Source organism: Pseudomonas izuensis, assembly GCF_002356535.2.
Lineage (GTDB): Bacteria > Pseudomonadota > Gammaproteobacteria > Pseudomonadales > Pseudomonadaceae > Aquipseudomonas > Aquipseudomonas izuensis.
On the sequence record NZ_AP017423.2, the window covers coordinates 5,121,403 to 5,234,761 of the forward strand.

The 113,359-nt window shown below is 60.6% G+C and carries 113 protein-coding genes (2 of these 113 running past the window's edge); 16 read left to right on the top strand and 97 right to left on the bottom strand.

Annotated elements, in window-relative coordinates:
* The 4 genes from pyk to LAB08_RS22690 all read left to right on the top strand — a co-directional run.
* On the top strand, positions 1-1,374 hold the 3' portion of the coding sequence (gene pyk / locus LAB08_RS22675) for a pyruvate kinase (RefSeq protein WP_096509617.1). Its footprint begins 42 nt before the window's first position; only the last 1,374 of its 1,416 coding nucleotides appear in the window; the start codon falls outside the window, past its left edge; it ends in the stop codon at positions 1,372-1,374.
* A gap of 149 nt (positions 1,375-1,523) precedes the next feature.
* Positions 1,524-2,438, top strand: coding sequence for an urea transporter (locus LAB08_RS22680; protein WP_096509616.1), 915 nt, complete (start codon positions 1,524-1,526; stop codon positions 2,436-2,438).
* Positions 2,439-2,459: 21 nt separating this feature from the next.
* A complete protein-coding gene (locus LAB08_RS22685; protein ID WP_096509615.1) occupies positions 2,460-3,284 on the top strand; it encodes an ion transporter in 825 nt (274 codons plus the stop codon).
* A gap of 227 nt (positions 3,285-3,511) precedes the next feature.
* Entirely contained in the window at positions 3,512-4,507 is a 996-nt protein-coding gene (locus LAB08_RS22690; protein ID WP_096509614.1) for a sulfate ABC transporter substrate-binding protein, read from the top strand.
* A 167-nt stretch (positions 4,508-4,674) separates the two neighbouring features.
* On the opposite strand, the gene LAB08_RS22695 is transcribed toward LAB08_RS22690, so the two are convergent.
* Together LAB08_RS22695 and LAB08_RS22700 are read right to left on the bottom strand one after the other, a co-directional pair.
* Positions 4,675-5,118 (bottom strand): hypothetical protein, encoded by a 444-nt coding sequence (locus LAB08_RS22695; protein ID WP_096509613.1) that lies wholly within the window; start codon positions 5,116-5,118, stop codon positions 4,675-4,677.
* Between the two features lie 106 nt (positions 5,119-5,224).
* Positions 5,225-5,854: a hypothetical protein gene (locus tag LAB08_RS22700; RefSeq protein WP_096509612.1), complete on the bottom strand. Its 630-nt coding sequence runs from the start codon at positions 5,852-5,854 to the stop codon at positions 5,225-5,227.
* 235 nt (positions 5,855-6,089) lie between these two features.
* Here LAB08_RS22700 and LAB08_RS22705 point away from each other — a divergent pair, with 235 nt between their 5' ends.
* Positions 6,090-7,295 carry an MFS transporter gene (locus tag LAB08_RS22705; protein ID WP_096509611.1) on the top strand — a complete coding sequence of 402 codons (1,206 nt, stop codon included), beginning with the start codon at positions 6,090-6,092 and terminating at the stop codon, positions 7,293-7,295.
* 98 nt (positions 7,296-7,393) lie between these two features.
* Here the strand turns inward: LAB08_RS22705 and LAB08_RS22710 are convergent, their stop codons facing one another.
* The 16 genes from LAB08_RS22710 to LAB08_RS22785 form a co-directional block, all read right to left on the bottom strand.
* The gene (locus LAB08_RS22710; protein WP_096509610.1) at positions 7,394-7,798 is read right to left on the bottom strand and encodes a type II toxin-antitoxin system HicB family antitoxin; all 405 of its coding nucleotides are present in this window, start codon (positions 7,796-7,798) and stop codon (positions 7,394-7,396) included.
* Complete coding sequence (locus LAB08_RS22715) at positions 7,798-8,010, bottom strand: type II toxin-antitoxin system HicA family toxin (protein WP_096515234.1); 213 nt, start codon at positions 8,008-8,010, stop codon at positions 7,798-7,800. The genes LAB08_RS22710 and LAB08_RS22715 overlap by 1 nt, the downstream gene beginning before the upstream one ends.
* A gap of 236 nt (positions 8,011-8,246) precedes the next feature.
* Entirely contained in the window at positions 8,247-8,996 is a 750-nt protein-coding gene (gene phnP, locus LAB08_RS22720; RefSeq protein ID WP_096509609.1) for a phosphonate metabolism protein PhnP, read from the bottom strand.
* Positions 8,987-9,553, bottom strand: a complete 567-nt coding sequence (gene phnN, locus LAB08_RS22725) for a phosphonate metabolism protein/1,5-bisphosphokinase (PRPP-forming) PhnN (protein ID WP_096509608.1) — start codon at positions 9,551-9,553, stop codon at positions 8,987-8,989. Before phnN ends, phnP begins: the two co-directional genes overlap by 10 nt.
* Positions 9,553-10,698 carry an alpha-D-ribose 1-methylphosphonate 5-triphosphate diphosphatase gene (locus LAB08_RS22730; protein WP_096509607.1) on the bottom strand — a complete coding sequence of 382 codons (1,146 nt, stop codon included), beginning with the start codon at positions 10,696-10,698 and terminating at the stop codon, positions 9,553-9,555. Before LAB08_RS22730 ends, phnN begins: the two co-directional genes overlap by 1 nt.
* On the bottom strand, positions 10,688-11,407 hold the full coding sequence (gene phnL / locus LAB08_RS22735) for a phosphonate C-P lyase system protein PhnL (protein WP_096509606.1): 720 nt from the start codon (positions 11,405-11,407) through the stop codon (positions 10,688-10,690). Before phnL ends, LAB08_RS22730 begins: the two co-directional genes overlap by 11 nt.
* The gene (gene phnK, locus LAB08_RS22740; RefSeq protein ID WP_096509605.1) at positions 11,407-12,213 is read right to left on the bottom strand and encodes a phosphonate C-P lyase system protein PhnK; all 807 of its coding nucleotides are present in this window, start codon (positions 12,211-12,213) and stop codon (positions 11,407-11,409) included. The genes phnL and phnK overlap by 1 nt, the downstream gene beginning before the upstream one ends.
* Complete coding sequence (locus tag LAB08_RS22745; RefSeq protein WP_096509604.1) at positions 12,210-13,082, bottom strand: alpha-D-ribose 1-methylphosphonate 5-phosphate C-P-lyase PhnJ; 873 nt, start codon at positions 13,080-13,082, stop codon at positions 12,210-12,212. The genes phnK and LAB08_RS22745 overlap by 4 nt, the downstream gene beginning before the upstream one ends.
* Positions 13,075-14,151 carry a carbon-phosphorus lyase complex subunit gene (locus LAB08_RS22750; protein ID WP_096509603.1) on the bottom strand — a complete coding sequence of 359 codons (1,077 nt, stop codon included), beginning with the start codon at positions 14,149-14,151 and terminating at the stop codon, positions 13,075-13,077. The genes LAB08_RS22745 and LAB08_RS22750 overlap by 8 nt, the downstream gene beginning before the upstream one ends.
* Positions 14,151-14,741 carry a phosphonate C-P lyase system protein PhnH gene (gene phnH, locus LAB08_RS22755; RefSeq protein WP_096509602.1) on the bottom strand — a complete coding sequence of 197 codons (591 nt, stop codon included), beginning with the start codon at positions 14,739-14,741 and terminating at the stop codon, positions 14,151-14,153. Before phnH ends, LAB08_RS22750 begins: the two co-directional genes overlap by 1 nt.
* Positions 14,741-15,187, bottom strand: coding sequence for a phosphonate C-P lyase system protein PhnG (gene phnG, locus LAB08_RS22760; RefSeq protein WP_096509601.1), 447 nt, complete (start codon positions 15,185-15,187; stop codon positions 14,741-14,743). The genes phnH and phnG overlap by 1 nt, the downstream gene beginning before the upstream one ends.
* A gap of 14 nt (positions 15,188-15,201) precedes the next feature.
* Positions 15,202-15,906, bottom strand: coding sequence for a phosphonate metabolism transcriptional regulator PhnF (phnF, locus tag LAB08_RS22765; RefSeq protein ID WP_096509600.1), 705 nt, complete (start codon positions 15,904-15,906; stop codon positions 15,202-15,204).
* A gap of 37 nt (positions 15,907-15,943) precedes the next feature.
* A complete protein-coding gene (gene phnE / locus LAB08_RS22770) occupies positions 15,944-16,726 on the bottom strand; it encodes a phosphonate ABC transporter, permease protein PhnE (RefSeq protein WP_034146313.1) in 783 nt (260 codons plus the stop codon).
* A gap of 163 nt (positions 16,727-16,889) precedes the next feature.
* Positions 16,890-17,903: a phosphonate ABC transporter substrate-binding protein gene (phnD, locus tag LAB08_RS22775; protein WP_096509599.1), complete on the bottom strand. Its 1,014-nt coding sequence runs from the start codon at positions 17,901-17,903 to the stop codon at positions 16,890-16,892.
* 43 nt (positions 17,904-17,946) lie between these two features.
* Positions 17,947-18,780, bottom strand: a complete 834-nt coding sequence (gene phnC / locus LAB08_RS22780; RefSeq protein ID WP_096509598.1) for a phosphonate ABC transporter ATP-binding protein — start codon at positions 18,778-18,780, stop codon at positions 17,947-17,949.
* A gap of 234 nt (positions 18,781-19,014) precedes the next feature.
* Positions 19,015-19,911: a LysR family transcriptional regulator gene (locus LAB08_RS22785; RefSeq protein ID WP_096509597.1), complete on the bottom strand. Its 897-nt coding sequence runs from the start codon at positions 19,909-19,911 to the stop codon at positions 19,015-19,017.
* Between the two features lie 142 nt (positions 19,912-20,053).
* Here LAB08_RS22785 and LAB08_RS22790 point away from each other — a divergent pair, with 142 nt between their 5' ends.
* Entirely contained in the window at positions 20,054-21,271 is a 1,218-nt protein-coding gene (locus LAB08_RS22790) for an MFS transporter (protein ID WP_254007488.1), read from the top strand.
* Between the two features lie 268 nt (positions 21,272-21,539).
* On the opposite strand, the gene LAB08_RS22795 is transcribed toward LAB08_RS22790, so the two are convergent.
* The 10 genes from LAB08_RS22795 to ccmA all read right to left on the bottom strand — a co-directional run bounded on the left by LAB08_RS22795 (position 21,540) and on the right by ccmA (position 28,912).
* Entirely contained in the window at positions 21,540-21,944 is a 405-nt protein-coding gene (locus LAB08_RS22795) for a hypothetical protein (RefSeq protein WP_096509596.1), read from the bottom strand.
* Between the two features lie 14 nt (positions 21,945-21,958).
* Positions 21,959-23,161 (bottom strand): c-type cytochrome biogenesis protein CcmI, encoded by a 1,203-nt coding sequence (gene ccmI / locus LAB08_RS22800; protein ID WP_096509595.1) that lies wholly within the window; start codon positions 23,159-23,161, stop codon positions 21,959-21,961.
* The gene (locus tag LAB08_RS22805; RefSeq protein ID WP_096509594.1) at positions 23,158-23,628 is read right to left on the bottom strand and encodes a cytochrome c-type biogenesis protein; all 471 of its coding nucleotides are present in this window, start codon (positions 23,626-23,628) and stop codon (positions 23,158-23,160) included. Before LAB08_RS22805 ends, ccmI begins: the two co-directional genes overlap by 4 nt.
* Complete coding sequence (locus tag LAB08_RS22810) at positions 23,625-24,161, bottom strand: DsbE family thiol:disulfide interchange protein (protein ID WP_096509593.1); 537 nt, start codon at positions 24,159-24,161, stop codon at positions 23,625-23,627. Before LAB08_RS22810 ends, LAB08_RS22805 begins: the two co-directional genes overlap by 4 nt.
* Complete coding sequence (locus tag LAB08_RS22815) at positions 24,158-26,146, bottom strand: heme lyase CcmF/NrfE family subunit (protein ID WP_096509592.1); 1,989 nt, start codon at positions 26,144-26,146, stop codon at positions 24,158-24,160. Before LAB08_RS22815 ends, LAB08_RS22810 begins: the two co-directional genes overlap by 4 nt.
* A 3-nt stretch (positions 26,147-26,149) precedes the next feature.
* Positions 26,150-26,605 (bottom strand): cytochrome c maturation protein CcmE, encoded by a 456-nt coding sequence (gene ccmE / locus LAB08_RS22820; protein WP_096509591.1) that lies wholly within the window; start codon positions 26,603-26,605, stop codon positions 26,150-26,152.
* Positions 26,602-26,778 (bottom strand): heme exporter protein CcmD, encoded by a 177-nt coding sequence (ccmD, locus tag LAB08_RS22825; RefSeq protein WP_057398391.1) that lies wholly within the window; start codon positions 26,776-26,778, stop codon positions 26,602-26,604. The genes ccmE and ccmD overlap by 4 nt, the downstream gene beginning before the upstream one ends.
* Complete coding sequence (locus LAB08_RS22830) at positions 26,775-27,530, bottom strand: heme ABC transporter permease (RefSeq protein ID WP_096509590.1); 756 nt, start codon at positions 27,528-27,530, stop codon at positions 26,775-26,777. Before LAB08_RS22830 ends, ccmD begins: the two co-directional genes overlap by 4 nt.
* 81 nt (positions 27,531-27,611) lie before the next feature.
* Positions 27,612-28,280, bottom strand: a complete 669-nt coding sequence (ccmB, locus tag LAB08_RS22835; RefSeq protein ID WP_096515229.1) for a heme exporter protein CcmB — start codon at positions 28,278-28,280, stop codon at positions 27,612-27,614.
* Complete coding sequence (gene ccmA, locus LAB08_RS22840; protein WP_096509589.1) at positions 28,277-28,912, bottom strand: cytochrome c biogenesis heme-transporting ATPase CcmA; 636 nt, start codon at positions 28,910-28,912, stop codon at positions 28,277-28,279. The genes ccmB and ccmA overlap by 4 nt, the downstream gene beginning before the upstream one ends.
* 197 nt (positions 28,913-29,109) lie before the next feature.
* Here ccmA and fliK point away from each other — a divergent pair, with 197 nt between their 5' ends.
* The 3 genes from fliK to LAB08_RS22855 all read left to right on the top strand — a co-directional run bounded on the left by fliK (position 29,110) and on the right by LAB08_RS22855 (position 32,512).
* Positions 29,110-30,684 carry a flagellar hook-length control protein FliK gene (gene fliK / locus LAB08_RS22845; RefSeq protein ID WP_096509588.1) on the top strand — a complete coding sequence of 525 codons (1,575 nt, stop codon included), beginning with the start codon at positions 29,110-29,112 and terminating at the stop codon, positions 30,682-30,684.
* The gene (locus LAB08_RS22850) at positions 30,681-31,010 is read left to right on the top strand and encodes an EscU/YscU/HrcU family type III secretion system export apparatus switch protein (protein WP_096509587.1); all 330 of its coding nucleotides are present in this window, start codon (positions 30,681-30,683) and stop codon (positions 31,008-31,010) included. Before fliK ends, LAB08_RS22850 begins: the two co-directional genes overlap by 4 nt.
* Before the next feature lie 191 nt (positions 31,011-31,201).
* Positions 31,202-32,512 (top strand): NHL repeat-containing protein, encoded by a 1,311-nt coding sequence (locus LAB08_RS22855; RefSeq protein WP_172901567.1) that lies wholly within the window; start codon positions 31,202-31,204, stop codon positions 32,510-32,512.
* A 78-nt stretch (positions 32,513-32,590) separates the two neighbouring features.
* On the opposite strand, the gene LAB08_RS22860 is transcribed toward LAB08_RS22855, so the two are convergent.
* The 65 genes from LAB08_RS22860 to LAB08_RS23180 form a co-directional block, all read right to left on the bottom strand.
* Positions 32,591-32,983, bottom strand: coding sequence for a DUF2802 domain-containing protein (locus tag LAB08_RS22860; protein WP_096509585.1), 393 nt, complete (start codon positions 32,981-32,983; stop codon positions 32,591-32,593).
* On the bottom strand, positions 32,984-33,469 hold the full coding sequence (locus LAB08_RS22865) for a chemotaxis protein CheW (RefSeq protein WP_007980742.1): 486 nt from the start codon (positions 33,467-33,469) through the stop codon (positions 32,984-32,986).
* Positions 33,470-33,554: 85 nt separating this feature from the next.
* Complete coding sequence (locus LAB08_RS22870; protein WP_096509584.1) at positions 33,555-34,487, bottom strand: CheW domain-containing protein; 933 nt, start codon at positions 34,485-34,487, stop codon at positions 33,555-33,557.
* A gap of 27 nt (positions 34,488-34,514) precedes the next feature.
* Positions 34,515-35,303 carry a ParA family protein gene (locus LAB08_RS22875; RefSeq protein ID WP_096509583.1) on the bottom strand — a complete coding sequence of 263 codons (789 nt, stop codon included), beginning with the start codon at positions 35,301-35,303 and terminating at the stop codon, positions 34,515-34,517.
* Between the two features lie 48 nt (positions 35,304-35,351).
* Positions 35,352-36,242 (bottom strand): flagellar motor protein MotD, encoded by an 891-nt coding sequence (gene motD / locus LAB08_RS22880; protein WP_096509582.1) that lies wholly within the window; start codon positions 36,240-36,242, stop codon positions 35,352-35,354.
* Between the two features lie 15 nt (positions 36,243-36,257).
* Positions 36,258-36,998, bottom strand: coding sequence for a flagellar motor protein (locus LAB08_RS22885; protein ID WP_096509581.1), 741 nt, complete (start codon positions 36,996-36,998; stop codon positions 36,258-36,260).
* Positions 36,998-38,122, bottom strand: coding sequence for a protein-glutamate methylesterase/protein-glutamine glutaminase (locus LAB08_RS22890; protein WP_096509580.1), 1,125 nt, complete (start codon positions 38,120-38,122; stop codon positions 36,998-37,000). Before LAB08_RS22890 ends, LAB08_RS22885 begins: the two co-directional genes overlap by 1 nt.
* A gap of 50 nt (positions 38,123-38,172) precedes the next feature.
* On the bottom strand, positions 38,173-40,443 hold the full coding sequence (locus LAB08_RS22895) for a chemotaxis protein CheA (protein ID WP_096509579.1): 2,271 nt from the start codon (positions 40,441-40,443) through the stop codon (positions 38,173-38,175).
* Between the two features lie 54 nt (positions 40,444-40,497).
* A complete protein-coding gene (locus LAB08_RS22900; RefSeq protein ID WP_096509578.1) occupies positions 40,498-41,286 on the bottom strand; it encodes a protein phosphatase CheZ in 789 nt (262 codons plus the stop codon).
* Positions 41,287-41,305: 19 nt separating this feature from the next.
* Positions 41,306-41,677 carry a chemotaxis response regulator CheY gene (locus LAB08_RS22905; RefSeq protein WP_003183998.1) on the bottom strand — a complete coding sequence of 124 codons (372 nt, stop codon included), beginning with the start codon at positions 41,675-41,677 and terminating at the stop codon, positions 41,306-41,308.
* Between the two features lie 166 nt (positions 41,678-41,843).
* Complete coding sequence (gene fliA / locus LAB08_RS22910; RefSeq protein ID WP_007894214.1) at positions 41,844-42,584, bottom strand: RNA polymerase sigma factor FliA; 741 nt, start codon at positions 42,582-42,584, stop codon at positions 41,844-41,846.
* The gene (gene fleN, locus LAB08_RS22915; RefSeq protein ID WP_008001746.1) at positions 42,581-43,411 is read right to left on the bottom strand and encodes a flagellar synthesis regulator FleN; all 831 of its coding nucleotides are present in this window, start codon (positions 43,409-43,411) and stop codon (positions 42,581-42,583) included. The genes fliA and fleN overlap by 4 nt, the downstream gene beginning before the upstream one ends.
* A 116-nt stretch (positions 43,412-43,527) precedes the next feature.
* Positions 43,528-44,853 (bottom strand): flagellar biosynthesis GTPase FlhF, encoded by a 1,326-nt coding sequence (flhF, locus tag LAB08_RS22920; RefSeq protein ID WP_096509577.1) that lies wholly within the window; start codon positions 44,851-44,853, stop codon positions 43,528-43,530.
* Positions 44,854-44,864: 11 nt separating this feature from the next.
* Positions 44,865-46,955 (bottom strand): flagellar biosynthesis protein FlhA, encoded by a 2,091-nt coding sequence (gene flhA, locus LAB08_RS22925; protein WP_436799337.1) that lies wholly within the window; start codon positions 46,953-46,955, stop codon positions 44,865-44,867.
* A gap of 276 nt (positions 46,956-47,231) precedes the next feature.
* A complete protein-coding gene (flhB, locus tag LAB08_RS22930) occupies positions 47,232-48,371 on the bottom strand; it encodes a flagellar biosynthesis protein FlhB (RefSeq protein ID WP_096509575.1) in 1,140 nt (379 codons plus the stop codon).
* A gap of 3 nt (positions 48,372-48,374) precedes the next feature.
* The gene (gene fliR / locus LAB08_RS22935; protein ID WP_096509574.1) at positions 48,375-49,160 is read right to left on the bottom strand and encodes a flagellar biosynthetic protein FliR; all 786 of its coding nucleotides are present in this window, start codon (positions 49,158-49,160) and stop codon (positions 48,375-48,377) included.
* A 3-nt stretch (positions 49,161-49,163) separates the two neighbouring features.
* Complete coding sequence (gene fliQ, locus LAB08_RS22940; protein ID WP_096509573.1) at positions 49,164-49,433, bottom strand: flagellar biosynthesis protein FliQ; 270 nt, start codon at positions 49,431-49,433, stop codon at positions 49,164-49,166.
* Positions 49,430-50,188, bottom strand: coding sequence for a flagellar type III secretion system pore protein FliP (gene fliP / locus LAB08_RS22945; protein WP_096509572.1), 759 nt, complete (start codon positions 50,186-50,188; stop codon positions 49,430-49,432). The genes fliQ and fliP overlap by 4 nt, the downstream gene beginning before the upstream one ends.
* Entirely contained in the window at positions 50,188-50,634 is a 447-nt protein-coding gene (fliO, locus tag LAB08_RS22950) for a flagellar biosynthetic protein FliO (protein WP_096509571.1), read from the bottom strand. Before fliO ends, fliP begins: the two co-directional genes overlap by 1 nt.
* A complete protein-coding gene (gene fliN, locus LAB08_RS22955) occupies positions 50,635-51,093 on the bottom strand; it encodes a flagellar motor switch protein FliN (protein WP_096515226.1) in 459 nt (152 codons plus the stop codon).
* A gap of 66 nt (positions 51,094-51,159) precedes the next feature.
* A complete protein-coding gene (fliM, locus tag LAB08_RS22960; protein WP_096509570.1) occupies positions 51,160-52,128 on the bottom strand; it encodes a flagellar motor switch protein FliM in 969 nt (322 codons plus the stop codon).
* Positions 52,129-52,137: 9 nt separating this feature from the next.
* The gene (gene fliL, locus LAB08_RS22965; protein ID WP_096509569.1) at positions 52,138-52,638 is read right to left on the bottom strand and encodes a flagellar basal body-associated protein FliL; all 501 of its coding nucleotides are present in this window, start codon (positions 52,636-52,638) and stop codon (positions 52,138-52,140) included.
* Positions 52,639-52,871: 233 nt separating this feature from the next.
* Positions 52,872-54,233: a flagellar hook-length control protein FliK gene (locus tag LAB08_RS22970; protein WP_096509568.1), complete on the bottom strand. Its 1,362-nt coding sequence runs from the start codon at positions 54,231-54,233 to the stop codon at positions 52,872-52,874.
* Between the two features lie 83 nt (positions 54,234-54,316).
* Positions 54,317-54,685 carry an Hpt domain-containing protein gene (locus LAB08_RS22975; RefSeq protein WP_096509567.1) on the bottom strand — a complete coding sequence of 123 codons (369 nt, stop codon included), beginning with the start codon at positions 54,683-54,685 and terminating at the stop codon, positions 54,317-54,319.
* Positions 54,686-54,715: 30 nt separating this feature from the next.
* Positions 54,716-56,422, bottom strand: a complete 1,707-nt coding sequence (locus LAB08_RS22980; RefSeq protein WP_096515224.1) for an ATP-binding SpoIIE family protein phosphatase — start codon at positions 56,420-56,422, stop codon at positions 54,716-54,718.
* Between the two features lie 5 nt (positions 56,423-56,427).
* Entirely contained in the window at positions 56,428-56,727 is a 300-nt protein-coding gene (locus tag LAB08_RS22985; protein WP_096509566.1) for an STAS domain-containing protein, read from the bottom strand.
* A 182-nt stretch (positions 56,728-56,909) separates the two neighbouring features.
* Positions 56,910-57,359: a flagellar export protein FliJ gene (gene fliJ, locus LAB08_RS22990; protein WP_096509565.1), complete on the bottom strand. Its 450-nt coding sequence runs from the start codon at positions 57,357-57,359 to the stop codon at positions 56,910-56,912.
* Between the two features lie 6 nt (positions 57,360-57,365).
* On the bottom strand, positions 57,366-58,724 hold the full coding sequence (gene fliI / locus LAB08_RS22995) for a flagellar protein export ATPase FliI (protein WP_096509564.1): 1,359 nt from the start codon (positions 58,722-58,724) through the stop codon (positions 57,366-57,368).
* Positions 58,714-59,499 carry a flagellar assembly protein FliH gene (gene fliH, locus LAB08_RS23000; protein WP_096509563.1) on the bottom strand — a complete coding sequence of 262 codons (786 nt, stop codon included), beginning with the start codon at positions 59,497-59,499 and terminating at the stop codon, positions 58,714-58,716. Before fliH ends, fliI begins: the two co-directional genes overlap by 11 nt.
* Before the next feature lie 4 nt (positions 59,500-59,503).
* Entirely contained in the window at positions 59,504-60,523 is a 1,020-nt protein-coding gene (gene fliG, locus LAB08_RS23005; RefSeq protein WP_096509562.1) for a flagellar motor switch protein FliG, read from the bottom strand.
* Positions 60,516-62,303: a flagellar basal-body MS-ring/collar protein FliF gene (gene fliF / locus LAB08_RS23010; protein WP_096509561.1), complete on the bottom strand. Its 1,788-nt coding sequence runs from the start codon at positions 62,301-62,303 to the stop codon at positions 60,516-60,518. Before fliF ends, fliG begins: the two co-directional genes overlap by 8 nt.
* Positions 62,304-62,318: 15 nt before the next feature.
* Complete coding sequence (gene fliE, locus LAB08_RS23015) at positions 62,319-62,648, bottom strand: flagellar hook-basal body complex protein FliE (protein WP_084320560.1); 330 nt, start codon at positions 62,646-62,648, stop codon at positions 62,319-62,321.
* 273 nt (positions 62,649-62,921) lie between these two features.
* The gene (locus LAB08_RS23020) at positions 62,922-64,301 is read right to left on the bottom strand and encodes a sigma-54-dependent transcriptional regulator (RefSeq protein WP_096509560.1); all 1,380 of its coding nucleotides are present in this window, start codon (positions 64,299-64,301) and stop codon (positions 62,922-62,924) included.
* Positions 64,302-64,306: 5 nt separating this feature from the next.
* Positions 64,307-65,500: a sensor histidine kinase gene (locus LAB08_RS23025; protein ID WP_172901660.1), complete on the bottom strand. Its 1,194-nt coding sequence runs from the start codon at positions 65,498-65,500 to the stop codon at positions 64,307-64,309.
* Between the two features lie 128 nt (positions 65,501-65,628).
* Complete coding sequence (locus LAB08_RS23030) at positions 65,629-67,104, bottom strand: sigma-54 dependent transcriptional regulator (RefSeq protein ID WP_077045767.1); 1,476 nt, start codon at positions 67,102-67,104, stop codon at positions 65,629-65,631.
* A 174-nt stretch (positions 67,105-67,278) separates the two neighbouring features.
* Positions 67,279-67,575, bottom strand: a complete 297-nt coding sequence (fliT, locus tag LAB08_RS23035) for a flagellar protein FliT (protein WP_096509558.1) — start codon at positions 67,573-67,575, stop codon at positions 67,279-67,281.
* Positions 67,576-67,585: 10 nt separating this feature from the next.
* Positions 67,586-67,981, bottom strand: a complete 396-nt coding sequence (gene fliS / locus LAB08_RS23040) for a flagellar export chaperone FliS (protein ID WP_096509557.1) — start codon at positions 67,979-67,981, stop codon at positions 67,586-67,588.
* 129 nt (positions 67,982-68,110) lie between these two features.
* On the bottom strand, positions 68,111-69,529 hold the full coding sequence (fliD, locus tag LAB08_RS23045; protein ID WP_096509556.1) for a flagellar filament capping protein FliD: 1,419 nt from the start codon (positions 69,527-69,529) through the stop codon (positions 68,111-68,113).
* Between the two features lie 82 nt (positions 69,530-69,611).
* Positions 69,612-69,980, bottom strand: a complete 369-nt coding sequence (locus LAB08_RS23050) for a flagellar protein FlaG (RefSeq protein WP_096509555.1) — start codon at positions 69,978-69,980, stop codon at positions 69,612-69,614.
* A gap of 73 nt (positions 69,981-70,053) precedes the next feature.
* On the bottom strand, positions 70,054-70,905 hold the full coding sequence (locus LAB08_RS23055; protein WP_096509554.1) for a flagellin domain-containing protein: 852 nt from the start codon (positions 70,903-70,905) through the stop codon (positions 70,054-70,056).
* A gap of 253 nt (positions 70,906-71,158) precedes the next feature.
* Positions 71,159-71,428: a hypothetical protein gene (locus tag LAB08_RS23060; RefSeq protein WP_096509553.1), complete on the bottom strand. Its 270-nt coding sequence runs from the start codon at positions 71,426-71,428 to the stop codon at positions 71,159-71,161.
* The gene (locus tag LAB08_RS23065; protein WP_096509552.1) at positions 71,425-72,717 is read right to left on the bottom strand and encodes a motility associated factor glycosyltransferase family protein; all 1,293 of its coding nucleotides are present in this window, start codon (positions 72,715-72,717) and stop codon (positions 71,425-71,427) included. The genes LAB08_RS23060 and LAB08_RS23065 overlap by 4 nt, the downstream gene beginning before the upstream one ends.
* Positions 72,718-72,814: 97 nt before the next feature.
* Positions 72,815-73,741 (bottom strand): ketoacyl-ACP synthase III, encoded by a 927-nt coding sequence (locus tag LAB08_RS23070; RefSeq protein WP_096509551.1) that lies wholly within the window; start codon positions 73,739-73,741, stop codon positions 72,815-72,817.
* Between the two features lie 229 nt (positions 73,742-73,970).
* Positions 73,971-75,023, bottom strand: coding sequence for a pseudaminic acid synthase (gene pseI / locus LAB08_RS23075; protein ID WP_096509550.1), 1,053 nt, complete (start codon positions 75,021-75,023; stop codon positions 73,971-73,973).
* Positions 75,020-76,522 carry a UDP-2,4-diacetamido-2,4,6-trideoxy-beta-L-altropyranose hydrolase gene (gene pseG / locus LAB08_RS23080; protein WP_096509549.1) on the bottom strand — a complete coding sequence of 501 codons (1,503 nt, stop codon included), beginning with the start codon at positions 76,520-76,522 and terminating at the stop codon, positions 75,020-75,022. The genes pseI and pseG overlap by 4 nt, the downstream gene beginning before the upstream one ends.
* Positions 76,519-77,214, bottom strand: a complete 696-nt coding sequence (gene pseF, locus LAB08_RS23085; RefSeq protein ID WP_096509548.1) for a pseudaminic acid cytidylyltransferase — start codon at positions 77,212-77,214, stop codon at positions 76,519-76,521. The genes pseG and pseF overlap by 4 nt, the downstream gene beginning before the upstream one ends.
* A 6-nt stretch (positions 77,215-77,220) precedes the next feature.
* Positions 77,221-78,384 carry a UDP-4-amino-4,6-dideoxy-N-acetyl-beta-L-altrosamine transaminase gene (gene pseC, locus LAB08_RS23090; protein WP_096509547.1) on the bottom strand — a complete coding sequence of 388 codons (1,164 nt, stop codon included), beginning with the start codon at positions 78,382-78,384 and terminating at the stop codon, positions 77,221-77,223.
* Positions 78,381-79,382, bottom strand: coding sequence for a UDP-N-acetylglucosamine 4,6-dehydratase (inverting) (gene pseB / locus LAB08_RS23095; protein ID WP_096509546.1), 1,002 nt, complete (start codon positions 79,380-79,382; stop codon positions 78,381-78,383). Before pseB ends, pseC begins: the two co-directional genes overlap by 4 nt.
* Positions 79,383-79,412: 30 nt before the next feature.
* Positions 79,413-82,346: a TIGR00180 family glycosyltransferase gene (locus LAB08_RS23100; protein ID WP_096509545.1), complete on the bottom strand. Its 2,934-nt coding sequence runs from the start codon at positions 82,344-82,346 to the stop codon at positions 79,413-79,415.
* Between the two features lie 50 nt (positions 82,347-82,396).
* Complete coding sequence (locus LAB08_RS23105; RefSeq protein WP_096509544.1) at positions 82,397-83,134, bottom strand: cephalosporin hydroxylase family protein; 738 nt, start codon at positions 83,132-83,134, stop codon at positions 82,397-82,399.
* 16 nt (positions 83,135-83,150) lie between these two features.
* Positions 83,151-84,221 carry a class I SAM-dependent methyltransferase gene (locus LAB08_RS23110; protein WP_096509543.1) on the bottom strand — a complete coding sequence of 357 codons (1,071 nt, stop codon included), beginning with the start codon at positions 84,219-84,221 and terminating at the stop codon, positions 83,151-83,153.
* On the bottom strand, positions 84,218-85,069 hold the full coding sequence (locus LAB08_RS23115) for an NAD-dependent epimerase/dehydratase family protein (protein WP_096509542.1): 852 nt from the start codon (positions 85,067-85,069) through the stop codon (positions 84,218-84,220). The genes LAB08_RS23110 and LAB08_RS23115 overlap by 4 nt, the downstream gene beginning before the upstream one ends.
* The gene (locus tag LAB08_RS23120) at positions 85,066-86,292 is read right to left on the bottom strand and encodes a class I SAM-dependent methyltransferase (protein WP_096509541.1); all 1,227 of its coding nucleotides are present in this window, start codon (positions 86,290-86,292) and stop codon (positions 85,066-85,068) included. Before LAB08_RS23120 ends, LAB08_RS23115 begins: the two co-directional genes overlap by 4 nt.
* Positions 86,289-86,849, bottom strand: a complete 561-nt coding sequence (locus LAB08_RS23125) for a dTDP-4-dehydrorhamnose 3,5-epimerase family protein (protein ID WP_096509540.1) — start codon at positions 86,847-86,849, stop codon at positions 86,289-86,291. Before LAB08_RS23125 ends, LAB08_RS23120 begins: the two co-directional genes overlap by 4 nt.
* A complete protein-coding gene (gene rfbG, locus LAB08_RS23130) occupies positions 86,846-87,928 on the bottom strand; it encodes a CDP-glucose 4,6-dehydratase (protein WP_096509539.1) in 1,083 nt (360 codons plus the stop codon). Before rfbG ends, LAB08_RS23125 begins: the two co-directional genes overlap by 4 nt.
* Positions 87,910-88,683 carry a glucose-1-phosphate cytidylyltransferase gene (gene rfbF / locus LAB08_RS23135; RefSeq protein ID WP_096509538.1) on the bottom strand — a complete coding sequence of 258 codons (774 nt, stop codon included), beginning with the start codon at positions 88,681-88,683 and terminating at the stop codon, positions 87,910-87,912. The genes rfbG and rfbF overlap by 19 nt, the downstream gene beginning before the upstream one ends.
* A gap of 257 nt (positions 88,684-88,940) precedes the next feature.
* Complete coding sequence (locus LAB08_RS23140; RefSeq protein WP_096509537.1) at positions 88,941-92,525, bottom strand: glycosyltransferase; 3,585 nt, start codon at positions 92,523-92,525, stop codon at positions 88,941-88,943.
* 95 nt (positions 92,526-92,620) lie between these two features.
* Entirely contained in the window at positions 92,621-94,192 is a 1,572-nt protein-coding gene (locus LAB08_RS23145; protein ID WP_096509536.1) for a flagellar hook-associated protein 3, read from the bottom strand.
* Positions 94,193-94,205: 13 nt separating this feature from the next.
* Positions 94,206-96,284 carry a flagellar hook-associated protein FlgK gene (gene flgK / locus LAB08_RS23150; protein WP_096509535.1) on the bottom strand — a complete coding sequence of 693 codons (2,079 nt, stop codon included), beginning with the start codon at positions 96,282-96,284 and terminating at the stop codon, positions 94,206-94,208.
* Positions 96,285-96,307: 23 nt separating this feature from the next.
* Complete coding sequence (flgJ, locus tag LAB08_RS23155; RefSeq protein WP_096509534.1) at positions 96,308-97,600, bottom strand: flagellar assembly peptidoglycan hydrolase FlgJ; 1,293 nt, start codon at positions 97,598-97,600, stop codon at positions 96,308-96,310.
* Between the two features lie 11 nt (positions 97,601-97,611).
* Positions 97,612-98,685 carry a flagellar basal body P-ring protein FlgI gene (locus LAB08_RS23160; protein WP_172901659.1) on the bottom strand — a complete coding sequence of 358 codons (1,074 nt, stop codon included), beginning with the start codon at positions 98,683-98,685 and terminating at the stop codon, positions 97,612-97,614.
* A 42-nt stretch (positions 98,686-98,727) separates the two neighbouring features.
* Complete coding sequence (gene flgH / locus LAB08_RS23165; protein ID WP_096509532.1) at positions 98,728-99,423, bottom strand: flagellar basal body L-ring protein FlgH; 696 nt, start codon at positions 99,421-99,423, stop codon at positions 98,728-98,730.
* A 52-nt stretch (positions 99,424-99,475) separates the two neighbouring features.
* Complete coding sequence (gene flgG / locus LAB08_RS23170; RefSeq protein ID WP_096509531.1) at positions 99,476-100,261, bottom strand: flagellar basal-body rod protein FlgG; 786 nt, start codon at positions 100,259-100,261, stop codon at positions 99,476-99,478.
* A gap of 45 nt (positions 100,262-100,306) precedes the next feature.
* On the bottom strand, positions 100,307-101,047 hold the full coding sequence (locus LAB08_RS23175; RefSeq protein ID WP_096509530.1) for a flagellar basal body rod protein FlgF: 741 nt from the start codon (positions 101,045-101,047) through the stop codon (positions 100,307-100,309).
* 312 nt (positions 101,048-101,359) lie between these two features.
* The gene (locus LAB08_RS23180) at positions 101,360-102,919 is read right to left on the bottom strand and encodes a sigma-54-dependent transcriptional regulator (protein WP_096509529.1); all 1,560 of its coding nucleotides are present in this window, start codon (positions 102,917-102,919) and stop codon (positions 101,360-101,362) included.
* Between the two features lie 383 nt (positions 102,920-103,302).
* On the opposite strand from LAB08_RS23180, the gene phhA reads away from it, so the two are divergent.
* The 6 genes from phhA to LAB08_RS23205 all read left to right on the top strand — a co-directional run bounded on the left by phhA (position 103,303) and on the right by LAB08_RS23205 (position 107,684).
* On the top strand, positions 103,303-104,094 hold the full coding sequence (phhA, locus tag LAB08_RS23185) for a phenylalanine 4-monooxygenase (protein WP_046816881.1): 792 nt from the start codon (positions 103,303-103,305) through the stop codon (positions 104,092-104,094).
* A gap of 104 nt (positions 104,095-104,198) precedes the next feature.
* Positions 104,199-104,555 (top strand): 4a-hydroxytetrahydrobiopterin dehydratase, encoded by a 357-nt coding sequence (locus LAB08_RS23190; RefSeq protein ID WP_003222798.1) that lies wholly within the window; start codon positions 104,199-104,201, stop codon positions 104,553-104,555.
* The gene (locus tag LAB08_RS23195; RefSeq protein WP_096509528.1) at positions 104,555-105,748 is read left to right on the top strand and encodes an amino acid aminotransferase; all 1,194 of its coding nucleotides are present in this window, start codon (positions 104,555-104,557) and stop codon (positions 105,746-105,748) included. Before LAB08_RS23190 ends, LAB08_RS23195 begins: the two co-directional genes overlap by 1 nt.
* Before the next feature lie 250 nt (positions 105,749-105,998).
* Positions 105,999-106,130: a hypothetical protein gene (locus LAB08_RS30560; RefSeq protein ID WP_256658579.1), complete on the top strand. Its 132-nt coding sequence runs from the start codon at positions 105,999-106,001 to the stop codon at positions 106,128-106,130.
* Positions 106,131-106,205: 75 nt separating this feature from the next.
* Positions 106,206-106,388, top strand: a complete 183-nt coding sequence (locus LAB08_RS23200; RefSeq protein ID WP_096509527.1) for a hypothetical protein — start codon at positions 106,206-106,208, stop codon at positions 106,386-106,388.
* Between the two features lie 102 nt (positions 106,389-106,490).
* Complete coding sequence (locus tag LAB08_RS23205; RefSeq protein WP_096509526.1) at positions 106,491-107,684, top strand: MFS transporter; 1,194 nt, start codon at positions 106,491-106,493, stop codon at positions 107,682-107,684.
* Here the strand turns inward: LAB08_RS23205 and arfB are convergent.
* On the bottom strand, positions 107,681-108,094 hold the full coding sequence (gene arfB / locus LAB08_RS23210; protein ID WP_096509525.1) for an alternative ribosome rescue aminoacyl-tRNA hydrolase ArfB: 414 nt from the start codon (positions 108,092-108,094) through the stop codon (positions 107,681-107,683). The genes LAB08_RS23205 and arfB overlap by 4 nt on opposite strands.
* 87 nt (positions 108,095-108,181) lie before the next feature.
* Positions 108,182-109,528, bottom strand: a complete 1,347-nt coding sequence (locus tag LAB08_RS23215; RefSeq protein WP_096509524.1) for a DEAD/DEAH box helicase — start codon at positions 109,526-109,528, stop codon at positions 108,182-108,184.
* A 191-nt stretch (positions 109,529-109,719) separates the two neighbouring features.
* Between LAB08_RS23215 and LAB08_RS23220 the strand changes: the two genes are divergently transcribed.
* Positions 109,720-111,018 (top strand): mechanosensitive ion channel family protein, encoded by a 1,299-nt coding sequence (locus tag LAB08_RS23220; protein WP_096509523.1) that lies wholly within the window; start codon positions 109,720-109,722, stop codon positions 111,016-111,018.
* 41 nt (positions 111,019-111,059) lie between these two features.
* Here LAB08_RS23220 and LAB08_RS23225 read toward each other — a convergent pair whose 3' ends face one another.
* Positions 111,060-112,535 (bottom strand): S41 family peptidase, encoded by a 1,476-nt coding sequence (locus tag LAB08_RS23225; RefSeq protein ID WP_096509522.1) that lies wholly within the window; start codon positions 112,533-112,535, stop codon positions 111,060-111,062.
* Between the two features lie 81 nt (positions 112,536-112,616).
* Positions 112,617-113,359, bottom strand: partial view of a carboxylate/amino acid/amine transporter gene (locus LAB08_RS23230; protein ID WP_096509521.1) — the 3' portion only. 124 nt of this gene lie beyond the right edge of the window; only the last 743 of its 867 coding nucleotides appear in the window; the start codon falls outside the window, past its right edge; it ends in the stop codon at positions 112,617-112,619.

Consider the following 113,359-nt stretch of genomic DNA (forward strand, 5'->3'; position numbering starts at 1 on the left):
CCGGCTATCAACGGTATCGACAACATCCGTGAGCTGGTGCAGGCCGGGGTCAATATCTTTCGCCTGAACTTCAGCCACGGCGATCACGCCGATCACGCCCAGCGCTATCAATGGATCCGTGAAGTCGAGCGCCAGTTGAATTATCCGCTGGGCATTCTGATGGACCTGCAAGGTCCGAAGCTGCGGGTTGGCAGGTTTGCCGAGGGCAAGGTGCAACTGGTCCGCGGTCAAGCCCTGCGCCTGGACCTGGATGTCACGCCGGGCGATGAACGCCGGGTCAACCTGCCGCATCCGGAGATCATTGCAGCGCTGGAGCCGGGCATGGACCTGCTGCTGGACGACGGCAAGTTGCGACTGAGGGTGGTCACCAAATACGCCGACGCCATCGACACCACGGTGCTCAACGGCGGCGAGCTGTCGGACCGTAAAGGGGTGAACGTGCCGCAAGCGGTGCTCGACCTGAGCCCGCTGACCGCCAAGGATCGCCGCGACCTGAACTTCGGTCTGGAACTGGGGGTGGACTGGGTGGCGCTGTCGTTCGTGCAGCGCCCGGACGACATCCGCGAAGCCCGTACACTGATCGGCGACAAAGCCTTTTTGATGGCCAAGATAGAGAAGCCGTCGGCCGTCGAACAACTGCGGGAAATCGCCGAGTTGAGCGACGCAATCATGGTCGCCCGCGGCGATCTGGGCGTGGAGGTGCCGGCCGAAAGCGTGCCGCAGATTCAGAAGAACATCATCAGCACCTGCCGCCAGCTCGGCAAACCGGTGGTGGTGGCGACGCAGATGCTGGAATCGATGCGCTTCTCTCCGGCGCCCACTCGCGCCGAAGTCACCGATGTGGCCAACGCCGTGGCCGAAGGGGCGGATGCGGTGATGCTGTCGGCGGAAACCGCATCCGGCGAATACCCGCTCGAAGCCGTGCAGATGATGAGCAAGATCATCCGTCAGGTGGAAAACGGTCCGGACTATCAGGCCCAGCTCGACGTCAGCCGGCCGAAAGCCGAAGCCACGGTGTCCGATGCGATCAGTTGCGCGATCCGCCGCATCAGCAACGTGCTGCCGGTGGCGGTGCTGGTGAACTACAGCGAATCCGGCACCTCGAGTTTGCGGGCGGCGCGGGAACGGCCGACGGTGCCGATCCTCAACCTGACGCCCAATCTGCAAACCGCGCGTCGCTTGACCGTGGCCTGGGGCGTGCATTCGGTGGTCAATGATCGGCTGCGCCAAGTGGATGAGGTGTGCTCGACAGCGCTGGAGATTGCCCAGGCCCAGGGCATGGCGCAGCGTGGCGACACGTTATTGATCACGGCGGGTGTGCCCTTTGGGCAGCCGGGGTCGACTAACTCCTTGCGAATCGAGACGTTGATCTAGAGCGCACATACCGGCCTCTTCGCGAGCAGGCTCGCTCCCACAGTTGATTTGTGTACACCACAAACTCAATGACTGAACAAAGATTCAATGTGGGAGCGAGCCTGCTCGCGAAGGCGGCGACACGGTCTAACTGACTTTTTAGAACTGCCATGCCTGCCAATCACTTCAACACCCACTGCCCCGACTGGGCCGAGGCTTTGCTCAACGGTTTCAGTCAAATTTTCCTTCAGCGCCATCCGCTCTGCGGCTTGCTGTGCCTTTCAGCCATCCTGTTCACGGCGCCGGCGCTGCTCGGCGGTGCGTTGCTCGGCGGTGTCGCCGGATTACTCACCGCGCAACGGCGCAACTATGCAAAGGCCGATCGCCAGGCTGGCCTGTTCAGCTACAACGGCGTGTTGCTTGGCCTGTTGCTGAGTCTGTACTTCCCGTGGTCGGCGGTGATGCCGCCGCTGATTCTGGCTGCCGGCGGCTTGAGTGCGATGATCACTCAACAGTGGCTCAAGCGCACCCGCGTCAACCAATACGTGCCCGCCTACACCGCGCCATTCGTGGGCCTGAGCTGGTTGCTGCTGTGTTTCGCCACGCCATCGCTACCGACACCCCTGATCGAATTGAACACACCGAACCTGTTGGCCGCATCGTTCAAAGGTATTGGCCAGGTGATGTTCCTCGACCATCCACTGGCCGGGGCGATGATTGCCGCCGGTTTGCTGATCGCCGATCGCCGTGCGTTCTGCTGGGCACTGATGGCCTCGATCCTCGGCCTGGGCTCCAGTCTGCTGCATCACGAGACCGGCACCGCCCTGCTCGGCCTGGGCGGCTACAATGCCGTGCTGGCCGCCCTCGCCTTCAGCGCGCAACGCCAGCAACCCTGGCTGCCACTGCTTGGCATCGTATTGGCGCTGTTGCTGACGCCCCTCTTTGCAGCCGCCGGTCTGGCCACGCTCACCGCACCGTTTATTCTCGCCTGCTGGCTGATCCGCACCGGCATTCAGATATTCGGCAAAACCACGGTCGACACCGCGCCTTGCGCTCACGGGGACAATCAACCTAGGCTGCGCTGATCTTCGAGTCAGGCGTTATCCATGGACAGCAGCAAACACTGGCGTGAACAGCTTTACGTCATGATTTTCCAGACTGACACCAAGGCTGGCCGGCGTTTCGATGGCATTTTGCTGTTGATCATCCTCGCCAGCCTGGTGGTCGTGATGCTCGACAGCATCAACACCATTCACCAGAACTACGCCGATGTGCTGGCGTACATTGAATGGGGCTTCACGGTCATCTTTCTCGGCGAGTACATCCTGCGGCTGTACTGCTCGCCCAAACCGTTGCGTTACGCCTTCAGTTTTTATGGACTGGTGGATTTGCTGGCGATCGTACCCGGCATCCTCGCCCTCTATTACGCCGATGCGCAGTACCTGCTGATTATCCGGATCATCCGGATGCTGCGGATTTTCCGCGTGCTCAAACTCGGCCCGTATCTCAAACAAGCGCATTACCTGCTCGATGCCCTGCGCGGCAGCAAACAGAAAATCCTCGTGTTCCTGCTCAGCGTCTGCACCCTGGTCACGGTGTTCGGCACGCTGATGTACGTGGTCGAAGGCCCGCAGCACGGCTTCACCAGCATTCCCAAAGGCATCTACTGGGCCATCGTGACGCTCACGACCGTCGGTTATGGCGACATCGTGCCAAAGACTGTGTTGGGCCAGGTGATCTCGTCGATGGTGATGATCACCGGTTATTCGATCATCGCCGTCCCCACCGGCATCTTTACCGCAGAGCTGGCCACTGCCATGCGCGGCGGGCAACTGCAACACGACTGCCCGGTATGCAAGAAAAACAGCCACGAACACGAAGCATCGTTCTGCTCTCGCTGCGGCAATGCATTGTTCAAGAAAATGGAATAAGCAAAGAGCTTTTTAATCTTTAAAGGCCTATGCGAGCCCGGCTATAGTCGCTGGCAAAATGGTATCCCTCTCTACACATTACCCCCTGTAGGAGCGAGCCTGCTCGCGATGGTCTTTAACGATAACGTGGGCTGTCTGAATGCCCGCGTTGTCTTGACGTTTTTCGCGAGCAGGCTCGCTCCTACAGGGGGCGGCTGCTCATACATACATAGAACAAGGAATTCGCAGTGAAAAAACTCTTTGGCGCCTCACTTCTGGCCGCTGGCCTGGCCTTGACCAGCATGGCTCAGGCCGCACCGACCCTGCTTAACGTTTCCTACGACGTGATGCGCGATTTCTACAAGGACTACAACACTGCGTTCCAGAAACACTGGCAAGCCGAGCACAACGAAAACATCACCCTGCAAATGTCTTTCGGCGGTTCCAGCAAGCAGGCACGCTCGGTCATCGACGGCTTGCCCGCTGACGTCATCACCATGAACATGGCCACCGACATCAATGCCTTGGCGGACAACGGCAAACTGGTCCCGGACAACTGGGTCACACGCCTGCCGAACAACAGCGCGCCGTTCACCTCCGCCACAGTGTTCATCGTGCGCAAGGGCAACCCCAAAGCCCTGAAAGACTGGCCGGATCTGCTCAAGGATGGCGTACAAGTCATCGTGCCAAACCCGAAAACCTCGGGTAACGGTCGCTATACCTACCTGTCGGCCTGGGGCTACGTGCTGAAGAACGGCGGTGACGAAAACAAGGCCAAGGCATTTGTCGGCAAGCTGTTCAAGCAAGCGCCAGTGCTCGATACCGGCGGCCGCGCCGCTACGACCACCTTCATGACCAACCAGATCGGCGATGTGCTGGTGACCTTCGAAAACGAAGCGGAAATGATCGCCCGCGAATTCGGTCGCGACCAGTTCGAAGTCATCTACCCAAGCGTCTCCGCCGAAGCCGAGCCGCCGGTGTCGGTGGTCGACAAATCGGTTGACAAGAAAGGTACCCGCGCCGCTGCCGAGGAATACCTGAAGTACCTTTGGTCGCCGGAAGGCCAGGAAATCGCTGCGGCCAACTACCTGCGTCCACGTGATCCGGCGGTATTGGCGAAGTACACCGACCGCTTCCCGAAAGTAGACTTCCTGTCGGTCGAGAAAACTTTCGGCGACTGGCGCACCGTGCAGAAAACCCACTTCAATGATGGCGGGATTTTCGATCAGATTTATGCGCAGTAAGCGCTGAAAATGAAAAGGCGACCTGAAGAGGTCGCCTTTTTTATTGGTAAAACACCGAACTACTGTAGGAGCGAGCCTGCTCGCGATGGACCTCAACGATAACGCTGGGAAACTGACGCCCCGCGGTGTCCTGTCGTCCATCGCGAGCAGGCTCGCTCCTACAGGGTTCAGCTCAGGTTGCCGCAAAAAATCGCCTGGTGACCATCCCCCGGACTTTCACGCACCACCAACGCATAGCCCCCCGCTCGAAGCGTCTCGACCGCTACCGGTGCGCTTTTCCAGAAATATTGCATCGACGCTTGCGAATAGAACCGCGCATTCGGACCGTCGTTCAAGTCATAGGCCGGTTTTGCACCCAGGCTCCCACAGCTTCCCTGATAGATGTAGGCCTGCAAACGGCCTGGCAATGCGCTGCCCTGGGGTTCGCCACTGACAGCAAACCAGAACACGGTTGCATGACCATCGGGCATCATGATTGGCCGGGCGATATTTCCGGCATTGATGGAAGTAGCGTTCAGGGGAACGTTGGTGACTTGACTGTCGGGTACTGTCGAGCACCCGGAGATCGTCCCAACCGCTACCACCAACGCCAGCGAAGATACGATTTTCATCGTGAGACTCCCGCTTTGTAAGGACGCGTTGAAGTGATCCCCCTGTAGATTTTAGCTGGCGCGCAAAAGCTGGCATTTCTTCGGATGGTCGGTCGCCTGGTGACCATTACATTGGCGGTGTCACCCCATCCTTGCCTGCCGAAATCGACTGTGCCGTGAGCGTTCCATCCGCACTTTGGGTCACGAACGTGACAATTTTCACGCCCACCTTCAGCAAGCTGCGATCCCCCGGCACCAGGTTGACGATAGGGACATCTTCCGGCACCAGAATTTTCTGCTGGCCACCCTTGTAGTTGACGGTCAATACCCGGCCATTGCTGACGACCAGATCGCCGACACTGCCGTTGGTCATGCTGCTGCCCTTGGCCAGATCAAAGGGGCGATGGCCGTCGCCGCTGCCCGCCAGTTCCGGCGGGAAGACATGGACCTCCAACGCCTTCAGGCTGCCATCCTCTTGAGGAATGGCTGCCGAACCAATGTAGCTGCCGGGCTTGATATCTTCGATGTTCGCCAGGGTAACCGCGCGGATTTTGGTGTCATTGGTCAGGTTGATGACCACATTTTCGCCACTGTTGGCGTGGACTTTCAGAACGTCCGGGCTCACGCCGGTAATCTCGCCACGTACACCAATGCGCATGCCGGGTGCATCTTGTGCCTGGGCCGGGCCTGCGGTGAACAAGCCGATCAGGGTGACCATTGAAACGCCGCGAATAACGTGACGAAACATCGGATTCATGGGAGTGACTTCCTGTGATGAAACGTGAAAAGAGAACATAAGCACGCTATCGAACAAGATGTAAGTGAATGTATCATCAGCCCCTGAAATTTTGACGCAACGCTCATCGGCGAACGGCACGCGCGTTCGTCACTCATTCCGCAATGGAATGATTGCTATCACTCCAATCTCTCTTCCGCCGTATTGACCAGGCCATTAGCCTGCGCGCATTCCCTTCCGTTCAGCGAGACACGTTATGAACCCAGCGACCCAGGTGCCCCACGGCACCGCGACAATGACCCGAGGCATGGTGCTGCTGTTCGCCTTCTGTTGCGGGGCGATCGTGGCCAACATCTACTACGCGCAGCCGATCATCGGCCTGATCGCGCCGGACGTCGGCCTGAGCAACACCCTGGCCAGCTTCATCGTTTCGCTGACCCAGATTGGTTATGCGTTGGGCCTGTTCTTTCTGGTGCCTTTGGGTGACTTGCTGGAGAACCGCCGGTTGATGATCATCACCACGGTGGTGGCCATTGCCAGTCTGTTGGGCGCAGCCTTTACCGATCAGCCGAATGTGTTTTTGCTGATCTCGTTGCTGGTGGGCTTCAGTTCGGTGTCGGTGCAGATCCTGATTCCGCTGGCTGCACACCTGGCGCCGGAAGAGTCTCGCGGCCGCGTGGTCGGCGGGATCATGGGCGGTCTTCTGTTGGGAATCCTGTTGGCGCGACCAGTGTCCAGTGTGGTGGCCGATCACTTCGGCTGGCGCGCGATGTTTGTGATTGCGGCGCTGTTAATGGCAGCGATCAGCATCGTGCTGGCGGTGACCATTCCCAAGCGCCAGCCTGATCACAGTGCGACCTATGGACAGTTGCTCGGCTCGCTGTGGACGCTGCTGCGCCAGCAACCCGTGCTGCGTCAACGCGCGTTTTACCAGGGTTGCATGTTCGCCACATTCAGCCTGTTCTGGACCTCGGTGCCGCTGGAGCTGGCGCGTAACCATGGCTTGTCGCAATCGCAAATCGCGATTTTCGCGCTGGTCGGCGCCATTGGCGCCATCGCCGCGCCCATCGCCGGTCGACTCGCAGACGCCGGCCATACACGCATCGCTTCCTTGCTGGCGCTGCTGTTCGCCAGCCTGAGCTTCCTGCCAGCGTTCATTCATCCGGCCTACAGCGTTATCGGTCTGGCCGTGACCGGCGTGGTGCTCGACTTTTGTGTGCAGATGAACATGGTCCTCGGCCAACGCGCGGTCTACGCCCTCGATGCCAAAAGCCGCAGCCGCCTGAATGCGTTGTACATGACCAGCATCTTTATTGGCGGTGCGTTTGGCTCTTCGGTGGCCAGTGTGGTGTATGAACAGGGCGGCTGGTTGTGGATCGTGGTGGTGGGTAGTGCGTTTCCATTGGTGGCGTTGTTGCGGTTTTTGAGTGTTTCGGAGAAGCGTTCGCTGGCGACTGCGTAATTCCTAAAAAGCATCGCGGGCAAGCCTTGCTCCCACAGGTTATGCATTAACCCTGTGGGAGCAAGGCTTGCCCGCGATGACGGTGTTACTGACACCCCTCAATACCGAACCAGCTTCTCCATCGCCGCATCCGCCAGGAACGACGAGCGACTTTTGACGTTGTGTTCGCGCACATAACGGTCGATTCGCTGGATCACATAGCCCGGCAGCGTCACGTTGACCTTCTCGGTCTTGCCCATATAGGGCGAAATGTCGATTTCCAGCATGCCCCAGCCCATCTCGATGAAATCGGGATTTGCGAGATGTTCAACCATGGACGTCGGCATCGGAATCGGCTCTCCACTCGCCGCGATCTCTTGCAGCATGATGTGGGCAATCTCGACCGCCGCGTTATAGGCATCTTCAAAGGTATCCCCGGCGGTTACCGCACCTGGAATATCGGGGATCTGAATACCGATGGCGGTGTTCTCATCGCCCCACTCGATACAGATTGGATATTGCATTATGGATCTCCTGCGTAACTGGCCAGCGGGAAAAAAAGCCCGGCTCGCCTCCTGATGCTCTTGACCGTCCCCACCGGCAAATCCTTTTTCGGGTGAGGAACGGGAATCGTGTATGGGTTGTAGCGGTGAGTGAAGATGTGATGACTGCCAGTGATTCGGTCCAACGTCCAACCTGCTTCCATCATCTCCTTGATCAATAGCCTGCTTTGCACCATCCGCCTCCTTGCTCCGGCCCGAATAAAAGTAACTCCAGAGTTATATTTACTCAAGCACAAAAATCCGCAACGCGACGTTTGGCTGTTTTACAGGGTGTAATTGAGTGGATGACAGCCCCTTGTGGGAGCGAGCCTGCTCGCGAAGACGGCGGCACAGTCAACAAAGCTGTGATTGAAAGTCCGCTTTCGCGAGCAGGCTCGCTCCCACAAGGATCGGGTATGTCCGGTCCCTCCTAGAGCACAACCCCATCAATCCCCACACTGACATTGCCCGGCAGCTCACCACGATGCTCGATCAACCACGCATCCAGCGTATGCCCCACATGGGTCAATACCGCCGACTCAGGTTGCAATTCTTCAATGCACTGCAACGCCAGGTTCAGGTCATTGTGATTACGCGGTGCCAGTGGCTGCGGCGGCATGGAGCAGTCGAGTACCAGCAAGTCCAGTGGCTGACGTTGCAGCCAGGCCTCGGTGGCCGGTGGCAGCCCCACCGTATCGGTCAGGTAGGCGATGCGCCGCCCCTCGCCTTCGAGCAGATAGCCGAGGGTCGGTCTGGAATGCAGCAGTGGCAACGCGGTGACACTCAACGCGTCGAAACAACGGGTTTCAAATGCCTCGAACGGCTGGCTGAAGTCGAGAATCCCCGGATGCTTGTAGAGGTCCGCCAGGCCTTCCGGGTCCGTTGGCCCGTGTACCGGAATCACCAGGCCCTGCCCCCAACGCAGATGCAGCAAACCCTGGGCATGGTCAGCGTGGTAGTGGGTCTGGAAGATGCCGTTGAAACTGCGCGGCGGGAAGCGTTCGGTGAGGTTTGGCAGGCCGCTGTCGATCAGCCAGCGCTGGTCGCCGCATTCGATCAATGCGCAGCAGGGTTGTCGTCGCCAACGTGCCTCGATGCCCGCACGTACACAGGCCTGACATTCACAGCCGTACACCGGCACTTGCCGGGCATCGCCGGTGCCCAGCAACGTCAGGCGCATGCTGCGGGCTCGTCGAGGCAAGCCAGCAGGCCTTCGACCGTGCGCTCCAGCGGCCCGGAGTTGTCGAGCAGGTGCACTTTCGGGTCTTCGGCGAGCAGGCGTTCGCCGAAGCGGGCATTGCGCGCCAGCCGCTGATCGATCTCGGCCACGGACTCACGCCCCCGCGCCAGCAGGCGCTGGCGCAGCACGGCCTCGTTCACAGTCAGCAACACCACGAGCACGTTGGGATAGCGTTCGCGGGTTTGCGGCAGATGCCCGCGTGAGCCATTGACCAGCACGTCGTCCCCTGCCGCCAGCCAATCGTCGATCTCCCGAGGGATGCCATAGGCCAGGCCATTGGCCTGCCAGCTCAGGGCAAATGCGCCTTGGGCCTGCATCTCGGTGAACTGTTGCATGCTGACACCCAGTGCCGCTTCCCCCACGGCTTCCGCCGAACGAGTGATGACCCGCCGCACGATACGGCAGCCGCGCTCGGCCAGCCGAGGTCGTGCGGCATCGAGCAGGCTGTCCTTGCCCGAACCGGAAGGCCCGATGAGATAGATCAACCTGCCTGACATCAAAACACCCTCTTCGCTTGTCGCCATACTTGCTGGATCACCGGCAATCCATCCTGACTGCGTGCCTGCACCAGATCGGCGCGCAGGCCCGGGGCGATTTCGCCGCGATCACTCAGTCCTGCGGCATGGGCCGGGGCCAGGCTGACCATGCGCATCGCTTCGGGCAGGCCGATCCGCTCGCTCTGCGCCGCCAGTGCAAAGGCGGCCTGCAACAGGCTCGCCGGGTAGTAGTCACTGGACAAGATGTCCAGCAGCCCTTCTGCCGCCAGGTCTGCGGCCGCCACGTTACCCGAGTGCGAACCGCCGCGCACGATGTTCGGCGCACCCATCAACACTTTCATATTCCATTCCTTGCAACCGCGCGCCGCTTCGACCGTGGTCGGGAACTCGGCGATGGTCATGCCGTAGCGCGCCGATTCCTCGACGTGGGCCAGCGTCGCATCGTCATGACTGGCCACCGACAGGCCGAGCGCCAGGCAATGCTCGACAATCGCCGCCCGATAGCGGTCGCTGTACTCGCGAGAGTTGGCCATTTGCAAGGTAATGAATTCGTCCATCTGCGTGGTCGTCAGGTGATATTTGCCCATGTAGTACTCACGGTACTTGGACTCCAGCACGAATTGGCGCTGACCCGGCGAATGGTCCATCACCGACACCAGTTGCACCAGCGGATGCTCCACCAGATCGCGGAACACGCTCAGGGTATCCGGGTGGCACAGCTCGCAGCGCAGGTGCAGCCGGTGCTCGGCGCGCGTCAGCCCGGCGTCGGAGGCGCTGGAGATCGCTTCGAGCATCGCCGGCAGTTTCTGCATGCGGTTGCCCTTGGGATTCACGTCGCCGATGGACACCGCGTCGAACACCGTGGTGATGCCGGCCGCGACGATCTGTGCATCGTGGCTGAGCACCGCCGAACGCGAAGGCCAATCCACGCCGGGGCGCGGGGTCATGTGTTTTTCCAGGTTGTCGGTGTGCAGCTCGACAAGGCCCGGCAGCAGGTAATCGCCGTTGAGGTCCTGGGCCTGGGGCAAGCGGCTCGGGCCTTCGGCCACATCAGCGATCACGCCATCGCGCAGCAGTACGGTGCCGTAGAACACGCGGTCAGCGGTGACCAGTTGGGCATTGCTGAGGATCTGTTCAACGGGCATCGGCGTATTCCTCTTGGTTCACTGCGGCAGGCGTCATGTCGAGATGGCGGTCGGCAACCGCCTCGCGGGCAACGCGGTCGTGGAAAATGCCGATCAGCGCTGCACCGGCTTGCTTGGCTTCGTTCATCAGCTCCAGCACCACCTGACGGTTGTTGTCGTCGAGTGAGGCCGTCGGCTCGTCAAGCAACATCACCGGCCACGCCACCATGAAGCCACGGGCGATGTTGACCCGCTGCTGCTCGCCACCAGAGAAGGTACCGGGTGCCAGTTGCCACAGGCGTTGCGGAATGTTCAGGCGAGTGAGCAGCAGTTCGGCCCGGGATTGCGCCAGGTGTCTGGACCAGCCACGGGCCAGGGCCGGCTCCATCACCACGTCCAGGCAGGCGACTCGCGGTATCACCCGCAGGAACTGGCTGACATAACCCAAGGTACGCTGGCGCACCTGGAGAATGTCCCGGGGCTCGGCGCCCACCAGCTCCAGCCACTGGCCGTCGTGCTGAACGCGAATGCTGCCCCCTGCCGGCAGGTAGTTGCCATACAGGGTGCGCAGCAAGGTGCTTTTACCGGCACCGGACTGGCCGTGCAGCACCAGGCATTCGCCGCCCGCCACGCTGAAATCCACACCGCGCAGCACGTTGAGGACCACGCCGTTCTGCTGATGCAGGGTGAAGGTTTTCGAGAGGTCACGGACCTCGATCAAGGTATTCATCATGGCTGCAACACCGAAGACACCAGCAGTTGAGAGTAAGGATGCTGCGGATCGTCGAGGATCTGGTCGGTCAGCCCGGTTTCCACCACCCGCGAGCGACGCATCACCATCAGGCGATCCGCCAGCAGCCGCGCCACCGCCAGATCATGGGTGACGATCACCACCGCCAGATCCAGCTCGCGCACCAGCCCGCGCAAGAGGTCGAGCAAGCGCGCCTGCACCGACACATCGAGGCCGCCTGTAGGCTCGTCCATGAACACCAGGCGCGGGCTCGACACCAGGTTGCGGGCGATTTGCAGGCGCTGTTGCATGCCGCCGGAAAAGGTCCGGGGCAAGTCGTCGATGCGCTGCGGATCGATTTCCACCTGGCTCAACCAGTCCAGACCCGCCCCACGCAGTTGCTGGTAATTGCGTACGCCTTGGGCCATCAAGCGCTCGCCGATGTTGGCGCCGGCTGAAACACCCATGCGCAAACCATCTCGCGGGTTCTGTTCGACAAAACCCCATTCGGTGCGCAGCAAGGTACGGCGTTCGGCTTCGCTGGCGCTGTACAGGTCTAGCCATCGGCCCTGCTTGTCGCGGTAACCGATGCGACCGTTTTGTGGCGGCAGGCGCCCGCTAAGCAGCGAAAGCAAGGTCGATTTACCGGAGCCGGACTCACCGACAATCCCCAGCACTTCGCCGGGATAAAGGTCGAAGCTGACGTCCTGACAGCCCTTCTCCGGGCCGTACAACAGCGACAGGTCACGTACTTGCAGCAAGGGTTCGGTGGACACCGACAGATCGTTTTTCAGCGCCTGGTTCATTGGCCCTGCTCCTGCTGGCTGACGCGCTGGGCGCAGTAATAGGTGTCGGAACAGACGAAGCTCTGGGTGCCGGCGTCGTCGAGGATCAGCTCGTCGAGGAACGACTCATGGCTGCCGCAAATGGCGCAGCACTCGTCCCATTGCTGGGCTTCGAAGGGGTGGTCCTCGAAGTCGAGGCTGACGACTTTGGTGTACGGCGGTACCGCGTACAGGCGCTTCTCGCGGCCGGCGCCGAACAACATCAGCGCCGGGCTCATGTCGAGTTTCGGGTTGTCGAATTTGGGGATCGGCGAGGGGTCCATCACGTAGCGTTCATCGACCATCACCGGGTAGGCGTAGGCGGTGGCGATGTGGCCGAAGGTGGCAATGTCCTCGTAAAGTTTGACGTGCATGACCCCGTAATCGTTGAGGGCGTGCATGGTCCGGGTCTCGGTTTCCGACGGTTCGATAAAGCGCAACGGCTCGGGGATCGGCACTTGGTAAACCATGATCTGATCGGCGTGCAGCGGCGTTTCCGGGATGCGGTGGCGGGTCTGGATCACCGTCGCGTCCGGGGTGATTTCGGTAGTCGCGACGCCGGCGGTGCGGGCGAAGAAGCGGCGGATCGACACGGCGTTGGTGGTGTCGTCGGCGCCCTGGTCGATGACCTTGAGCACGTCATCGTCGCCAAGAATTGCCGCGGTCAATTGCATGCCGCCGGTGCCCCAGCCGTAAGGCAACGGCATCTCGCGACCGCCGAACGGCACCTGATAGCCGGGGATCGCCACGGCCTTGAGCAAGGCGCGACGGATCATGCGTTTGGTCTGTTCATCGAGGTAGGCGAAGTTGTACGCCGCGTCGCGCACGGGTGCCTGAATCAAGTCATTCATGGTTGCTGCCCTCGGCAGGCTTGCGCAGTTTGCGGATCAGTTCCAGTTCGGCCTGGAAGTCCACGTAGTGAGGCAGTTTGAGGTGCGAGACGAAACCGGCGGCCTCGACGTTGTCGCAGTGCATCAGCACGAATTCTTCCTGCTGCGCCGGGGACTCGATCTCTTCGTTGAACTCCTTGGCGCGCAGTGCGCGGTCGACCAGCGCCATGCCCATGGCCTTGCGCTCGGCATGTCCGAAGGCCAGGCCATAGCCGCGGGTGAACTGCGCCAGTTCCGTGGCCGAGCCGACGAACTGGTTGACCATCTCGCACTCGGTGACTTCGATGATGCCCAGGCAGATCGGGAAACCCAGCTCTTCAGGATCGATCCACACCTCGACATCACCGATGCGGATTTCCCCGGCGAACGGGTGGTTGCGGCCATAACCGCGCTGGGTCGAATAACCCAGTGCCAGCAGGAAACCTTCATCGCCACGGGCCAGCGCTTGCAAGCGTTCGGCGCGGCTGGCGGGTAATTCCAGCGGGTCGCGGGTGATGTCGGCGACGATTTCGTTGTTGTCGGACTCGTTCTTGATCAGCCCTTCCTTGGCCAACAGGCCTAGGACACGCGGGCAGGCTTCAAGGCTGGCATTCGGGGTGGTTTGCGGTCCCGGGTATTCACCTTCGGCCAGCAGGGCAAAGTCGAGCAGACGATGGGTGTAATCGAAGGTCGGCCCCAACAGTTGCCCGCCGGGCACGTCCTTGAAGGTGGCGGACAAACGGCGGCTGAGCAGCATGTTCGACGTGTCGATCGGCAGGCTCGGGCTGAAGCGCGGCAATGTGGTGCGGTAGGCGCGCAGCAGGAAGATCGCTTCCACCAGATCCCCCGCTGCCTGCTTGATCGCCAGCGCAGCGAGCTCTTCGTCGTACAGCGAGCCTTCGCTCATCACCCGCGCCACCGCCAATGGCAGTTGCTGGCGGATCTGTTCAACGCTCAATTCAGCGACGGAGGTATCGCCCCGGCGCTTTTTCGCCAGCAGACGGTGGGCGTTGTCGATGGCCTGTTCGCCACCCTTGACGGCTACGTACATCAGACACGCTCCTGTGTGATGCGAGTGCTGCGCGGCAGGCCGATCAGGTCATGGTCGGCGGTAAAAAACAGATCCAGCCCACGGGGGAATTCGTTGCGCTGTTCACGTTCACGCCAGAAGCCATCGGCCACCGGCAACGCGACGGCGTGTTCGGTTTCAATCCCCGGCCCGCGCCAACTCACCCCTGCCCCGCCAGCGAGGCTGGGCAACTGAACCAGCAAAGTGCAGGACTGATCGGGGTAGCGATCGTTGCCGTGATCGAAGCCGCTGAGGTCTTGCAGGTCGTCGGCGGCGAGCAAGGCAAAGCGCGCCTCTTCACGATGGACGGTCAGCGGGCAGCCACAGTGGAACGCCAGATTGGCGCGGATCAGCGGCGTGTCGAACGACGGCGCCAGCCATAGCGGCGTGTCCACATCCAGCAGCGCCAGGCATAAGGCGTAGGTCGCAGGCACCAGACCTTCCAGGCTCGGCGTGGCGTGCAGGGTCTGGATCAGACCGGGGCCGGCCAGTGCCTTGAGTGCCGCGCGAAAGCCGCGCTGGGCATCCAGCACCGGCTCGGCGAACGCCGGTTGCAACAACTGTGCGCTCATCAGTTTTCTCCTCGCACGAGGGTGAAGAATTCGACTTTGGTGGCAGCGGTGTCCGTCTCTTTTTGCGCGCGACGTTCGGCCTGGGACTGGGCCAGCGGCGTGATCACCTGGTCGAGCCAATGGCGCTGCTGCGCGCCTTGCAAATGTGCGTCGGCGAGCGCCGCCAGTTCGGCGTGGACCTTGTCGCGGCCCGCCAGGTAGCTGTAGCCGGTACGGCCATCGGCCAGGCGCACCACGCAACGGGTCACGCTCATTTCGCCGACATTGAATGGCGCGCCGTTGCCGCCCATGCGGCCACGCACCAGAGTCATGCCGATTTCCGGGGCGCGGATCAGTTGGTACTCGACGTCGCGCAACGCGTCTTCATGGGGCTGCAATTCGCTGCGACGGGCGCGGGCCAGCACGCCGATCCAATGCTGGCGCGCAGTGTGAGAAGCAGGGTTCATCGGTTGGTTCTCCATCAGGTGACGACCTGGTACTGGAAGCGATCCGAACGGCTGGTGGACTGCGCGAGCTCCACCGCACGGCCGTCGCGATCACGGGAAAGGGTGAACACACTCAGCGCCGGCAAGTGCCGGGGCATCATCAGCAGCGCGGCTTCTTCGCGGTTGGGCAAGCGGGCGCCGATCAGGCTCTGGGTGCGGGTCAGCGGCAGGTCGCGTTCACTGAGGTACTGACGCAGGGAGCCGCCGGTGTAGTCCGCCAGCAACGGTGCGTGGCTGGCGCAGTAGCGATGGCGGATCAGGCTGACCGGTTGCCCGTCGAGCTTGCGCAAGGTCTGCAATTCGATCATCGGTGCCATCTCGGCGAGGTTCAGGTGCTGCGCTTCTTCACGGCTGGCGAAGCAGTAACGGCGCTTGAGCAACACCGCCTCGACACCCAGGCCCTGGGCGGACAACGACTGGCTGTAGGCACTGTCGGCAGCCATCGGGTAAATCAACGGGCGCTCCAGCACCTGGGTGCCCTTGCCCTGGCGGCGCAGCAGGCTGCCTTCGAACACCAGTTCATCGATGGCGCGACGCAGGGTGTGGCGGTTGACACCGAAGCGTTCGGCCAGTTGAACCTCGGCTGGCAGGAAGTCTCCAGCGCGGTAGTCCGCCAGTTCCCGACGCAGGATGTCGGCCAGTTCGCGGTACACCGGCTCGTCTTGTCTAGACAACTGCATGCTTAAAAAAAAGCGCCCAGGGGCACCCCTCCGAAGATCAGATGAACTGCTTGCGCAGGCGTTGCGAGAGAATGTCGATCAGGCTGACGACGACGATGATCACCAGCAGCACGGCGCAGGTTTGAACAAACTGAAAGGCGCGAATGTTCTCCCAGAGGATCACGCCGATGCCGCCGGCACCGACCATTCCCACCACCGTCGCCGAACGCACGTTGGCTTCGAAGCGGTACAGCGCATACGAAACCCACAGCGGCATCACTTGTGGAATCACACCGTAGATCACCTCTTGCAAGGCGCTGGCACCAGTGGCGCGAACGCCTTCGACGGGACCTGGATCAATCGCTTCCACCGCTTCGGCGAACAGCTTGGCGAGCACGCCGGTGGTGCTGATCCACAGCGCCAGGACACCGGCGAACGGCCCGAGCCCCACCGCCACCACGAACAACATGGCGAAGACCATTTCGTTGATTGAACGGAAGGCGTCCATCACCCGGCGCAGCGGTTGGTGGATCCACCAGGGCGTGATGTTTTCCGAGCAGAGAATGCCCAGCGGCACCGAGCAGACAATCGCCAGCACCGTGCCCCAGAGGGCGATTTGTACGGTGACGATCATTTCCTTTAGGTAGGCGCGCCATTCATGGAAGTCCGGCGGGAAGAAATCCGCGGCGAAGGTCGCCATGTTTCCCGAATCGCGGTACAGCGCCATCGGGTTCATTTCGGCGCCGTGCCAGGCCCAGGCCAGCAGGACCAGGAACAGCCCCCAACCGGCGTATTGCGGCCAGGTACGCTTGCCGACAGCTTCAGCGTGCAGAGTGGTCATAAGGGTTCTCTAAAATTTTCCTGAAGCATTTGCTGATGCAAAACCTGTGGGGAAACCTGTGGGAGCGAGCCTGCTCGCGAAGGCGGCGGCACATGCACCATCGACTTCGTCTGACCCACCGCTTTCGCGAGCAGGCTCGCTCCCACAGTTGAGTTGCGGTGGATCAGCCGGCAGTGGCGGCAGTCTTTTTGTCGGTCTTCTCGAGCAAGGTGATGCGCTCTTGCAGCTTGGCCAGTTCGGCGTCGATCTCAGCCAACTTCTTGGCCTTGTCCGCCGCTTCGAGCTTGGTGTCGGTATTGATCGTGGTGCGCTGCTTGAACAGCTCAAGCTGACGGAGCGGCAGCAGTTGGTCGTCGCTGGATTTCAGGAACTTGCCCAGTTGCATGCCTGCGAGCACGGCTTTCTCGGAATCGGTGTCGCCGTAGCTGAAGATGAAATCGCGGATCTTCTGCTTCTCGCTGTCGCTCAGGGCCTTGCTCCACACCAGCGGGTCGGCGGGGATCAGCGGCGATTTCCAGATCACCTTGAGCATCGCCGCCTTGTCCGGCTGGGTGACTTCCAGGCGATCCCAGCTTTCGGTGTTGAAGGTCGCCACGTCCAGTTGCCCCTTGGCCACGCTCAAGGCGTTGACCTCATGGCTGGAGTTGAGGGTGCGTTTGAACGCGGTGGCCGCATCGACGTTGTTCTTGGCGAACACGTAGTAGCCCGGCACCAGATAACCCGAGGTGGAGTTCGGGTCGCCGTTGCCGAAGGTCAGGTTCTTGGCGTTTTTCAGCATGTCGTCGACCGAGTTGATCGGGCTGTCCTTGCGCGCGATCAACACGCTCCAGTAGCCGGCGGCGCCACTGGCGGCCGCAGTCTGGGCGAAGACTTCGCCGTTGGAACGGTCCACCGCTTCGATGGCGGCCTTGTTGCCCAGCCAGGCGACGTCAACTTTGTTGAAGCGCATGCCCTGGATCAGACCGGCATAGTCGGAGGCGAAGGTGGCGTTGATCTTCAAGCCGGTTTTTTTCTGCATGTCATCGAGAAACGGCTGCCAGATACTCTTGAGGTTCTGTGACGACTCGGTGGACATGATGCCGAAGTTGATGGCTTTTTCTTCTGCCTGGGCGGTACCCAGCACACAGCTGGCGAGCAGTGCTGCGCCAGCAAAAACGCGACCGATACGGTTCAACATGGAAAGGCTTCCTGAGGGTGAACGGTTGGGAATCGAGGGGTGTTTACGCGCGCGCCAATACCAGCCGGGGCGCGGCTTCGGCGGTGCGAATCTGGTCGGAACACATCAGGCTGGTGTCGATATCGGCACCGTACAAATCATTGAGGAACTGACTGCTCAGCTCGGCGGCGCGGCCATCGAAATGAATGCGTCCGCCCTTGAGCGCCACGGCACGCGGGCAATAGCGCGTGGCGTAGTCGACTTGATGCAAGGTAACGACCACGGTCTTGCCGTCGCGGCGATTGATGTCGGCGAGGATCTCCATGACCTTGCGCGCCGACTCCGGGTCGAGGGAGGCAATCGGCTCATCCGCCAGGATCACTTCGGCACGCTGGGTCAGCGCCCGGGCGATCGCCACGCGTTGCTGCTGGCCACCGGACAGGGTCGAGGCGCGTTGCGCCGCCAGATCGGCCAGGCCGACGCGGTCCAGGGACTCCAGGGCGAACTGCTTTTCCTCGGCATTGAACAGGCACAAATTGCCGCGCCAGCGTGGCATGCGGCCCAGGCAACCGAGCAGTACGTTGTCGAGTACGCTCAGGCGATTGACCAGGTTGAACTGTTGGAAGATGTAGCCGATATCGGCCCGCAAGCGCCGCACCTTGCCATTGAGCCGTCCGCTGGCTTGCACTTCCCGGCCCAGCACCTTGACGCTGCCACCGTTGTTGCGGTCGCAACAGGCCAGGCCCGCGAGGTGGCGCAGCAAGGTGGACTTGCCGGAGCCGGACGCGCCGATCAGCGCGACCATCTCACCGGACGCGATGGTCAGCTCGAGGTCGACCAATGCGGTTTTACGCGCAAAGGTCTTGTTCAGATGATCGACATGGATAGCTGCGTTCATGGGCTTCTCTGTCTGGTTGCACGGCCGTCCATGGCCGTATTTGAGTTCAACCGACTTTAGGCACGGGGCATGTCAGCCCTATGACTCGCACATGTCGCTGGATTAACTATTTGATGAAGGTTTTGTGAAAGGTTGAGACTGTAGGAGCGAGCCTGCTCGCGATGAACGTCCGGACAACGCGGGCATTCAGGCAGCACGCGTCATCGTTGACCTCCATCGCGAGCAGGTTCGCTCCTACAGGGAAACGCGCGCTCGCAATCGCGGCGCTACAAAATCAAGAAATGCACGCAGCTTCAGTGGCAACGGGGTTTGCCCCTTGTGCACGAGGCTGACCGGCAATGGCAATGACTCGAAAGGTTGGAGTACCACCTGCAGAGCGTCTTTGCTCAGGGCGTCCGCGACCTGATAGGACAACACCCGTATCACGCCGACCCCGAGCATCGCCGCATCGATGGCCGCTTCCGCCGTATTGACGGCCAACCGCGAACGAACCCGCACGGACGTCTGCGATTTGCCCGCCTCGAACACCCAGGCGCCGACAGACTCAAGGACCTCGAAGGTAATGCAGGCGTGTTCGGCCAGATCCGCAGGCCGGGTGGGCACGCCATGGGTCGCCAGGTAGTCCGGGCTTGCGCAGACTACGCGGCGCACCGCTCCCACCTGCGTGGCCATGAGCGAACTGTCGGGCAACTCGCCAATACGCACCGCGGCGTCGCAGTGTTCTTCCATCAGATGCACCACGCGATCGGTGAGCATCAGGTTGATCTCGATCTCGGGATAGTGCGCGAGAAATTCGGCAACCACCGGCACCAGATGCAGGCGCCCGAACACCACCGGTGCCGTAATCACCAGCTCACCTTTGGGCGAGGCGTATTCGCCGGTCGCCATGCGCTCGGCTTCTCCGATGTCCTCAAGAATGCGCCGACACGCCGCCACATAAGAAGCGCCGGCTTCGGTCAGCGACAGTTGCCGGGTGGTGCGATGCAGCAAGCGGGTATTGAGGTGCGATTCCAGCTCCGCCACTTTGCGGCTGACGGTGGCCAGCGGCATGCCAAGCCTGCGCGCGGCGCCCGACAGACTGCCAGCATCGACCACCGCGATCAGGACAGACATGGATTCAAGACGGTTCATGGCGCTCTATCAAAATATGGAAGGATGATTCCCGATCCTAGGGGATTATCCCCATTTATGCGAATGCGTAAGGTGGGGCACTCCACTCCCGCGCGCGATATCCCGTCGCACCTGCCGGAAGCCAACCCTGAAGGAGAGTGCCGTGAGCGCCCTGCCCCTATCCTCCGAAAGCACAACAGCACCCGCGCTGGCGTCACGCGGCAAGATCATCATGATGGCGATCATCGCTGGCGCGGTGATCACCAACATTTACTGCACCCAACCGATCCTGCCGTTGATTGCGTCGGATCTGGGCCTGGACCTGACGACTGTCGATCTGGTGGCCGGCGCGGCGCTGCTGGGTTTCGCCACCGGGCTGGCGTTGCTGCTGCCCATGGGCGACCGTTTCGATCGGCGCAAACTGGTGCTCGGGCAGATTGCCCTGGCCTTCTGCTTCGCTATAGCGGCCGCCATCTCGCCCAGCGTCGGTACGTTGATTGCCGCGTCCTTCGGCCTCGGCATCGTCAGTTGCGTGCCCCAGCAGTTGGTGCCTTTCGCTGCGGTCATGTCAAAGCCCAGCGAACGTGGGCGCAACGTCGGCACGGTGGTCAGCGGCATCATGGTCGGCATCCTGCTCGGGCGCACCATTGCCGGTGTGGTGGGTGAGACCTGGGGTTGGCGTGCGGTGTATGGCGTGGAAGCGGCGTTCATGATTCCGGTGTGGTTCGCTGCGGCTGCACTGCTGCCACAAGGCGTGCCGAGTACCAACCTGTCCTACCCGCGCCTGCTCGCATCACTGTGGCCACTGATGCGTGACAATGCGCCGATTCGCCAGTCGATGATCGTCCAGGCGCTGTTGTGGGCCTGCTTCAATGCGTTTTGGGTGAACCTGGCGGCGCTGCTGGCCCACGGTCCCTGGCAGTTGAACAGTGCCTGGGCAGGCGGCTTCGGCATCATCGGCGCCGCCGGTGCGCTGGCTGCGTCGCTCGGCGGTCGCGCTACCGACCGGTTAGGCTCGCGCAGTGTTATCGGCGCCAGTATCGGTATTGTCACGCTGGCCTACCTGCTGCTTTCCGGTGCGCAAACCTCGATGGCATTGTTGGTGCTCGGCGTGATCGTGCTGGATATCGGTGTGCAGTCGGGACTGGTGTCAAATCAGACTCGCGCGTTTGCGGTCGATCCGAAAGCACAGGGCCGCATCAATAGCCTGTACATGACGGCGACGTTCTTTGGTGGGGCGGTGGGTGCGGCGGTCAGCGGTTGGTTGATGACGCGCTATGGTTGGTCGGGAATTGTGGTCTTTGGTGTGGTGCTGGGGCTCATTGCGCTGGCCATCCACTGGATCGGCGCGCCTCGCCAGGCAGCCGCAAAGTCGACCTGATTTTTGACCTGCCTGTGATCCCCTGTGGGAGCGAGCCTGCTCGCGATGGACGTCAACGATAACGCGCCCTATCTGAATGACCGCGTTGTCTGGACGTTTTTCGCGAGCAGGCTCGCTCCCACAATGGGATCGGAAACAGGTTCGAAATCAGGTCGGCTCATAGGCCGCCTCGCCAGCAAGCCGGCTCCTACAGACATCTGCCGCAAGCAAGGTTGAGCGGTGTTTCTGTGCCCACAAAAAAGGCGACCCTCGAAGGTCGCCTTTTGCGTTACTGCCCGAACTGTCGCCCCAGACCGCCCGGCACGCCGTGAATATCGGTCTCTTCCCACGGTCCTTTCGGGCTGATCGAGCGGCTCCAGCCGTTATCCCAGCGGTAATAGGTACGCTGGCGATAGAAGGTGTTGGGCTGATCGTCGAGCACATAGACACCCAGTTTCGGGTCCCAATGGCTGTTGCCCCCCGGTGGCGGCGCAAAGCTGGCGGAGGTGCGCGGCAGCGGTTTGGCGGGCTTGGCCGGGATGCCCGGTTTGCTCGGACTGGGCGAGGTAGACGGCGTGGGTTTGGGCTGCGAAGGCGGAATCGGCGGCAGGTGCGTCGACTCGGGCTGTTGGACCGCACAAGCGCTCAGCCCCAAAACAACGCTGAGCAAAGTGATACGAGCAATGGCGGTCATGGTGGCGTTTCCTGTCATTTGTCCGGGCTGTCGATGGTCAGTGTTTGCGGCGCGGTGGTGCTGCTGGCCAGCGGCTGGCTGCGACCGATCCACTCACCTGCTGTCGGTTTGCCAGCACGGGAGATGCGCGCAACCAGTTGGACTTCAGGAAAGTTCGACAGTTTCAATTGCGGCATCATCGCATCGGCATCGCCCAGTTCGACGGTTGCCGGCAGGTCGGCCACGGTCAGGCGCTTGGCCGCCAGGGGTGCAGGTGGGCCGGAAGTGGCGCGGGCGAAAATGAACACGCTGTCACCGGGCTGGACCTTGGCCTTGAGGTCGGCCGCCAGATCCACCTGGACCTTGAGCAACGCGCCCGCCTTGGCCACCGGTGCCGGGGCCACTTTGCCACCGCTGGCCAACAGTTTTTCGGTTGCACGGGCTATACCGCCCTGCAGTGCGATGCGGGATTGGTCTTCCGGTGGCAATTGTTCCAGCAGGCGATTCCAGTAATCGATCGCCTCCTGATAACGCTGGCCTTCGAACGCTGCGATACCCAGCAGGCCGAGGCTGGTGACTTCCTTGGGATCGGCTTTCAACGCTTCATCGGTCAGTGCCTGAGTCTTTTCCGACCACTGCTTGCCATCGGCGAAGTACTGGGCCTGGGCCCATTGTCCCAACAGTTCAGGCTGGCGCCCGGCCAGGTTGACGGTTTTTTCGAAGACCTTCGCCGCGTCGGCGGGACGATCCTGAGTCATGTAGGTGCGTCCCAGGAAGTACAGGGCCTCGGCGGAATCCGGCTGCGCCGCGACCGCACGCTCCAGGCGCCGGGTCATCTCTTCCATCGACTGTGGCGCCTGGGCGAATTCCCGGGTCAACTCGACTTTGTCACTGGCACCAAAATGCAGGTACAACCCCAGGCCCAGCACCGGGACGAGGATCGCCGCCAGCAACGGCGCCGGCTTGCCCAGTCGCGATACCCTCGGCGCAGCAACGCCTTCGGTATCGGCAAGCAACTCACGGGCGGCTTCGGCGCGACCGGCGTCCATTTGCGCAGCATCGAGAACGCCTTCTTCCTGCTGAGTCTGCAACTCAGCCACGCGTTCCTGATACAGCGCCACGTTCAGGGCAGTACGATCCTCTTCGAGCTGGGCGCGACGACTGCGCAGAACAGGGATCAGCAGAAAACTCAGGGCCACCAGAAGCAGCAAACCTGCAGCGAGCCAGAAATCAATCATTCTTGGTTTTTATCCAACAGGTGGTCGAGGCGCTCGCGCTCCTCGGCAGAAAGCGAGCCCGGGGTGCTGGCGCGTTGTACGCGACGGCGGCGGACAATCACCGCGATGATCACAAAACCGCCCAGCAGCAGGCCGGCGGGACCGAACCAGAGCAATGCGGTCTTGGCATTGAGGGCCGGTTTGTAACGGACGAAATCACCGTAGCGATCGACCATGAAGTCGATGATCTGCTGGTTGTCCTTGCCCTCGCCGAGCATGCGGTAAATCTCTTTGCGCAGGTCGGCGGCAATGGGCGCATTGGAGTCGGCGATGTCCTGATTCTGACACTTGGGGCAACGCAGTTCCTTGGTCAGTTCGCGAAAACGCTCGCGATCACCGTCCTTGGCAAACTCATAGGTATCGATGGCCGCATGCGCCACCCCGGCCATGCTCAAGCCCAGCACGACAGCAGCGAGCCAGCGCTTCATGGCTTGACCTCATCGACCAGTGCCTGATATTTGGCCGCCAGTTTTTCACGCCAGACCTGTTCGTCGATCACCCCGACGAACTTGTCGCGGATGATGCCCTTGGCGTCGATGAAGAAGGTTTCCGGTGCGCCGTACACGCCGAGGTTCAGGCCCAGGGTGCCTTGATCGTCGCGGATGTCCAGTTGATACGGGTTGTGAAATTCGTTCAGCCACTTCAAGGCGTCGGCGTTGACGTCCTTGTAGTTGATGCCGTAGATCAGCACGCCTCTTTCGGCCAGCTTGTTCAGTACCGGGTGCTCGACCCGGCAGGAAATGCACCAGGTCCCCCAGACGTTGACCAGCGCCGGTTTGCCGAGGATGTCGGCGCGGGCCAGGGTCTTGTCGCCCTGCACTGCCGGCAGGGAAAACTCGGGGAACGGTTTGCCGATCATCGCCGAAGGCAACTCGGACGGGTCCAGGTACAGACCGCGATACAGGAAAACAGCGACCACCAGGAAAATCGCCAGTGGCAACAGCATCAACCATCGTTTCATGCAGTGGCTCCACTCATGCCCAGTGCTTCACGCACACGGCTTTTCACCTTGACCCGATAGCGTCGATCCAGCGCCGCCAGCACCCCGCCCAGACCGGTGAGCAAGCCACCGAACCAGATCCAGCGCACGAACGGCTTGACGTGCACCCGCACCGCCCAGGCGCCATCGCCCAGCGGTTCGCCCAGGGCAACGTAGAGGTCACGGGTGAACCCGGCGTCGATCCCGGCCTCGGTCATCACCGAGTTTTGCACGGTATAGAGACGTTTTTCCGGGTGCAGCACGCTGACTTCCTTGCCATCGCGGATCACCCGGATGGTGCCCTTGTCGGATGTGAAGTTCGGGCCTTCGAAGTGCTTGGCGCCTTCGAACACGAAGTGATAACCGGCCAGGTCCATGGATTCACCTGGCGCCAGGCGCAGGTCGCGCTCGGCACTGTTCTGGCTCGACAACACCACGCCCAGGGCGCAGACCGCGATGCCCAGGTGCGCGAGCTGCATGCCCCAGTAGCTGCGGGTCAGGGTCGGCAGACCTTTGATCAGGCCTTTGTGGCGAGTCTTGTCGAAGATGTCGCGCACGCCGGCCAGCAACACCCAGGCGGCGAGCAGGAAGGTGGCGAGCACCGCCCAGTTGAAATCGCCGTAAGCGACGCCGGCCACTACCGCCATGGCGACACTGCCCAGCAATACCGGGGTCAGCATGCTCGCCAGCCATTTCACCGGGGTGTCTTTCCAGCGCACGATCACGCCGACCGCCATCACCAGCATCAACAACGCCATCAACGGAATGAACAGCGCGTTGAAGTATGGCGGGCCCACCGACAGCTTGGCGCCGGTCATCGCATCGAGAATCAGCGGGTACAAGGTGCCGAGCAGGATCATCGAAGCCGCCACCACCAGCACCAGGTTATTGCCCAGCAGCAGGGTTTCCCGGGACCAGAGATTGAAGCCGACCTGGCTCTTGACCACCGGCGCCCGCAGGGCGAACAGCGTCAACGATCCGCCCACCACGAACAGCAGGAAAATCAGGATGAACACCCCGCGCTCGGGGTCGGAGGCGAAAGCGTGAACCGAGGTCAGCACGCCGGAACGCACGAGGAATGTGCCCAGCAGGCTCAACGAGAACGCGGCAATGGCCAGCAACACGGTCCAGCTCTTGAACACGCCACGTTTTTCCGTGACCGCCAGCGAGTGAATCAGCGCAGTGCCCACCAGCCATGGCATGAAGGAAGCGTTTTCCACCGGGTCCCAGAACCACCAGCCGCCCCAGCCGAGTTCGTAATAGGCCCACCATGAGCCAAGGGTGATACCGATGCCGAGGAAGGCCCAGGCGACGATGGTCCATGGGCGCGACCAGCGTGCCCATGCCGCATCCAGGCGTCCCCCCATCAGCGCGGCGATGGCGAAGGCGAAGGCCACCGAGAAACCGACATACCCCATGTACAGCATCGGCGGGTGCACGATCAGGCCGATGTCTTGCAGCAGCGGATTGAGGTCAGCGCCATCGCTGGGTATTTGCGGCAGGATACGTTTGAATGGGTTGGAGGTGAGAATCAGGAACAGCAGAAAACCGGTGCTGATCATGCCCATCACTGCCAGCACCCGTGCCAGCATCACCTGCGGCAACTGGCGGGAGAACACCGACACCGCAAAAGTCCAGCCACCGAGGATCAGAGCCCAGAGCAGCAGCGAACCTTCGTGGGCGCCCCACACGGCGCTGAACTTGTAGTACCACGGCAAGGCACTGTTGGAGTTGCTGGCCACATAAGCGACGGAGAAATCGTCGGTCATGAACGCATAAGTCAGAACACCGAAAGCGAACAGCAGAAAGGCAAACTGGCCCCAGGCTGCCGGCTGGGCCAGGCTCATCCACAAACGGTCACCGCGCCAGGCACCGAGCAACGGCACCACGGCCTGAACCAGCGCAAAGCACAGCGCCAGAATCATGGCCAGATGGCCAAGCTCTGGAATGAAAATGCCGGAAGTCATGGATCAACCCTCCTTAGCGGGTGTTGGGGCGGACTGACCACTGTCTTTCAACGCCTTGGTCACTTCCGGGGGCATGTACTTCTCGTCGTGCTTGGCCAGCACTTCATCGGCCACCACCACGCCATCGGCATTGAGCTTGCCCAGGGCGACGATGCCCTGCCCTTCGCGGAACAGATCAGGGAGGATGCCGCGATAGGTGATGGTCACGGACTTGTTGAAGTCGGTGACAATGAACTTCACGTCCAGCGAATCACTGGAACGTTGCAACGAACCTTTCTCGACCATGCCACCGGCACGAATACGCGTGTCCTGCGGGGCCTCGCCGTTGGCGATCTGCGTCGGCGTGTAAAACAGATTGATGTTTTGCTGCAGGGCGCTTAAGGCCAGGCCAACGGCAGCGCCGACCCCGACCAGAATCGCAAGAATGATGGTAAGACGCTTTTTACGCAGCGGATTCACTTGCCGTTCTCCCGGCGCAGACGACGCGCCTCTTGTTGCAGATAACGCTTGCGGGCCAGGATCGGCGCCGCCACGTTGAGGGCCAGCACCACCAGGCAAATGCCGTAGGCCGACCAGACATACAGGCCGTGATGGCCCATGGCGATGAAGTCGCCGAATGACGCAAAACTCATCGAGCGACCTCCAGGCTGTTCTGTACTTCGGCCTTGACCCAGCTGGCTCGCGCCTCGCGCTTGAGCACTTCCAGGCGCATGCGCAATAGCAACACCGCGCCGAAGAAACAGTAGAAGCCCAGCGCCGTCAGCAACAGCGGCAGCCACATTTCGGCAGGCATCGCCGGCTTTTCGGTGAGGGTGAAGGTCGCACCCTGGTGCAGGGTGTTCCACCACTCCACCGAGTATTTGATGATCGGGATATTGATCACGCCGACAATCGCCAGCACCGCGCAAGCCTTGGCCGCGCTGTCACGATTGCTGATGGCGTTGCCCAGCGCAATGAGACCGAAGTACAGGAACAGCAGGATCAGCATAGACGTGAGTCGTGCATCCCAGACCCACCACGAGCCCCAGGTCGGTTTGCCCCAGATCGCCCCGGTGACCAGCGCCACGGCGGTCATCCAGGCACCGATGGGGGCCGCGCATTGCAGGGCGACATCGGCCAGTTTCATTTTCCACACCAGCCCGACGACACCGCACACGGCCAGCATCACGTAGATGGACTGTGCCAGCATGGCCGCCGGAACGTGGATATAGATGATGCGAAAGCTGTTGCCCTGCTGGTAGTCGGGCGGCGCGAAGGCCAGGCCCCAGACCACGCCAATGCCGATCAGCAGCAACGCCGCCATGCTCAGCCACGGCAACAGTTTGCCGCTGATGCCGTAGAACCACTTGGGTGAGCCGAGCTTATGAAACCAGGTCCAGTTCATTACTGTTTCCAATCACGGTTGCTGCCCGTTATCACGAGGCAGCCAAAGGGTCTTTACTGGTCAATTTTTAACCAGACCTCATTATTCGCCGACGCTGATCTTCAGGCCAGCGGCTATTGCAAAGGGTGTCAGGGTTATCGCCAGGGCGGTCAGGCTACCCAGCCACAACAGATAACCGGTCGCCGGCATGCCCTGCAAGGCCGCCTGCAAGGCGCCACTGCCAAGAATCAACACCGGGATATACAACGGCAGAATCAGCAATGCCAGCAACAGGCCACCACGCTTCAAACCGACGGTCAACGCCGCGCCCACCGCACCGAGCAGGCTCAGCACCGGTGTACCGAGCAATAAGGAAAGCAGCAACACCGGCAGACAGGCGGCAGGCAAACCGAGCATCAACGCCAGCAAGGGAGCGAGCAAAACCAGTGCCAGGCCGGAAAACGACCAGTGTGCCAGCACCTTGGCCAGAACCAGAAGAGGCAGGGGGTGCGGCGAAAGGACCCACTGTTCCAGCGATCCGTCTTCGAAATCACTGCGGAAAAGCCCGTCCAGCGAGAGTAAAACCGATAAAAGGGCCGCCACCCAGACCAGTCCCGGGGACAAGGTTTGCAACAATTGAGACTCGGGGCCCACCGCCAGCGGAAACAGCGAAACGACAATGGCAAAAAACACCAACGGGTTCGCCAGTTCCGCGGGGCGGCGGAACAACAGACGGGCCTCACGGGCGACCAACAGGCCGAACACACTCATACGGCCCATTTCCCCAGATCAATGTCGCGATAGCCAGCCGGCATGCGACTCAGCGTGTGGTGAGTGGTCAATACCACCATGCCACCGCGTTCGCAGTGGCCGGCCAGGTGTTCTTCCAGCTGCGCTACGCCTTGCTTGTCCAGCGCGGTGAAGGGCTCATCGAGAATCCACAGCGGCGGGCTGTCCAGATATAAACGCGCCAAGGCGACACGGCGCTGCTGGCCAGCGGACAGGGTATGGCAGGGAACATCTTCGAAACCACGCAACCCGACCGCCGCCAGGGCCTGCCAGATCGCTTCATGGGAGGCCGGCTGATGCAGGGCACAGAGCCAGCTCAGGTTCTCCTCCGGCGTCAGCAAGTCCTTGATCCCCGCAGCATGGCCGATCCACAGCAGGTTGCGCGCCAGCTCCGTGCGCTGTTCGTTGAGTGGCTGACCATTGAGCAACACTTGACCGGCCGTCGGGTGCATCAGCCCCGAAAGCAGGCGCAACAGGCTGGTCTTGCCACTGCCATTGGGGCCGCTGATTTGTACCATTTCGCCACTGGCCAGTCTCAAATCGAGATTTTCGAAGAGCAGCCGGAGGTCTCGCTCACAGGCAAGGGCAACGGTTTGCAGGACAGGACTGGTCAAGGGTTCACGGGCCTTATCGGTTCAAGTCGGCTCTGGCGCGGCCGTTAAAGAGAAGCAGAATAGATGTATTGGCAACCCGAGCGAGAGACTTGCGTCAAATAATTGCAATGTTTCGGGCGCCCTGTATACAACCGCGCGGCATTATACATGCCATTTCCTACTCCAAAGAGCGCATTTTCCCAAGGTTGTGACCGCGTATGACAGGCGAAATCAACATCCTCCCGCTACCGCAGACCACCCCGGCGGCCACGCGCCCGCTGGCGATCAGTGGCGAGTTGCTGAAGCTGCTGACGCCCATCGAGGGCCTGATCACCACCGGCCAGACTGCCAGGGCCGAAGTGCTGTCGCTCAAGCAGGCGGATCAGACTTTTCAGCTATTGTTGAAGGTCACTCTGGAAAGCGGGCGCCAGACCACAGTCCAGGCCACCAGCAACCTGCCGTTGGCCCAGGGCACCAGCATCGCCGTCACCCAGCCTTCGGCGGGCAATCTGGCCATTACCGTGCAACAGGCCCTCGCCTCCAGCGTTGCCACCCTCACCCGCCTCGACACCGCGCAACTGCCGGTCGGCACGCTGTTACAGGGCAAAGTGCTGACCTCCCAGGTGTTGCCGCAAGTACCGGGGCAACCGACGGTGTTTCGCTCGATGGTCAGCCTGCTCAATACCGCCCTGAGCGGCAGCACCTTGAGCATCGACAGCCCGCAGCCGTTGCGTATCGGCACCTTGCTCAGCGCCCAGGTGCAGGACACCCAGACCTTGAAGTTCGTGCCCTTGAGCAACCGCCAGGAGCAATTGGCGGTGACCCAGCAACTGGTGAGTCAATCCAGCCGTCAGGGCTCGCTGAATGGCTTGCTCACGCTGTTGCAAAACCTGCCACCATCGGACCAAACCTCCAGCGACTTGCGCGCGGCCGTGGACAGGCTGCTTGCCGGCCTGCCGGACGTCCAGCAACTGAGCACACCCAAAGGCCTGGCGCAGGCGCTGGCCAACAGTGGCGCCTTCCTCGAAACCAAACTGCTGACCGGTCAGAACCCCACACTCGCGCCCGACATGAAAGCCGATCTGCTCAAATTGATTGCGCAACTGACACCGGGGCTGCCGGCCAGTACCAATCTGAGTGCGATCATCGCCGCCAACACCCTGGCCCAGGCCATGCCGAGCTTCGTGCGCAATGCCCTGGGCATGCTCGGACAGGTCAGCGCCAAACCCTCACCGACCGACTTCCCGCTGCCCGAGCGCCTGTTGCAAAGCGCCGAAGGCGAAGACGACCTCGAACACTTGCTGCGTCTGGCGGCGGCAGCGGTTTCACGCTTGCAGAGCCATCAACTGTCTAGCCTGGAGCAGAGCGGCGTCACCAGTGACGGTCGCCTGATGAGCACCTGGCAACTGGAAATCCCGATGCGCAACCTGCAAGACATCGTGCCATTGCAGATCAAATTCCAGCGCGAAGAAACGCCAGAGAAAGAACAGCAACATGAACGTCGCGACGAGCAAGAGCCCAGGCAACAACTGTGGCGCGTCGAGCTGGCGTTCGACATGGAGCCGCTGGGGCCGATGCAGATTCAGGCACAGCTGATCAAGGGCAGCCTGTCCAGCCAGTTGTGGGCCGAACGGCCGTACACCGCCAGCCTGATCGAAAACAATCTGGCGGCATTGCGCCAACGCCTGCTGGCATCGGGCCTGAACGTCGGTGATCTCGATTGCCATCACGGCAAACCACCCCAAGGCCCGCAAACCCGTCTTGAACAACGCTGGGTCGACGAAACTGCATGAAAAACCCCAACGCCCCACGCCAGGCCATCGCCCTCCAATACGACGGCAGCCACGCCCCTACCCTCACCGCCAAGGGCGACGAAGAACTGGCTGAAGAAATCCTCAGGATCGCCCGTGACTATGAGGTGCCGATCTACGAAAACGCCGAGCTGGTGAAGCTGCTGGCGCGCATGGAGCTGGGGGACAGTATTCCGGAGGAGTTGTACCGCACGATCGCGGAGATCATTGCGTTTGCGTGGAATTTGAAGGGCAAGTTTCCGGCGGGGCAGGATCCGGATGCGCCTAGGGTCGAAAAGGATGTGACGGATCGCGGGGATGATTACTGACTTCATCGGCGCACCTTGTAGCCACGACCACATCACCACTTGTCGCTACTGTCATTTCTGACAGTAGCACCACTCGATTTAAATAAAGTAAATAACACAACGCATCAACAAACCTTACAGGCGTGTTGATGCGGCGTCGCATCACAATTCTCGTTAGCGACTACATAAACTTGTTTTTCGAGGTGAACCCCATGACCCTTTCAGACGGAATTTCGAAAAGTAACTCAGACTTTCTTGACCCGACGTTTGGACTTGACGGAAAGATTGGGCACTCCTTTCCAGGAACCCGCTCCTGCGAAGCCATGGGTATAGCCGTGCAACATGACGGAAAAATCATTCTGGGTGCAACTACGCATGGCGATGATAGGGCGCAGTTCGGGCTGATTGGGTTGCACGAAGACGGCTCTATTAATCCTGAATTTGGCGGACCGAAATACCAAGGATTCGTTAGAGGCAACTTTCTTCCGGGTGTAATGGCTCTGGGAGGGCCGGTGAAAATCCTGAAGGATGGGACAATTCTGCTTTTCGGATACAACTATCTTGAACCATTCGGATTCCAACATGTAATCGCGAAATTCCTTAAAAATGGTTACCGCGATCTCAGTTGGGGAAATAATGGACAAATCATTATCGACCTGCCGGTAAAACGTGCTCACCCAGACTACTTAGGCAATCAACCACTCTTGTCCGATTTGTTCGCAGACGGCGACGTAACGGTCCAACCTGATGGAAAGATATTGCTGACCTCAATTATTGCGGAAGGCAGCGGAGTCATCATGCGCTTCAATTCAGATGGCACTGCTGACGAGAGTTTTAACAAGATAGGTTACGTCGTCGTGAATTATCTAAAGCAGCCCACTAGGTTAACGGGACACATCGTTCAGTCAGATGGAAAGATCGTCGTCTACGGCGGAGCCGGGGATCATGTCGAGAATGGTCTTTTGGCTCGACTCAGTGATAACGGCAACATCGATCGATCATTTGGCAAGGACGGCTTTTCTATCGCCACTGTCCCGAATCATTCAATGTTTTTTTCGCATGTGGTCCCGAAAGAGGATGGTCGGTTGGTCGCCATGGGAGTTGCCTATACTCAGCCAAACGATACTTTAGGAACCAACGATTGCGTTATTACGGGTTTTACGAAAAACGGTCAGCCCGACTACATGTTCAATCGTGGTACTCCGGTAATCACCGAGGCGAGAAAGGGATTATGTTATTGGAAGGATGGAATATCCTCGACAGGTAATACCACAACTGCGGTAGGCATGACTCTTAGCATAGACTCCAGCACTCAGACTGAAATTTTGGTAGGTCGGTATACGGAAACCGGGCGATTGGATCAAAGCTTTGCTGACGGAGTTGGATGGAGGATGATCTCAGTGTTTGGTAAAGGAGATTCAGCTGCCGCTTGCACCTTGTCGACTGATGGAAAGCTATTAATAGCGGGGCATAGTTGGATGCCTAACAATACAGCGACTGTAATTCGACTGCAGAAAAGTTAGAGAGCACCGCGAGACAAAAAGATCGCCACTTATGGTTCCAGTGAGGAGCACCATAAACAGCGATCTCTACAAACCGGCTCAGTTCCTGTGAAGCTTACTCATCAACTCCGCCTCAGCCTGGGTCAAGCCGCAGGACTGGGTCAGTTCGTCGACGCTGGCGCCCATCCCCACCAGTCGCGCCGCCTGGGCGAACGACAGGCTTGTAGGGTCGCGTTGTTCCACGCGGGCGAGCTGGTCCGGCAGGGGCGCGACAATGGCACGTAGTTCGTGCAGGTCTTCACCCATGCGCACATTGCCGTTCTGGTAGTCATCGACCCGTTTGGCCAGGTCCTTGATGCGCTGATCACGCAGCGCATCTCCCTGGGCCTGTTGCGCGGCGATCTTGCGTTGATCGCGAATGTACGCCAGAAACATCGCCAGCGTGCCTGCCCAGAACAGGAACAGGACAATGACCGCAACCTCGAGAATCAATCAGATACTCTCCAGTTCCGACCATTCTTCTTCGCTCATCATCTTGTCCAGTTCGACCAGGATCAGCAGTTCGTTGTTCTTGTTGCACACGCCTTGAATGAACTTGGCGGATTCTTCATTACCGACGTTCGGCGCGGTTTCGATTTCCGACTGACGCAGGTAAACCACTTCGGCCACGCTGTCGACCATGATCCCGACCACTTGCTTGTCGGCTTCGATGATGACGATACGGGTGTTGTCGCTGATTTCGGCATTCATCAGGCCGAAACGCTGACGGGTGTCGATCACGGTGACTACGTTACCGCGCAGGTTGATGATGCCCAGCACGTAGCTCGGGGCACCCGGCACCGGGGCGATTTCGGTGTAGCGCAGGACTTCCTGAACGCGCATCACGTTGATGCCGTAGGTTTCGTTGTCCAGCTTGAAGGTTACCCATTGCAGGATCGGATCTTCGGACCCTTTTGCCGCCGTCGCCTTATCATTCATACCCTGACCCCTCGAAAAACCGCCGTGGCGGTGTGTGTTCTGTGCTGCGGCATTTGAATGCCGTCGCGTGTTTGTTGTGCAGTGTTCATTTCAATTTTGGGGCCGGCTTGCTGCCGCCCATGTGCTTTGCCCCACCGCTGGCGATCAACTCGGCCAGTTCGGATACGTCGAGCAACGCACACATGTGTTCAATCACCGTGCCCGCCAGCCATGGCCGCTGACCACGGTGGCTGCGCCACTTGATTTCGTTCGGGTCCAGGCGCAACGAGCGGCTGACCTGATGCACCGCCAGCCCCCACTCGTAGCCCTGAACCGAGATGACGTATTGCAGGCCCTGGCGGAAGTCATCGCGATAACGGTCAGGCATGACCCAACGCGCGGTGTCCAGAACCTTCAGGTTGCCCGCCTGGCTCGGCAGGATGCCGAGGAACCACTCCGGTTGGCCGAACAGCGGCGTGAGCTCATGGCCGGCCAAAGGATAAATCGACCCCAGGCACACCAGCGGCACCGCCAGCGTCAACCCGGCAACATCGAACAACAGGCATTCGAACGGTTCGGCTGCCCAGGCCGGACGCCCGTCGGTTTCCACCGGTGGCGGCGTGTTGGCGGGTGGCAGGTGAACCTCGACCACCGGGAGCACCAGCGCTTGGTGAACTTCGACAACCGCTGGCTCCGGTGTTGGCTCCACCTCGGCGGATGGAGGCACCAACGCTTGCAGCAACGGAGCGATGGTCGATACCCGCGCCAGGACAGGTGCCGGTGCTTCGATTACGACAACGGGTGTCTTCGCTGCCGGCGTGGCCACTGGAGCGGGAGCGGCCACGGCTTTCTGCGCATCCCGGGCCTGTTCTTCGAGCACTGCCGCCTGGAATTCGTCCAGCGCCGCTTCGACCTCGACCACCTGGGGAGGCGCTTCGATTGACGGAGCAAACTCCTCGGTGATGTCCTGCAGCAAGCTTTCCAGATAAGACTGAAGCGCCAGTTGCGGGCGCGACGTAGTTTTCAATGGCCGGTTCATGTGCGCACCCCACGGCTATGGCTCATCTCACGCCACCTGCGGAACGAGTTGTGCCGCCAGCAGATGCTTGAGCAACGCACGGTAGGCGAGTACGCCGCGGCTCTTGCCGTCGAATTGCGAAGGCGTCAGCCCCGCACGGCTGGCATCGCGCAGGCGCGTGTCCACGGGAATGTAGCCCTGCCAGATCTCTTCCGGAAACTTGTCGCGCAGCACCCTTAGCGTGCCGAGGGACGCTTGCGTGCGACGGTCGAACAGGGTTGGCACGATGGTGAACGGCAAGGCCTGCTTGCGAGAACGGTTGATCATCGCCAGGGTGTTGACCATGCGTTCCAGGCCCTTGACCGCCAGGTGTTCGGTCTGCACCGGGATCACCAATTGCTGGCTTGCCGCCAAGGCATTGACCATCAGCACGCCGAGCAACGGCGGGCTGTCGATCACTGCGTAATCGAAGTCCTGCCACAACTGCGCCAGGCTCTTGGCAATCACCAGGCCCAGGCCACTCTGGCCTGGCGACTGGCGCTCAAGGGTGGCCAGGGCGGTGCTCGATGGCAACAGGGAAATGCGTTCGTCACTGGTGGACAGCAGCAATTGCCCGGGCAAACCCTGCGGCACGCTGCCCTTGTGCAGGAACAGGTCGTAGTTGCTGTGTTCCAGGCTGTCGGGGTCGTAGCCGAAGTAGCTGGTCATCGAGCCGTGGGGGTCCAGGTCGACCACGACCACGCGCTTGCCCGCCTCGGCCAGCAAACCGGCTAAAGCGATGGAGGAAGTGGTTTTACCGACACCACCCTTTTGATTGGCGACTGCCCAGACTCTCATTCGGATTGTTCCACCCGGCCGACCATAAGGAATCGGCCGAGAAATAGCTCAACGTGTTAATGCGGGTGACGGAGAATTGACGGCGCTCTCTCGTACCGGCGACTTGACCGGGGTCGGTGCAGTTTGTGTGCCAGCACGCTTCAAAGCAGCATCCGGTGTGGTATGAGCGGTTCCGGTCCCGGTCAGGCTGCGGCGCACGTCAAGATTGCGTGATACCACCAGCACCACGCGCCGGTTGCGCGCCCGACCTTCGGCCGTAGCGTTGTTGGCCACCGGCTGGAACTCGCCGTAGCCCACCGATGCCAGACGACCGGGGTTCACCCCCTGCATCGCCAGCATGCGCACAATGCTCGCCGAGCGGGCCGACGACAGTTCCCAGTTGGTGGGGTATTGCGCGGTACGAATAGGCTGATCGTCGGTAAAACCTTCGACGTGAATCGGATTGTCGAACGGCTTCAGAATGGCCGCGACCTTATCGATGATGTTGAACGCGATGTCGCTGGGCATGGCATCGCCGCTGCCGAACAACAGGCTGGAATTGAGTTCGATCTCGACCCACAGCTCATTGCCACGCACCGTCATCTGATTCGAACTGATCAGGTCACCGAACGCCGCGCTGATGTCGTCGGCAATGCTTTTCAGCGGATCGCTGGCCCCGGCGATGCCGGCGTCGACCTGCTCGGCATCCTTGACCAGCGGCTTGGCCGGGGTCACGGTCTTCGGACGCTCGTCACCGATCGGGATCGGCTTGAGCGCGCGTTCGGTGTCGGAGAAGACCCCGATCAGCGCCTCGGAAATGATCTTGTACTTGCCTTCGTTGACCGAAGAGATCGAGTACATCACCACGAAAAACGCGAAGAGCAAGGTGATGAAGTCGGCATAGGAAACCAGCCAACGCTCATGGTTTACATGCTCTTCATGCTGTCGGCGACGAGCCATAGTCCATTACCCCCATCAATCCATGAAGCCCTGAAGCTTCAACTCAATGGAGCGAGGGTTTTCACCTTCGGCGATCGACAGGATGCCTTCGAGCAACATTTCGCGATAACGCGACTGGCGCAGCGCAACGGATTTGAGTTTGGCGGCAATCGGCAGCAGCACCAGGTTGGCACTGGCCACACCGTAGATGGTGGCGACGAAGGCCACGGCAATGCCGCTGCCCAGTTGCGATGGATCGCCGAGGTTGCCCATGACGTGGATCAGGCCCATCACCGCACCGATGATGCCGATGGTCGGCGCATAACCGCCCATGCTTTCGAACACCTTGGCCGCTTCGACGTCGCGGCTTTCCTGGGTGAAAAAATCCACTTCCAGAATACTGCGGATGGCTTCGGGTTCGGCGCCGTCCACCAGCAGTTGCAAGCCTTTGCGCGAGTAGCTGTCCGGCTCGGTGTCGGCCACCCCTTCCAGCCCGAGCAAGCCTTCCTTGCGTGCGGTCAGGCTCCAGTTGACGACGCGATCGATGCCGCCGGCCAGGTCGACACGCGGTGGAAACAGAATCCACGCCAGTATCTGCATGGCCCGTTTGAAGGCGCTCATCGGCGATTGCAGCAACGCCGCGCCGATGGTCCCGCCGAGTACGATCAAGGCTGCCGGGCCGTTGGCCAGCGCCCCGAGGTGCCCGCCTTCAAGGTAGTTGCCACCGATGATGGCGACAAACGCCATGATGATGCCGATGAGGCTGAGAACATCCATCAGATACAGGCCTCGACCAGGTGCTTGCCGATGTCGTCCAGGCTGTACACCGCGTCGGCGAGCTCGGCTTTGACGATGGCCATCGGCATGCCGTAGATCACGCAGCTGGCTTCATCCTGGGCCCAGATCGAACTGCCGCCCTGTTTCAACAGGCGCGCGCCTTCGCGGCCGTCGGCGCCCATGCCGGTCAATACCACCGCCAGAACTTTGTCACCGTAGGTTTTCGCCGCCGAACCGAAGGTGATGTCCACGCACGGTTTGTAGTTCAAACGCTCGTCGCCCGGCAAGATTTTCACCGCGCCGCGGCCGTCGATCATCATTTGCTTGCCACCGGGTGCCAGCAAAGCCAGGCCCGGACGCAGGATGTCGCCGTCCTCGGCTTCCTTGACGCTGATGCGACACAGCTTGTCCAGACGCTCGGCGAAGGCCTTGGTGAAGGCTGCCGGCATGTGCTGGATCAGCACGATCGGTGCCGGGAAGTTGGCCGGCAATTGAGTCAGTACCCGCTGCAGGGCAACCGGGCCGCCCGTGGATGTGCCGATGGCCACCAGTTTGTAGGCTTTGCGCTTGGGGGCCGGCGACGAGGGTGCGGCGGCGTGAGTACGCGCCGGGATCGGTGCCGGACGCACAGGCGCGCTGCCGCCATAACTGCCGAGGCTGGAAGGCGCAGGTGCTGGTGCAGGAGCCGCTACAGGCGCCGGAGCACTGTAGGCGCTGACACGACGGTTGCTGCGCGCGATGCTGAGTATCTTCTCGCACAGCAGTTGCTTGACCTTCTCGGGGTTGCGCGAGATGTCTTCGAAATTCTTCGGCAGGAAGTCCACCGCGCCGGCGTCCAGCGCGTCGAGGGTCACCCGGGCGCCTTCGTGGGTCAGCGAGGAAAACATCAAGACCGGGGTCGGGCAGCGCTGCATGATGTGCCGCACCGCCGTGATGCCGTCCATCATCGGCATCTCGTAGTCCATGGTGATCACGTCCGGCTTGAGGGCCAGCGCCTGATCGATCGCCTCTTTTCCGTTGGTCGCCGTACCGACGACCTGGATATTCGAATCCGCTGAAAGAATTTCCGAGACGCGGCGGCGGAAAAACCCCGAATCGTCCACCACCAGGACTTTGACTGCCATAAACACTCCGTTAGATGCAGCGGGGCCTCAGTCGCCCCGCTCCACCAGAATCAAATACGCCGCGTGGCGTAACGCTTGAGCATGCTCGGAACATCGAGAATCAGCGCAATGCGACCATCACCGGTAATGGTGGCGCCCGACATGCCCGGGGTTCCCTGGAGCATTTTGCCCAATGGCTTGATGACCACTTCTTCCTGGCCCACCAGTTGATCGACGACGAAGCCGATCCGCTGGGTGCCCACCGAAAGGATCACCACATGGCCTTCGCGCTGCTCTTCGTGAGCGGCGGAGCTGACCAGCCAGCGCTTGAGGTAGAACAACGGCAGCGCCTTGTCCCGCACGATCACCACTTCCTGGCCATCCACCACGTTGGTGGTCGACAGGTCGAGGTGGAAGATCTCGTTGACGTTCACCAGCGGGAACGCGAACGCCTGGTTGCCGAGCATGACCATCAACGTCGGCATGATCGCCAGGGTCAACGGCACCTTGATGACGATCTTCGAGCCCTGGCCCTTGGCGGAGAAAATGTTGATCGAGCCGTTGAGCTGGGAAATCTTGGTTTTCACCACGTCCATGCCCACGCCACGACCCGACACGTCGGAGATCTCGGTCTTGGTCGAGAAACCCGGGGCGAAAATCAGGTTGTAGCATTCGGTGTCGCTCAGGCGATCGGCCGCGTCCTTGTCCATCACACCGCGTTTCACCGCGATGGAACGCAGGACATTCGGGTCCATGCCTTTGCCGTCATCGGAGATCGACAGCAGGATATGGTCGCCTTCCTGTTCCGCGGCCAGGATCACCTTGCCGCCACGGGCCTTGCCCGAAGCTTCGCGCTCTTCCGGCGACTCGATGCCGTGGTCGACCGCGTTGCGCACCAAGTGGACCAGCGGATCGGCCAGGGCCTCGACGAGGTTCTTGTCGAGGTCGGTTTCTTCGCCGACCAGTTCCAGAATGATTTCTTTCTTGAGCTGGCGAGCCAGGTCGCGAACCAGGCGCGGAAAGCGCCCGAAGACTTTCTTGATCGGTTGCATCCGGGTCTTCATGACCGCGGTCTGCAGGTCGGCCGTCACCACGTCGAGGTTCGACACGGCCTTGGACATGGCTTCGTCGCCACTGTTGAGACCCAGGCGAACCAGACGGTTACGCACCAGTACCAGTTCACCAACCATGTTCATGATTTCGTCGAGACGCGCGGTATCGACCCGCACGGTGGTCTCGGCTTCGCTGGCCGGTTTTTCCGCCGGCGGCGCAGCTTGGGCACGGGCTGGAGCCGGTGCGGCAGTGGGTGCTGGAGCGGGCGTTTCGGTTTTCGGCTCAGGTGCCTTGGCCGCAGGTGCAGGTGCAGCCTTGGCGACAGGGGCCACCACCGGAGTGCTGGCGCCGGTGACGGCTGCCGATGTGCTGCCGACTTCGGTGAACTTGCCTTTGCCGTGCAATTCGTCGAGCAGCGATTCGAATTCGTGATCGGTAATCAGGTCGCTACCGGCTGCGGCGGCCGTTGGCGCCGCAGGCGTCGGCACCGAAGCAATGGCCGATTCCAGCGCCTCGACGGCAAAGTTGCCCTTGCCGTGCAATTGGTCGAGCAGCGCTTCGAATTCGTCGTCGGTGATGTCGGAACTGTCGCCCGCGGCTTTCGGAGCCTCCGGCGCGGCAGGTGCAACAGGGGCCACCACCGCATCCACGGCGAACTGGCCTTTACCGTGCAATTGGTCGAGCAACGACTCGAACTCGGCATCGGTGATTTCGTCGCTGGCAACGCCATCGCCAGCAGGTGCAGGTGCAGCCGCCGGCGCCTCGGCCTGAGCCTTGACGGCGTTCAGCGAGTCCAGCAGTTGTTCGAATTCATTGTCGGTGATGTCACCCGATTCGCTTTGTGCGACAGGCTCTTCAACCACTTCGGCAACGGGCGCAGGTGCAGCCTCGTCTGCCGTTTGCGGCTCGGCCAGACGGGCCAGTGCCGCGAGCAGTTCAGGTGTGGCCGCCGTGATCGGGCTGCGCTCGCGGACTTCGCTGAACATGCTGTTCACCGCGTCCAGTGCTTCGAGAACCACGTCCATCAGTTCCGAATCGACGCGACGTTCGCCCTTGCGCAGGATGTCGAATACGTTCTCGGCGATGTGGCAGCACTCCACCAGCTCGTTGAGCTGGAGGAAGCCGGCGCCCCCTTTTACAGTGTGAAAACCGCGAAAAATTGCATTGAGCAAGTCCGCATCATCCGGCCGGCTTTCCAGCTCGACCAGTTGCTCGGACAGTTGCTCTAGAATCTCGCCGGCCTCAACCAGGAAATCCTGAAGGATCTCTTCATCGGCGCCGAAGCTCATTAATGGTGTGCTCCTAACAGGTTTAAAAACCCAAAAAACCTAAAATTCCGAACCCTAAAAACCCAGGCTGGATAGCAAATCGTCCACATCGTCCTGACCGGACACAACGTCTTCTCTTTTATCGGCATGAATCTGCGGACCTTCACCCTGAGAGAGATGTTTTTGTGGATCTTTTTCGGCAAGCATCGCATCACGGTCATGTTCGATGCCCGCAAAGCGGTCCACCTGGCTGGCCATGAGTACGAGCTTGAGCAGGTTGCTTTCAACTTCGGTGACCAGTTGGGTCACACGCTTGATCACTTGACCTGTGAGGTCCTGGTAATCCTGGGCAAGCAGGATGTCATTGAGATTGCTCGACACCGCGCGGCCGTCCTCGGCGCTGCGTGTCAGGAAGCCGTCGACCCGGCGCGCCAGTTCGCGGAACTCTTCAGCCCCGACTTCGCGACGCATGAACCGTCCCCAGTCGGTGCTCAGGGCCTGGGCTTCTTCGCTCAGGCGACTGACCAGCGGCGTGGCGTTTTCCACCAGGTCCATGGTGCGGTTGGCCGCGGCCTCGGTCAGCTTGACCACATACCCCAGACGCTCGGTGGCATCGGTGATCTGTGACACTTCCTCGGCTTGCGGCATGTGCGGGTCGATCTGGAAATTGACGATCGCACTGTGCAACTCGCGGGTGAGCTTGCCCACTTCCTGATACAGGCCGCGGTCACGGGTCTGGTTGAGCTCATGGATCAATTGCACAGCATCGCCGAACCTGCCTTTTTCAAGGCTCGCGACCAGTTCGACGGCGTGTTTTTTCAAGGTCGATTCAAAATCGCCCTGCGAAGATTCGTTATGCCCCATAGCTCCCCCGTGGCGCAGTTCAACCGATGCGTTCGAAAATCTTCTCGATTTTTTCTTTCAACGCCTGGGCCGTGAAGGGTTTGACCACATAGCCGTTTACACCGGCCTGGGCCGCTTCGATGATCTGCTCGCGCTTGGCTTCAGCGGTCACCATCAGCACCGGCAGGTGCTTGAGCTTTTCATCGGCACGCACGTGGCGCAGCAGATCGATACCGGTCATGCCAGGCATGTTCCAGTCCGTTACCAGAAAGTCGATGCTCCCGCTGTTGAGTACCGGAATGGCGGTAGTGCCATCGTCGGCCTCGACCGTGTTGGTGAACCCCAGGTCACGCAACAGGTTTTTTATGATCCGCCGCATCGTTGAGAAGTCATCAACGATGAGGATTTTCATGTTCTTGTCCAATTCGACCTCCAAGCAGACTAAAACGCGCCCAGCACCTGGACGCGCCATTTCAATCAATCTGGCAAAGCACTCGATGACTGTCTGGAGTACAGCGGATCGAGACCGGCGCGGTTCATCACCCCACCAGCCACGTCGCAGTGCCCCCACACTGCCTTCAGCGCGCTCGCCACTCTCCCAAACGCCCCCGCAAACGGGCCGCGCACTGGCTGTGTAACTGGCTGACCCGAGATTCGCTGACCCCCAGGACCTCACCGATTTCCTTGAGGTTCAACTCTTCGTCGTAGTACAGCGCCAACACCAGTCGCTCACGCTCCGGCAAATTGGCAATCGCGTCCGCCAGCGCCGCCTGGAAGCGTTCATCTTCCAGATCGCGTGACGGTTCGAGATGAGCACTCGCGCCATCCTCGTGCAGCCCTTCGTGTTCGCCGTCCTGCAACAGATCGTCGAAACTGAATAACCGGCTGCCCAGGGTGTCGTTCAAAATCCCGTAATAATCGTCGAGACTCAATTGGAGTTCGGCCGCAACTTCGTGATCTTTAGCGTCACGGCCGGTTTTAGCTTCAATCGAGCGAATGGCGTCGCTGACCATGCGGGTATTGCGGTGGACCGAACGTGGCGCCCAGTCCCCCTTGCGCACTTCGTCGAGCATGGCGCCGCGGATACGGATGCCCGCGTACGTTTCGAAACTCGCGCCTTTGCTGGCGTCGTATTTGGTCGACACTTCAAGCAGGCCGATCATCCCGGCCTGGATCAGGTCTTCGACCTGGACGCTGGCCGGCAGGCGCGCCAGCAAGTGGTAGGCAATGCGTTTGACCAGTGGCGCGTAACGCTCGATCAGCTCGTACTGCGCGTCACGCGCCGACTTCTTGTAGAGGTTGTAACCGCTGGCTGTCATAGCACCGGTCCTGCCGTCTGTTGCACGAGGCGCTCGACGAAAAACTCCAGGTGCCCGCGCGGGTTGGCCGGCAGCGGCCAGGTATCGACCTTTTGTGCGATTGCCTTGAAGGCCAGCGAGCACTTGGAACGCGGAAAGGCTTCGTAGACGGCACGTTGTTTCTGCACGGCCTTGCGTACGCTTTCGTCGTAAGGCACGGCGCCGACGTATTGCAGGGCGACGTCGAGGAAGCGGTCCGTGACCTTGGTCAACTTGGCAAACAGGTTGCGACCTTCCTGCGGGCTCTGCGCCATGTTCGCCAGGACGCGGAAGCGGTTCATGCCGTAATCGCGGTTGAGCAATTTGATCAAGGCGTAGGCGTCGGTGATCGAAGTCGGTTCGTCGCAGACCACCAGCAATACTTCCTGTGCCGCGCGCACAAAGCTGACTACCGAGTCACCAATACCCGCAGCGGTGTCGATCACCAGCACGTCGAGGTTGTCGCCGATGTCGCTGAACGCCTGGATCAGGCCGGCATGCTGCGCCGGGCTCAAATGAACCATGCTCTGGGTGCCGGACGCGGCCGGCACGATGCGGATGCCGCCAGGCCCCTGCAACAGCACGTCGCGCAGCTCGCAGCGGCCTTCGATCACGTCGGCCAGGGTACGTTTGGGTGTCAGGCCCAGCAGAACGTCGACGTTCGCCAGCCCCAGGTCGGCGTCCAGCAGCATGACGCGCCGGCCAAGCTCAGCCAAAGCCAGGGACAAGTTCACTGACACGTTAGTTTTCCCGACGCCACCTTTGCCGCCGGTCACCGCGATCACCTGTACGGGATGCATGCTGCCCATGTTATTTCTTTACCTTGTCTTGCATAGACGGAGGCCACATTACTGGCTGCGCGTTCGCAAATGGAACAATGCATGGCAGACCATCGATGTAGGTACAAAAACTATTCATTTTCACCTCAGCCTACCTGTTTGGTCGGGCTGTGGTAGATATCAGCGAACATGTCAGCCATGGCTTCTTCGCTGGGCTCTTCCTGCATTTGCACGCTAACGGCCCGACTGACCAGTTGATGACGACGCGGCAGATGCAAATCATCCGGGATCCGCGGGCCGTCGGTCAGGTAGGCCACCGGCAATTCATGGCTGATGGCCAGGCTCAACACCTCGCCCAGACTCGCCGTTTCATCCAGTTTAGTCAGGATGCAGCCAGCGAGCCCGCAACGCTTGTAACTGTGATAAGCGGCGGTTAGAACCTGTTTCTGGCTGGTGGTTGCCAGGACCAGGTAATTTTTTGACTTGATGCCACGCCCGGCCAGGCTTTCAAGCTGCATGCGCAGGGCCGGATCGCTGGCTTGCAGGCCGGCGGTATCGATCAGCACGACGCGCTTGCGCAGCAGTGGATCCAGTGCCTGCACCAGCGATTGCCCCGGATCGACGTGGGTCACCGATACATTGAGAATCCGGCCCAGGGTCTTGAGTTGCTCCTGGGCACCAATACGATAGCTGTCCATGCTCACCAGCGCGATGTTCTGTGCGCCGTATTTAAGCACGTAACGGGCAGCCAGCTTGGCCAGGGTGGTGGTCTTGCCCATGCCGGCAGGGCCGACCATGGCAATCACACCGCCCTCTTCGAGCGGTTCGACTTCCGGTGTGGCGATCATCCGTGCCAGGTGTGCCAGCAACATGCGCCAGGCCTGGCGGGGCTCTTCGATGTCGGTGATCAGCGCCAGCAAATCCCGCGACAACGGACCGGACAGGCCAATGCGTTGCAGGCGGCGCCAGAGGTTCGCCTGGTCCGGACGGCTGCCCTGCAGCTGGTTCCACGCTAAAGAGCCCAGCTGAACTTCAAGCAGCTCCCGCAGGCCGTTGAGCTCGAAGCGCATCGAGTCGAACACGCGCTGATCAACCGCAGGCGCAGCAACAGGGGCCGGCGCAGGGCGACGGGGCTCGGCGTAGGTCGGTTCGATCAGCGGCTCGGCGGCGGTGAGCGGCAGGCCTGCGAACAACTGGCGATTGGTGGCGTTGTCGCTCTCGCCTTCGCTGCGCAGGCTCAATTCGGCCTGGGCGGTGACGATCCGCGACTGAGTCTTGCGCAGCTCGTCTTCGAGTTCCATGTTCGGAACGCGCGGAGCCAGCGCCGACAGTTTGTAATCCAGGGCAGCCGTCAGCTCGACACCACCGGCGATCCGGCGGTTGCCAATGATGGCGGCATCGGCGCCCAGCTCATCACGAACCAGTTTCATGGCCTGACGCATATCGGCGGCGAAAAAACGCTTAACTTGCATAAACCACTACCTCAGCCGTTGGGCCCTACTGTCGCAACGATGGTCACTTGCTTGTTGTCAGGTATTTCCTGATAGGCCAACACATGCAAACCCGGGACTGCCAGCCGGCCAAATCGCGAGAGCATCGCGCGAACCGGACCGGCCACCAGCAGAATCACCGGTTGACCTTGCATCTCCTGACGCTGAGCCGCATCGATCAACGAGCGCTGCAGCTTCTCGGCCATGCTTGGCTCCAGCAGAACGCCCTCTTCCGAGCCTTGTCCTGCCTTCTGCAGACTATTGAGCAATATTTGTTCCAACCTTGGCTCCAGCGTGATGACTGGCAGCTCCGAGTCAGTGCCTACAATGCTTTGCACGATGGCGCGGGAAACGCCGACGCGCACCGCGGCCACCAATGCGGCAGTATCTTGACTCTTGGAGGCGTTGTTGGCGATGGCTTCGGCGATGCTGCGGATATCGCGTACCGGCACCTGTTCGGCCAACAAGGCCTGCAAAACCTTGAGCAATTGCGACAGCGACAGCACGCCCGGCACCAGTTCTTCGGCCAGTTTCGGCGAGTTTTTCGCCAGCAATTGCATGAGTTGCTGCACTTCCTCGTGACCTATCAGCTCGCTGGAGTGCTTGTACAGAATCTGGTTCAAGTGGGTTGCCACCACGGTACTGGCATCGACCACGGTATAGCCCAGCGATTGCGCCTGGGCACGCTGGCTGATTTCGATCCACACCGCCTCCAGCCCGAAAGCCGGGTCTCTGGCGGTGATGCCGTTGAGCGAGCCGTAGACCTGCCCCGGGTTGATCGCCAGTTCGCGGTCCGGGTAAATCTCCGCTTCCGCGAGGATCACCCCCATCAGGGTCAGGCGATAGGCACTCGGCGCCAGATCGAGGTTGTCGCGGATATGCACGGTCGGCATCAGGAAGCCCAGGTCCTGGGACAGCTTCTTGCGTACTCCTTTGATTCGCGCCAGCAATTGACCGCCCTGGTTGCGGTCCACCAGCGGAATCAGGCGATAACCCACTTCCAGGCCGATCATGTCGATCGGCGTCACGTCATCCCAGCCCAGCTCCTTGGTTTCCTGGGCGCGGGCCGGCGATGGCAGCAGCTCCTGCTGACGCTTGACCTCTTGTGCAGCGTGGACCTTGATGGCGTTCTGCTTCTTCCAGAACAGGTACGCGCCACCCGCCGCCAGCGCCGCCATGCTCAGGAAAGACACGTGCGGCATACCAGGCACCAGGCCCATCACCGCCATCAAGCCGGCAGCCACGGCCAGCGCCTTGGGCGAGGCGAACATCTGGCGATTGATCTGCTTGCCCATGTCTTCCGAACCGGAAGCACGGGTCACCATGATCGCGGCAGCAGTGGACAACAGCAGTGATGGCAATTGCGCCACCAAACCGTCACCAATGGTCAGCAATGCGTAAACCTTGCCGGCATCAGCGAAGGACATGTTGTGCTGGAAGATACCGACGGCCATGCCGCCGATCAGGTTGATGAACAGAATCAGCAGGCCGGCGATGGCGTCACCGCGCACGAACTTGCTGGCACCGTCCATGGAACCGTAGAACTCGGCTTCCTGGGCGACTTCTACACGACGGGCCTTGGCCTGGTTCTGATCGATCAGACCGGCATTGAGATCGGCGTCGATGGCCATTTGCTTGCCGGGCATCGCGTCGAGGGTGAAACGCGCGCTCACCTCGGAAATCCGCCCGGCGCCCTTGGTCACCACGACGAAGTTGATGATCATCAGAATCGCGAACACCACGATACCGACCACGTAGTTACCGCCGATCACCACCTCACCGAAGGCCAGGATCACCTTGCCGGCGGCGGCGTGACCGTCCTGACCATGAAGCATCACCACCCGCGTGGAGGCCACGTTAAGCGCCAGGCGCAGCAGGGTCGCCACCAGCAAAATGGTTGGGAACACCGCGAAATCCAGCGGCCGCAAGGCGTAGACGCAGACCAGCAACACGACAATCGACAGGGCGATGTTGAAGGTGAAAAACACGTCCAGCAGGAACGGCGGGACCGGCAACATCATCATCGCCAACATGACCAGCAACAACAGCGGCACGCCCAGATTGCCTCGACTGAGGTCTGCCATGTGCGTGCGAGTACTGTTGAGTAACTGAGAGCGATCCACCGGTAATCCCCGTGCCTTTAAAGCAAACTTTTGACGCCTGAAGCGGGCGCACAGGGGCTACTGCAAGAAGCTTTCCAACTTTTGCGGGGGTTTGAATTAGAGAGGTTTACATGAAGATTTGTGTTGCCTGGACGGGCCTCATCGCGGGCAAGCCTTGCTCCCACAATATTGTGTCGTCCACAAAACCTGTGGGAGCAAGGCTTGCCCGCGATGAGGCCGGAACTGACAACGAAAGAATCAGGAATCGCGACGCAGATCAGGCGGAATCGGCAAATCATCCTTCAACGGATCCGGCCGCTTGCCCTTGCCGGCCTTGTACTGGCGAATCTGATAGACATACGCCAGCACCTGCGCCACCGCGAGATACAACCCACCTGGAATTTCCTGCTCCAGCCCCGTGGAGTAGTAAATCGACCGCGCCAGCGCCGGCGATTCCAGCAGCAAAATTTCGTTGGCCACCGCGATTTCACGAATCTTCAGCGCCAAAAAGTCACTGCCCTTGGCAATCAACATCGGCGCGCCGCTCTTGTCCGGGTCGTACTTGAGTGCTACGGCGTAGTGGGTCGGGTTGGTGATGACCACGTCGGCGTCGGGAATGGCGGCCATCATTCGGCGCTGGGACATTTCGCGCTGCAGCTGGCGAATCCGTTGCTTGACCTCGGGCCGCCCTTCCTGGTCCTTGTGCTCGTCGCGCACTTCCTGCTTGGTCATCTTCAGTTTGTTGATGCTTTCCCACAACTGAAGCGGTACGTCCACCGCGGCAATGATGATCAGCCCGCAGGCCATCCACAGGGTGCTCCAGCCGACCACTTGCAGGCTATGAGTGACCGCTCGATCCAACGGTTCATGGGCGATGCGCAGCAGGTCGTCGATGTCTCCCGACAACACCACCAGCGCCACGAACAGGACAATGAAAAACTTCGCCAGGGCCTTGAGCAGCTCGGTCAGGGCTTTGGCCGAGAACATGCGCTTGAGGCCCGCACCGGGGTTCATGCGGCTGAATTTGGGGGCCATACTGCCGGCGGAGAACAGCCAGCCACCCAGGGAGATAGGGCCGATCAACGCGGCCAGCAGCAAGGTGATCATTACCGGCTGAATCGCCAGCAAGGCAATCTTCCCGGAATGCAGCAGGTAGGTGCTCATCGAGCGCTGGTCCAGCACCACGTCCCGCGACAGGGAAAAATTCAGGCGCATCAGGTCCATCAGGTCCTGGGCCAGTGCCCCACCGAAAATCAGCAGCGCGCCAGCACCGGCAAGCATGATCGCCAGGGTGTTCAGCTCTTTGGAGCGCGCAATCTCGCCCTTCTCACGGGCGTCCTTTTTCTTTTTCTCCGTGGGGTCTTCTGTTTTGTCCTGACCGCTTTCGCTCTCTGCCATGACTCAGCGCGCCTGTGCCAGTTCGCGTAAAAACTGCAAGGCCTCGCTGGCCAGCGGTTGATACTGATTGAGAATGTCCGCCAGCCCGACCCAGACGATAAACAGCCCGAGCACCAGGGTGAGCGGGAAGCCGACGGAGAAGATGTTCAGTTGCGGTGCCGCCCGGGTCATCACGCCAAACGCGATGTTGACCACCAGCAGCGCGGTGATCGCCGGCAGCACCAGCAGCAACGCCGCGCCCAGTACCCAGCCGAGCTTGCCGGCCAGTTCCCAGAAATGATTGACCATCAAGCCGCTGCCCACCGGCAACGTGGTGAAACTCTCGGTGAGCACTTCGAAGACCACCAGATGGCCATTCATGGCCAGGAACATCAGGGTCACCAGCATGGTGAAGAACTGCCCGATCACCGCCACCGACACGCCGTTGGTGGGGTCGACCATCGAGGCGAAGCCCATGCCCATCTGAATGGCGACGATCTGCCCCGCCACCACGAAGGCCTGGAAGAACAGTTGCAGGGAGAAACCGAGTACCGCGCCGATGAGGATCTGCTCGGCAATGAGCAGCAATCCGCTCAAGTCCAGCGCATTTACCGGCGGCATGGGCGGCAGGTTCGGGGCGATGACCACCGTAATGGCCAGGGCGAAATACAGGCGAATGCGCTTGGGCACCAGTGAGGTGCCGAACACCGGCATGACCGTCAGCAAGGCGCCGATGCGGAACAGCGGCAACATGAAGCTCGCCACCCAGGTGCTGATCTGGGTATCGGTCAGCTGAAGCAGCGACGACATGGCTTAGCCGATGACCTGCGGAATACTGCCGTACAACTGCAGGATGTACTCCATGAAGGTCTGCACCAGCCACGGGCCGGCCACGATCAGGGTCACCAGCATCACCAGCAGGCGCGGCAGGAAGCTCAAGGTCTGTTCGTTGATCTGGGTGGCGGCCTGGAACATCGCCACGATCAGGCCCACCAGCAAACTCGGAATCACCAGCACCGCCACCATCATGGTGGTCAGCCAAAGGGCTTCACGGAAGATATCGACGGCGACTTCTGGCGTCATGGCGATACACCACCAAAGCTACTGGCGAGGGTGCCGATGATCAGCGCCCAGCCATCGACCAGCACGAACAGCATGATCTTGAACGGCAGGGAAATGATCAGCGGTGACAGCATCATCATCCCCATGGCCATCAGCACACTGGCCACGACCAGGTCGATGATCAGGAACGGAATAAAGATCATGAAACCGATCTGGAAGGCGGTTTTCAGCTCCGAGGTCACGAACGCCGGCACCAGAATGGTCAGCGGCGCCTGATCCGGGCTCGCAATGTCGGTGCGCTTGGACAGGCGCATGAACAGCTCCAGGTCACTGGTGCGGGTCTGGGCGAGCATGAAGTCCTTGATCGGCACCTGGGCCTTGGCCACGGCGTCCTGAGCCGTCATTTTTTCCGCCAGATACGGCTGCAAGGCGTCCTGGTTAACCCGGTCGAACACCGGCGCCATGATGAACAGGGTCAGGAACAGCGCCATGCCCGTGAGGATCTGGTTCGACGGTGTCTGTTGCAGGCCCAGGGCCTGGCGCAGGATCGAGAAGACGATGATGATCCGGGTGAAACTGGTCATCAGCATGACGAACGCCGGGATGAAACTCAGCGCAGTCATGATCAGCAGGATTTGCAGGCTGACCGAGTATTCCTGGGCGCCCTGTGCATTGGTGCCCAGGGTGATCGCCGGGATCGACAGCGGATCGGCGGCGAACGCCAGCGGCGCGGCCAGCAGCAGGGCCAGCGTCAAGACGATGCGTAGCGCACCCATTACTTCTTATCCTTCTGATCCTTGCCGAGCATCTTCAACAGATGCTGGGCAAACTCCGGAGTCGCTTTGTCGGCGGTGGCCGGCACTTCAATCGGCTCTTTAAGCACATGCAGCGCGGTGATCGTGCCAGGGCTGAGACCGAGCAGGATCTGCTCGTTGCCGACCTGCACCAGCATCAAACGGTCACGCGGGCCGAGGGCGCGGGAACCGATCAGCTCGATCACCTGCCCCTTGCCGGCCGGCCCTGCCTGCTGCACCCGGCGCAACAGCCAGGCGAGGAAGAAGATCAACCCCAGCACCAGCAGCAAGCCGAACACCAGCTGCGTCAATTGCCCGGCCACGCCGCTGTTGACCGCCGGTGCCGCGGCAGTAGCGGCTGTCGCGACAGGCTCGGCCGCCAGCACGCTGAACGGCAACGCCAACAGACCCCAAAGAAGCTTTTTCACTCAGCGCAACTTCTTGATGCGTTCGCTTGGGCTGATCACGTCGGTCAGGCGGATGCCGAACTTCTCGTTGACCACCACCACTTCGCCATGGGCGATCAGCGTGCCGTTGACCAGCACGTCCAGCGGCTCACCGGCCAGGCGATCGAGCTCGATCACCGAACCCTGGTTGAGTTGCAGCAGGTTGCGAATGTTGATGTCGGTGCTGCCCACTTCCATGGAAATCGACACCGGGATATCGAGGATCACGTCCAGGTTCGGCCCTTCCAGGCTGACCGGATCGTTGTTTCTCGGCACGCTGCCGAATTCTTCCATCGGCAGGCGGCTGGAGCCCGGAACGCCGGAATCGGCGGCCAGCAGTGCATCGATGTCGGCCTGGCCGGCATCACCGGTTTCTTCCAGGGCCGCGGCCCATTCGTCAGCCAGCGCCTGGTCGTCCTGGGTATTCATATCGTTAGCCATCAATTTGTCCTCGACGAGCAACTGCTCGATCACAAGCAGTCATTTCAAATAGGGTTGGTGTGCCGGTCAGCGGCGCTCGATCGGTTCGATCACCTGCAACGCGAGGTTGCCTTTGTGCGAGCCCATCTTGACCTTGAAGGCCGGCACGCCGTTGGCGCGCATGATCATGTCTTCCGGCATTTCCACCGGGATGATGTCCCCCGGCTGCATGTGCAGGATGTCGCGCAATTTCAACTGGCGACGGGCCACAGTGGCGCCGATCGGCACGTCGACATCCAGCACGTCCTGACGCAAGGCATTGACCCAGCGCTCGTCCTGATCGTCGAGGTCCGACTGGAAGCCGGCGTCGAGCATTTCGCGCACCGGTTCGATCATCGAATACGGCATGGTCACGTGCAGATCGCCGCCACCGCCATCGAGTTCGATGTGGAAGGTCGACACCACAATGGCTTCGCTCGGACCGACGATGTTGGCCATGGCCGGGTTCACTTCCGAGTTGATGTACTCGAAATTCACTTCCATGATCGCCTGCCAGGCTTCCTTCAAGTCGATGAAGGCCTGCTCCAGCACCATGCGCACCACGCGCAATTCGGTCGGGGTGAATTCCCGCCCTTCGATCTTGGCGTGACGGCCGTCGCCACCGAAGAAGTTGTCCACCAGTTTGAACACCAGTTTGGCGTCGAGGATGAACAGCGCTGTACCGCGCAGCGGTTTGATCTTGACCAGGTTGAGACTGGTCGGCACGTACAGCGAGTGCACGTATTCGCCGAACTTCATCACCTGCACGCCACCGACCGCCACGTCCGCCGAACGGCGCAGCATGTTGAACATGCTGATGCGCGTGTAGCGGGCGAAACGTTCGTTGATCATCTCCAGGGTCGGCATGCGTCCGCGGACGATGCGATCCTGGCTGGTCAGGTCGTAGCTTTTGACGGTGCCGGGTTCGGCAATGTTATCGGTCTGTACCAGACCATCGTCCACGCCATGCAACAGCGCGTCGATCTCATCCTGGGACAGCAGGTCCTGCACGGCCATGTCGTGTTCCTACTGCAGTACGAAATTAGTGAAAAGCAACTGTTCGACGACCACTTTGCCGAGTTCTTTCTGCGCGACTTCCTGGACGCTGGCCGTGGCTTTCTGACGCAACATTTCCTGGCCGACCGGCGAGGCGAGCGTGGCGAAGTCCTGTCCGGAGAACAGCATGACCAGGTTATTGCGGATCACCGGCATGTGTACCTTGAGCGCGTCCAGATCCGCCTGATTGCGCGCGAGCATGGTGATGCTCACCTGCATGTAGCGCTGACGGCCGTTCTGGTTGAAGTTGGCGACAAACGCCGGCGCCATCGACTCGAAAATCGCCGGCTGCTTGCCCACCGGAGCGATTTCGGCCGCGGCGACAGGCTTGCTCTGGGCGCTGTGCATGAAGTACCAAGTCGCCCCCACGGACACACCGATCGCCAGCAGCAGGGCCAGCACGATCAGGATAATCAGCTTGAATTTGCCTTTGGTTGCGGGGTCTTTTACTACTGCGTCGCTCTTCGCCATGCCAATAATCCGTCACTATTCGGGTTTTCACAGTCGCACGGATAGGCAAGAGCAAGTGTTATGCCAGAACGGTTGGGAGGGGGATGGATGGACTGGCCACCACTTTAAGACCAGCGCAAAACCACTGTGGGAGCGAGCCTGCTCGCGAAAGCGGAATAACAGTCGAAAAAGATGTGACTGTTAATGCCCCTTCGCGAGCAGGCTCGCTCCCACAGGGTTAGCATTCAGGCCAATCAGGCGTAGTAATCGACGGCGCTGGAGCCGATCACGCTGGTCACCGGGGCGGCGACTTCGGCGACGCCCTGTACGGCTTCGTCATCCATGCCGTCGAGGCGGCCACCGCTGGCACTGGTTCGCCCGCTTTGTCTCTGCTGAGCCTGCTCCTGCCCCTGCTGCGAACCCCGGGACTGGTCGGACACATTGACGTCGACCTGGCCCATGCCCTGCTGCGCGAACATGTCACGCAAACGATGCATCTGGCCGTCCAGCGCTTCGCGAACGCCGGGGTGTGCACTCATGAATGTCACTTGGGTCTGTTGGTCCGGAACCATGTTCACCCGAATGTCGAGGCGCCCTAGCTCGGCCGGTTGCAACTGGATATCCGCCGCCTTGAGATTGGCGCTGGACAGGTACATGACCCGATTCACGACTTCCTCGGTCCAGCCGCTCTGATGCATGGCAATCGGCTGGTTCACCGGTACCGCGTTGGCAGTTTTCGGCGTAGCCGCCTGGGTCAGCGCCGCCAGACGGTTGGCGAAGTCGTCCACCCGGGTATCGCTGCTGGCAGATTTGAGATCCTTGAGACCGTCATCGATCAGGCCGCTGAACGCCTTGTCGCCACCCTGGCTGGTGCTGTCCTTGTCGGCCTGCACGTCGAGCATGTTGGCCATGCCCGCGGCAAAGTTCTGCGCCGGGGTCTGCTCGCCATCGGCCTGCGCCTGGGCAGGCGTTGGTGCGGCTTTGGGTTGTGCCTGGCTGGACGCGGAAACGTGGCCGCTCTGCTCCATGGCCAGGCGCACGGCGGGCAGCGCGTCGAGCGGATCGGCTTCAGGGTCGAAATCGGTGTCGGTGGTAGCGACCGCTGGCGTTGTTGCGGCGACAGCCGCGGCAACCGGTGCCTGGTCCGGTTTCGGTTCGGCTTCCACCACGGGCGTCGTGGCCGGGACTGGCGCGGTGACAACTGGCTGAACGGACTGAAGCAAGGCAGGATCGAGCGCCGGATCGACAGGTGCAGTGTCAACGACCGGAGTCTGGGCGGTGTCCGCCGGGTCCTCGCTCGCCGCCTTGTCACCAGCCTGCGCCGGTTTGTCGGCGGGCAAGGTTTTGCCGCTATCGGCAACGGCCGGTTCCGGGGCGGCAGATTCGTCGTCGGCGACATCCTTCTTGCCGGCACCGTCCGGGGCTTTGTCACGTACCGGCCTGGCCGAACCATCAGCCGCTACGTCAGGTTTGTTCTGACCTTGCCTGGCATACACTTGAGCGAAGCTTGCAGCCTTGTCCCCGGGCTCGGCGGGCAGCGCCGTGGAATTGGCGGAGGCGGCCTGAGTCTTGGCCTGCGTGGCGGCCTGAAGAAGAATGTTAGGGGTAACGGGCATTTAACGGTCTCCGCTGCACTGGGATCGTAGGTACAGTTGGGAGAGTTGACTGCAAAGGTCGCGCCAGTTTTGCTCGAGCGTGATCAATAAGGCCGAACGGTCGTGATGGCCGAGAGAGAACGCTGCCGTTCTTCTTCATAAAGTGGCCGGATAAGGGCGAACTCACGGGCAACATCAGCGATCAGGGCTTCAATGCCTGAAAGGTTTCGCGCCTTGGCCCGTTGCTCCAGGTCATGACACAGCCCGGCCAGGCGAGTGGCGCCCATGTTGCTGCTGCTGCCCTTGAAGCTGTGCGCGGTCTCGAGTATCTGCGTGGCGTCGGCCGCCACGGTCAATTGCTGCAACCGTTCTTCGGAGTCTGCGAGGAAGGTCTCGACCAATGTCGAAAACTCATCCTCCATGACTTCCCGCAACGCGCTCAGCACGTTTGGGTCCAGATGTGTGTCAGCCACTTGTTCACTCCTTGATCAAGAATGTGCGGATTATGCCAGAGCCTTCCAGAAAAACTCCACGCGGGCACTTCGACCATCGTCGGACCAACTGGCATTACGCCCCAACTGACGGATCAGACTGACGCCGCGTCCCGACAAACGGACAGGATCAATCGGACGCTCCATCACCCGATCGACATCAAATCCCACGCCGCTGTCCTCGACGCGTATCACCAGGCAACCACCCTCATCTTGTGGCGTGACCTCCAGATGCACTCGCACATAACCGTCCTGCAGGCCGTCCAGCCGTGAATTGCGCTGCTGGTAATAACGGGCGAAACCCGCGAGATCACGCTTGAGACTGGAATCCAGCCCCAGCACGCCATGTTCCAGGGCGTTGGAGTACAGCTCTGCAAGAACGCTGTACAGGGCCCCGCTCTGCGCCCGCAGACCGTGAACCTCGAGTAGCAGTTGCAACAGGTATGGCAGCGGATTGAAACGCTTGAGCGTGGCGGCACGAAACTCGAAACTCACCGACCAGTCCAGCGGACAGGACTGACCACTGTCGGAATAGACCGGAACGGGCGGACTCAGGTGAGCCGGATCCAACAGGCTGATTTCGACCATGCTGACATCGTCCCGGGCTTCGCCGCGAAAATCCCGTAGCGCCTGCTCGATTTCCTCGAACAACGCATCGGGCTGACGATTGGCCGCGAACACTTGCTGCAACCGCTGCACGCCAAACAGCTGATCATTGGCATCGCAGGTATCGATCACGCCGTCGGACAACAAAAACACCCGATCACCGAGCGCCATCGGAAACACTTCAGTGCGGTCATCAAAGGTTTGCGGACTCAACACCCCCAGGGGCAAATGCCGGGCCGTCAGGGGCGTTCGCTCCCCCGTGGCGATGCTGTGCAGATAGCCGTCCGGCATGCCGCCGTTCCAGACCTCCACCGAACGACGCTGGAAGCTCAGGCACAACAGCGTTGCGCAACAGAACATGTCCACCGGCAGGATGCGTTTGAGCTTGGCATTCATCTCGCGCAAGGTTTCCGCCAGGCCATAGCCCTTGGCGGTCATGCCGTAAAAGACTTCGGCCAGGGGCATCGCGCCAACCGCGGCCGGCAAACCATGGCCGGTGAAATCACCGAGCAACACGTGCATGTCGCCCGACGGGGTGAACGCCGCCAACAGCAAATCACCGTTGAACAGCGCATAAGGTGATTGCAGATAGCGAATGTTGGGGGCGTTCAGACAGCCGGAATGGGCCACTTTGTCGAACACGGCCTTGGCCACCCGCTGCTCGTTGAGCAAATAGTCGTGATGCCGGGCGATCTGGTCACGCTGCTGCAGCACGGTCGCCTGCAGCCGCCGCAATCGGTCCATCGCCTTGATCTTGGCGGCGAGGATCACCTGGTTGTACGGTTTCGCCAGAAAATCGTCACCCCCGACCTCCAGGCAACGGGCCAAGGCTTCGCTTTCGGACAGCGAGGTGAGAAAGATGATCGGCACCAGGGTTTCCCCGGCCAGCGCCTTGATCTGTCGGGCCGCTTCGAAACCATCCATCACCGGCATCATCGCGTCCATCAACACCAGTTGCGGCCGTTGCTGGCGAAACGCCTCGACCGCTTCGGCACCGTTGGCAGCCGTCAGCACTTGATGGCCCTGGCGCCGGACGATACTCGACAACAGCATGCGATCAGCCGCGCTGTCTTCAGCGATCAGTATCGTCAGCGATTCGAGTGCAGGCTGCACGGCGATCAACTGATGTCGAACAGTTTGTCGAAATTGGAGATAGCGAGGATTTTCCTCACGTCGGAACTGCTGTTGACCACGCGGATATCGGCGTCGTCGCCGCCGGCGTGATCGCGCAACAGGAGCAGCATGCCCAATGCGGAACTGTCGAGGTAGGTCGCCTCTTTCAGGTCGATCACGACCTCTGCGAGATCCTTGTCTTCGTAGGACTCTCGAAATTCCTGGTGCTTGGCGAAATCGAATCGTCCCTTGACCGATATCGTCAGTTTTTGCCCATTCGCAGAGACTTCTGTAACGACTGACATGTCATGGCTTCCTTGTCGTTGGTAAACCTGCTTGTTCAAGGTTTAGCAGTTGGTAGAGGTTGGGGCAAGGTTAGGAATTGTGGCGCCCATCAGATCGCCATCGCGGGCAAGCCTTGCTCCCACAGAGGCTCGACGCGAACCTGTGGGAGCAAGGCTTGCCCGCGATGAACGATAACGCGGATTCAATATTGATCCTGCCGCGGCAAGCGCTGGGACAATTCATCCAGCAGCTTTTGCTCGCGCTTGTCTTCCAGCGCCCGCGCCTCATCGATGTACCGCTGAACCAGTTTGCGCAAGCCTTCGACCCGGGCGAACGCCTGCTGCCAAGTGTCCCGCGCCTTGTTCAGGTTGTTCTGGTGCCAGGCCAGGCTCTGGCGCTGCTGATCGATGGCCGTGCCCAATTGTGCGAGGAAACCCTGATACCCCAGCAGCCATTGGCCCGATACGCCGCCGCTGCCGCGTACGATCCACTGTTCCTGATAGTCGAGACGAAAGGCTTCGAGGTCGTCGAGCTTGCTTTGCGCCAGACGCACCTGCCCCTGGAAATGACCCAGGCGCTGGACTGCGGTTTTCTCCGCCTTCTCGGCCATTTCCACCACGGGCGCCAGGCGCCCTGCCCGAGTCTGGGCCATGATCGGTTAACCGCCCGCCGCGGGCGCGAAGATCGACGCGAGATACGCTTCGCTTTCGCCCAGGCTGATGCTGTCGTTGAGGCCCTGACGCAGGTACTTGACCAGTTGCGGTTGCAGGGAAATCGCCAGGTCGGTTTCGCGATCCCCACCGGCGACGTAGGCGCCAACGCTGATCAGGTCCCGACTCTGCTGATAGCGCGACCACAATTGCTTGAAGTACTGCGCGCGGGTCATGTGCTCCGGCGACACTACCGCCGGCATGACCCGGCTGATGGACGCCTCGATATCGATGGCCGGGTAATGCCCTTCCTCGGCCAGTCGCCGCGACAGCACGATGTGCCCGTCGAGCACCCCTCGCGCCGAGTCGGCAATCGGGTCCTGCTGGTCATCGCCTTCGGACAGCACGGTATAGAACGCGGTGATCGAACCGCCGCCCTTCTCGGCATTACCGGCCCGCTCCACCAGTTTCGGCAACTTGGCGAACACCGACGGCGGATAGCCCTTGGTTGCCGGCGGCTCGCCGATGGCCAGGGCGATTTCCCGCTGGGCCTGGGCGAAACGGGTCAACGAGTCCATCAGCAACAGGACGTTCTTGCCCTTGTCGCGGAAGTACTCGGCGATACGCGTGCAATACATGGCGGCGCGCAGACGCATCAGCGGCGCATCGTCCGCCGGCGATGCCACCACCACCGAACGCTTGAGCCCTTCTTCACCGAGGATGTGCTCGATGAATTCTTTAACTTCACGACCCCGCTCACCGATCAGCCCGACGACGATAATGTCGGCCTCGGTAAAGCGGGTCATCATGCCCAGCAACACCGACTTACCGACACCGGTACCGGCAAACAGGCCAAGCCGCTGGCCGCGACCGACCGTCAACATCCCGTTGATGCAACGGATGCCCACGTCCAGCGGCTCACTGATCGGCTCACGCTTGAGCGGGTTGATGGTCGGGCCGTCCATCGGCACCCAATCCTCGGCCTTCATCCCGCCCTTGCCGTCCAGCGCACGACCGGCGCCATCGAGCACCCGCCCGAGCATGCTCATGCCCATGGGCAAGCGGCCGCTGTCCAACAGCGGAACCACCCGGGCTCCGGGCGCAATACCGGCGACGCTGCCGACCGGCATCAGGAAGACCTTGCTGCCGGAGAAGCCCATGACTTCGGCCTCAACCTGCACCGGGTGATAGCTGTCGTCGTTGATGACCATGCAGCGACTGCCCATGGCCGCGCGCAAGCCTTCGGCTTCGAGGGTCAGGCCGACCATGCGCAGCAGGCGGCCTTCGAGGATCGGTGCGCCTTCCAATTGCGTGGCCTCGGCATAACTGCTCAGGCGCTTGGCGAAACTGGTGCGTTCAAGGCGCATCGGGAATGTCCGCGGCCGGCTTGCTTTCGATGGGCATTTCCAGGCTCACGTCCGGTGCGGCCGGGTGCAGAGCCTGTTCGTGCAACTGATCGAACAGCTTGTCCATCACCCGCACGACGCGGGTCTCCACCGTGGCATCGATCCGGCTGTGCTCGGTCTCGACCCGGCAGCCGCCCGGCAACAGCGCCTCGTCTTCGACGATGCGCCAGGTTTCTTCATGGCGCTCGCGCAGGGCTTTGACCTGTTGGAAATCCTGCGGATTGATGTACAGGCGCACATTGCCCACGCCCAACGGCAGCAGCTTGAGGGCTTCGCGCATGACGTGTTCGATTTGCGTCGAGTCGATGGCCAGTTCGCGCTGGATCACCTGTTTGGTGATGTGCTGCACGAGGTCGACCAAGGACTTTTCAATCAGTGTGTCCTGTTCGGCGATGGGCTCGAACAGGTGCGCCATCAATTGCTCAAGCCCCGCGATCTTGGCCGCCAGCGCCACTTCGGCTTCCTGGCGAACCTTGAGCGTGGTGCTGTGGAATCCTTCTTTCTCACCCACAGCGAAACCTTCGTTGTAGGCTTCCTGGCGAATGCTTTCGAGTTCTTCGAGGGTCAGTGGCTGGACTTCCTCCAGCGGCACTTCTTCCATTTCCGGCGGTTCGGGTTCCGGCTCCGGCTCAGGCTCGGGTGCCGGCGGGTCGAAGCTGGGCAGTGCCCAGGTATCGAAACCACTGACATCCCTGGCCCGGATCAGGTCAGTGGGTTCATCATCATGCTTGGCCATGGTGTTAAATCATTTCCTCGCCGCCTTTGCCGCCGAGAACGATTTCTCCGGCTTCGGCCATACGACGGGCGATGGTGAGGATTTCCTTCTGCGCGGTTTCCACGTCGCTGACGCGCACCGGGCCCTTGGCTTCGAGGTCGTCGCGCAACAGTTCGGCCGCACGCTTGGACATGTTCTTGAAGATTTTCTCTTTGACGTTTTCGTCCGACCCCTTGAGGGCCAGCACGAGCACGTCGGAGGACACTTCGCGCAGCAATGCCTGGATACCGCGGTCGTCGACGTCGGCCAGGTTGTTGAACACGAACATGAGGTCTTCGATCTGACCGGACAGGTCTTCGTCGACTTCGCGGATCGAGTCCATGAGCTGGCCTTCGATCGAGCTGTCGAGGAAGTTCATGATGTCGGCCGCGCGCTTGATACCACCCAAGGTGGTGCGCGAGGCATTCGAGTTACCGGAGAACTGCTTCTCGAGAATCTGGTTGAGTTCTTTCAGGGCCGCAGGCTGTACGGTGTTGAGCGAGGACACCCGCAAAATAATGTCCAGGCGCACCTTGTGGTCGAAGTTGCCGAGCACTTCGCCGGCCTGGTCCGGATCGAGATACGCCACCACGATTGCCTGGATCTGCGGGTGTTCGTAACGGATCACGTCGGCGACGGCGCGCGGCTCCATCCACTTCAGGCTGTCGAGGCCACTGGTGTTGCCACCCAGCAGGATGCGGTCGATCAGGCCGTTGGCCTTGTCCTCGCCCAGGGCCTGGGTGAGCATCTTGCGCACGTAGTCGTCGGAGCCGACGCCCAGGCTGGTCTGGTCGCCGACGATGTCGACGAACTCGCTCATCACCTGCTCGACCTGCTCGCGGTGCACGTTACCCATCTGTGCCATGGCCACGCCCACACGCTGGACCTCTTTGGGTCCCATGTGGCGCAGTACCTGGGCGGCGTCGGTAGAACCCAGGGACAGCAGCAGAATCGCGGCTTTGTCGACCTTGGTCAGTTTGGCGGCAATGGCTCGGTTATCACTCATCTGCGTTAATCCACTCTTTCACGACCTGGGCCACACGCCCCGGGTCTTCAGCCACCAGACTCTTGATTGCGTTCAACTGAGCGTCATAACCTTCGCTCGGGCTCGGCAGCAGGATACTGGTCGGGCCACCGAGGCTGACGCGGTCGTTGGCCAGTTCGCCGTCCAGGCCGCCCATGCCACCCAGCTCGACGTCGCTGCCGATACCCGCCAGCTGCTTGCCCTTGCCGCCACCGGTGATGTTGTTGAGCACCGGGCGCAGCACGCCGAACACCAGCACCAGAATGAACAAGACGCCCAGCACTTGCTTGACGATGTCCCAGAACCACGGCTGGGAGTAGAACGGAATGTCGGCAATCACTTCGCCACGATCGGCGGAGAACGGCATGTTGATCACGCTGACGCTGTCGCCACGGCTGGCGTCGAAACCGACCGCATCCTGGACCAGGCGGGTGAAGCGTGCCAGTTCATCGGCGGTCCATGGCGCGCGGGTGGTTTCGCCATTGGCCGGGTTGACCTTGACCTGATCATCCACCACCACCGACACCGACAGGCGATTCAAACGGCCCTGCTGCTGCTTGGTGTGGCTGATGGAACGGTCGAGTTCGAAGTTCTTGGTCGATTGTGAACGCTTGTCCGCCGGGTACGGTGCCAGCATTGGCTGACCGGTGGCCGGGTCCATGATTTGCTGGCCGTTGGCATCGATCAATGGCTGGCCTGGCTGCACCATGCCCGCTGCCGCTGTAGTGCCGCCTGTGGTTTGCGGCGCGGAAGCCGGCGACGGTGGCTGGTTGCTCAAGGCACCCGGCACACCTTGCGGGCCATTGCTGGCGGTGCGCTGTTCATTGACCGACTGCTCGCTGCGCAATGCCGGTTGGTCCGGGTTGAACTGCTCGGAGGTCGATTCGACGGCACTGAAGTCTACATCGGCAGACACTTCAGCCTTGTAGCGGTCGTTGCCCAGCACCGGTTGCAGGATGTTGTGCACACGCTGGGTGAGCATGCTTTCCATGCGACGGCTGTAGTCGAATTGCTTGCCGGCCATGGTCAGTTCGGAGTTCTCCGCCTGATCGGAGAGCAGGTTGCCCTTCTGGTCGACCACGGTGATCTGCGACTTGCTGAGTTCAGGAACGCTGGTCGCCACCAGATTGATGATGGCCACGACCTGGCCCGGCTCCAGCGAACGACCGGAATAGAGTTCAACCAGAACCGACGCGCTTGGCTTGCGCTCATCGCGCACGAACACCGAACTCTTCGGAATCGCCAGGTGCACGCGAGCACCCTTGACGTTGTTCAAACTGGAGATGGTCCGGGCCAGTTCGCCTTCGAGGCCACGACGATAGCGGGTGGCTTCCATGAACTGGCTGGTACCCAGGCCCTGGTCCTTGTCGAGAATCTCGAAACCGATGTTGCCGTCGCTGGGAGTGACACCAGCGGCCGCCAGTTTCAGGCGCGCACGGGACAAATCATCGGCCTTGACCAGCAAGGCACCGGAATTGGGTTCTACGGTGTAAGGAATATCGGCAGAGGCCAGGGTGTCCATGACCTGTTTGGCGTCCATACCGGCAAGGCTGCCATACAGCGGACGGTAGTCCGGCTGCTGGGACCACAACACCACGGCAAAGCCAATCGCCACGCTCGCGGCCAGGCCGACCAACAGGCCCACCTGACGCAACATGGTCATCTCGGAAAGGTTTTCCAGGAAAGACAACCCGAACAGCGGCGGTTTGCCGTCTATCGGTGTGGCCTTGGCCGGAACGTTATCGGCGACTGCTTCTGCCATGACTCAATCTCGTCCTTAAACCGGCATCTGCATGATGTCTTGGTAAGCCTGAACCAGCTTGTTGCGTACTTGGGTCAACGCCTGGAAAGACACACTGGCCTTCTGCGAGGAAATCATCACGTCCGTCAGGTCGACGCCGCTCTTGCCGATCTCGAAGGCATTGGCCAACTGACTGGACGCCTGCTGGGTATCGTTCACTTTATTGACGGCCTGACCGAGCATGTCGGAAAAGCTGCTGCCATTCAGTTCAGGGACGGCGGCAGTCGATTTCGGCGCAGACATCGCATCCATTTGCATGGAACGCATGTCCAGCATCAACCGATTGAATTCAATACCTTGGCTCATGGTCTCTCTCTTTGACGAAGCTACGTCGATGGCGACCCGCAATTTTTTTGACACTCACTCGGCGGGTAGTGAGGTGTTAGCAACAAGGGTGCCAGCTCCGTGACTGCGTCCTACAAAAGCCATTCCCTGCGTTGCCATGACCGTGAATTGCCGCAAATCCATTGTGGGCGCGAGCCTGCTCGCGAAGGCGGTGTGACAGACACACAAATGTCGACTGACATTCCCTCTTCGCGGGCAGGCTCGCTCCCACAGTGGTTTGACCAGCGTCAACTTTCAGGTGGCGAACAGATAGGCTTCCACGTCCATTCCGGCGTCGCGCATCTGCGCCAGCTTGTAACGCAAGGTCCTTGGGCTGATGCCAAGCTTTTGCGCGGCCTCCTTGCGGCGGCCACGCTCGATGCGCAGGGTGTCAATGATCATTTGGAACTCGCGGCGACGCAGATCATCGCCCAAAGCCCCGGCAGACTCGGCTTCAACCTCCACGGCCCGCGCCGGCACGAGTGTCGGCAACGGCGCACAGGCAACCGGCCCGGACAGACAGAAGTCCTGGGGCTGGATCAAACCGCCCTGCTGCAGGATCAATGCGCGCTGAATCGCGTTGTCCAGTTCGCGCACATTCCCCGGCCACGGATAACCGATCAGGCACGCCTGCGCCTCAGGCGACAGCCGTGCCGCGGCATGCTTCATTTTATTGGCGTGTTTGGCCAGCAGGCGCTCGGCCAGCGGCAGGATGTCGGCAGTGCGCTCGCGCAGCGGGCGCCAGGCCAACGGAAATACAGACAGGCGATAGTAAAGATCTTCACGGAAACGCCCCGCCGCCACTTCACCGGCCAGGTCACGGTTGGTGGTCGCAACCACGCGAATGTCCAGGGCGATCGGCTTGCGCGCCCCTACCCGCTCGACCTCGCGTTCTTGCAGTACACGCAGCAGTTTGGCTTGCAGGCCGAGGGGCATTTCGGAAATTTCATCGAGCAGGAGGGTCCCGCCATTGGCCTGCTCGAACTTGCCGGCCTGTGCTGCTATGGCGCCGGTGAACGAGCCTTTTTCGTGACCGAACAGCGTGGCTTCGAGCATGTTGTCCGGGATCGCCGCACAGTTGATCGCAATGAACGGCTGGCTGGCGCGATGAGAGTGCTGGTGGATGTAGCGCGCCAGCACCTCTTTGCCCGTCCCGGATTCGCCGGAGATCAACACCGTGGAATCACTGCGCGCCACCCGCGCGGCCAATTCCAGCAGTTGCGCACTGGCCGGCTCAAAAGCTACCGGCCCTTCGCTGTCGGCGGTGCCGAGGCTGCCCAGGGCATGGCGCGCGACCAGATCGAGCAAGGCCCTGGGTTCGAATGGCTTGACCAGATAATCCGCCGCGCCCTGACGCATCGCATCGACCGCCCGCTCCACCGCACCGTGTGCCGTCATCAGCAACACCGGCAGTTGCGGCTGGCGCGCCCGCAACAAGGCAAGCAACTGATGACCATCCATGCCCGGCATGTTGACGTCGCTGACCACCAGATTGAACGCCTCGCTTTCGACCGCGACCAAGGCCTCTTCCGCCGAACCGACAGCCTTGTAATCGTGGCCGGCGAGCAACAGCGTATCGGCCAGTGCTTCGCGCAAAGCCCGGTCATCCTCAACCAGTAGAACCTTGATACCCATGACCTTCACTCCGCTCCCTGAGCGCCACTGAACAACGGCAGGATCACCTGCGCACAGGTGCCGCGACCGAGCCGCGAGCGCAAATGCAATTGTCCCTGATGAGCACGGGCAACCGCCTTGACCACGGTCAGCCCCAGGCCGGTTCCGGTGGCCTTGGTGGTGAAAAACGGCTCGCCCAGACGCGCCAGCACGGCGCGGTCGATACCGCTGCCGCTGTCGCTGATGCACACACGCAGGTGGTTGTCGCGGGCATACAGATGAACCTTCAAGCGCACATCACCGGTGCTGGCTTGAATGGCGTTTTCGATGAGATTGAGGAGGGCTCCGACCAGGGTGTCGCGATTGCACAGCAACTCGCCGGCATGGCTGTCGCACTGCCAGCGGATCGGTAACGCCTGCACATGGGTCAGCGCCGACGCCTGCAGCGTTTGCATAAGTTGCTTGGGGGTTATGCGGTCGGGCAATGGCAGCTCACCGCGGGCGAACACCAACATATCGCGCACTTGATGCTCGAGCTCATGCAGGCGCTCCTTGAGGCGCCCGGCAAAACGTTGCTGGGTCTCGACGGGCAGTGCCTGCTCGGTCAAATGACTGGCGTAAAGCAAGGCGGCGGACAAGGGTGTGCGAATCTGATGAGCCAGCGAAGCAACCATCCGGCCCAGGGACGACAGTCGCTCATGGCGGGCCAGTTGATCCTGGAGGTGTCGGGTTTCAGTCAAGTCATTCAACAGCACAAGCTGACCCGGTTCGGCATCCAGCGAACGCGTGGCAATCGACAGGCGCCGCTTATCCTTGAGGGAGATTTCATGACCGTCGTCTTCGCGAGGCGCAAAACAGCGAGCAATGACGTGACGCCACAACTCACCTTCGAGCGGCAGACCCAGCAGTTCGGAGGCCGCCGGATTGGCTTCGCGCACGATGCCCTGAGCGTCGATGACGATGACGCCACCAGGCAACAGGTCGAGCAGATTTTGCAGACGGTTGGCCAGGCGCTCTTTTTCCGCCAGCTCCTGCATGCGCTGAGCACTGACCACGGCCAGCTCGCCCTTGAGCTCGGTAACCCGGGCTTCGAGCATGCTGTAGGAACTGGTCAATTGGCTCGACATCTGGTTGAACAGGGCGAAAGCCTGCTCGAGGCCAAGCCGGCTTGCCTGCTCTACGGACGACGATTGCCCCAAGGTATCTGGAGCAGGAGACATCTGGGCGGCTTGGGGCATCGTGCTCTCTCGCTTGGCTGACCGTCAGTGAAACGGAACGTTGCGAGGGACGTAGCAATACCCGTGCCTAAAAAAAACTGCTTATAAATGAGGAGGTTGAAAAACAGGCGTCAATCATCCGCCTGTTCATCTCCGTCACGACGGCTCATACCGTACTTGCGCATCTTTTCCACCAACGTAGTGCGGCGGATACGCAGCCGTTCGGCAGCGCGCGCCACGATACCGTTGGCATCATCCAGCGCCTGCTGAATCAGCCCCTGCTCCAGACCGCCGAGGTAGTCCTTCAGGTCCAGGCCTTCCGGCGGCAGCATGGCATTGGCGGTGAAGTCCGGGGTATGACCATTGATGGCCACCCGCTCTTCGAGATCGCTGCGCAGGCTGTCGACCATTTGCTCATCTTCATCGTCGACGTAACGGAATTTCTTCGGCAGTTCGACCACGCCGATCACCCCGTACGGATGCATGATCGCCATGCGTTCCACCAGGTTGGCCAGCTCGCGGACGTTGCCCGGCCAGCCATGACGGCACAGGGACATGATGGCTGCGGAGTTGAAGCGGATCGAACCACGCTTCTCGTGCTCCATGCGCGAGATCAACTCGTTCATCAGCAACGGAATGTCTTCGACACGCTCGCGCAGCGGCGCCATCTCGATCGGGAACACATTCAGGCGGTAGTACAGGTCTTCGCGGAACGTGCCGATCTCGATCATGCTTTCGAGATTCTTGTGGGTCGCCGCAATGATGCGTACATCGACGCTTTGGGTCTTGTTGCTGCCCACGCGTTCGAAGGTGCGCTCCTGCAACACGCGCAGCAACTTGACCTGCATCGGCAGCGGCATGTCGCCGATTTCATCGAGGAACAGGGTACCGCCGTTGGCCAGCTCGAAACGCCCGGCACGGCTGGTGATCGCTCCGGTGAAGGCGCCCTTCTCGTGACCGAACAATTCGCTTTCCAGCAGCTCGGCCGGAATCGCCCCGCAATTGACCGGCACGAACGGTGCCTCACGACGCTTGGAATGGTAATGCAGGTTGCGCGCGACCACTTCCTTGCCGGTCCCGGACTCGCCCAGGATCAACACGCTGGCATCGGTATCGGCGACTTGCTGCATCATCTGGCGGACGTGCTGGATCGCCCGGCTGGTGCCGACGAGGCTGCGGAAAAGATTGGGTTCGCGATGACGACCGCGCTCGCGGGCCTGGTCATACATCTCGCGGTAGACCTGGGCGCGGTGCAGCGAGTCGAGCAACTTGCTGTAGCTGGGTGGCATTTCGAGGGTCGAAAGCACCCGGCGACGCTGGTCCTCCGGCAGGTCAATGGAAGAATTATCGCCCATTAACAAAACCGGAAGGAACTCATCCCATGTCGAGAGTGTCTTTAGCAAGCCCAGAAGCGCCCCAGGAGCATTGACCGTCCCGATGAGGACACAGATTACTTCGCGACTAGATGACAATGAGCCGACAGCCTGCTGCCAATCGTGGCTCCCGCAGGGCAAATTTTCTTCGCCGAGAAAATTTAAAATCACCGCCAGGTCGCGGCGGCGGACGCTATCGTCATCTATCAGCAGAATTTTGGTTTCACGCCACATGCAATAGCAACTTCCCTAGTCAACTCAATGCCCAAAATGCTGGGGCAAGCTACACGCTTGCAGGCAAGATCATGCCTGAAGACGACTGAAATCTGGAACCAGCCACTAGTTAAGTCAAAAAACCGTGCACAGTCAAATTTATGGCGCACTATGTTTGGATTAACCGAGGATTAATTAACCAAACAGATGGTAAACCTTTGCAGCCTTCTGTGCTTGGGAGATCTGCGACATCTCATCGACTATCGCCTGCCTCTCCCCTGTCGCCGCTTCAAGAAGCTGCTTGTACACCCCCAGCAATTCCTCAAGATTATCGCGCAACTCGACTTCGCTCACCGAAGACTCACTCATGACATCCTCCATGCAGGAACGGCAATCCAGGTCCAATTGACCAATGGCTTCCCAGTTTCGCTCGGCCAATGCATCGACCAGGCCGGCGCGCGCTTGTTCGATTCGCTGCAATACAGGACTCATGGTGTTCTCCTTAAAACTGCGGACCCGGTGTAGCAATAGCGTCCCAACCGTCTTTGACGGTGCGAAGCAAATCGGCGACTTCGTCAAGGATCACTGGATCTGTCTTGAGGTTGGCCTCGGTCAAACGCTTCATCATGTAGGTGTAGAGGTTATCCAGCTCACCCACCGATTCGGCCTGGTTTTCCAGATCCAGTCCCTCACGCAGGCCACCGATGATGCCGATGGCCTTGCCGATCAATATCCCTTTGTTCGGGATATCCTTGCGCTCCATGGCACCCTTGGCCTGAGCGATACGATCCAGACCACCCTCCATCAGCATCTGCACCAGACGGTGGGGGCTGGCTTCGGAAGTCTGCGCCTGGGCGCCAATCTTCTGGTATTGGCGAAGGGCTAACATTGGATTCATGTTGTACCTCATCTGAATGCTTTGGTTCGTATAAACAGCGTATCGACGACGCGTCAAAAAACTTTAGATGCATATGCAAAAAGCCCGGAACGCTCAAAACGTTGCCGGGCTTTTGGCGCTAACGGATGATCAGCTGTTCTTCTGCTGCGCGGTGATGGCTTCGAACATCGACGTGATGTTGCTGGCCGTGGCCTTGAGCTTGCCGACCAGGGTGTCCATGTCGTTGTACTTTTTGGTCAGCACGGCCGTCAGCGTTTCTACACGACGATCGAGCGCCTCCTGATCGGCAGCCAGCTTGGAAGCTGTCTTGTTCAGACTGGTGCTGCGCTGATCAAGAATGCCACCGGTTTGAGTGAACGGGGTGATCGCCTTGGTCATGCGCGACAGCAGACCGTTAGTGCCCGTGAACATCTCCTGGACCTCACCGCCCAGTTTCTTGTCATTCATCGCGACGTTGAATTTGGTGCTGTCGAAATCCAGTGCACCGGTCTTCTGGTTGGTGGTGATCCCCAACTGCGCGAGCACCGTGAGCTTGTCGCCAGCACCGGTTTCCGACAGAGGTCCGCGAATGGTGGACAGAATCGAGCGACCCAGCGCATCCCCCGTCAACGCCGCCGAAACCGGATTGCCATTGGCATCGACCGAAGGCGTGGTCAACTTCGTGATGCCATTGACGATGGCATTGTAGGAATCAACGAATTTCTGGATCGAAGCCTTCAGGCCATCGTTGTTGCTTGCCACGGAAACCGTCGTCGAACCGGTCGCCGTCAGGTTCAGCGTCAAGCCGGAAACCGCCTTGTCGACCGAATTGGTCTTGCTGGTCAACGCCATGCCGTCAATGGTGAAGTTGGCATCGACAGCCAGTGCGCCGATGGTGCCGGCGGACGTGAGGGACATCGGAGAACCGCTGGTGCCGATGACGTTACTTCCATCGATGGCCAGCTCTGCAATGCCGCTAACGGAAATATCCGAGCCTGCCCCGGTATTGGTCGATCCCAGCACCAGGCGCGAACCAAAGGAGTCGGTGACGATGTTGGCACTGACGCCCGCGAGCTTGAGCGAACTGTCAGCGTTGATCGAGTCACGGACCGATTGCAGTGTCGCACCGCTGCCAACACTGACGTTGTAGTTTTTGCCGCTCTGACTGATGGTCAGCGTGCCCGCGTTAATCGCGCTGCTCGCACCACCGACAAAAGCAGCGCTGGCCACTTTGGACGAAGTGGCGAGATTGCCGACGTTAACATTGTAGGTGCCGCCCACGGCCGTGTTGCTGGCGGTAGCCGTCAGGATTTTCACATCGGCGGAAGTCGCGGCATAGCCTGGAAACTGCGGGCTGGTTGTGCTGCCCAGATCAGTCATGGACTTGTTGAACGCAGCCATCAAGGATTTCAAGGTGCCAATACCGGAGATGCTTGCGGTGTTAGCCGAAGTCCCACGGGTGATCTGACCTTGCTTGGCCGCTTTATCAGAATCGACCAGTGCCTTGACGATAGCGGTGGTATCGAGGCCGGAACCTAAGCCCAGACCCGGTAAAATTGGACTTGCCATGTAGATCTCCCTTCAGTGTCTCGCCGGTCTTTTGACCACTACAACGCCCAAAAGAACATAGCAACAAAATTCGTGCCAGCGATCAGACTTTCGCGCTGAACAACAGGCTGCTTGCATCATTCAAACTATTGGCCAGTTTCAGGACTTCTTCGTTGGGGATCTGGCGGATCACCTCACCGGATTCACTGGCAATCACTTTGACTACAACTTTGCCGGAGGGCTCATCAATCGAGAACTCCAGGTTACGCTTGACCGATTGCACGAACTTTTCGATTTCCTGAACGGCCATCTTCAGTTTTTCCTGCTCGGCCTGATCGCTCTTGCTTTCATCCTTGACGGCACCCACGGGTGCGGACTCTGCCAGAGACTTATGCGCAGGCTTATCAGCAACAGTTGTCGTCGCCTGCTGGGGCGCCGGATAAGACAAGTTCAGCTTGACGCTCATATCCATGTCCATCACCTCTTAAAGTAAAAAGCGAGAGAGCACGACAAGCGCACTCCCCCGCCAAAAACTAACCCGGCTATTACTGAAGCAGTTTCAGTACAGCGGATGGCAGTTGGTTGGCTTGAGCCAGGATCGAGGTGGAAGCTTGTTGCAGAGTTTGTTGCTTGGTCAGCTGTGCAGTTTCAGCAGCGAAGTCGGTATCTTGTACGCGACCCAGTGCAGCACTGGCGTTTTCGTTGATGTTCTGCAGGTTGGAGATGGTGCTGGTCAGACGGTTTTGGGCAGCACCCAGGTCCGCACGGCTGGTGTTGATGGTTTTCAGTGCAGCGTCGATGGCGACGATAGCAGCGGCGCTGCTGGCTTCTGCAGTGGCGCTGTCGTTACCGGTGATGGCTACGGCGCCGGAGTCAACGCTCAGGGTGGCAGCATCGAAGCCGCTGTCCAGAGTGATGGTGATCTGGTTGGTTGCGCCAGTGTTGGAACCGACCTGGAAGGTCATGGTGCCAGCAGTGCCGTCGATCAGGTTCTTGCCGTTCAGGTTGGTCGACTTGGCGATACGAGTCAGCTCGTCCGACATGGTTGCGAACTCTTTGTTCAGAGCAGCGCGGTCGTCGGTACCGTTGGAGTCGTTTCGGGATTGAACAGCCAGTTCACGCATACGCTGCAGAATGTTGGTCTGCTCTTGCATCGCGCCTTCAGCGGTCTGAGCGATCGAGATACCGTCGTTGGCGTTTTTGATCGCCATGGTCTGACCACGGATCTGCGAAGTCATACGGGTAGCGATTTGCAGGCCGGCGGCGTCGTCTTTGGAGCTGTTGATTTTCAGGCCGGAAGACAGGCGAGTCATCGAAGTCGACAGAGCATCAGAAGCCTTGTTCAGGTTTTTCTGTACGTTCAACGATGTAACGTTAGTGTTTACGGTTAAAGCCATGACGAATTCCTCGTTGGTTGGGTACTGCGGCTTCCGGCCCTGGCAACCGCCGGGTATGGCCTAGAGAACCTTCGTAATAGTTATCGTCGGGTTTGCAACTTGCTTTAGGGGATTTTCAAAAAAAACTGCCATCACGTTGCCACCCCCCGTAAATAAAGGGCTTGGCAGCAATCGAGCAGCAAAAAAATGACGTCATGGAAATGCCGGCGACAGATTGGCGAGGGCTCGCCCGCGCCGGCAGAAGGGAAATTGTTTAAAAGGACAGACTGTCCGTCAGCAACTGGACCAATTCATATTCCAGATAATCAGCCAGCGCCAACCAGTTTTGCGCTTCCTGACATTCCAGCAGGCTACCGAGCACGGCCAGCCACTGCCGCTGAACGCCTTCAGGCGCAACGTCGAAGGATGCCTGTATCGCAGTGGCCAGCTCGATCATCACCAGACCGGCTTCCACATCACGCCCCAAACGGAACATCACTGCGCAGCGTTGTGCCTCGCTGACAAAGGACTCTACCGCACTCATACCGCCAGCTCCGGATGAAACGACGTGCCGGCGATCATCGCCCCGGCCCGACTGCTGTTATAGAAATGCACCCCAGGATGGTCGGCGATATATCGCTCCAGTTCGCACAGGTAACTGCGGAAGTTGAGCTGGGTCTTGATTCGCTGCCCGTGACCATCGAGCACCCAATGCCTGGCTGCACCGAGTTGCGGCCCGAGGTCACCGTCGCCCCAACCGGCATGGGTCTTGTCACCGGGGAAGGCAAAGTCGGCACCGAACAGGGTAATGTGCGCCGCGCCGATTTTCACCGCCAGGTCCACTGCCGGATGGATGACACTGCCACCATGATGGAGCTGGCCTCGTGGCAACTGGTGACGCAATGACTGGTACATCGGGCTGGCGGAATACGCGGCATACCGTTTGCCCTGCCAGGCCTCCACTACCTGCGGATCGACCATGGGCATATAAACCAGGCGGATATCCGACGTGCCTTCGGGCGGCAGATGCCGAGCCGAGATGCGCTGATCGATGCTGACCACGATGTCGGGGTGAATCCCGTGGTTAAGCAGCGGTCGGTAGGCGGTATCGACACAGATAAACAAAGGTCGCTTCGCCTGATTGCGCAGTGCCTGTAATGCTTCGAAATGCAGCTCCAGGCTCGGCCCGGTGGCGATGACGAATACGTCCTGGCCTTGCCACGTACCGAACAGTTCAGCCACATCGCCATCGGTCGGTAGTCGTTTCAGGCTGGCCTGCAAACGCTCGACGATCTCCGGCGCCTGGGGGGCGAATTCACGATTATTGAAGGTCAGGTGAGTTTCGCTGATCAACCGGTCGCGAATCTTGGCATTGAAGTCATCCGCCAGCACCAGCTCTGATGGCAAGGCGAAATAGGGCAACTGAATCTCGGGAAGATCCCCGGCAAAAAGCAGTTCCACCCGAGGATCACTGAGCCAGGGCTGCTGATCGATCAGTTGCAGCACCAGCGAAAACACCGCGCCATTGAGGATGTGCACATATAAACGCTCGAGCCCGGTACGCTGCAGCAAATCCATGGGCAGATCGCCCAAACCGGTGCCGTAGACGTGCAGCACCTGGCTGTCGGCCGGCAGGCTGTCGGCCTGAAGCCTGGCCTCACGGGTACGGTCATGACGGCTGGTCAGCTGGATCCCGTTGATGCTCAGGGTCGAGCCCAGGCCCTCTACCAGATCAGCCTGCAACGCATTCGTGTCTTCAATCAGCAAACGCGCATACAGTGCCGGCCAGCGGCGCTGTATGACTTGTGCGTTGCGCTCAAAGAACTCGCTCATGGGGCCTCGCTTTTCATTGGGGCAAAAAAATAGCGCTCAAGGTACACCTTGAACGCTTTTTTTTGTGCCTGATTTTTATGACCGGGATGCGAGTGGCTCAGGGGCGATAGATGATCGCCGAACCCCATGACAACCCGACACCGAAACCACTGATCGCAATGCGATTCCAATTGGAGTCCAGCACGTGCTTCTCCAACAGCAGCGGGATGCTCGACGACACCGTGTTGCCCGTCTCGACCATGTCTTTGACAAACTTGGCAGGGTCGCCTTCGAAGCGGCGCGCCACGGCATCGACGATCGCCGCACTGCCCTGGTGAATGCAGAAGGCATCGATATCGTCAGGGTTCAGCCCCGAATCGTCGAGCAATTGGTGCAAGTGCGCCGGGACTTTAAGCAGCGCGAAGTTGAAAACCTGACGGCCGTTCATGTAGAACACCCCGTCCGTGACTTTCAGGTGCGGCGCACCGGAACCGTCGGTGCCGAACTTGGCCTTGCCCAGTTCCCACACAGGCTGTTCGCCCATCCAGGTCACCGTGGCGGCATCGCCAAACAGCATGGTGGTGTTGCGATCTTCCGGGTCGACGATCTTGGAGTAGGGATCGGCGGTGATCAGCAAGCCATTTTTCAGGCCTGCGGCCTCCATGAAGCCTTTGAGCGCGTAAATGCCATAGACGTAGCCGGAGCAGCCCAGGGAAATATCGAACGCCGCCACGGTCGTTGGCAGGCCCAGTTTGTCCTGAACGATGGCCGCGGTGTGCGGCAGGCCTTCTTCGTCGCCGTTCTGGGTGACGACGATCAGCGCGTCGATGGATTCACGTTTCAAATCGGGATTGTTGGCGAACAGCGCGTTGACTGCTTCGACACACAGGTCCGAGGTTTCCTGCCCGGCGTCCTTGCGCGGCAGGAAGGCCGAACCGATCTTGCCCAGGATGAACTCTTCATCCTTTTCGAATTTTGCACCTTGTGCGTAATTGTCCACGCCGGCTACAGGAACGTAGCTCGCAATGCTTTTTATGCCAATCATTACGGCTTCCCAATAATAAACAGCCCAATACCACCGCTCGCAAGGAATCGAGGGGCGCCGACAAACAGAGAAAAGCGTCGCCCCCAAGGCAGCGACAACGGGAAGAATAAAAGGCCATCACTGGGCCAAACAGGCACCAGGCGCCACCTTCCCGAGCAATACAATACAGTGAAGATGCCCGTTATGACTCGCAGGTCACTCTATTTTGCCGAATCAACCCCGAATGGGGTTATTCGACAAGGGGCCAATCCAGCGGCGTGCCACGCTTGATGGCGTGGCGGGCGCGGCGTCCCAGAAGGGTTTGCGCGTGCTTGGGGGCCAATCCCAGGCCTGGACGGATAGCACGCAGGTTCTCCGGGGTGAAGGGCTCGCCGGCTGCCATGTCCCGTGTGACGTACAGCGAACGGCGAAATACCAGGGACTTGCGTTCGGCTTCGGTAGCGCCGTACTGCACCTGCCCCATGGCCTGCCAGGCTCGCTCGGTTTCAATCACCAGGCTGGCCATTTGCTCAGGTTCCAGCGAGAAACTGGCATCCACACCGCCGGCTGAACGGTCGAGGGTGAAATGCTTCTCGACCACCGTCGCCCCCAACGCTACCGCCGCCACCGACACCCCGACGCCCATGGAGTGGTCGGACAGCCCCACCTGACAGCCAAACAAATCGCGCAGATGTGGAATCGTGCGCACATTGCTGTTGGCCGGCGTTGCCGGGTAAGTGCTGGTGCATTTGAGCAACACCAGATCCTTGCACCCGGCCTCACGGGCGGCACGCACGGTTTCGTCGAGTTCGGCGATGCTGGCCATGCCAGTGGAGATAATCAAGGGTTTACCGGTCGCAGCGACCCGGCGAATCAAGGGCAAGTCAGTGTTTTCAAAACTGGCGATTTTGTACGCCGGCACGTCCAGGCTCTCGAGGAAATCCACCGCGCTGTCATCGAATGGCGTGGAGAACGCCACCATGCCCAACGCCTTGGCGCGGGCGAAAATCGGAGCGTGCCATTCCCATGGCGTGTAGGCCTTTTCGTACAGCGCGTACAACGAAGTACCCGACCAAAGGCTGTCTGGATCCTTGATGAAGAATTCGCCTTCGCACAGGTCCAGCGTCATGGTCTCGGCGGTATAGGTCTGCAGCTTCAACGCATGCGCGCCGGCCTTGGCCGCAGCTTCGACGATCTGCAACGCCACCTCCAGGGACTGATTATGGTTGCCACTCATCTCGGCAATGATGAACGGCGGCGCGTCAGCACCGATCAAGCGGTTGCCGATCTTGAAACTGGTCATGGGCGGTGATCCTTCAATACGCGCGTGAACGCGCAAACACTCTGGGTGAAACCGGCTTCGCGAAAGGTCTTCAGCGACGGCTGGTTGGTCGGCAGAATCTCGGCGGCAAGGGTGTCCAGTTGCGGCCAGCGGGCGGTGACAAAGTCTTCGCCCCGTGACAGCAGTGCGCGGCCCCAGCCCAGCCCGAAACGGCCTTCGAACAGATAAATCGAAACCTTGGCTTCATGACCATCAATGTCATAGCGCAACACACCGATCGGGCCGTCATCGGCTTCGGCGATCAGCAACAGGCGCTGGTCATTTTTCAAACTCGCGGCCAGCCAGGTTTGGTGCGCCGGCCAGTCAATGACGCCTGAGTCCAGTGATGAATGCCGCACCGCCTCTGCATTGCGCCCGTCAAACAACAGTTGTGCATCCTCAAGCTTTGCCGGGCGCAGTTGCAAAACCGCCCCGACCAGCGCCGCAGCCACACGTTGCGCACCACGGCCATCAACCAGTTGCCGTGAACGATCGGCCAGGCTCTGGCGAAGCCCCTGATTGCCCGCGATAAAAGCGACGGCCTGACGCAACTGCTCGACGCTGACGTACTCGCGCGCTCCGAGGAACACATGGGCCCCGCAAGCGCCCATCACCTCACCGTTGGCCTGCTGGTTGTTCGACACCGCAATGCAGATCGTCGGCAGCCCCATGGCCGCCCTCTCCCAACTGGTTCCACCACCGGCACCGATAAACAAATCCGCTTCGGTCATCAGCGTGTAGAAGTCGCTGACAAAACTGTGCAGGCGCCAGTTGGGACGGTCGGCCGCCAACACCTGCATCTGTTCCCAGGCCGGATTGTCGGCACCGGCGACGAAATCGACCTCCAGCTCATGGAAATCAGCCATTGCCAACATCGCGTGGTGGGTCTGCATCGCCACATCGAACCCGCCGAAATTGACCAGTACCCGCCTGACCCGGGGCTTGATCTCGATGGCTGGGCAGCGAAACTCATCGCGCAGCATGGCAAAGCGTGGGCCCAACAGCGTCCGGCAACCCGATGGCAACAACGAGCCATAGGCCTGTGGCGTGCCTGACAGGTTCTGATTGAGCAACAGATCGACGTCGTACCGACGGGTCGCGAGATCATCCACCGCAGCGATGCGAGGCGCCAGGCGGCGCGCAGCCGTTTGCCAGTGATGGTCGAGGCCATAGTGATCGACCAGTATCCAGTCGAACGCCGCATGATTTTCCAGCAGATGAGCCAATGCCTCGATGTCCGCCTGCCAGGGCAGTAAGGATTCGATGGCCTGTTGCGGGTCTTCATCAGGGTAGCGATCGGGTAGCGCGAAGGTTTCAAAGCCTTCGGCTGCCAGACTGTCCAGCCGATGCCCCGGTAACCGGCGACAGGCGAAAGCCACATGAGCCCCGTGTTTGCGCAAGGCTCTGGCCAGTGGCAAACAGCGGGCGATGTGGCCGCTGCCAATGGTCGGCGAGGCATCGGAGCGAATCAGCACTCTCATTGCAGTTCACCGCCTCTTTTGAGCGCGTCATACAGGTATTCGGCGCGCGTCCAGTCTTCTGCGGTGTCGATGTCTTGCACCAGGTGACGCGGCAGAATCACCGGCAGGCTCGCGGGTGAAAACAACGCGTCGCCGCGCAACCAGGCTTCGCTGCGCCCCCAATAGAACTGCCCGGCGTCCTGATACGCCTCGCACAGATCCTGGGAACGGGTGTTGCGAAACTCCGGGTAGAGCGCGGTCAAGGCGCCTTGCGCGTCGAGGGTCAGGGCACGTTGCACCGGGAATCCGAACCCGGCCACGGAAAACGCGAATGACTTGTCCGGATGCTGCATCAGCAACTCATACCCCTGACGCAGATAACGCGCCTGCAACAGTGGCGCGGTGGCGTAGAGGCAACAGGCAAAATCGAACGTCTCGAGCTGCTGCAAGGCATGGGCGATCACCGCCGCCGTACCGGTGAAATCATCGGACAACGACGCCGGCCGCATAAAGGGCACCTCGGCACCGTGGGCCCGCGCCACCTCGGCGATCTCGGCGTCGTCAGTGCTGACGATCACCCGGTCGAACAGCGCCGACTCCAGCGCTGTGCGGATCGAACGGACGATCATCGGCACGCCGTCGAACGGTTTGAGGTTTTTGCGCGGAATTCGTTTGCTACCGCCCCGGGCCGGAATAATCGCAACGCAGCTCAAGACTCTTTACTCCTCAAGGACCAGCCGACGCAGGTGCTCGACCACGTGGTCCTGTTGTTCATCGCTCAGCAACGGAAACAGCGGCAGGCTGATGGCCTGCGCGTAATAACGCTCGGCCTGTGGGAAATCACCCTCGGCAAAACCCTGCTCGCGATAGTACGGCTGTAGATGCACCGGAATATAGTGCAGGTTCACCCCGACGCCGGCCGCCCGCAAGCCTTCGAATACCTGGCGATGACTCAAGTTGATGGCATCCAGATGCAACCGCACGACATACAGATGCCACGCCGATTCGGCTTCGGACTGAGGGCCGGGAAGGGTCAATGGCAGATCCGCCAGCAACCGGTCGTAACGCGCCGCCAGTTCGCGACGACGCTCGATGAAGCCCTCAAGCTTGCTCAATTGCGACAAGCCAAGGGCCGCTTGCAGGTCGGTGATGCGGTAATTGAAACCCAATTCCACCTGCTGGTAGTACCACGGGCCGTGGCTGGCCTCGGTCATTTGCTGCGAATCGCGGGTCATGCCGTGGCTGCGCAGACGTTGCAGACGCTCGGCCAGCTCCGGCCGATTGGTCAACACCATGCCGCCTTCGGCACTGGTGATGATCTTCACCGGATGGAAACTGAACACGGTCATCGCCGCGAATTCGCCACAACCCACCGGCCGCCCGGCATAGGACGCACCGACGGCGTGGGACGCGTCTTCAATCACGGTAAAACCATAGCGCTCGGCCAGTTCGGCAATGCGGCGCATGTCGCAGCTCTGCCCCGAGAACGCCACGGCCACCAGCACTTTGGGCAAGGTCCCGTCGCGCTCGGACTGCTCCAGCTTCAACGCCAGTGCATTGGCGTCGAGGTTCCAGGTGAGTGGATCGATGTCGACAAAATCCACGTCGGCACCGCAGTAACGACCGCAGTTGGCCGAGGCCAGAAAGGTGTTCGGCGTGGTCCACAAACGGTCGCCCGGCCCCAGTCCGGCGGCCAGACAAGCAATGTGCAGCGCCGCCGTGGCGTTGCACACCGCCACGGCAAAATCCGCCTCGCAACGTTCGGCCATCGCCTGTTCGAAACGCTCGATGGTCGGCCCCTGGGTCAACCAGTCGGACTGCAACACGGCAACCACCGCATCGATGTCTGCCTGATCGAGGCTTTGCCGACCGTAGGGAATCATGCCGACAGCCCCGCATGCAGCTCGGCGATCTGGCCGACCGAGAGAAACTTCGGATTGGTATCGGAGCGATACTCGAAGTCTTCGCCGACAGGTCGGCCCCGCTCGCCCAGCTTGTCCACGGCAAAATCCACGTCGACGCTGGTGAAACGGATCGACGGCTGAATCGTGTAGTGATCGGCGAACTCCAGGGTCATGCGCGCGTCATCCAGCGGCACCATCAGTTCGTGGAGCTTTTCTCCCGGACGAATGCCAACGTGTTTATGCGGCAGATGCTCGGCCATGCCCAGGGCCAGATCGACAATGCGAATCGACGGGATCTTTGGCACGAACACTTCGCCACCGTGCATGCGGGCGAAGCTGTCGAGCACGAACTGCACACCGTGGTCCAGGGTGATCCAGAAGCGGGTCATGCGCTCATCGGTGATCGGCAACTCTTTCGCGCCCTGCGCAATCAAATGGCTGAAGAACGGCACCACTGAACCCCGCGAGCCGGCGACGTTGCCGTAGCGAACCACGGAAAACCGGGTTTGCTGTTCACCGGCAATGTTGTTGGCGGCGACGAACAGTTTGTCCGAAAGCAGCTTGGTCGCGCCGTACAGATTGATCGGGCTGGCGGCCTTGTCGGTGGACAGTGCCACGACTTTCTTCACGCCGTTGTCGATGGCGGCGGCGATGATGTTTTCCGCGCCATTGACGTTGGTGCGAATGCACTCGGTCGGGTTGTACTCTGCCGCCGGCACTTGCTTGAGCGCAGCGGCGTGCACCACATAATCGATGCCCCGCATGGCCTGGCGCAAACGCTCGGCGTCGCGCACGTCACCCAGGAAGTAACGCATGCACGGTGCATTGAACGTCTGCTGCATCTCGTACTGTTTGAGCTCATCGCGGGAGAACACCACCACGCGCTTGGGCTGGTATTGCTCCAGCAAACGGCGGATGAAGTTACGGCCGAACGAGCCGGTGCCGCCGCTGATGAAAATGGATTTACCGTTGAACATGCCTTGAGTCCTATTACCTGTCAGCCAGGCTTAAGCGAGCAACTGCGCCCAGTTCACACTGGAAGCTTCGCGAAGGGTAAAGCCCTTGCCGGTCAGGGCCAGGTTCTGGTTGTAGGCGGCATCCTGTACAAAGCGTGCCTGCCATTTATCACGCAGGGCTGCGGCCAATTGAGGTTCATCAGGCAACAGTCCCGGGTGGAGCAACTGGGCTTGCGGGCACCACACGGTCAGGTAGCCGGCGTCGGCGACTTTCAGGCACAGGTCGATATCGGCAAACGCCTCGTCGAAATGTTCTTCGTCCAGACCACCTACGGCCTGGTACACATCCTTGCGGATCATCAGGCAGGCACCGGACACCGCCGAATAGTTCTGCTCCACCTGATGGCCGAACAGATAGCCCTTGGCGTCTTTGCGTTCGCCGACAAAAGCCGAGCCCACCAGGCCATTGAGACCCAGAATCAAACCGGCCTGGGTCGTCACACCACGAATATCCATCAGTTTGGCGCCGACGATACCGACCTCCGGACGCTGCGCCTGGTTAAGCAGGGCGTCGAGCCAGTTGGCGTTGAACACTTCGGCCTCGGCCGACAGCAGCACCAGGTATTCACCCTTGGCTTCGTTGACCGCCAGGTTGTGCAGCGCCGAAGTGCTGAGGCGCTGACCGCTGCGCAAGATACGAATACGCTCGCCCTTGCCTTCCAGGCTGCTCAACCAGGCCAGCAGCTCAGGTGACTGGCTGTGGTTGTCGGCGATCAATACTTCATGACGCTGGTATCGGGTGCGTTGCAGCACGCTGACCAGGGCCCGTTGCAGAGGCTCCAGATTGTCCTGGCTGTGCAGGATGATCGAGACCTGCGGACGCTCGGCGTGCTGGTAATCGATTTGCCAGGTCTGCGGCAACGTCGAGCTGACTTGACCGCGGTAGCCACGGTTCGCCAGATGGCGCGTGAGCACCCGGCGCTCCTCGCTGTTCTCCTCTTCGACCGGCGCATTGGCTATCAGCAATGGCTCGGCCAGGTGCGCCAGACCGTTCAGGCCACCGTCTTCAATCAAACGCAGCAAAAGGTCGAACTCCAGCGCGGTAGGGAACTCTGGCGAGTAACCTTTGGCTTGAACCAGCACATCACGCTTGATCAACCAGTGCCGCGCCATCAAGGACGGGACGGTTTGCAGCAAATCGAGGTTCACCCCCGGACGGAATACATCCGTCAGGGCACCATTGGCCTTGCGCTGGATTTCGTCCATGGCCACTGCGCGGATACCTTCTGCCCCGAGCAATTCAAGGCTGGCACGCAGCAAGCCGCTGGGGGTCAGTTGATCACCGGCCTCAGCCAGCAGGATCCAGTCGGCGCTCGACTGATTCACCACCTGGTTGATGCGCTCTACATAGTTGGTGGTGCTGACTTTGACAAAGTGCACGGTGTCGCGCACCGACGTGGAGGCCGGCAACTCGCCCGTGGTGAAGACCATGACCTTGAAGGCCCGGCAATGACCATTGACCAGGCTGTCGAACGTCGCCTGCAACTTGAACATGTCCGCTTCCAGGTCCAGCAGCAAGATACCGAACTGCGGCCCGCCATCGTGCGCGGCCAGGTGGCTGGCAATCGCCGGTAACTGCCCGGCTTCGGGATTGCGTGCGTCGAGCCAGTCGAGCAGGCGGCCGGACGGCATCTTCTTGAACAGCGCGCGCTCGTCCTGCCTTGGCAACGAATCCAGACGCTCGGCCCAGGCCTGCAGCTTGATCCCTTCGGCCTCTTCTTCGGTCCCCATCAATGATTGGGCAAGACCCTTGACCACCGAACGGTTGAACCGGTTGAGTCCGTAGGCCTCCCACAGACGGGCACGTAGCGTGCGTTCATTGTCATTGGGCTGGACCCGCATCAGCTCGGTCTGGCGAAGCAGGATGCCTTCCAGCTCCTGGAGCTGCAAACGACCGGCGGGCATGGCGTGCAGCAAAAATTCGAACTCGGTCAGCAGGTCGAACATCGGCTTGTTGTAGAACGGCATTTCGACGAACTGCTCGGGCCCGAACGTACGAACGGGCTCACGCCCCGGCTCGGTCCACACTGATCGGAAAATCATATTGCCTTTGAGCGAGCGGCCTTCGAGCAGGCATTCGGCCATGGCGGCAAAACTGTCCAGCGCAATCTGTTTGACCCGGGCCGGATCCTGATCGCCCAGTTGCGTCGGCAAGGACGCCAGGAACTCGGCAAACTGGTCACGCTCGGCAACCGATTTCGCGTCCTTGTAGGTCAGCACGGTCAAGACGTTGGTGTTGTGTTCCGAGGCGCCATAGTTGATCTCGCGCACGGCAAAAGGAATCGGTAGCACCCGCGCCTTGGCACAAGCCAGCAGGAAGTACGTATGGCCAATTTCCTGCCACTCGAAACTGGTGCCGGCCGGTAACAGGCTGTACCACTGTTGCAGCAGATCGGTGCGAGTCACCGCATAGAACGGCGGCAGGAACTGGCCCATGAATTCCATGAGCCGAACCTCAGGCTGCTGCGCGTTGTAGTCTTCCTGGACGCGCTTGTCGCGACGGTAGTAATTCACTTCCGTGGCGCGTGCCAGGTACATCATCCCGTAGCCATGACACAGGCCGTAATCCGGGTTGGCTTCGAGAAATTCCAGCGACTCGGTCAATGCGCCGTGCAGCAGGAAATCGTCATCGGCGGCAAACACCATATAGGGCGTGGTGACCTGATTGACGCCGTAGGTGATTTTGTCCTGGAAGCCCTTGTAGGTGTACTGCGGCAAATGGCGATAGTCGACCGACGGGAAGTCCTCGGCCATGTGCTCGTCGCCTTCGACCGAGGAGTCCAGCACCAGCACCGTGCAGGGATAGTTGCTGTAGTACTGCAAGGTACGTCGCAGGAACGCGTTCCGGTTGTGGGAAATCACCACCACCGTCAACCGCTCGTCCAGCGGCGCGACATTGTTTTGAGTACTGTTTTGCACTTGCATCTGTCTATCCCCACAACCGGCCAATCGCCAGGAACCTGAACTGTTTTTGATTAACGAACGCGACGCAGGTAGCCGTCCGGCGCCACGGAGATCAGCAGCTTGTTTTGCATTTGCTGGTCGATTTCGAAGTCCTTGTTTTCCTCCAGGTACTTCCACACCGCCGTCTTCGGGTTATCGCCCGGGCCCCATGGACGGTCCGGAAAGAAGTCGGCCGGCATGTCTTCAACCACGGTGTCCATCACCACGCAGTAGCTGTCCACCGAAACCAGGGGTGCGTAGAGGCGCAACTCTTCGAGCACGTGGTCGTGGGTGTGGTTGGAGTCGAGTACCAGGATGACTTTCTTGCCTTCGGCGGCGGCGCGTACCTGGGCGGCAATGGCAGGGTCGATGCTCGAGCCTTCGATCATCTTGATGCGCTTGCTCATCGGGTGGCTTTCGATGGCTTCGCGGTTGTGTGCACGGATGTCCAGGTCAATACCCAGTACTTCGCCGTGACCTTGCAGCTCCAACAGGGAGGCGTAGTAGATGATCGAGCCGCCATGGGCGATGCCGCATTCAATCACCAGGTCCGGTTTGACCTGCCAGATGATTTCCTGCATCGCCATCATGTCTTGCGGCAACTGAATGATCGGCCGCCCCATCCACGAGAAGTGGTAGCTGTATTTGTGTTTGGCCGATTCGTTGAAGAAATCCTTGGCCAGACCCACGAGTTTCTGGTCGTCGCCCTGACGGGCGATTTCTGCCTGGCACTCGGCTTCGAAGGCTTTATTGATGGTGTTGTCGGTCATTTTAGAATCTCAATAGTCACTGGAACGAAGCGCTGTCGACGGCGTGATAGACGTAGCGTCCATCGGTCATCCGCCTGATTTCTTCGAGGTAGTTGGAATTCATCACAAACAGGTTGGCACCTTCAGGCAAGGCGTCCATGGCCTCTTGCGGCGAAGACACGCGCACGCCGCTCAAGGGCAGGTAGCGCCCTTGCTTGGCCGGGTTGATATCCACGACGCGATCCACCGCCACACCAGCCCGTTGCAGAAACAGCGAATAGATCACGCCTTTGGACGACGCCCCCCAAATCGCCGAACCCTGCCCGGGTGCGGCCTGGATGATCTGCACCGCACGCTCGAGGCTGGCGGTGAAACCCTCGGGCAACACCAGGCGTGACACCGGTTGTTCGGGGGTCAGGCGCAGTGTCGCCAGGTCGGCGACGACGTACAGGTACTGGCCGCCAAACAGGTGGCCGGCCTCATGTACCGTGCCGAACATCCGGCGCAGATCATCGAGGCGGAAATAGTTGACGTGCTCGTAAAACAGGTCGAACCAGGCTCGGTGTTCAACGATCCAGTCCAGGCAAGGCACTTCGATGTAGATCTGCCCGCCCTGATTGGCCTCGGCCATCTGGGCCAGAAAGCCCATCGGGTCCTGGATGTGCTCCAGTACATGACGCAGCACGATGGCGTCCGCCGCCAGACCGAGGCCACGGGTGAAGGGCGCCTTGATCACATCGGCGTTATCGCCTTCGTAGGCCGGATCGATACCGGTGATGGCATACCCCAGGTCCTTCAGCAGCTCCAGGAAATAGCCTTTGCCGCAGCCGACTTCGATCAGTTCCTGGCCCTTGAAGTGCCGGGCAATGATGCCTTCGACATCGCTCAGGTGTTTCTGGAATTGGCCGGAGTGCGCCTGCTCGTTCTGATAGTCGGCATCGTAGCTGAGCTTGTCGGCGTCGAACGCCGCGTTGAAGATCAGACCGCTGCGCTCATCCTGCACCAGCAACATGTCGGCACTGGCCGACGCCTTGGCCGATTCCGGATCGGCAAAGGTGCGGTTCTGCAACACCGGCAGGTCGGTGACCCGATACAACTCGTGCCTCATTGCTCTGCTCCCAATAACTGTTGCAAGCGCTCGGTCACCGCCCAGAACGCCAGCGGTTCGTGGGTCGGATACGGGTAGTGGCCGAGGTTCAGGCCGAGAGTCGCGCCGCGTTCGCGCAAGCGCTGTTCGACCAGCGCCCGCACCGAAACCGGTTGGCCGCTGGCGCAGTTGATCGTGCCGTCGAAATCGCGCTTGTGCAGGATCGCGGCGAGGTGCGCGGTGGCCGTTTCAATCGCCAGGAAGTCCCGCAGCTGTTCACCCGCCGACATGTTGAACGTCACGTCGCCGGCGTCGATCGCCCGGTCCAGCGCCGCCAACAGGCTGTTGGGGTTCTGCCCGGCGCCGTGCAGATAAAACAGACGCGCCCACTGCAGCGTGAACGGATGCGCCTGCTGCAGGTTTTGCAAAAACAGGTGCAGGGTGTGTTTGGCCAGACCGTAGGGATTGGCCGGCTGCGCTTCGTTCTCCTCGCTCAGCGGACCACTCTGCATGCCGTACTCGAAGCAGGTTCCGGTCACCATCACCTGCTTCACGCCCGCCTCGACCGCGCCTTTGATGAAGCGGTAGTCGGCCATCAGGTTGTGCTCGAAATGGAACAGTGCCCGATAGTTCGGCAACCCCGGCCATGCCAGGTGCGCCAGTGCATCGACGCCCTCGGTCAGCGCGCCGATATCCAGACTCGCCGCGTGAATATCCGCACTCACGAACTCGACGTCATTGATCCACGGCATGCTCGCGGCGGTTTGCACATTGCGCGCGACCGCTCGCACCGTGCAGCCACGGGCCAACAATGCCGCAACCAGATGACGACCGACGAAACCGGTGGCCCCGGTGACCAGAACCCTCACAGCACGGTCAACTCAGGCACGGCGATCACGAACCGGCCATCCCACTGCCGTACCTGCGCGAGCTGCTGGCTGACTTCGTGCAACAGGTTCCACGGCAGCACCAGGACGTAGTCCGGTTTTTCGATTTCGATCTGCGCGGGCGAAACGATTGGAATGCGGCTGCCCGGCAAATATTTGCCCTGCTTGTGCGGGTTGGCATCGGCGACCCAGGCCAGCAGGTCCGGCTTGACCCCGGCGTAGTTGAGCAAGGTGTTGCCCTTGGCGGCGGCGCCGTAGCCGACCACACGCTTGCCATCGGCCTTGGCCTGCAACAGGAAGCGCAGCAGCTCGTGCTTGATGCGCTCGGCGGCCGGCGCGAGGCTTGTGTAGTACTCGGGGGTCTTCACCCCGGCGGCGAGTTCGGCCTGCAACTGTTGCCGGACCGCCGGTTGCACCTGACGACGCTCGCCATCCTGACGCTGGACGAAAACCCGCAGCGAACCGCCGTGGGTCGAGAGCTGGCTGACGTCGAATACTTCCAGGCCATTACGCTCGCACAACGTTTGCACGGCGGTCAGTGACAGATAGGAATAGTGCTCGTGATACAGCGTGTCGAATTGCTGCCCGGCCATCAGCGTCAGCAGTTGCGGGAACTCGAATGTCGCCACACCCGTCGATTTGAGCAGGGTCGCGAAACCGCCGAGGAAATCATTGATGTCCGGCACATGCGCCAACACGTTATTGGCGGCCATCAGGTCGGCGCCCCAGCCTTCGCTATTTAACTGCGCGGCGGTGTCGCGACCGAAAAACAGCTCGCGAATCTCCAGGCCTTTTTCCCGTGCCGCTTGTGCGGTGCTGCGGGTCGGCTCGACACCCAGGCAAGGAATGCCGCGCCCGGCGACGTACTGCAACAGGTAACCGTCGTTGGCGGCAACCTCCACCACACGGCTGTCGGCGGTCAGGCCGAAACGCTCGACCATCTCGGCCACATACTGCTCGGCATGGGCCAGCCAGGTGCTGGAGAACGAACTGAAATAGGCGTACTCGGCATCGAACAGGCTGTCGGCGCGGGTGTAATCCTCGGTCTGCACCAGCCAGCACTGCTGACACACCGCAACCTTCAAGGGCACCCACTGCTCGGCTTGCTCCAACTGATCGGCACGCACGTAGGCGTTGGACGGCGGCGAGGTGCCGAGATCGATCAGCGGCAAGGTCAACGGAGTCCCGCAACCACGGCAATTCATACACGCACTCCAGCAAAGTGTTCATCGAGCAAGGGATGGCTGGAATCCCGCGCCGACAGATTATTGACAGGCAACGGCCAGGCAATCGCCAGCCGCGGATCGTTCACCGACAACCCGCCTTCGTGCGCAGGCGTGTAATCGTTGCTGTGCAGATAAAGCAGCTCGGCATCGGCACTGAGGGTCTGGAAGCCGTGGGCGAACCCGGCCGGGATCAGCAGACTGCGCCCATCACCGGCGCGCAGGTGCTCGGCGTGCCAGTGCAGGAAGGTGTCGGAGTCGGGGCGCAAATCCACCGCCACGTCCCACACTTCACCGCGCAGGCACGTGATCAACTTGGCTTCCGGCGCATGGGCGTTCTGGTAATGCAGGCCGCGCACAGTGCCGCGTTCGTGGGTGCAGGAATGGTTGATCTGGCGGATGTGAAACGCCTGGCCGAAGGCGTTCAGGCTGCCCTCGCAAAACAGCCGGGCGAAGTGCCCGCGCTCGTCTTCGAAGCGTTTGTGCTGCACGCTGAACAGCCCGTCCAGTGGCAATGCCTTCAACAGAAATTCGCTCACAACGCGCCTCGGTACAGGTTCAGCTGGCTCAAGGTGATGGCGCGCATGTCATCGCCGTTCTGCCACGCCAAATGCCAATCCAGGGTCTGGGTCAGGCATTGCTGCAACGACCAGCGAGGTTGCCAGGCCAGCAATTGACGGGCACGACTGCTGTCCAGGCGCAGCAGGCCGGCTTCATGTAAGTCGCTCGGCTCGATGCGCAGCCCGCGGGCTTGCGGCCAGCGATGGGCGAGCAACTCGACGACTTCGCCGACGCTGCACATATCCGCCTCACTCGGGCCGAAGTTCCACGCGCCAGCGAATTGCGGGCCTTGCTCATACAGGCCGGCAGCCAGTTGCAGATAACCGGCCAGCGGCTCAAGCGCGTGCTGCCATGGGCGCACGGCGTTAGGGAAGCGCAGGGTCACGGGCTCGTTCGCCGACCAGGCCTTGAGCACGTCGGGAATCAAACGCTCCGGCGCGAAATCACCACCGCCCAGCACGTTGCCGGCGCGGGCCGTGGCCAGGGCCAGGCCGTGCTCGGCATGACGCTCGGCCGGGAAGAACGAGGCCGCGTAAGACTGCGCCAGCAACTCGCAGCAAGCCTTGCTGCTGCTATAAGGATCGTGTCCGCCCAGTGCTTCGTTCTCGCGATACGGCCACAGCCATTCCTGATTGGCGTAGACCTTGTCGGTGGTCACCAGCACACAGGCACGGACGCCGCCGACCTGGCGGATGGCTTCCAGCAGGTTGAGGGTCCCCATGACGTTGCTGGAGTAAGTCCCCAACGGGTCGCGATAACCCTCGCGCACCAGCGGCTGGGCCGCCAGGTGCAGGACGATTTCCGGCTGGGTCTCGGCGATCAGTTCCAGCAAGGCGCCGAGGTCACGCAGGTCGCCTCGCTGATCGTTGATGCCTTCGTGCACGCGCGCCAGTTCGAACAGGCTCGGCTCGGTGGACGGATCGAGGGCAAACCCGCTGACCTCGGCCCCCAGGCTCTGCAACCACAACGTCAACCAACTGCCCTTGAAACCGGTGTGGCCGGTGACCAGAACCCGCTTGCCGCGCCAGAATTGCGGGCTCAGTCCCATTGCTTCCATGGGGCCTCCCCGCTCTGCCACAACGACTCCAGGTGGTTCTTGTCACGCAGGGTGTCCATCGGATGCCAGAAGCCCTCGTGCTGGAAGGCTTGCAACTGTTGTTCGCTGGCCAGCTTCGTCAGCGGTTCGGCTTCCCATGAGGTGTGATCGGCGGCGATGTAAGGCAAGACCTTTGGCGAAAGGACGAAGAAGCCGCCGTTGATCCAGCCGCCGTCGCCACGCGGTTTCTCGGTGAAACCCAAGACCCTGTCGCCATCGCGCTCCAGGGCGCCATAGCGTCCCGGCGGTTGCACCGCGGTCACGGTGGCGAGCTTGCCATGGCTCAGGTGGAAGTCGACCAGTGCACCGATGTTGAGGTCCGAAACGCCGTCACCGTAGGTGAAACAGAACGCTTGCTCGTTTTCCAGATAACGCGAAGCGCGACGCAAACGCCCGCCGGTCATGGTTTCTTCACCGGTGTCGATCAGCGTGACGCGCCATGGCTCGCTGTAGTTCTGGTGAACATCCATGCGGTTGTTGCACATGTCGAATGTGACGTCGGAGGTATGCAGGAAGTAGTTGGCAAAGAAGTCCTTTATCGCATAGCCCTTGTAGCCAAGGCAGATCACGAAATCATGAATCCCGTGAGCGGAGTACTGCTTCATGATGTGCCAAAGAATTGGCTTGCCGCCGATTTCAATCATTGGCTTAGGCTTGAGGTGCGACTCTTCGCTGATCCGCGTACCGAGACCACCTGCCAGAATTACTGCCTTCATCCTCTCCCCTCTTGTTCGTCACAGGGCTCAACCAAGCTTGATCAAGCTTTTGCAGGCCGCCGGGCTAAAACATTGGCCGTGTCCGGCGCGCGCGGGCTGGCCGCAAGCGCTCGTTTTATGGCGATATAGGGACGACTTGCAGGAAGCGCGCCAGCTCTACAGGCAGGGTACAGACGGTGCTCTTGATGAACCTTCGGGCATAAAAAAACGCAGTCGAGAATGAGTCGACTGCGTTTTTTGTGGGTTGCCTGAAAGGATCAGTCCGGCAACCAACCCCACAACCAATGCTGGAGGTTATCGCCGCGCAGCATGAAATCGCGGTGCACTGCCTCGCGCAGTTCATCGCCCATGCGATAGCTGGCATCGGGATCGGCCAGGTGCATGCGGATCGCCTGCAACCATTCCTCGGTACTGTTGCTGTAGACCCTGGTGCACGGCAAGTGGCCGCGATAGGCCGCAGTGTCGGTGCAGATCACCGGGTAACCGCAGGCACCGTACTCCAGCAGGCGCAGGTTGCTCTTGCAGTCGTTGAAGATGTGGAACTCCAGCGGCGCCAGTGCCAGGTCGAGGTTCAGGCTCGCCAATTTGTACGGGTAGCCTTGAAAGCCGGTGGTGGAATGAAACTCGTGAATGTACGGCCGCAATGCCTCCGGGCACATGCCGAAAAAGACCCACTCGACTTCATTCGCCAATTCACGCACGACCTCGGCAATGATTTCCAGGTCGCCGGTGTGGCTGGTGCCGCCGCCCCAGCCGACACGCGGCTTGCCAGACGTTCGGCGCCGGCTGGTCAACGTGGCCCAAGGGACCGGCGAGAGCATGTTGGGCACCACGCGAATATCACTGTGCATGCTCGACAGGGCATCGGCCAGCGGCTGGGTAGTGACCACCACGCGATCGCACAAAGCGATGCCTTCGCGCAGCATCTGCTCGGTGTTCACCGGCTTGTTACGGGCATGGGTATTCTTTTTCGGCGCGCTGACAACGTAGTCGTCGAGCTCGAAAATCCGCAGGGCGCCGGAGTATTTTTTCATGCGCAGAATGTCACCTGCCGCGCCTTCGCTGTAGCGCCCTTGCAACACGATGGTGTCCGGCGACAAGCGCTCGATCTCCACGGTCGACGGCGACTCGTAAGCCACTCTGGCGATCACCCGGCCCGCCGCCTGAAGTTCTTCCAGCGGTGCAGTCACCCGGTAAATGCCGACCGCCGTGCTGTTCACTGGCAGGCCCAGGACCAGCGGCAAGGCGCGGGTGCAAAACGGGTTCCAGTTGTGGCGCAGCGAAGCCTCCAGACTGAAACTCGAAACGCCAAGACTGAGTGCCGGACTGTAGGCCGGATCCCTGGCGATTTTCGGCAGCCACTTGCAGTAGAACGCTTCCTGCTCCCGCTCTTGCTCCTGCTCCAGCAACGCTTGCGACGAACGCCGGGCCGGCACAGCCTCGTGGGGCATCAGCACGACACTGGCGTAAGGGGTCCAGACCACCAGGTAACCGGCCTTGCTCGCCCGCAAACACAGATCGACGTGGCTCAAATCCAGGCTGAACGTCCTGTCGTCAAAGCCTCCCACTTCGTCGAGTGCCTGCTTGCGCAGCATCAGGCAGTGATTGCTCACTGCACTCCAGTTCTGAGTGACATGCAGGCGCTGCATGTAGCCACGGGACCCGGCCGCCTCGCCCTGGAACGGCGAGCCCACGGGGCCCGCCAGCCCGAGGATCAAACCGGCACTGACTATCGTGCCCTCGGGGCTGAGAATCCGCGCACCGACCACGCCCACTTCAGGACGCCGGGCATGATTGAGCAATTCGTCCAGCCAGTCGCCGTCGCCAATCACCGCTTGCGCACTGAGCAGCAACAGGTACTCGCCACGCGCCTGCTCCGCGGCAAAATTGTGAATGGCGGCGTCATTGTCATCACCGGCGTAACGCAGTACCCGCAACATCGCGGCACCCATTTGCGCCATCGCCGCCAGCCAGTCGAGCATGGCCTGGTCATCGGTCCCGCTTTCGACGATCAGGATTTCGTACTGGGTGTAAGCGGTGCGCTCGATCACGCTTTCAATGCAACGCTGCAAGGCGTAGAGCGAATCCGCTGTGCGCACGATGATCGACACCAGGGGCCGGGCGCCGTGCGAATAATCGATGCGATTGATCAACGGCAGCTCTTCATGCCGGATAGCATGGGCCACGCCCAAACGGTCCAGGTGCGCACTGACCATCCCGGCATTGCGATCGATCACAGCGGGCAATGACAACCAGTTGGCGTAGGTCAGGCTCGATTCAACTTGTATTTCGGCGATGTGCTCGATGGTCTGCGGACCGGCTTCCTCCACCAGACGCCACAACAGGTCATGGGGCGCCAATTCGCCATGGGCCGGATCGAACCCGCCCAGCGCCATGAAGCGCTGACGTTCGAATGCCAAGGTGCGCCCGACGTAGGGATAAGCACGCATCAGATCGAGGTTGAAGTCCGGCTTGAACACCGGATCGATGGACTCCCCGTCGAACAGCGCACCCTCGTCGCTGTAGGCACACAGGATGCCTGGAGAACCGGCAACCCGTTCGGCCAGAATCAATAGCGCAGACTCGCGCAAGGTGTCGCCGGCCCGAAGCAGATAAAACCAGTGGGCGCCCTCCAGTTGCGGCACGACAGCATTGAGCTGCTGTGCCCACTCGGCCTGCCAGGGCAACTGCACCACGCGCTCACCGGCGACATCACTCGCGTCGGACAGTACGATCACCGCTTGCGGCGCATAGAGCTGGGATTCGATGCTCTGCAGCGTGGTTTTCAGTGCGGCACTGTCGGCATCGCTGTCGATCACGATCGGCACGATTTGGGGCTTGAACGCCCAGGTGTCGATACGCTGCGGCATCAAGCGCCGCTCGACGTCCGAGAACCTGCGGACCGCCAGCCATTCGCGGTAGAAATCGGCGTAACTGCCACTCTCACCACCCACCCGGCCATTCACCACGGTGTTGCGGTTGCCCAGAATTCGCACGACGCACAACTCTTCCCAGGCATGGGGTTGATCGCTGATTTTCGCCAGATCGATGAAACGCACCCAACCCGAAGCCGGCGCCGACTCGCCACTGCGAGCCGCCAGCATCTGAGTCAACCAGCTCCACTCCTGGAGGGTGGCCTTGACCATCTCCGGGGTTTTGCTCAGACGCTCCGGGTACAAGCGCTCTGTACTGAGCACGGTATTGAGCGAAACCAGATTGCCGCGACGCATCAGGCACACGAACAAGGCGAAATCGAGCATGGCGACAAACCCGGCGCCTTCCTGGATCAGCGCTGGCAACAGCTCCAGCACATCGGCGCGGCGCATCAGGGTCGAGCTGAAATTGCCGATGAAATTCTTCGGCGTGCCTTCGAAGATCGCCAACATGTCCTCACCTTTGAACAAGGCGTCATTTGGCGAGAACCGGCAGTTGTCGACCCGCGATGGCAGGATGAAGTTGCCGGCGTCACTGAACATGCGCAGAGCGAGCACCAGATTGACATCGGCATGATCGATCAACACCTGCGCCTGCAAGGCGATGCTGGGAGAAAACAGGCGATCGTCGTCGCACAAGACCTTGATGAACTCGCCCCGAGCCTCTTGCACGCAACGCAGTACGTTTTTCTGCAAGCCCAGACGCTGAGGATTGCGCAGGTAGCGAACCGGGTGAGCCTGCTCGGTAAACGACTCGACAATATCGCGAATCTCATCACCCACGGAGTCGTCACACACGACGATTTCGATGGGCTGATAAGTCTGCGCGAGCGCACTCTCGAGCGCCTGGCTGAAAAAACGCGGGTTGAACGCAGGGATAACGATGCTGACGAGGGGATGTTGATTCACGGCGGGAAACTCTCGAGCGGCGGGTTTCTACCCTTTCGGGCAGAAACTCCGGAACCGCTTAGGAAAAGACGGCTGGCAACTCGACAGGCGCAAACTCAGACTTTGTTGAACAAGCCCAACTGAGCAATCTTGCTGAAGGCCAGTTGAGAGGCCTGCAACATGGTCTGCTGCAACGTCAGGCGGGTCATCACTGCGGCGGGATCGGAGTCGCGAATCGCCGATTGGGTCTGGGTGTTGGCCAGCACCAGGCTCTGGTTGGTGTCCATCTGATTCTCCAGCGCCTGGCCACGACCACCGACCGAACTCAAGGCGCTGGACAGCTGATCGGTGCCGCTCGCCAGGTTGGCGATGCCCGAGGCCAGCGAGGCTTGCAGCTTCTGGGTGGCAATCGCGTTGCCGTTGGTGGGCGTATTCAACGCCGTCTTCAACTGGCTCACGGTGTCCAGAATGTTCTGGGTTTCGTGCGTGTTGACGGCCACACTGAACTGATCGCCGGTATCAGGCACAGGGGCGGCGGTGAAGGTGAAACTCACGCCCGACGCCGTGGCAACGCTACCGGCCATGGTGCCACTGGACACCGGCTTGCTGTTGGCGGTCAGGGGGGCTGCGTACAGATCGAAGTCGGTCGCCGAAGTGAACTTGATCACCGCTGCCCCCGACGGAAAACTGGCGTGGTAGTCGGTGGCGTTGGTGATGCTGCTGGTGGTCACCTGTGCGGCCGTCGGGTTGCCCGGGCTGCGGGTGGCCGTGAACGTGTCAGGCTTGGCGGCCAGGGTAAAGGAGTGCCCTGGCAGCACCGCACCAGGTACGTCACCGGCGCCCAGGTTGATATTCAGCGTCAGGTCGACACCACGGAAACTCACACTTTGCCCGGTCTTGCTGGTCGGATCGAACGCGCCGCCCTGGCTGGCTTCGGCCGTCACATCATTGCCGGCAGCGTCGGTGATCTTCAGTTGCGTGCCGCTGACGAAGTCCACGGTGTAGGGCTCGCCACTACGGAATTTGTTGTTGTAGCTCACGTTCGACGACACCTGGCCATTGGACAGGGTCACGCGCCCGTCATCCACGGGCGGCGAAGTCATGGTGACCTGGCTGCGACTGGTGTTGAGCGCCTGCTGGAACGCGTCCCAGCCAGTACTGTTGGTGGCCATCGACATCGTATCGCCAACGGCCAGGTCAAGGGTCACCTGGTCGCCGTTGTAGCTGTAGGTGCCGTCGTTGTTGCGCGTGAATGGCACGGTATCGCCCTTGGAACCGGCGAAGATGTATTTGCCATTCTCATCCTTGCTGTTCATCAGGCTGAGCAGTTGCTCTTCGATCTGCCCCAGCTCCGAAGCGTTGGCCTTGCGGTCCTCATCGGTGTAACCGGCGTTACCGGCACTGACGGCCAGTTCCTTGGCGCGCTGCAGCACATTGTTGATGCTGGTCATCACCGCTTCGGTCGCCCCCAGGGTCCCCTTGATGGTGGTGGCATTGGCCTGGTACTGATCGAGCATCGAAGCCTGCTGGCCCAACTGCAGCAGGCGCGAGGCACCCACCGGATCATCGGCGGCGGTATTGACGCGAACGAGGCTGCTGGCCTCTTCGCTGCTCTTGACCACGTTGGCGAAGTTACGCTGGTAGTTCGCAGCCGAGGACTCGTAAAACTGGGCGGTAGAAATGCGCATGGGCTACGACTCCTTAAAGACTGTTGATCAGTGTGCTGAAGATTTCCTGCGCAGCCTTGATGATCTGCGAAGACGCGGTGTAGTACTGCTGATACTTGACCAGGTTGCCGGTTTCTTCGTCGAGATCGACACCCGACAGCGAATCGCGAGCACTCTTGGCGTTCGCCAGGATGGCGTCGGTCGCCGCGCTGTCGAGCTTGCCCTGAGCGGCCTTGGCACCGACACCCTCGACCAGTTTGCCGTAGGCATCGGTCAGGGAAATGCCCTTGCTGGCGGAAGCGGTGTCCACGGTCTGCGCGGTTTGCAGGCCCGCCAGTGCGGTGCCGTTACGGTTGTCCAGCGTGCCCGGCTGACTGAGCGAAACGTTGATCGCGGCGCCCTTGAGAGGCGCGCCGGCGATGGTCATGTCGAAGTTCGCGGTGTACTGGGTGGCGGGCGCCGGCGGGATCGGTGCACCCGTGGCATCCTTGAGCGGTATGCTCAGGCTCAGGGTGTTGTTCTCGCCGGGCTTGATGGTGCCACTGCTGATGACGCCGCCATTGGCATCCAGGAACTGGTAGGTCTGGCTGGTACCGTCGGCAGATACGTCACCAAACACCACCTTGGTCGGCGTGGAGTTTTTCAGGCCGTTCTGCATCGCGGTGGTGGTGGCCGGGTCGTAGATGTCGAACTTGGTGGTCAGGGTCGGTTGACCGCTGGCCGGAATCGTCAGCGTGCCGCTGGAGCCCGGCGCAATCGCTGCGCCCAGGGGTGCCGCGATGGCCAGGCGCTTGGAGTCGGTCATCTCGGTCTTGATGTTCGTCGCCGCATTGCGGGTCGGGGTGATCTTGAAGGTATCGCCGGCGGCGGCGGTGTCGCCGGGAGCCGGAGTGCCACCCGTCAGCGTCAGGGAGAAACCGTCAATGACCGGCGGCGGCGTCGTCGTCGTGTTGAAGGCGCCCATGGGCGTGTTGTCCGGCAGGCGCTGAACGGTGTAGTCGGTGGCGCTGGTGAACGTGACCTTGTAGTCATTGATGGTCAGTTTGCCGCTGTCCTCGATGCTCACGTTGAAGTTGCCGGTACCCGGCGAGTTGCCGATGGTCGCGATACTGCGCTGAGACATCTGGGCCGCACTGTTGACGCTGTTGAACAGCGTCGAACCGAAGTCACCGTTCTTGTCGATGCCCTGGGCCTGGAGGCTGTTCATCTGATCGGCAACGACCAGGGCCACGCGTCCCAATTCGTTCATGGCCGGGTCCAGCACAGTGCTGCGATAACGCAGCAGACCGCCAATCTCGCCGCCGGTCATGATCGGCGTGATGTCAATGGTGCTCGAACCGCGATTGAGCTGCAGCGCCAGGCGACCCGGATCGTCCTTGCTCGGCACCGCCTCGAGTTTGTTTACCGTGTTGCCCATGACCAGCGGCTGTCCGCTGCCCAGGTAAATGTCGAGGCTGCCTTCACGCTCCACCACTTGCGCACCGGTGAAGGTCGACAGTTGGCGCACGGTTTCGTTACGGGCGTCGAGCAGCTCGTTCGGCATGCCGCCGGTACTCGAAACTTCGGAGATCTTCTGGTTCAACTGCGCCACGGTTGCGGCCAGTTTGTTGACCTGATCCGCCATGTTCGTCAGGTTGCCGTTGATATTGGCATTCTGCTGGGACAGCTGCGCGGACATCGAATTGAAGCGGTTGCTCAAGGCCTGGGCATCGCTGAGCAGCAATTGACGGGAAGCGTCGTCACCGGGTTTGGCATTGACGTTCTGCACCGAAGCAAAAAACTTGGTCAGTGCGCCGTTCAAGCCGGTGCCACTGTCCGAAAGCAGTTTGTCCAGCGGCGTCACCTGGCCCAGGTACGCGGCCGAGTCACTGTTGAGCGAAGTGGTGGTCTGCAACTGCGCATCGAGGTAGCTGTTGTACACCCGACGCACATCGGCCAGCGTGGTGCCGGTGCCGATGTACACATTGCCGAACTGCTGCGAGGCCTTGGTGCCCTGCACTGTTTGCTGGCGTGAGTACCCGGCGGTGTCGACGTTGGCAATGTTGTTGCCGGTGGTCATCAACGAGGATTGGCCAGCGGCCAGACCCGACATTCCGATGTTGAGCAAACTCATGGTTCAGACCTTATACCTTGTGTCTATAAAGGCGTCGTGGAAGCGCCCGCCGCGGCGTAGTTCTGGTAGCTCGTCATTTGCCGGGCTATCTGCGAAATCTTGCTTGCGTAGTTCGGGTCGGTTGCGTAACCGGCCTTTTGCAACTCGCGTACAAACTGTTCCGGGTTATCGGCCGACTTCACGACATCTTGATAACGATTGTTCGATTGCAGCAGCGTCACCAGGTCGTGGAAGCTGTCCTTGTAAGAGGCGTAGGAACGGAACTCGGCCGTCTCCTTGACCATCTCGCCGTTCCTGAATTCGCTGGTGATCGCCCGCGCCGAATCGCCCTGCCAACTGCTGCCGGTCTTGATGCCGAACAGGTTGTGACTGCTGCTGCCATCCTGGGCGCGCATGACCGATTTGCCCCAACCGGTTTCCAGGGCAGCCTGGGCCACCAGGTAACGCGGATCGACGCCGATGCGGTCGGCGGCTTCCTTGGCCATCGGTAGCATGGTGTTGACGAATTCGTCGGCGGAACTGAAGGCTTTCTTCGCCGGCGCCAGGGGAATCTGGGCGATGGCGCGACCGTGAATCTGCAAGCCACCGCCGGCAGCGACCTGGGCATTCGCCAGCCAGTCGCCGTTGAACAGAGGGCCCGTGCCGGTCGGCGTGGTGCGTTCCGGCAATGGGGTCTTGTTGACCGCCGCGACCGCCGCCGTGGTCGCCGGCGTGGCGGAAGGCACCAGGCCTGCCAGCAGCCGATCCGCCAGTTTCGGCGGCAATGCCAGGCGACGCTGATTGATCATTGCCATGTCATTGCGGTGCGTGCCCTCGCCTGTCGGTGCCTTGACCGAACGCGAAGCCCACAGCGGACGCTCGCCATTGACCCGCGACAGCGGCCCGTTGGTGGCCACCGTACCGGCGGCCACTGGCGTTTGCGCAGCAGCCTTGGCGGCCTCCTGCTTGGCGGCAGACAAGGCGGCCGCCTCACCCGGCGCCAGCGGCTTGTTCTTCGACATCTGGCGCATCAGCACGTCCGCCAGGCCAATACCACCGCCCTCGCGGGACATGGAAACGGCCAGTTGCTGGTCGTACATTTCCTGATACTGCTTGGCTTCAGGCGTGTTGAGGGGGTTGTCCTTTCCCAGCGCTTCGGTGGCCGAGCGCATGGACTTGAGCATCTCGCCGAGGAACAGCGATTCGAATTCCTGCGCGACCTTGCGCATGTTCGCGTCACTGTTCTTGTCGCCGACCTTGAGCTGATTCAGCCGGTTCAGGTCGGAAAACGCACCCGAATCGCTGCTGCTGACACGACCGCTCTTGTACATATCCATGTTCGCCGTCCTCAGATCACGATCAGGTCGGCCTGCAAGGCGCCGGCCTGTTTCAGTGCTTCGAGAATGGCCATCAAGTCACCCGGCGCTGCGCCGACCTGGTTCACCGCACGCACGATTTCGTCGAGGGTGGTGCCCGGACCGAACTTGAACATCGGCTTGGCTTCCTGCTGGGCGTTGACCCGCGAGCGCGGCACGACCGCCGTCTGGCCATTGGACAGAGGCCCGGGCTGGCTCACGATCGGGTCTTCAGTGATGGTTACGGTCAGGCTGCCGTGGGTGACGGCGGCCGGGGACACCTTGACGTTCTGCCCGATCACGATGGTGCCGGTGCGGGAGTTGATGATGACTTTCGCCACCGCCTGGCCCGGATCGATTTCAAGGTTCTCGAGGATCGACAGGTAGTCGACACGCTGGCTCGGGTCCAGTGGCGCGGTGACACGAACCGAACCGCCATCGATGGCCTGGGCCACGCCCGGGCCGAGCATGTCGTTGATCTTGTCGACGATGCGCTTGGCCGTGGTGAAGTCGGAACGGTTGAGGTTCAGGGTCAGGCTATTGCCCTGGTTGAAACCGCTCGGCACCGCTCGCTCGACCGAAGCACCACCCGGGATGCGTCCGGCCGACGGAACGTTGACCGTAATCTTCGAACCGTCACGCCCTTCGGCATCGAAACCGCCGACCACCAGGTTGCCCTGGGCCACTGCATAGACGTTGCCGTCGATACCCTTGAGCGGCGTCAACAACAACGTACCGCCACGCAGGCTCTTGGAGTTACCGATGGACGAAACCGTGATGTCGACCTGCTGACCCGGCTTGGCAAACGCCGGCAGATCGGCACTGATCGACACCGCCGCGACGTTCTTCAACTGCACGTTGCCCGAACCTGGCGGCACCTTGATGCCGAACTGCGAGAGCATGTTGTTGAAGGTCTGCAGGGTGAAGGGCGTCTGGGTCGTCTGGTCGCCGGTACCGTTAAGCCCGACCACCAGGCCGTAACCGATCAACTGGTTGGAGCGCACGCCGGAAATGCTGGCGATATCCTTCAGGCGCTCGGCTTGAGCGTTGAAAGCCGCGGACAGCATCAAAGCGGCAACGATGAGACTTCTGAAATTCAACGTAGCCACCTAGAAAGGGAACAGCGGGCTGAGGAAGAAACGGTCGAACCAGCCTGGCTGACTCGCATCGGCAAACGAACCGGTGCCCGAGTAGGTGATGCGCGCATCGGCGACACGGGTCGACGACACGGTGTTGTCGGTAGAGATGTCATCGGCGCGAACCAGGCCGGCAATCCGCACCAGCTCATCGCCGGTGTTGAGGGTCATCCACTTCTCGCCGCGCACCGCGATAATGCCGTTGGGCAACACATCGGCAACGGTCACGGTGATCGAGCCGGTCAGGGTATTGCCCTGCGCCGCCTTGCTGTCGCCCTTGGTCGCGCGGTCGCCTTCATACGCGGCGTTCAGGCTCAGGTCGCCATCACCGAACGGGTTGTTGGTGTTGGGCGTGGAGCCGAACAGCGAGGTCAGGCCGATGCTGGTCTTGCTGTTCTTGCCAATTTGCGAGTTGGCGTTTTTGCTGGCCTGGGTCTTCTCGTTCAGGGTGATGGTGATGATGTCACCGACCCGGAACGCCTTACGGTCGCTGTACAGGTTCTGTTCGAAACCGGCCTGATAGATCGAGCCGTTGTTCGCCGCCGCCGGCAACGGCGTGCGCGGCAACACCGGGGCGTAGTAAGGGTCATTGGGCTTGGGTGTCGCAGGCACGCAACCTGCGAGCGCGGCTATCCCACTCAGTGCCAGAACAGATACATAGCGTTTCATGACCCTACCTCACGGTGTTGCAGGCGGCCTCATGGCCGCCTCATAGACTTGATTACAGATTCTGCGTTACGAACGAGAGCATCTGGTCGGCGGTGGAAATCACCTTGGAGTTCATCTCGTAGGCACGCTGAGTGGTGATCATGTTGACCATCTCCTCAACGGTGCTGACGTTGGAGGTTTCCAGGGTGTTCTGCAGCGTGGTACCGAAACCGGCCAGGCCCGGGGTGCCGACTTGCGGTGCGCCACTGGCGGCGGTTTCCAGGAACAGGTTGTTACCCACCGCTTGCAGGCCGGCCGGGTTGATGAAGTCGGCGGTTTGCAGGTTGCCGATCACCTGGGCAGCAGGGTTGCCGGCCACGGTGATGGACACGGTGCCGTCGCGGCCGACGGTGAAGGTCTGGGCGTCGTTCGGAATGACGATGGCCGGCTCCAGGGCGAAGCCGCTGGCGTTGACGATCTGGCCGTTGGAGTCCAGGTGGAACGTACCGTCACGGGTGTAGGCCGTGGTGCCGTCCGGTTGCAGGATCTGGAAGAAACCACGACCGTCGACGGCCATGTCCAGCGGCTGATCGGTGGTTTGCAGGCTGCCGGCGGTGAAGTTTTTCTGGGTGCCAACGATGCGCACACCGGTACCCAGTTGCAGACCCGACGGCAGTTCGCTGTCCTGGGTCGACTGGGCGCCTGGCTGACGCTTGATCTGGTAGAGCAGGTCCTGGAACTCGGCACGGTCACGTTTGAAACCCGTGGTCGACACGTTGGCCAGGTTGTTGGAAATGGTGGTCAGGTTGGTGTCCTGGGCGGACAGACCGGTTTTGGCAACCCATAGAGCCGGAAGCATTCGATTCTCCTCGTGCGCCTGTTTTACGGCGCGACGTTCTGGTAATTAGCTGATCTGCAAGACCCGAGCCATGGCCTGGTCGTCTTCTTTGGCGGTGTTCATCATCTTGATGTGCAGCTCGAACTGCTTGGACAAAGCCAGTACCGAGGTCATTTCGTCCACGGCATTGACGTTGCTCGACTCAAGGAAACCGGACACCAGCTTGACGTTCGCATCGGCTTGCGCCGGCTTGCCGTCCTTGGTGTGGATCGATCCGTCCAGGCCCTTGGTCATGTTCTTGATGTCCGGGTTGACCAGCTTGATGCGGTCGACTTCCGCCATGACGCGGGGACCTTCGCCCATCGCCCGGATGCTGATGGTGCCGTCCTCGCCCACTTCGATCTGCTGCTCGGGCGGCACGGCGATCGGGCCACCGTTGCCGATCACCGGCATGCCGTTGCCGGCGCGCAGCACACCCAGGGCGTCCACCACCAGGCTGCCGGTGCGCACGTAGCTTTCACCGCCATCAGGGTTCTGCACGGCCAGCCAGCCGTTGCCTTGCACGGCGACATCGAGGTCGCGGCCGGTTTCCACCAGGGCGCCCGGGGAGAAGTCGGTGGCCGGACGTTCAGACATGGCAAACGCACGCGCCGGAAAGCTGTCACCGAACACCGGCATCGAACGCGCCTGCTCCAGATCTTTCTGGAAACCATTGGTGGAGATGTTCGCGAGGTTGTTGGCATGAGCCTTTTGCGCCAGTGCATTCTGGCTGGCGCCGGTCATTGCCACGTAAAGGTACTTGTCCACACTCTTTCCTCTGCCTGCCGGACGTTTGCCGCCCACTGCTGTACTCATCAGCCACAAGCAATTTGCAGACCAATTTGATTTCGGTGATGCGAGACCCCGTAAACAAAGGACTTGAGGGGTTCTGAGGGGATCAGGGGAATTGTGTCGGAGACGAAAAACCGGCGGTGTCATGCCGGTGGGTGGCAAGGCTTGACCTGGGTGATGGCCACTACCGCTATCGCGAGCAGGCTCGCTCCTACAGTTGGATCGCGTATTCCCTGTAGGAGCGAGCCTGCTCGCGATGAGGCCGGCATTAATAAAGTAAGCCCTCGGCTATGACTCGCTCTTGCCAACCTCATACTCGCGCAACTTGTTGGCAATGGTGGTATGGGATACCCCCAACCGCTTGCCCAACTGCCGGCTGCTTGGATGCTCGGAATACAACCGCTCCAGCACTGCTTTCTCGAAGCGCCCGACAATCTCGTCCAGCCCACCCTCCAGGGAAAAATCCCCCAGTGGCTGGCGCACGCCATAGTCCGGCAAGCGAATGTGTTCTGCCTTGACCGTGCCGCCGTCGCACAGGGAAACGGCCTGGAACAGCACGTTCTCCAGTTGCCGCACGTTGCCCGGCCAATGGTAATGACTGAGCCGATCCATGGCCGCCGGGGCCAGTTTGGGCAGCGGACAACCAATCTGTCGGCTGGCCTGATCGAGGAAGTGCTCCACCAGCGGCGGCAAACCGTCGAGGCATTCACGCAGTGGCGGGATGTGCAGCGACAGCACATTCAAGCGGTGATACAGGTCCTGACGAAACTCGCCACGGGCGCACAATTCGGACAGGTCGACCTGGGTCGCACAGATCACCCGCACATCGAGGTAGACCTCTTCATCGCTGCCCACACGACGGAAGCAGCCGTCCTGCAAAAAGCGCAGCAGTTTCACCTGCAACCGAGGACTCATTTCGCCGACGCCATCGAGAAACAGCGTACCGCCCGCCGTCAGTTCCAACAGCCCAAGCTTGCCTTCGGCCCGCGCGCCCTCGAAGGCACCGGGGCCGTAGCCGAACAATTCAGTCTCGGCCATCGACTCCGGCAGACCCGCACAGTTGAGCGCCATCAACGGCGATTGCCCACGGGGGCTGGCCAGATGGCAAGCCCGCGCCAGCAACTCTTTGCCGGTGCCGGTTTCGCCTTCTATCAAAAGCGGCGCATCCAGTGGCGCCATGCGTCGTGCTTCACGCACTACAGCAGCCATCACTTTCGAGCTTTGAAAGATGCTGTCGAAGCCGCGCAGCTCCTGTTTGCGCACGTTGTAGATGCGCTCGCCCACCCGGTCGGCGCGGTGCAGCGTCAACACCGCACCGGCCATGGCTTCACTGTCGTCATGCTCCGATTGCAATGGCGCGATGTCGGCCAGAAACACATCACCCTTGACCTTGACCCGCAGCCCGTTGATCCGCGACTTGTTGGCACGCACCAGTTCCGGCAAATCGAAATCTTCGGCATAGCGGGACAACGGAATCCCTGGCACTTCATCGACACGTACGCCGAGCAACTGCGCCGCTGCGCGATTCGCCGCGACGATGGAGCCACCCATATCAATCGACAGCACCGGGAACTCCAGGGCGCCAAGCAAGGCGTTGAGCTCCATGTGCCGACGCTCGCTGGGCATCAACCCTACGCGCTTGACACCGAAGACCCCGGCAATCGCCTCGAACTTCGGGCGCAACGCCTGGAACTGGATGTTGATCAGGTTGGGACAGTGCAGGTAGATCGCATTGCCGTGCTCGCCCCCCACCTCGCCGCGGGCGACGTTGATGCCGTACTCCACCAACAGATTGAGAATGTCGCGCAGGATGCCGATGCGGTTCTGGCAGTGGACTTTGATACGCATATAAAGGCCCGAAAAAACGGTGAGTTTGGTGTGCAACCATGTAGGAGCGAGCCTGCTCGCGATGGACGTTAACGAAAACGCGCTCTTCCTGAATAAACGCGGTTCCCTCGACTCCATCGCGAGCAGGCTCGCTCCTTCAGTGATTATTTTCTGCTGAGGCGCTCAGATAGTCGTCAAGATTATGTGACAGTTGAACGGCTTTTCCCACCTGCCAATCTCAACATCTGCGCGACAACCGGCGATACGTAACGAAAACTTTACGATTAATAAGGCGTTTTCCTGCGCAAGAGGCGGAACACCGGCTGCAAAGCGGCGAACAATGGATTATTCCTAGGTCCATAGCAGTACATAACAAGAACGAATCCCCCTAGCAGGAGAGCAGCATGAAGCAGACGCAATACGTGGCTCGCGAGCCCGATGCGCATGGTTTTATCGACTACACCGCCGAAGAACACGCGGTGTGGAACACGCTGATCACCCGCCAACTGAAGGTGATCGAAGGGCGTGCGTGCCAGGAATACCTGGACGGTATCGAAAAACTCGGTCTGCCCCACGACCGCATTCCGCAACTGGGCGAGATCAACAAGGTTCTCGGTGAAACCACCGGCTGGCAGGTTGCGCGCGTTCCCGCGCTGATCCCTTTCCAGACCTTTTTTGAATTGCTCGCCAGCAAGCAGTTTCCAGTGGCGACCTTTATTCGCACCCGCGAAGAGCTGGACTACTTGCAGGAGCCGGACATTTTCCATGAGATCTTCGGCCACTGCCCGCTGCTGACCAATCCATGGTTCGCTGAATTCACCCACACCTACGGCAAACTTGGCCTGCAGGCTTCCAAGGAAGAACGCGTGTACCTGGCGCGCCTGTACTGGATGACCATCGAATTCGGCCTGCTCGATACCCCGCAAGGCCAGCGCATCTACGGTGGCGGCATCCTGTCTTCGCCGAAAGAAACCGTGTACTGCCTGTCGGACGAACCTGAGCATCAGGCGTTCGATCCACTGGAATGCATGCGCACGCCGTACCGCATCGACATCCTGCAGCCCCTGTACTTTGTCTTGCCGAATCTCAAGCGCCTGTTCGACCTGGCCCACGAAGACATCATGGGCATGGTCAAGCAAGCCATGCAGATGGGTTTGCACGCACCGAAGTTTCCGCCAAAACCAAAAGCCGCCTGAACCGCTGCTTTTACGATCAAGTGAGTCTGTCAGTAATTTGCGCTTTGCTTTAGCGTGAGCACACTGGCGACCGATTTCCATTTTTTCGATTTCAGGAATTCATCATGTCCACATTGAACCAAGCCCACTGCGAAGCCTGCCGCGCCGATGCCCCACAAGTCAGCGACGAAGAACTGCCGATCCTGATCAAGCAGATCCCGGACTGGAACATCGAAGTACGCGACAGCATCATGCAACTGGAAAAAGTCTTCCTGTTCAAAAACTTCAAACACGCACTGGCGTTCACCAACGCTGTCGGCGAAATCTCCGAAGCCGAAGGTCACCACCCTGGCCTGCTGACCGAGTGGGGCAAAGTCACCGTGACCTGGTGGAGCCACTCGATCAAGGGCCTGCACCGCAACGACTTCATCATGGCTGCACGCACTGACGAAGTGGCCAAGACAGCAGAAGGACGCAAGTAATGCACTTCGACGCCATCGGCCGGGTGCCCGGCGATCCGATCCTCGGCCTGATGGAGGCCTATGCGCAGGATCCGAACCCGCGCAAGTTCGACCTTGGCGTCGGTGTCTACAAGGATGCCCAGGGCCTGACGCCGATTCTTGAGTCGGTGAAGCTGGCCGAGGCGCGGCTGGTGGATGGCCAAAGCACCAAGACCTACATTGGCGGCCATGGCGAACCCGCGTTCGGCAAGGTCATCAATGAATTGGTGCTCGGCGCTGACTCAACGCTGATCCGCGACAAACGTGCCGGCGCCACCCAGACGCCGGGCGGCACCGGTGCGTTGCGCCTGAGCGCCGACTTCATCGCCCAGTGCCTGCCCGGCCGCGGCGTGTGGTTGAGCAATCCGACCTGGCCGATCCACGAAACCATTTTCGCCACGGCAGGGGTCAAGGTCAGTCACTACCCGTACGTCGGCAGCGACAACCGTCTCGACGTCGAGGCGATGCTGGCAGTGCTCGACCAGGCGCCCAAGGGCGATGTGGTGCTGCTGCACGCCTGCTGCCATAACCCGACGGGGTTCGATCTGTCCCATGACGATTGGCGTCGGGTGCTGGACGTCGTGCGTCGGCGCGAACTGTTGCCGCTGATCGACTTCGCCTACCAGGGCTTTGGCGATGGGCTGGAGCAGGACGCCTGGTCGACCCGGCTGTTTGCCGCCGAGTTGCCGGAAGTGTTGATCACCAGTTCCTGCTCGAAGAACTTCGGCCTGTACCGCGACCGCACCGGTGCCTTGATTGTCTGTGCGAAAACCGCGGACAAACTGGTGGACATTCGCAGTCAGCTGGCCAACATCGCCCGCAACCTGTGGTCGACGCCGCCGGACCATGGCGCTGCCGTGGTGGCGACCATTCTTGGCGATCCGCAGCTGAAACAGCTGTGGACCGACGAAGTGGAAACCATGCGCTTGCGGATTGCCCAGCTACGCAGCGGTCTGCTGGAAGCGCTTGAACCCCATGGGTTGCGCGAACGCTTTGCACACATCGGCGTGCAGCGCGGAATGTTTTCCTACACCGGATTGACGCCGGATCAGGTCAAGCAACTGCGCGATCACCACAGTGTGTACATGGTCGGCACAGGCCGGGCGAACGTGGCCGGGATTGATGCCACGCGTCTGGATTTGCTGGCTGAGGCGATCGCCAAGGTCTGCATATAACCCTGTAGGAGCGAGCCTGCTCGCGATGGACGCCAGAACACCGCGGGGTGTCAAACACCCTGCGTTATCGTTGACGTTTTTCGCGAGCAAGCTCGCTCCTACAGTTATTTCGACCTGTCTATACAAGCCCATCCGTCGAAACAAATGGATATAAAAGTCTATTTGTCATTTCCCGTGCTGTATCCTTAGCAAGCTTTCTAAAAGCGCGGATCTACCAGATCTGTCAACAGACTTAGCGAGGAGCGCGACTATGCACGAGATTCCTAATCTCCCCTTCCCAAGCCTGCACGTACCTGAGCAGACAACCACGCAACAAGCCGGTGCCCAAAAGCCCCAGCCGAAAGAAGCCACTGACAGCCGCCAGGCTGACAGCGAAGACTGAAACACCCGCCGTACAGACCGTGTGGAAAGCGCTAACATGCGCTTTCCACACTGCCTGAACCGTGAGCCCTCCCCCATGACCGATGAATTCAGCGAAGAGCAAGCCAGCGTTCTGATCGGCACCGCGGAGAAAATGATCGAGATCTGGAACCGCCTCTCTCCCGAAAAACAAGCTGCGTTACTCGCCCGCTTCGGCAGCGAAGAAAATGCGCTCGCCGCCCTGGTCACCACGCAACTGGTAGCGCCCGCCAAGCCCTGACGGATCCGTCAGGCAAATAGTTTTACTTTTTACCCTCCACGAACGTTTGCACCGTTATCATAAGCAGCCTATCTAATCCTGCTTTCCCGTGGACTTCTCCCCATGTCAGAAAACCAGCGCCCCCTGGCGGTCACGCTGCAAGTTGTCTCCATCGTCCTGTTCACCTTTATCGGCTACCTGAATATCGGCATTCCCCTGGCGGTATTGCCCGGCTACGTCCACAGCGACCTGGGCTTCGGCGCGGTGATTGCGGGGCTGGTGATCAGCGTGCAATACCTCGCCACCCTGCTCAGCCGTCCCTACGCCGGGAAGATCATCGATAACAAGGGCAGCAAACTGGCAGTGATGTATGGCCTGGCCGGTTGCGGTTTGAGCGGCGTGTTCATGCTGATTTCGGCATGGACCCACAACCTTCCCATGCTGAGCCTGCTCAGCCTGCTGCTCGGCCGCCTGGTGCTCGGCAGCGCGGAAAGCCTGGTGGGTTCCGGCTCCATTGGCTGGGGCATCGGCCGGGTCGGTGCGGCGAACACCGCCAAGGTCATCTCCTGGAACGGCATCGCCAGCTACGGCGCATTGGCGGTCGGCGCGCCGCTGGGCGTATGGCTGGTCGGTCAGCTGGGGTTGTGGAGCATGGGCGTGAGCATTGTGCTGCTGGCCATGCTCGGGCTGCTGCTGGCCTGGCCAAAAACCGCCGCGCCCATCGTGGTCGGTGAACGCTTGCCGTTCATGCACGTGCTTGGGCGGGTGCTGCCCCACGGTTGCGGCCTGGCGTTGGGCTCCATCGGTTTCGGCACCATCGCCACGTTCATCACCCTGTATTACGCCACCCGGCACTGGGATAACGCGGTGTTGTGCCTGAGCCTGTTCGGCGCCAGCTTCATCGGCGCGCGGCTGTTGTTCGGCAACCTGATCAATCGCCTGGGAGGCTTTCGCGTGGCGATTGCTTGCCTGTCGGTGGAAACCCTGGGCCTGTTGCTGCTGTGGCTGGCACCCGATGCTCACTGGGCACTGGCGGGCGCGGCGTTGAGCGGCTTTGGCTTCTCCCTGGTGTTTCCGGCGCTGGGGGTGGAAGCGGTCAATCTGGTGCCCGCGTCGAGTCGTGGTGCGGCCGTCGGCGCTTATTCACTGTTCATTGATTTGTCGTTGGGGATCACCGGGCCATTGGCCGGCGCGGTGGCGGCGGGGTTCGGTTTTGCGTCGATCTTCCTGTTCGCCGCGCTGGCCGCGATCAGCAGCCTGATGCTGTGCATTTACCTGTACCGGCAGGCGCCGAAACATCGCGAAGCCCGCGGCTAGAAATCCACCTTGCCGCGCCCGGCCTTGATGTTGCCGCGTTTGCTCTTGGATTCGAGCCGACGGGTCTTCGAACCGAGGGTCGGCTTGGTCGGGCGGCGCTTCTTTTCGACCTTGGTGGCACTGAGTATCAACTCGACCAGACGCTCCAGCGCATCGGCGCGGTTCTGCTCCTGGGTACGATATTGCTGGGCCTTGATGATCAACACGCCTTCGCTGGTGATGCGACTGTCACGCAGCGCCAGCAGCCGCTCCTTGTAGAACTCGGGCAAGGACGAGGCCGGGATATCGAAGCGCAGGTGCACGGCGCTGGAGACCTTGTTGACGTTCTGCCCACCGGCGCCCTGGGCGCGGATGGCCGTCAACTCGATCTCGGCATCCGGCAACTGCACGTTGTTGGAAATCACCAGCATGGCAAATCACTACCTCAGGTCTATGCGTCATCTAAACAAAAATGCCCGTATCTGGCGATACGGGCATTTTTTGTTTAGCCAGGGTGCTTATTCAGCAGCCGGCTCTTGCGGCTTGCGGCGCTTGAGCGGGGCCATGCCATCCTTGCTGACCAGCGACGGCGCTTCGGCCTTCGGACGGTTGGCGCTCTTGCGCTTGGTCGGGGTCTTGGCGGCGACTTTTTTCTTGTCGCCCTTGGCGTCAGTCTTTTTCTTCTTCACGCCAACAGCCTTGCCCGAGGCCTTGACCTTTTTCGGTCCGCCGTAGGTGCCTTTGACTTCCTTGATGGTGCGGCGCTCGAAGCTTTGCTTGAGGTAGCGCTCGATGCTCGACATCAGGTTCCAGTCGCCGTGGCAGATCAGCGAGATGGCCAGGCCATCGTTGCCGGCGCGGCCGGTACGACCGATACGGTGGACGTATTCGTCACCGCTGCGTGGCATGTCGAAGTTGATCACCAGGTCCAGGCCATCGACGTCCAGGCCGCGAGCCGCAACGTCGGTCGCCACGAGGATCTTCACCCCGCCCTGCTTCAGACGGTCGATCGCCAGTTTGCGATCCTTCTGGTCCTTGTCGCCGTGCAGCACGAATGCCTTGTATTCCTGTGCCACCAGGCGCCCGTAGATACGGTCAGCCATGGCCCGGGTGTTGGTGAAGACGATGGCCTTCTGATAGGTCTCGTTGGCCAGCAACCAGTTGACGATCTGTTCTTTGTGCTGGTTGTGGTCGGCGGTGATGATTTGCTGACGGGTGGTTTCGTTCAGCTGGCTGACCGCGTTGAGCTGCAGGTGCTCGGGGTTGTTCAATACCTTGGCGACCATCTCGCGCAGGCCCGAACCACCGGTGGTGGCGGAAAACAGCATTGTCTGCTGACGATTGGTGCACTCGTCCACCAGACGCTGCACGTCTTCGGCGAAGCCCATGTCGAGCATGCGGTCGGCTTCGTCGAGCACCAGCACTTCGACTTCCTTGAGGTCAAGGTTGCCGGCGTTCAGTTGCTCGATCATCCGGCCCGGCGTACCGATCAGGATGTCCGGCACCTTGCGCAGCATGGCGGCCTGGACCTTGAAGTCTTCACCGCCGGTAATCAGGCCGGACTTGATGAAGGTGAACTGCGAGAAGCGCTCAACTTCTTTCAAGGTCTGCTGGGCCAGTTCGCGGGTTGGCAGCAGGATCAGGGTCTTGATGCTGACGCGGATTTTGGCCGGGCCGATCAGGCGGTTGAGGATCGGCAAAACGAAGGCGGCGGTTTTGCCGCTGCCGGTTTGCGCTGTCACCCGCAGGTCACGTCCCTGGAGCGCCAGCGGAATAGCCGCTGCTTGCACAGGCGTTGGCTCGACAAATTTCAGTTCGGCCACGGCTTTGAGCAGGCGTTCGTGCAGGGCGAATTCGGAAAACACGGGTGCTACCTCGAAGAAATACAAAAAATCAGCTGCATAGGGTAACGGTTTCGAGCGCGTAGGCCGAGTTTCTTTATGCAATCGACAGCAAACAGTGGCTTTTTTGTTGCCTGATTTGTCCCGGAACGTAATACAAAGCGTCTTAAATGCTCTAATCGCCCGTCGCGCCTTACAGAAGAATCGTTTCTCCCATGGATATCAAACAGCTCTGGCTCAACGCCCAAGACCTTTGGGGTGCCCTCGATCAGCACCCGCTCCTGCATGCCAGCCTGGCATTGGTCGTGCTTTTGGTGATCGCCCTGGTGCTCGGACGAGTGGCACGCTATCTGATTCTGCATGCCAGCCGAATGCTCGGTCGTCAGCCTGCCTTGCACTGGATCAACGATTTTCGCCACAACAAGGTGTTCCAGCGCCTCGCACAGATGACGCCGTCGCTGGTGATCCAGTTCGGCCTGCACCTGGTGCCGGAGCTGAGCAAAACCGCGATGATCTTTCTTGGCAACGTGGCGCTGGCGTTCACCATCCTGTTCCTGATGCTGGCGGTGAGCGCGCTGCTCAGTGCCTTGCTCGACATCTACGCCCGCACTGAACACGCGCGCACCCGCTCGATCAAAGGCTACGTGCAACTGACCAAGATGGTCTTGTACGTGTTCGGGGCAATCATCATCGTCGCCACCCTGATCGACCGCTCGCCGTTGTTGTTGCTGTCGGGTCTGGGTGCCATGTCGGCAGTGATTCTATTGGTCTACAAGGACACCCTGCTGTCCTTCGTTGCCAGCGTGCAATTGACCAGCAACGACATGCTGCGGGTCGGCGACTGGATCGAAATGCCACAGGTCGGCGCCGATGGCGATGTGGTGGACATCACCCTGCACACGGTGAAGGTGCAGAACTTCGACAAGACCATCGTTTCCATCCCGACCTGGCGCCTGATGTCCGAGTCGTTCAAGAACTGGCGTGGCATGCAGCAATCCGGTGGTCGACGGATCAAGCGCAGCCTGTTCATCGACGCCAGCGGTGTGCGATTCATCCGCGATGACGAAGAGCAGAAACTGTCCCAGGTGCATTTGCTGACGGACTACATCAGCCGCAAACAGGCTGAACTCAAGGCCTGGAATGAAGCCCAGGGCAACGTCGCAGCCATGTCGGCCAACCGTCGGCGCATGACCAACATCGGGACATTTCGCGCCTATGCCCTGGCGTACCTGAAGAGTCACCCGGAGGTCCAGCCGAACATGACCTGCATGGTTCGGCAGATGCAGACCACAGCCCAGGGCATTCCGCTGGAAATCTACTGTTTCACCCGCACCACGGCATGGGCCGATTACGAGCGAATCCAGGGGGATATTTTCGACTACCTGCTGGCGGTGCTGCCAGAGTTCGGGTTAAGCCTCTATCAGCAGCCCAGCGGCACGGATTTACGCGCCGGCTTGTTGCCGGCAGTGCTGGGTGCCAGCCATATTCCCGAGCCGGAAAAACACATCATGTAGCACCCGTCTTGCGGCGCGCATCATCAATGGCGCCGTTGCGGTCATAATTTATCGAGCACCCACTGTTGAACGGCGGCTGTATCGTTTATATCCCCGTCAAAAATGAACCGGGGATCATAACTTTGATTATTGCCTCGCGTTCGGCCTCTCCATACCTTTAACGGTAGCCAGAACCGGGCGCCACTCGGCAACGTTTGAGCGCCGATATCGATATAAAGCGTATCGGCGCTCGTGGGTAAACCAAAATGAATAACCCCCGGAACAGCAAGCACGACGTCCGCAAAATCGAGACAGGCACTTGCGCAAAATGAGTCAGTCACCAGTGCAAGCTGACCTTTGAAACCCTGGTCATTGGCGCCTCTCGCGCCCTCTTGATCAACCGAAGAAGTGCCCGGCTGTCGCAACCAGTCTTTTTTCTGGTGAAGGGCAGATTCCATCGATCGGGTTAAACCGAAAACAAACCTATACGGCTCACTGTTTTTCCCATAGTCGCTTTCCATGGCAGTGAGCGCTTTATTGAGCGTTGAGAGCGCAAAAGGCGAAACACGCCACATCGCATACGCATGAGAAGACTCATCCAGGCTTTTTACCCGCTGCGAGCCTAATAGAGCAGACAGTATTTCAGCCCCCACCAAACTGTTACCGCCGCGATTACCTCGTGTATCAAGCACCACCACCCTGGCATCATCGATACGCTTGATGGCTTCGAGCATTTTATCGAGGGAAGCATTCTCGGCGGCTGACGGCATGAAGTTTGATGCCTGTATCCAATACCGCCCGCCTCCCAGATCCTGGAGGGTTTGGGGTGGTTGTGGCTGACGCAGTAAAGCTTCCAACTGCCCGTGATCTTCTTGCCATAACAGCGAAAAGTGTTGCCTGACGCCATTCGGGAGAACAACCAGACAACTTTTTGACAAGACCCTCGCCAGCACGGGGTAACTGGCATCATCGACCGTTAACTGTTTGGCCAAATGCATCCAGGTCGACGTTAGATTCAGTCTGCGATCAACATAAGGCGATATATCGCTCTCCAGCATCTCGCGGACTGGTTTGTTATCACAGGCTATAACCCTGGAACCTAGCGGCGGTAACGGCACAGGCCAATTTTTAGCGACGTGCTTTACGACGAAATTCTGCCCCTGCATATCCAGAAGAAAGCCAGCCCAGGAAGAATTCCCTGAATTGTTTTGACTCAGGCCAAGGTGTCCGTCCTTGAAGCCTGCAATGTAAAAATCAAGAACGGCTTGGGAGTCTTTCCTTGAGTTGACACGTTTGGACAGCTCACTCGCTTCCAGGAAGCCCTGTTCAACCCAGTCTGTAAACGCCTGGTTATTACTGTCCAAGACGCCAGGATGAGCAGTGACGACCAGTTGCCGCATGACCAGAAGGTCATTGATCGTTGATTGCTTCCAATCTTTTGTACCCGCTTGTTCAGCCAACACAGCTTCTGGAATTGACACCATCAAGCCAGCCCACAGGCAGACACCCACAGCCATTGTTTTGCACGCATATTTCATGCTGCCATTCCCTTGGTTCTTCCGCTGTCCATGGCTTACCAGCCCGTTTGCGGGTCCAACTGCCGCACCCTGCGGCAGCGCCTACACGAATTTGGCTACGCGCCGGATGCCCAAACGACTGATCCACACCGCCAGCAGAATCACACCACCGCCAAGGAGCAACCGTCCCAGTTCTTCATGCTGATTCCAGATCAGCAGATTGATCAGCAATCCGACCGGCACATGCAGGTTGTTCATCACTGCCAATGTTCCGCCATTGACCAGGCACGCGCCTTTGTTCCACCAGTACAACCCCAAGGCAGTCGAGACCAGGCCGAGGAACAGCAGCACGCCCCATTGCAGCGGTGCTTCAGGCAGGAAGTTCTGTTTGCCGAACAACAGAAATGCCGGCAATGCCACCGCCAGCGCGCCCAGATAGAAGTAGCCGAAGCGCCGATAATGCGGCAGGTCGCTCGGGTGCCGCGCCACCAGATGCTTGTAGAGCACCTGCCCGGCGGCATAGGTGAAGTTGGCCAGCTGCAGCAACAGAAAGCCCATGAAGAAATCCGGGTTGATCCGGTCATATCGAATCACCGCCGCGCCCGCGACCGCCACCAGTGCAGCGATCAATGCCCAGGGATTGAAGCGGCGATTGAGCGCATCTTCGATCAGGGTTACGTGCAACGGCGTGAGGATGGTGAACAACAACACTTCCGGCACCGTCAACACACGGAAACTCAAGTACAGGCAAACGTAGGTCACACCAAACTGCAACGCGCCGATCAGCAACATGCCGCGCATGAAGGCCGGTTCCACCGAGCGCCAGCGCGTCAGTGGAATAAACA

Excerpts from the sequence above, each read along its gene's own strand:
- LAB08_RS22680 (WP_096509616.1), top strand. The coding sequence starts at position 1,524 with ATGCCTGCCAATCACTTCAACACCCACTGCCCCGACTGGGCCGAGGCT.
- LAB08_RS22685 (WP_096509615.1), top strand. The coding sequence starts at position 2,460 with ATGGACAGCAGCAAACACTGGCGTGAACAGCTTTACGTCATGATTTTC.
- LAB08_RS22695 (WP_096509613.1), bottom strand. The coding sequence starts at position 5,118 with ATGAAAATCGTATCTTCGCTGGCGTTGGTGGTAGCGGTTGGGACGATC.
- LAB08_RS22700 (WP_096509612.1), bottom strand. The coding sequence starts at position 5,854 with ATGAATCCGATGTTTCGTCACGTTATTCGCGGCGTTTCAATGGTCACC.
- LAB08_RS22705 (WP_096509611.1), top strand. The coding sequence starts at position 6,090 with ATGAACCCAGCGACCCAGGTGCCCCACGGCACCGCGACAATGACCCGA.
- LAB08_RS22710 (WP_096509610.1), bottom strand. The coding sequence starts at position 7,798 with ATGCAATATCCAATCTGTATCGAGTGGGGCGATGAGAACACCGCCATC.
- phnP (WP_096509609.1), bottom strand. The coding sequence starts at position 8,996 with ATGCGCCTGACGTTGCTGGGCACCGGCGATGCCCGGCAAGTGCCGGTG.
- phnN (WP_096509608.1), bottom strand. The coding sequence starts at position 9,553 with ATGTCAGGCAGGTTGATCTATCTCATCGGGCCTTCCGGTTCGGGCAAG.
- LAB08_RS22730 (WP_096509607.1), bottom strand. The coding sequence starts at position 10,698 with ATGCCCGTTGAACAGATCCTCAGCAATGCCCAACTGGTCACCGCTGAC.
- phnL (WP_096509606.1), bottom strand. The coding sequence starts at position 11,407 with ATGAATACCTTGATCGAGGTCCGTGACCTCTCGAAAACCTTCACCCTG.
- phnK (WP_096509605.1), bottom strand. The coding sequence starts at position 12,213 with ATGAACCAGGCGCTGAAAAACGATCTGTCGGTGTCCACCGAACCCTTG.
- LAB08_RS22745 (WP_096509604.1), bottom strand. The coding sequence starts at position 13,082 with ATGAATGACTTGATTCAGGCACCCGTGCGCGACGCGGCGTACAACTTC.
- LAB08_RS22750 (WP_096509603.1), bottom strand. The coding sequence starts at position 14,151 with ATGTACGTAGCCGTCAAGGGTGGCGAACAGGCCATCGACAACGCCCAC.
- phnH (WP_096509602.1), bottom strand. The coding sequence starts at position 14,741 with ATGAGCGCACAGTTGTTGCAACCGGCGTTCGCCGAGCCGGTGCTGGAT.
- phnG (WP_096509601.1), bottom strand. The coding sequence starts at position 15,187 with ATGAACCCTGCTTCTCACACTGCGCGCCAGCATTGGATCGGCGTGCTG.
- phnF (WP_096509600.1), bottom strand. The coding sequence starts at position 15,906 with ATGCAGTTGTCTAGACAAGACGAGCCGGTGTACCGCGAACTGGCCGAC.
- phnE (WP_034146313.1), bottom strand. The coding sequence starts at position 16,726 with ATGACCACTCTGCACGCTGAAGCTGTCGGCAAGCGTACCTGGCCGCAA.
- phnD (WP_096509599.1), bottom strand. The coding sequence starts at position 17,903 with ATGTTGAACCGTATCGGTCGCGTTTTTGCTGGCGCAGCACTGCTCGCC.
- phnC (WP_096509598.1), bottom strand. The coding sequence starts at position 18,780 with ATGAACGCAGCTATCCATGTCGATCATCTGAACAAGACCTTTGCGCGT.
- LAB08_RS22785 (WP_096509597.1), bottom strand. The coding sequence starts at position 19,911 with ATGAACCGTCTTGAATCCATGTCTGTCCTGATCGCGGTGGTCGATGCT.
- LAB08_RS22795 (WP_096509596.1), bottom strand. The coding sequence starts at position 21,944 with ATGACCGCCATTGCTCGTATCACTTTGCTCAGCGTTGTTTTGGGGCTG.
- ccmI (WP_096509595.1), bottom strand. The coding sequence starts at position 23,161 with ATGATTGATTTCTGGCTCGCTGCAGGTTTGCTGCTTCTGGTGGCCCTG.
- LAB08_RS22805 (WP_096509594.1), bottom strand. The coding sequence starts at position 23,628 with ATGAAGCGCTGGCTCGCTGCTGTCGTGCTGGGCTTGAGCATGGCCGGG.
- LAB08_RS22810 (WP_096509593.1), bottom strand. The coding sequence starts at position 24,161 with ATGAAACGATGGTTGATGCTGTTGCCACTGGCGATTTTCCTGGTGGTC.
- LAB08_RS22815 (WP_096509592.1), bottom strand. The coding sequence starts at position 26,146 with ATGACTTCCGGCATTTTCATTCCAGAGCTTGGCCATCTGGCCATGATT.
- ccmD (WP_057398391.1), bottom strand. The coding sequence starts at position 26,778 with ATGAGTTTTGCGTCATTCGGCGACTTCATCGCCATGGGCCATCACGGC.
- LAB08_RS22830 (WP_096509590.1), bottom strand. The coding sequence starts at position 27,530 with ATGAACTGGACCTGGTTTCATAAGCTCGGCTCACCCAAGTGGTTCTAC.
- ccmB (WP_096515229.1), bottom strand. The coding sequence starts at position 28,280 with ATGAGTGTGTTCGGCCTGTTGGTCGCCCGTGAGGCCCGTCTGTTGTTC.
- fliK (WP_096509588.1), top strand. The coding sequence starts at position 29,110 with ATGACAGGCGAAATCAACATCCTCCCGCTACCGCAGACCACCCCGGCG.
- LAB08_RS22850 (WP_096509587.1), top strand. The coding sequence starts at position 30,681 with ATGAAAAACCCCAACGCCCCACGCCAGGCCATCGCCCTCCAATACGAC.
- LAB08_RS22855 (WP_172901567.1), top strand. The coding sequence starts at position 31,202 with ATGACCCTTTCAGACGGAATTTCGAAAAGTAACTCAGACTTTCTTGAC.
- LAB08_RS22865 (WP_007980742.1), bottom strand. The coding sequence starts at position 33,469 with ATGAATGATAAGGCGACGGCGGCAAAAGGGTCCGAAGATCCGATCCTG.
- LAB08_RS22870 (WP_096509584.1), bottom strand. The coding sequence starts at position 34,487 with ATGAACCGGCCATTGAAAACTACGTCGCGCCCGCAACTGGCGCTTCAG.
- LAB08_RS22875 (WP_096509583.1), bottom strand. The coding sequence starts at position 35,303 with ATGAGAGTCTGGGCAGTCGCCAATCAAAAGGGTGGTGTCGGTAAAACC.
- motD (WP_096509582.1), bottom strand. The coding sequence starts at position 36,242 with ATGGCTCGTCGCCGACAGCATGAAGAGCATGTAAACCATGAGCGTTGG.
- LAB08_RS22885 (WP_096509581.1), bottom strand. The coding sequence starts at position 36,998 with ATGGATGTTCTCAGCCTCATCGGCATCATCATGGCGTTTGTCGCCATC.
- LAB08_RS22890 (WP_096509580.1), bottom strand. The coding sequence starts at position 38,122 with ATGGCAGTCAAAGTCCTGGTGGTGGACGATTCGGGGTTTTTCCGCCGC.
- LAB08_RS22895 (WP_096509579.1), bottom strand. The coding sequence starts at position 40,443 with ATGAGCTTCGGCGCCGATGAAGAGATCCTTCAGGATTTCCTGGTTGAG.
- LAB08_RS22900 (WP_096509578.1), bottom strand. The coding sequence starts at position 41,286 with ATGGGGCATAACGAATCTTCGCAGGGCGATTTTGAATCGACCTTGAAA.
- LAB08_RS22905 (WP_003183998.1), bottom strand. The coding sequence starts at position 41,677 with ATGAAAATCCTCATCGTTGATGACTTCTCAACGATGCGGCGGATCATA.
- fliA (WP_007894214.1), bottom strand. The coding sequence starts at position 42,584 with ATGACAGCCAGCGGTTACAACCTCTACAAGAAGTCGGCGCGTGACGCG.
- fleN (WP_008001746.1), bottom strand. The coding sequence starts at position 43,411 with ATGGGCAGCATGCATCCCGTACAGGTGATCGCGGTGACCGGCGGCAAA.
- flhF (WP_096509577.1), bottom strand. The coding sequence starts at position 44,853 with ATGCAAGTTAAGCGTTTTTTCGCCGCCGATATGCGTCAGGCCATGAAA.
- flhA (WP_436799337.1), bottom strand. The coding sequence starts at position 46,955 with ATGGCAGACCTCAGTCGAGGCAATCTGGGCGTGCCGCTGTTGTTGCTG.
- flhB (WP_096509575.1), bottom strand. The coding sequence starts at position 48,371 with ATGGCAGAGAGCGAAAGCGGTCAGGACAAAACAGAAGACCCCACGGAG.
- fliR (WP_096509574.1), bottom strand. The coding sequence starts at position 49,160 with ATGTCGTCGCTGCTTCAGCTGACCGATACCCAGATCAGCACCTGGGTG.
- fliQ (WP_096509573.1), bottom strand. The coding sequence starts at position 49,433 with ATGACGCCAGAAGTCGCCGTCGATATCTTCCGTGAAGCCCTTTGGCTG.
- fliP (WP_096509572.1), bottom strand. The coding sequence starts at position 50,188 with ATGGGTGCGCTACGCATCGTCTTGACGCTGGCCCTGCTGCTGGCCGCG.
- fliN (WP_096515226.1), bottom strand. The coding sequence starts at position 51,093 with ATGGCTAACGATATGAATACCCAGGACGACCAGGCGCTGGCTGACGAA.
- fliM (WP_096509570.1), bottom strand. The coding sequence starts at position 52,128 with ATGGCCGTGCAGGACCTGCTGTCCCAGGATGAGATCGACGCGCTGTTG.
- fliL (WP_096509569.1), bottom strand. The coding sequence starts at position 52,638 with ATGGCGAAGAGCGACGCAGTAGTAAAAGACCCCGCAACCAAAGGCAAA.
- LAB08_RS22970 (WP_096509568.1), bottom strand. The coding sequence starts at position 54,233 with ATGCCCGTTACCCCTAACATTCTTCTTCAGGCCGCCACGCAGGCCAAG.
- LAB08_RS22985 (WP_096509566.1), bottom strand. The coding sequence starts at position 56,727 with ATGTCAGTCGTTACAGAAGTCTCTGCGAATGGGCAAAAACTGACGATA.
- fliJ (WP_096509565.1), bottom strand. The coding sequence starts at position 57,359 with ATGGCCCAGACTCGGGCAGGGCGCCTGGCGCCCGTGGTGGAAATGGCC.
- fliI (WP_096509564.1), bottom strand. The coding sequence starts at position 58,724 with ATGCGCCTTGAACGCACCAGTTTCGCCAAGCGCCTGAGCAGTTATGCC.
- fliH (WP_096509563.1), bottom strand. The coding sequence starts at position 59,499 with ATGGCCAAGCATGATGATGAACCCACTGACCTGATCCGGGCCAGGGAT.
- fliG (WP_096509562.1), bottom strand. The coding sequence starts at position 60,523 with ATGAGTGATAACCGAGCCATTGCCGCCAAACTGACCAAGGTCGACAAA.
- fliF (WP_096509561.1), bottom strand. The coding sequence starts at position 62,303 with ATGGCAGAAGCAGTCGCCGATAACGTTCCGGCCAAGGCCACACCGATA.
- fliE (WP_084320560.1), bottom strand. The coding sequence starts at position 62,648 with ATGAGCCAAGGTATTGAATTCAATCGGTTGATGCTGGACATGCGTTCC.
- LAB08_RS23020 (WP_096509560.1), bottom strand. The coding sequence starts at position 64,301 with ATGGGTATCAAGGTTCTACTGGTTGAGGATGACCGGGCTTTGCGCGAA.
- LAB08_RS23025 (WP_172901660.1), bottom strand. The coding sequence starts at position 65,500 with ATGTCTCCTGCTCCAGATACCTTGGGGCAATCGTCGTCCGTAGAGCAG.
- LAB08_RS23030 (WP_077045767.1), bottom strand. The coding sequence starts at position 67,104 with ATGTGGCGTGAAACCAAAATTCTGCTGATAGATGACGATAGCGTCCGC.
- fliT (WP_096509558.1), bottom strand. The coding sequence starts at position 67,575 with ATGAGTCCTGTATTGCAGCGAATCGAACAAGCGCGCGCCGGCCTGGTC.
- fliS (WP_096509557.1), bottom strand. The coding sequence starts at position 67,981 with ATGAATCCAATGTTAGCCCTTCGCCAATACCAGAAGATTGGCGCCCAG.
- fliD (WP_096509556.1), bottom strand. The coding sequence starts at position 69,529 with ATGGCAAGTCCAATTTTACCGGGTCTGGGCTTAGGTTCCGGCCTCGAT.
- LAB08_RS23050 (WP_096509555.1), bottom strand. The coding sequence starts at position 69,980 with ATGGATATGAGCGTCAAGCTGAACTTGTCTTATCCGGCGCCCCAGCAG.
- LAB08_RS23055 (WP_096509554.1), bottom strand. The coding sequence starts at position 70,905 with ATGGCTTTAACCGTAAACACTAACGTTACATCGTTGAACGTACAGAAA.
- LAB08_RS23060 (WP_096509553.1), bottom strand. The coding sequence starts at position 71,428 with ATGAGTGCGGTAGAGTCCTTTGTCAGCGAGGCACAACGCTGCGCAGTG.
- LAB08_RS23065 (WP_096509552.1), bottom strand. The coding sequence starts at position 72,717 with ATGAGCGAGTTCTTTGAGCGCAACGCACAAGTCATACAGCGCCGCTGG.
- LAB08_RS23070 (WP_096509551.1), bottom strand. The coding sequence starts at position 73,741 with ATGATTGGCATAAAAAGCATTGCGAGCTACGTTCCTGTAGCCGGCGTG.
- pseI (WP_096509550.1), bottom strand. The coding sequence starts at position 75,023 with ATGACCAGTTTCAAGATCGGCAACCGCTTGATCGGTGCTGACGCGCCG.
- pseG (WP_096509549.1), bottom strand. The coding sequence starts at position 76,522 with ATGAGAGTGCTGATTCGCTCCGATGCCTCGCCGACCATTGGCAGCGGC.
- pseC (WP_096509547.1), bottom strand. The coding sequence starts at position 78,384 with ATGATTCCCTACGGTCGGCAAAGCCTCGATCAGGCAGACATCGATGCG.
- pseB (WP_096509546.1), bottom strand. The coding sequence starts at position 79,382 with ATGTTCAACGGTAAATCCATTTTCATCAGCGGCGGCACCGGCTCGTTC.
- LAB08_RS23100 (WP_096509545.1), bottom strand. The coding sequence starts at position 82,346 with ATGCAAGTGCAAAACAGTACTCAAAACAATGTCGCGCCGCTGGACGAG.
- LAB08_RS23105 (WP_096509544.1), bottom strand. The coding sequence starts at position 83,134 with ATGACCGACAACACCATCAATAAAGCCTTCGAAGCCGAGTGCCAGGCA.
- LAB08_RS23110 (WP_096509543.1), bottom strand. The coding sequence starts at position 84,221 with ATGAGGCACGAGTTGTATCGGGTCACCGACCTGCCGGTGTTGCAGAAC.
- LAB08_RS23120 (WP_096509541.1), bottom strand. The coding sequence starts at position 86,292 with ATGAATTGCCGTGGTTGCGGGACTCCGTTGACCTTGCCGCTGATCGAT.
- rfbG (WP_096509539.1), bottom strand. The coding sequence starts at position 87,928 with ATGGAAGCAATGGGACTGAGCCCGCAATTCTGGCGCGGCAAGCGGGTT.
- rfbF (WP_096509538.1), bottom strand. The coding sequence starts at position 88,683 with ATGAAGGCAGTAATTCTGGCAGGTGGTCTCGGTACGCGGATCAGCGAA.
- LAB08_RS23145 (WP_096509536.1), bottom strand. The coding sequence starts at position 94,192 with ATGCGCATTTCTACCGCCCAGTTTTACGAGTCCTCGGCTGCGAACTAC.
- flgK (WP_096509535.1), bottom strand. The coding sequence starts at position 96,284 with ATGAGTTTGCTCAACATCGGAATGTCGGGTCTGGCCGCTGGCCAATCC.
- flgJ (WP_096509534.1), bottom strand. The coding sequence starts at position 97,600 with ATGGATATGTACAAGAGCGGTCGTGTCAGCAGCAGCGATTCGGGTGCG.
- LAB08_RS23160 (WP_172901659.1), bottom strand. The coding sequence starts at position 98,685 with ATGCTGTCCGCGGCTTTCAACGCTCAAGCCGAGCGCCTGAAGGATATC.
- flgH (WP_096509532.1), bottom strand. The coding sequence starts at position 99,423 with ATGAAACGCTATGTATCTGTTCTGGCACTGAGTGGGATAGCCGCGCTC.
- flgG (WP_096509531.1), bottom strand. The coding sequence starts at position 100,261 with ATGCTTCCGGCTCTATGGGTTGCCAAAACCGGTCTGTCCGCCCAGGAC.
- LAB08_RS23180 (WP_096509529.1), bottom strand. The coding sequence starts at position 102,919 with ATGCGTATCAAAGTCCACTGCCAGAACCGCATCGGCATCCTGCGCGAC.
- phhA (WP_046816881.1), top strand. The coding sequence starts at position 103,303 with ATGAAGCAGACGCAATACGTGGCTCGCGAGCCCGATGCGCATGGTTTT.
- LAB08_RS23190 (WP_003222798.1), top strand. The coding sequence starts at position 104,199 with ATGTCCACATTGAACCAAGCCCACTGCGAAGCCTGCCGCGCCGATGCC.
- LAB08_RS23195 (WP_096509528.1), top strand. The coding sequence starts at position 104,555 with ATGCACTTCGACGCCATCGGCCGGGTGCCCGGCGATCCGATCCTCGGC.
- LAB08_RS30560 (WP_256658579.1), top strand. The coding sequence starts at position 105,999 with ATGCACGAGATTCCTAATCTCCCCTTCCCAAGCCTGCACGTACCTGAG.
- LAB08_RS23200 (WP_096509527.1), top strand. The coding sequence starts at position 106,206 with ATGACCGATGAATTCAGCGAAGAGCAAGCCAGCGTTCTGATCGGCACC.
- LAB08_RS23205 (WP_096509526.1), top strand. The coding sequence starts at position 106,491 with ATGTCAGAAAACCAGCGCCCCCTGGCGGTCACGCTGCAAGTTGTCTCC.
- arfB (WP_096509525.1), bottom strand. The coding sequence starts at position 108,094 with ATGCTGGTGATTTCCAACAACGTGCAGTTGCCGGATGCCGAGATCGAG.
- LAB08_RS23220 (WP_096509523.1), top strand. The coding sequence starts at position 109,720 with ATGGATATCAAACAGCTCTGGCTCAACGCCCAAGACCTTTGGGGTGCC.
- LAB08_RS23225 (WP_096509522.1), bottom strand. The coding sequence starts at position 112,535 with ATGAAATATGCGTGCAAAACAATGGCTGTGGGTGTCTGCCTGTGGGCT.